The sequence below is a fragment of the Lautropia dentalis genome, assembly GCF_003892345.1.
In the GTDB taxonomy this organism is placed as follows: Bacteria; Pseudomonadota; Gammaproteobacteria; order Burkholderiales; family Burkholderiaceae_E; genus Lautropia; species Lautropia dentalis.
In genome coordinates, this window is sequence record NZ_RRUE01000001.1 from 505,365 (window position 1) to 620,707 (window position 115,343).

General features: G+C 66.2%; 84 protein-coding genes, 1 tRNA gene, 1 other RNA gene and 2 pseudogenes (2 of these 88 cut by a window edge). 50 read left to right on the plus strand and 38 right to left on the minus strand.

Translation table 11 applies throughout. The features are described from left to right. On the plus strand, positions 1–504 hold the final stretch of the coding sequence (gene gyrA / locus EHV23_RS01915; protein WP_125094469.1) for a DNA gyrase subunit A. It extends 2,208 nt beyond the left edge of the window; 504 of the gene's 2,712 nt are visible here — the last part of the coding sequence; the start codon falls outside the window, past its left edge; the stop codon is at positions 502–504. Positions 505–591: 87 nt separating this feature from the next. Here gyrA and EHV23_RS01920 read toward each other — a convergent pair whose 3' ends face one another. Continuing rightward, a complete protein-coding gene (locus EHV23_RS01920; protein ID WP_125094470.1) occupies positions 592–921 on the minus strand; it encodes a hypothetical protein in 330 nt (109 codons plus the stop codon). Positions 922–1,207: 286 nt separating this feature from the next. On the opposite strand from EHV23_RS01920, the gene pheA reads away from it, so the two are divergent. The 3 genes from pheA to EHV23_RS01935 all read left to right on the plus strand — a co-directional run bounded on the left by pheA (position 1,208) and on the right by EHV23_RS01935 (position 4,532). Continuing rightward, a complete protein-coding gene (gene pheA / locus EHV23_RS01925; RefSeq protein ID WP_125094471.1) occupies positions 1,208–2,296 on the plus strand; it encodes a prephenate dehydratase in 1,089 nt (362 codons plus the stop codon). Positions 2,297–2,368: 72 nt separating this feature from the next. Continuing rightward, complete coding sequence (gene hisC, locus EHV23_RS01930) at positions 2,369–3,493, plus strand: histidinol-phosphate transaminase (RefSeq protein ID WP_125094472.1); 1,125 nt, start codon at positions 2,369–2,371, stop codon at positions 3,491–3,493. Between the two features lie 154 nt (positions 3,494–3,647). Further along, positions 3,648–4,532: a prephenate dehydrogenase gene (locus EHV23_RS01935; protein ID WP_125094473.1), complete on the plus strand. Its 885-nt coding sequence runs from the start codon at positions 3,648–3,650 to the stop codon at positions 4,530–4,532. A 182-nt stretch (positions 4,533–4,714) separates the two neighbouring features. Here EHV23_RS01935 and EHV23_RS01940 read toward each other — a convergent pair whose 3' ends face one another. Beyond that, positions 4,715–5,611: an NAD(P)-dependent oxidoreductase gene (locus EHV23_RS01940; RefSeq protein ID WP_125094474.1), complete on the minus strand. Its 897-nt coding sequence runs from the start codon at positions 5,609–5,611 to the stop codon at positions 4,715–4,717. 211 nt (positions 5,612–5,822) lie between these two features. Between EHV23_RS01940 and alaS the strand changes: the two genes are divergently transcribed. The 3 genes from alaS to EHV23_RS01955 are packed head-to-tail and all read left to right on the plus strand — an operon-like array spanning position 5,823 to position 11,885. Then, positions 5,823–8,465, plus strand: coding sequence for an alanine--tRNA ligase (alaS, locus tag EHV23_RS01945; protein WP_125094475.1), 2,643 nt, complete (start codon positions 5,823–5,825; stop codon positions 8,463–8,465). Continuing rightward, positions 8,465–8,725: a sulfurtransferase TusA family protein gene (locus EHV23_RS01950; protein ID WP_125094476.1), complete on the plus strand. Its 261-nt coding sequence runs from the start codon at positions 8,465–8,467 to the stop codon at positions 8,723–8,725. The genes alaS and EHV23_RS01950 overlap by 1 nt, the downstream gene beginning before the upstream one ends. Before the next feature lie 55 nt (positions 8,726–8,780). Beyond that, positions 8,781–11,885: a valine--tRNA ligase gene (locus EHV23_RS01955; RefSeq protein ID WP_125094477.1), complete on the plus strand. Its 3,105-nt coding sequence runs from the start codon at positions 8,781–8,783 to the stop codon at positions 11,883–11,885. Between the two features lie 264 nt (positions 11,886–12,149). Here the strand turns inward: EHV23_RS01955 and EHV23_RS01960 are convergent, their stop codons facing one another. The 3 genes from EHV23_RS01960 to EHV23_RS01970 form a co-directional block, all read right to left on the minus strand. Further along, positions 12,150–12,944 (minus strand): hypothetical protein, encoded by a 795-nt coding sequence (locus tag EHV23_RS01960; protein ID WP_125094478.1) that lies wholly within the window; start codon positions 12,942–12,944, stop codon positions 12,150–12,152. Positions 12,945–13,101: 157 nt separating this feature from the next. Continuing rightward, entirely contained in the window at positions 13,102–13,542 is a 441-nt protein-coding gene (locus EHV23_RS01965; RefSeq protein WP_125094479.1) for a DNA polymerase III subunit chi, read from the minus strand. Between the two features lie 258 nt (positions 13,543–13,800). Beyond that, complete coding sequence (locus tag EHV23_RS01970; RefSeq protein WP_420813041.1) at positions 13,801–15,276, minus strand: leucyl aminopeptidase; 1,476 nt, start codon at positions 15,274–15,276, stop codon at positions 13,801–13,803. Positions 15,277–15,625: 349 nt separating this feature from the next. On the opposite strand from EHV23_RS01970, the gene lptF reads away from it, so the two are divergent. The 6 genes from lptF to EHV23_RS02010 all read left to right on the plus strand — a co-directional run bounded on the left by lptF (position 15,626) and on the right by EHV23_RS02010 (position 22,767). Further along, positions 15,626–16,762 carry an LPS export ABC transporter permease LptF gene (gene lptF / locus EHV23_RS01975; RefSeq protein ID WP_203228850.1) on the plus strand — a complete coding sequence of 379 codons (1,137 nt, stop codon included), beginning with the start codon at positions 15,626–15,628 and terminating at the stop codon, positions 16,760–16,762. After that, complete coding sequence (lptG, locus tag EHV23_RS01980; RefSeq protein ID WP_125094482.1) at positions 16,759–17,907, plus strand: LPS export ABC transporter permease LptG; 1,149 nt, start codon at positions 16,759–16,761, stop codon at positions 17,905–17,907. Before lptF ends, lptG begins: the two co-directional genes overlap by 4 nt. A 694-nt stretch (positions 17,908–18,601) precedes the next feature. Further along, the gene (locus EHV23_RS01985) at positions 18,602–19,072 is read left to right on the plus strand and encodes a Dps family protein (RefSeq protein ID WP_125094483.1); all 471 of its coding nucleotides are present in this window, start codon (positions 18,602–18,604) and stop codon (positions 19,070–19,072) included. Positions 19,073–19,568: 496 nt separating this feature from the next. Further along, on the plus strand, positions 19,569–20,945 hold the full coding sequence (gene ltrA / locus EHV23_RS01995; protein WP_125094484.1) for a group II intron reverse transcriptase/maturase: 1,377 nt from the start codon (positions 19,569–19,571) through the stop codon (positions 20,943–20,945). A gap of 241 nt (positions 20,946–21,186) precedes the next feature. Then, positions 21,187–21,262, plus strand: a tRNA-Ala gene (locus tag EHV23_RS02005). 215 nt (positions 21,263–21,477) lie between these two features. Beyond that, entirely contained in the window at positions 21,478–22,767 is a 1,290-nt protein-coding gene (locus EHV23_RS02010; protein ID WP_125094485.1) for an AAA family ATPase, read from the plus strand. Here the strand turns inward: EHV23_RS02010 and EHV23_RS02015 are convergent, their stop codons facing one another. Beyond that, positions 22,768–23,862 (minus strand): Fic family protein, encoded by a 1,095-nt coding sequence (locus EHV23_RS02015; RefSeq protein WP_125094486.1) that lies wholly within the window; start codon positions 23,860–23,862, stop codon positions 22,768–22,770. A gap of 228 nt (positions 23,863–24,090) precedes the next feature. Then, positions 24,091–24,417, minus strand: a pseudogene (locus EHV23_RS02020) (IS30 family transposase); the annotation flags it as partial. A 165-nt stretch (positions 24,418–24,582) separates the two neighbouring features. Here EHV23_RS02020 and EHV23_RS16560 point away from each other — a divergent pair. After that, the gene (locus EHV23_RS16560; RefSeq protein WP_125094488.1) at positions 24,583–24,912 is read left to right on the plus strand and encodes a DUF4236 domain-containing protein; all 330 of its coding nucleotides are present in this window, start codon (positions 24,583–24,585) and stop codon (positions 24,910–24,912) included. Here EHV23_RS16560 and EHV23_RS02030 read toward each other — a convergent pair. Next, positions 24,896–25,897, minus strand: a complete 1,002-nt coding sequence (locus EHV23_RS02030; RefSeq protein ID WP_125094489.1) for a LysR family transcriptional regulator — start codon at positions 25,895–25,897, stop codon at positions 24,896–24,898. The two genes, EHV23_RS16560 and EHV23_RS02030, sit on opposite strands and share 17 nt — an antisense overlap. 255 nt (positions 25,898–26,152) lie before the next feature. On the opposite strand from EHV23_RS02030, the gene metE reads away from it, so the two are divergent. The 3 genes from metE (at position 26,153) to EHV23_RS02045 (ending at position 31,514) form a co-directional block, all read left to right on the plus strand. Continuing rightward, entirely contained in the window at positions 26,153–28,633 is a 2,481-nt protein-coding gene (gene metE, locus EHV23_RS02035; protein WP_125094490.1) for a 5-methyltetrahydropteroyltriglutamate--homocysteine S-methyltransferase, read from the plus strand. A gap of 225 nt (positions 28,634–28,858) precedes the next feature. After that, positions 28,859–30,415 carry a 3-deoxy-7-phosphoheptulonate synthase class II gene (locus EHV23_RS02040; protein ID WP_125094491.1) on the plus strand — a complete coding sequence of 519 codons (1,557 nt, stop codon included), beginning with the start codon at positions 28,859–28,861 and terminating at the stop codon, positions 30,413–30,415. Between the two features lie 142 nt (positions 30,416–30,557). Further along, the gene (locus EHV23_RS02045) at positions 30,558–31,514 is read left to right on the plus strand and encodes an AEC family transporter (protein WP_125094492.1); all 957 of its coding nucleotides are present in this window, start codon (positions 30,558–30,560) and stop codon (positions 31,512–31,514) included. Positions 31,515–31,597: 83 nt separating this feature from the next. On the opposite strand, the gene EHV23_RS02050 is transcribed toward EHV23_RS02045, so the two are convergent. Then, positions 31,598–32,545, minus strand: a complete 948-nt coding sequence (locus tag EHV23_RS02050; protein WP_125094493.1) for a LysO family transporter — start codon at positions 32,543–32,545, stop codon at positions 31,598–31,600. 83 nt (positions 32,546–32,628) lie between these two features. Beyond that, complete coding sequence (locus EHV23_RS02055; RefSeq protein ID WP_125094494.1) at positions 32,629–32,904, minus strand: metal/formaldehyde-sensitive transcriptional repressor; 276 nt, start codon at positions 32,902–32,904, stop codon at positions 32,629–32,631. A gap of 135 nt (positions 32,905–33,039) precedes the next feature. On the opposite strand from EHV23_RS02055, the gene EHV23_RS02060 reads away from it, so the two are divergent. Next, positions 33,040–34,434 (plus strand): cation diffusion facilitator family transporter, encoded by a 1,395-nt coding sequence (locus EHV23_RS02060; protein WP_125094495.1) that lies wholly within the window; start codon positions 33,040–33,042, stop codon positions 34,432–34,434. A gap of 308 nt (positions 34,435–34,742) precedes the next feature. Beyond that, positions 34,743–35,249, plus strand: coding sequence for a MarR family winged helix-turn-helix transcriptional regulator (locus EHV23_RS02065; protein WP_125094496.1), 507 nt, complete (start codon positions 34,743–34,745; stop codon positions 35,247–35,249). Positions 35,250–35,312: 63 nt separating this feature from the next. Here EHV23_RS02065 and EHV23_RS02070 read toward each other — a convergent pair whose 3' ends face one another. After that, positions 35,313–35,861, minus strand: a complete 549-nt coding sequence (locus EHV23_RS02070; RefSeq protein ID WP_125094497.1) for a Fur family transcriptional regulator — start codon at positions 35,859–35,861, stop codon at positions 35,313–35,315. Positions 35,862–36,310: 449 nt separating this feature from the next. Here EHV23_RS02070 and EHV23_RS02075 point away from each other — a divergent pair, with 449 nt between their 5' ends. After that, positions 36,311–38,131, plus strand: coding sequence for a DUF294 nucleotidyltransferase-like domain-containing protein (locus EHV23_RS02075; protein ID WP_125094498.1), 1,821 nt, complete (start codon positions 36,311–36,313; stop codon positions 38,129–38,131). A gap of 137 nt (positions 38,132–38,268) precedes the next feature. Beyond that, positions 38,269–38,943, plus strand: a complete 675-nt coding sequence (locus tag EHV23_RS02080) for a 3'-5' exonuclease (protein WP_203228851.1) — start codon at positions 38,269–38,271, stop codon at positions 38,941–38,943. Between the two features lie 176 nt (positions 38,944–39,119). Here the strand turns inward: EHV23_RS02080 and EHV23_RS02085 are convergent, their stop codons facing one another. The 3 genes from EHV23_RS02085 to purU form a co-directional block, all read right to left on the minus strand. Beyond that, a complete protein-coding gene (locus tag EHV23_RS02085) occupies positions 39,120–40,808 on the minus strand; it encodes a cation acetate symporter (RefSeq protein ID WP_125094499.1) in 1,689 nt (562 codons plus the stop codon). A gap of 359 nt (positions 40,809–41,167) precedes the next feature. Next, complete coding sequence (locus EHV23_RS02090) at positions 41,168–41,479, minus strand: DUF485 domain-containing protein (protein ID WP_125094500.1); 312 nt, start codon at positions 41,477–41,479, stop codon at positions 41,168–41,170. Between the two features lie 542 nt (positions 41,480–42,021). Next, positions 42,022–42,888, minus strand: coding sequence for a formyltetrahydrofolate deformylase (gene purU / locus EHV23_RS02095; protein ID WP_125094501.1), 867 nt, complete (start codon positions 42,886–42,888; stop codon positions 42,022–42,024). 527 nt (positions 42,889–43,415) lie between these two features. On the opposite strand from purU, the gene EHV23_RS02100 reads away from it, so the two are divergent. After that, the gene (locus EHV23_RS02100) at positions 43,416–44,150 is read left to right on the plus strand and encodes a hypothetical protein (protein WP_125094502.1); all 735 of its coding nucleotides are present in this window, start codon (positions 43,416–43,418) and stop codon (positions 44,148–44,150) included. An 863-nt stretch (positions 44,151–45,013) separates the two neighbouring features. Here EHV23_RS02100 and pgi read toward each other — a convergent pair. The 4 genes from pgi to EHV23_RS02125 all read right to left on the minus strand — a co-directional run bounded on the left by pgi (position 45,014) and on the right by EHV23_RS02125 (position 54,174). Then, a complete protein-coding gene (gene pgi / locus EHV23_RS02105) occupies positions 45,014–46,639 on the minus strand; it encodes a glucose-6-phosphate isomerase (RefSeq protein WP_125094503.1) in 1,626 nt (541 codons plus the stop codon). A 149-nt stretch (positions 46,640–46,788) separates the two neighbouring features. Beyond that, a complete protein-coding gene (locus tag EHV23_RS02110) occupies positions 46,789–47,214 on the minus strand; it encodes a DUF423 domain-containing protein (protein ID WP_125094504.1) in 426 nt (141 codons plus the stop codon). 5 nt (positions 47,215–47,219) lie between these two features. After that, complete coding sequence (locus EHV23_RS15140; RefSeq protein ID WP_158615792.1) at positions 47,220–53,804, minus strand: excinuclease ABC subunit UvrA; 6,585 nt, start codon at positions 53,802–53,804, stop codon at positions 47,220–47,222. Positions 53,805–53,901: 97 nt separating this feature from the next. Beyond that, a complete protein-coding gene (locus EHV23_RS02125) occupies positions 53,902–54,174 on the minus strand; it encodes a hypothetical protein (protein ID WP_125094505.1) in 273 nt (90 codons plus the stop codon). On the opposite strand from EHV23_RS02125, the gene EHV23_RS02130 reads away from it, so the two are divergent. From EHV23_RS02130 to EHV23_RS02160, 7 genes are all read left to right on the plus strand, one after another. After that, on the plus strand, positions 54,167–54,553 hold the full coding sequence (locus EHV23_RS02130; RefSeq protein WP_203228922.1) for a RidA family protein: 387 nt from the start codon (positions 54,167–54,169) through the stop codon (positions 54,551–54,553). The genes EHV23_RS02125 and EHV23_RS02130 overlap by 8 nt on opposite strands. Before the next feature lie 193 nt (positions 54,554–54,746). Beyond that, entirely contained in the window at positions 54,747–57,302 is a 2,556-nt protein-coding gene (locus EHV23_RS02135; RefSeq protein WP_203228852.1) for an ATP-dependent DNA helicase RecG, read from the plus strand. Positions 57,303–57,511: 209 nt separating this feature from the next. Next, positions 57,512–58,495, plus strand: coding sequence for a LysR substrate-binding domain-containing protein (locus EHV23_RS02140; protein ID WP_125094507.1), 984 nt, complete (start codon positions 57,512–57,514; stop codon positions 58,493–58,495). A 220-nt stretch (positions 58,496–58,715) separates the two neighbouring features. Beyond that, positions 58,716–59,762, plus strand: a complete 1,047-nt coding sequence (cysM, locus tag EHV23_RS02145; RefSeq protein ID WP_338034502.1) for a cysteine synthase CysM — start codon at positions 58,716–58,718, stop codon at positions 59,760–59,762. 147 nt (positions 59,763–59,909) lie between these two features. Beyond that, complete coding sequence (locus EHV23_RS02150; RefSeq protein WP_125094509.1) at positions 59,910–60,875, plus strand: RpnC/YadD family protein; 966 nt, start codon at positions 59,910–59,912, stop codon at positions 60,873–60,875. 22 nt (positions 60,876–60,897) lie between these two features. Beyond that, on the plus strand, positions 60,898–61,590 hold the full coding sequence (locus EHV23_RS02155) for a hypothetical protein (RefSeq protein ID WP_125094510.1): 693 nt from the start codon (positions 60,898–60,900) through the stop codon (positions 61,588–61,590). 183 nt (positions 61,591–61,773) lie between these two features. Then, complete coding sequence (locus EHV23_RS02160) at positions 61,774–62,112, plus strand: DUF4351 domain-containing protein (protein ID WP_125094511.1); 339 nt, start codon at positions 61,774–61,776, stop codon at positions 62,110–62,112. 68 nt (positions 62,113–62,180) lie between these two features. Here the strand turns inward: EHV23_RS02160 and EHV23_RS02165 are convergent, their stop codons facing one another. From EHV23_RS02165 to EHV23_RS02190, 6 genes are all read right to left on the minus strand, one after another. Then, positions 62,181–63,437 (minus strand): S66 peptidase family protein, encoded by a 1,257-nt coding sequence (locus EHV23_RS02165; protein ID WP_125094512.1) that lies wholly within the window; start codon positions 63,435–63,437, stop codon positions 62,181–62,183. A 250-nt stretch (positions 63,438–63,687) separates the two neighbouring features. Then, the gene (gene gltS, locus EHV23_RS02170) at positions 63,688–64,929 is read right to left on the minus strand and encodes a sodium/glutamate symporter (protein WP_125094513.1); all 1,242 of its coding nucleotides are present in this window, start codon (positions 64,927–64,929) and stop codon (positions 63,688–63,690) included. A 182-nt stretch (positions 64,930–65,111) separates the two neighbouring features. After that, entirely contained in the window at positions 65,112–66,290 is a 1,179-nt protein-coding gene (gene mltB / locus EHV23_RS02175) for a lytic murein transglycosylase B (RefSeq protein ID WP_125094514.1), read from the minus strand. A 1,019-nt stretch (positions 66,291–67,309) separates the two neighbouring features. Next, positions 67,310–69,361 (minus strand): transglutaminase TgpA family protein, encoded by a 2,052-nt coding sequence (locus tag EHV23_RS02180; RefSeq protein WP_158615793.1) that lies wholly within the window; start codon positions 69,359–69,361, stop codon positions 67,310–67,312. A 100-nt stretch (positions 69,362–69,461) separates the two neighbouring features. Next, on the minus strand, positions 69,462–70,526 hold the full coding sequence (locus EHV23_RS02185) for a DUF58 domain-containing protein (protein WP_125094516.1): 1,065 nt from the start codon (positions 70,524–70,526) through the stop codon (positions 69,462–69,464). Between the two features lie 18 nt (positions 70,527–70,544). Further along, positions 70,545–71,468, minus strand: coding sequence for an AAA family ATPase (locus EHV23_RS02190; protein WP_125094517.1), 924 nt, complete (start codon positions 71,466–71,468; stop codon positions 70,545–70,547). 721 nt (positions 71,469–72,189) lie between these two features. Between EHV23_RS02190 and EHV23_RS02195 the strand changes: the two genes are divergently transcribed. The 3 genes from EHV23_RS02195 (at position 72,190) to EHV23_RS02205 (ending at position 74,782) form a co-directional block, all read left to right on the plus strand. After that, positions 72,190–72,939 (plus strand): electron transfer flavoprotein subunit beta/FixA family protein, encoded by a 750-nt coding sequence (locus EHV23_RS02195; protein WP_125094518.1) that lies wholly within the window; start codon positions 72,190–72,192, stop codon positions 72,937–72,939. A 31-nt stretch (positions 72,940–72,970) separates the two neighbouring features. Beyond that, the gene (locus EHV23_RS02200) at positions 72,971–73,906 is read left to right on the plus strand and encodes an electron transfer flavoprotein subunit alpha/FixB family protein (RefSeq protein WP_125094519.1); all 936 of its coding nucleotides are present in this window, start codon (positions 72,971–72,973) and stop codon (positions 73,904–73,906) included. 267 nt (positions 73,907–74,173) lie between these two features. Beyond that, the gene (locus tag EHV23_RS02205; RefSeq protein WP_125094520.1) at positions 74,174–74,782 is read left to right on the plus strand and encodes a hypothetical protein; all 609 of its coding nucleotides are present in this window, start codon (positions 74,174–74,176) and stop codon (positions 74,780–74,782) included. Between the two features lie 12 nt (positions 74,783–74,794). On the opposite strand, the gene paeA is transcribed toward EHV23_RS02205, so the two are convergent. Further along, the gene (gene paeA / locus EHV23_RS02210) at positions 74,795–76,129 is read right to left on the minus strand and encodes a polyamine export protein PaeA (protein WP_125094521.1); all 1,335 of its coding nucleotides are present in this window, start codon (positions 76,127–76,129) and stop codon (positions 74,795–74,797) included. 553 nt (positions 76,130–76,682) lie between these two features. On the opposite strand from paeA, the gene rpsP reads away from it, so the two are divergent. The 3 genes and pseudogenes from rpsP to trmD form a co-directional block, all read left to right on the plus strand. After that, a complete protein-coding gene (gene rpsP / locus EHV23_RS02215; protein WP_125094522.1) occupies positions 76,683–76,943 on the plus strand; it encodes a 30S ribosomal protein S16 in 261 nt (86 codons plus the stop codon). Between the two features lie 35 nt (positions 76,944–76,978). Then, positions 76,979–77,686, plus strand: a complete 708-nt coding sequence (gene rimM, locus EHV23_RS15475) for a ribosome maturation factor RimM (RefSeq protein ID WP_203228853.1) — start codon at positions 76,979–76,981, stop codon at positions 77,684–77,686. A gap of 255 nt (positions 77,687–77,941) precedes the next feature. Next, positions 77,942–78,583: pseudogene (gene trmD / locus EHV23_RS02230) on the plus strand (tRNA (guanosine(37)-N1)-methyltransferase TrmD); the annotation flags it as partial. Positions 78,584–78,610: 27 nt separating this feature from the next. Here the strand turns inward: trmD and EHV23_RS02235 are convergent. Then, positions 78,611–79,198, minus strand: coding sequence for a methylated-DNA--[protein]-cysteine S-methyltransferase (locus EHV23_RS02235; protein WP_125094523.1), 588 nt, complete (start codon positions 79,196–79,198; stop codon positions 78,611–78,613). Positions 79,199–79,455: 257 nt separating this feature from the next. On the opposite strand from EHV23_RS02235, the gene rplS reads away from it, so the two are divergent. Both rplS and EHV23_RS02245 read left to right on the plus strand, forming a co-directional pair. Beyond that, positions 79,456–79,857: a 50S ribosomal protein L19 gene (gene rplS, locus EHV23_RS02240; RefSeq protein ID WP_125094524.1), complete on the plus strand. Its 402-nt coding sequence runs from the start codon at positions 79,456–79,458 to the stop codon at positions 79,855–79,857. A 93-nt stretch (positions 79,858–79,950) separates the two neighbouring features. Next, positions 79,951–80,643, plus strand: coding sequence for an NUDIX hydrolase (locus EHV23_RS02245; RefSeq protein WP_125095468.1), 693 nt, complete (start codon positions 79,951–79,953; stop codon positions 80,641–80,643). Between the two features lie 111 nt (positions 80,644–80,754). Here the strand turns inward: EHV23_RS02245 and EHV23_RS15145 are convergent, their stop codons facing one another. The 3 genes from EHV23_RS15145 to EHV23_RS02270 all read right to left on the minus strand — a co-directional run bounded on the left by EHV23_RS15145 (position 80,755) and on the right by EHV23_RS02270 (position 86,651). Further along, on the minus strand, positions 80,755–83,025 hold the full coding sequence (locus tag EHV23_RS15145; RefSeq protein WP_158615794.1) for a hypothetical protein: 2,271 nt from the start codon (positions 83,023–83,025) through the stop codon (positions 80,755–80,757). 434 nt (positions 83,026–83,459) lie between these two features. Further along, positions 83,460–84,317: a ribosome small subunit-dependent GTPase A gene (rsgA, locus tag EHV23_RS02260; RefSeq protein ID WP_148098589.1), complete on the minus strand. Its 858-nt coding sequence runs from the start codon at positions 84,315–84,317 to the stop codon at positions 83,460–83,462. Between the two features lie 1,041 nt (positions 84,318–85,358). Beyond that, complete coding sequence (locus tag EHV23_RS02270; protein ID WP_125094528.1) at positions 85,359–86,651, minus strand: M48 family metallopeptidase; 1,293 nt, start codon at positions 86,649–86,651, stop codon at positions 85,359–85,361. 14 nt (positions 86,652–86,665) lie between these two features. Between EHV23_RS02270 and orn the strand changes: the two genes are divergently transcribed. After that, on the plus strand, positions 86,666–87,313 hold the full coding sequence (gene orn, locus EHV23_RS02275; protein ID WP_125094529.1) for an oligoribonuclease: 648 nt from the start codon (positions 86,666–86,668) through the stop codon (positions 87,311–87,313). A gap of 206 nt (positions 87,314–87,519) precedes the next feature. Here orn and EHV23_RS02280 read toward each other — a convergent pair whose 3' ends face one another. The 3 genes from EHV23_RS02280 to EHV23_RS02290 form a co-directional block, all read right to left on the minus strand. Further along, positions 87,520–89,496, minus strand: coding sequence for an ArnT family glycosyltransferase (locus EHV23_RS02280; RefSeq protein ID WP_125094530.1), 1,977 nt, complete (start codon positions 89,494–89,496; stop codon positions 87,520–87,522). Between the two features lie 631 nt (positions 89,497–90,127). Beyond that, a complete protein-coding gene (locus EHV23_RS02285) occupies positions 90,128–90,394 on the minus strand; it encodes a type B 50S ribosomal protein L31 (protein ID WP_125094531.1) in 267 nt (88 codons plus the stop codon). Positions 90,395–90,784: 390 nt separating this feature from the next. Next, on the minus strand, positions 90,785–93,742 hold the full coding sequence (locus EHV23_RS02290; protein WP_125094532.1) for a glycosyltransferase: 2,958 nt from the start codon (positions 93,740–93,742) through the stop codon (positions 90,785–90,787). Positions 93,743–94,645: 903 nt separating this feature from the next. Here EHV23_RS02290 and EHV23_RS02295 point away from each other — a divergent pair. After that, a complete protein-coding gene (locus EHV23_RS02295; protein WP_125094533.1) occupies positions 94,646–96,301 on the plus strand; it encodes a glycoside hydrolase family 17 protein in 1,656 nt (551 codons plus the stop codon). A 184-nt stretch (positions 96,302–96,485) separates the two neighbouring features. Here the strand turns inward: EHV23_RS02295 and EHV23_RS02300 are convergent, their stop codons facing one another. From EHV23_RS02300 to trxA, 4 genes are all read right to left on the minus strand, one after another. Then, complete coding sequence (locus EHV23_RS02300) at positions 96,486–97,472, minus strand: ABC transporter substrate-binding protein (RefSeq protein WP_125094534.1); 987 nt, start codon at positions 97,470–97,472, stop codon at positions 96,486–96,488. Positions 97,473–97,864: 392 nt separating this feature from the next. Continuing rightward, positions 97,865–98,242 (minus strand): hypothetical protein, encoded by a 378-nt coding sequence (locus EHV23_RS02305; protein WP_125094535.1) that lies wholly within the window; start codon positions 98,240–98,242, stop codon positions 97,865–97,867. 20 nt (positions 98,243–98,262) lie between these two features. Next, positions 98,263–99,522 carry a transcription termination factor Rho gene (rho, locus tag EHV23_RS02310; protein ID WP_125094536.1) on the minus strand — a complete coding sequence of 420 codons (1,260 nt, stop codon included), beginning with the start codon at positions 99,520–99,522 and terminating at the stop codon, positions 98,263–98,265. A 924-nt stretch (positions 99,523–100,446) separates the two neighbouring features. Next, positions 100,447–100,767 carry a thioredoxin TrxA gene (gene trxA, locus EHV23_RS02315; RefSeq protein ID WP_125094537.1) on the minus strand — a complete coding sequence of 107 codons (321 nt, stop codon included), beginning with the start codon at positions 100,765–100,767 and terminating at the stop codon, positions 100,447–100,449. A gap of 136 nt (positions 100,768–100,903) precedes the next feature. Here trxA and ffs point away from each other — a divergent pair. The 4 genes from ffs to recR all read left to right on the plus strand — a co-directional run bounded on the left by ffs (position 100,904) and on the right by recR (position 104,494). Then, positions 100,904–101,001: signal recognition particle sRNA small type (gene ffs / locus EHV23_RS02320), an RNA gene on the plus strand. A 223-nt stretch (positions 101,002–101,224) separates the two neighbouring features. Further along, a complete protein-coding gene (gene dnaX / locus EHV23_RS02325) occupies positions 101,225–103,534 on the plus strand; it encodes a DNA polymerase III subunit gamma/tau (protein WP_158615795.1) in 2,310 nt (769 codons plus the stop codon). Next, complete coding sequence (locus EHV23_RS02330) at positions 103,531–103,857, plus strand: YbaB/EbfC family nucleoid-associated protein (protein WP_125094539.1); 327 nt, start codon at positions 103,531–103,533, stop codon at positions 103,855–103,857. Before dnaX ends, EHV23_RS02330 begins: the two co-directional genes overlap by 4 nt. Positions 103,858–103,897: 40 nt before the next feature. Further along, a complete protein-coding gene (gene recR, locus EHV23_RS02335; protein ID WP_125094540.1) occupies positions 103,898–104,494 on the plus strand; it encodes a recombination mediator RecR in 597 nt (198 codons plus the stop codon). 12 nt (positions 104,495–104,506) lie between these two features. Here recR and EHV23_RS02340 read toward each other — a convergent pair whose 3' ends face one another. Then, positions 104,507–105,019: a ClbS/DfsB family four-helix bundle protein gene (locus EHV23_RS02340; RefSeq protein ID WP_158615796.1), complete on the minus strand. Its 513-nt coding sequence runs from the start codon at positions 105,017–105,019 to the stop codon at positions 104,507–104,509. A 103-nt stretch (positions 105,020–105,122) separates the two neighbouring features. Here EHV23_RS02340 and EHV23_RS02345 point away from each other — a divergent pair, with 103 nt between their 5' ends. The 5 genes from EHV23_RS02345 (at position 105,123) to greA (ending at position 113,091) form a co-directional block, all read left to right on the plus strand. Continuing rightward, on the plus strand, positions 105,123–105,812 hold the full coding sequence (locus EHV23_RS02345) for an SIR2 family NAD-dependent protein deacylase (RefSeq protein ID WP_125094542.1): 690 nt from the start codon (positions 105,123–105,125) through the stop codon (positions 105,810–105,812). A gap of 218 nt (positions 105,813–106,030) precedes the next feature. Beyond that, positions 106,031–107,386 (plus strand): branched-chain amino acid transport system II carrier protein, encoded by a 1,356-nt coding sequence (gene brnQ / locus EHV23_RS02350; RefSeq protein WP_125094543.1) that lies wholly within the window; start codon positions 106,031–106,033, stop codon positions 107,384–107,386. 122 nt (positions 107,387–107,508) lie between these two features. Next, positions 107,509–108,852: a glutamine-hydrolyzing carbamoyl-phosphate synthase small subunit gene (gene carA / locus EHV23_RS02355; protein ID WP_125094544.1), complete on the plus strand. Its 1,344-nt coding sequence runs from the start codon at positions 107,509–107,511 to the stop codon at positions 108,850–108,852. Positions 108,853–108,867: 15 nt separating this feature from the next. Further along, the gene (carB, locus tag EHV23_RS02360; protein WP_125094545.1) at positions 108,868–112,197 is read left to right on the plus strand and encodes a carbamoyl-phosphate synthase large subunit; all 3,330 of its coding nucleotides are present in this window, start codon (positions 108,868–108,870) and stop codon (positions 112,195–112,197) included. Positions 112,198–112,611: 414 nt separating this feature from the next. Then, positions 112,612–113,091 (plus strand): transcription elongation factor GreA, encoded by a 480-nt coding sequence (gene greA, locus EHV23_RS02365; RefSeq protein WP_125094546.1) that lies wholly within the window; start codon positions 112,612–112,614, stop codon positions 113,089–113,091. 175 nt (positions 113,092–113,266) lie between these two features. Here the strand turns inward: greA and yhbY are convergent, their stop codons facing one another. Further along, a complete protein-coding gene (yhbY, locus tag EHV23_RS02370; protein WP_238990241.1) occupies positions 113,267–113,575 on the minus strand; it encodes a ribosome assembly RNA-binding protein YhbY in 309 nt (102 codons plus the stop codon). A gap of 134 nt (positions 113,576–113,709) precedes the next feature. Between yhbY and EHV23_RS02375 the strand changes: the two genes are divergently transcribed. After that, positions 113,710–114,417 (plus strand): RlmE family RNA methyltransferase, encoded by a 708-nt coding sequence (locus EHV23_RS02375; protein WP_125094547.1) that lies wholly within the window; start codon positions 113,710–113,712, stop codon positions 114,415–114,417. 394 nt (positions 114,418–114,811) lie between these two features. Continuing rightward, positions 114,812–115,343: the 5' portion of an ATP-dependent zinc metalloprotease FtsH gene (gene ftsH / locus EHV23_RS02380; RefSeq protein ID WP_125094548.1), read on the plus strand. Its footprint extends 1,376 nt past the window's final position; 532 of the gene's 1,908 nt are visible here — the first part of the coding sequence; it begins with the start codon at positions 114,812–114,814; the stop codon falls past the right edge of the window.

The following is a 115,343-nucleotide window of genomic DNA, read 5'->3' on the forward strand; positions in this document are numbered from 1 at the left end:
ATGGCGCTGGAAGACGGCCAGAAGGTGATTGCGATGCTGGTGGCCGATGTGGCCGACGGCGAGCACCGCTCGGTGCTGACGGCCACCGAGAATGGCTATGGCAAGCGCACGCCGCTGATCGAGCACACGCGTCATGGCCGTGGCACGAAGGGCATGATTGCCATCCAGGCGTCCGAGCGCAACGGCAAGATGGTGGCCGCCATTCTGGTGGAGAAGGGTGACGAGATCATGCTGATCACCACCGGCGGGGTGCTGGTGCGCACGCGGGTGGATGAAATCCGCGAGATGGGCCGTGCCACCCAGGGCGTGACGCTGATCGGCGTGGAAGACGACGATACGCTGTCGCGCGTGCAGCGCGTGGTGGGCTCCGATTCTCCCGAAATGCTCGCGGCAGTGGGCGAGGCCGTGGCAGGCGATGAGCCGGCCGCGGCGGATGACGCCACGGGTGCAGATGCCGACGGGGGCGCTTCGCCCGATGACGGTGGGGAGGCTGCCGACGACTGACCGGCCGGCAAAAACACATGGCCCGCTCCCTGTGGACACGGGGGCGGGCCATGCGGGTGCCTGCGGCAGCAGGCGTGATTCAGGGGGTCAGAGGACCGGCGGCTCGTTGCGGCGCTTGACCAGCACGCAGATCATCAGCAGCACGCCCACGAGGCCATAGGCGACCGAGGGCATGGCACCTTCGTCGGCTGCCACGGCAGCGGGCGAGGAGGCAGCGTCCGTGGGGCTGGTTACCTGTGCGAGGCGGATGTTGCCGTCGTCGAGGGCCGGGCGATGCCCGGTCAGGCCGGGCTGGGTGGCTGCGGTGAGTTCGTGGGTCCGGATGGCTTCAGTAGGGGCCCCATCGTGGGCCAGAACGGCCTGACTGAAAGCCAGCAAACCGGCGAAGACGGCAGTGACAGGCAGTGTGTTTTTCATGACGGTCCGGGAAGGGTTCCAATCATTTTCTTCCCGTCCGCCGAAAAAGGGTATGAATAACTGCACGTGATGTCGCGCTTGTTACAGTTCAGTTAAGGATCGCGGCAGAAAGGGTGCAGTGGTGAGCGGAATGTGGCGTATTTGCATCAGGCGCGCGTCGCATGATGGCGGGTGTGGCATACCTTTGATGCTGCGCAGCGGGCAGAATGCACGGTCGGGTACGGGCCGGGCGACCGGTACGGCGTGCCGGTGATTTTTTGGGCAAGCATGCAGGAGAGAGGCAGACATGGCCGATGAACAGATCGAGGCGGTACGGCAGAGAATCGATGCGCTGGATGCGCAGCTGCTGCAACTGGTGAACGAACGGGCAAGGCTTGCCCAGGAAATCGGCCATCTGAAGCAGGGGGCCAATGATGCGCCGGTGTACCGGCCCGAACGGGAGGCGATGATCATCCAGCGGCTGCAGCAGGCCAATCCGGGGCCGCTGCCCGGAGGGGCCGTGCGCGCCATCTGGCGCGAGCTGATGTCGGCCTGCCGCGGGCTGGAGCGGCCGTTGCGGGTGGCCTTTCTGGGCCCCTGGGGCACGTTCAGCGAGGCCGCCATGCGCCAGCGCTTTGGCGATGCCGTCGAGGGGGTGCCCTGTGCGTCGATCGACGATGTGTTCCGGGTGAGCGAGTCCGGTACGGTGGACTTCGGCGTGGTGCCCATCGAGAATTCCACCGAGGGGTCGGTGACGCGCAGCCAGGACCTGTTCCTGAACACGCCGCTGCGCATTGCCAGCGAGATCACGGTGCCGGTGCGGCACGTGCTGATGTCGCGTTCGGGGCTGACGGCCGATGTGAAGAAGGTGGTGGCGCATCCGCAGGCGCTGGCGCAGTGCACCAACTGGCTGCAGCGCAACCTGCCGGATGTGGAGCTGATGCCGGTGTCCAGCAATGGCGAGGGCGCCCGGCTGGCGGCGGCCGACGGGTCGCTGGCGGCCATCGGCAGCGAGACGGCGCTGGCCCTCTACGATCTGGTGGCGGTGGCACACGCCATCCAGGACGACCCGATGAACCGGACGCGCTTCCTGGTGATCGGCATGCAGCAGGTCGCGCGCAGCGGCATGGACCAGACTTCGCTGATTCTGGGGGTGCCCGACCGTGCCGGGGCGCTGTACGAACTGATCGAACCGCTGTCGCGTCACGGGGTGACGATGAAGCGCTTCGAGTCGCGCCCGGCGAGGCAGGGCGGCTGGGAATACTATTTCTACATCGATCTGACCGGGCATCAGGATGATCCGGCGGTGGCGAAGGCGCTGATGGAGCTGAAGGACCGGTCGGCGTTCTTCCGGCTGCTGGGGTCGTATCCGTCGGAGCGGGCCACGGTGGGTTGAGTGAACCGGACGCGGTGTTGAGAAACGGCGCGTTCCGGCCGGGTTGGATACTGCTGCAGGAGGGAAGACAGAATGACGACACATGGACAGGGCGTTTCGCCCGCAGACGGGGCGTCGGCTGGCGTGAAGGGGCTGGCGCCGTACAAACCGGGGCGGCCCATCGGGGAGGTGGCGCGCGAGCTGGGGCTGGATCCGGCCGGGATCGTCAAGCTGGCTTCCAACGAGAACCCGCTGGGCATGTCGCCGAAGTCGGTGGCGGCCGTGCAGCAGGTGCTGGCGGTGGGCGATGCCCGCTATCCGGATGCCAACGGGCATGACCTGAAGCAGGCGCTGGCGGCGCATTACGGCATCGATGCCGGCTGGATCACGCTGGGCAACGGGTCGAACGATGTGCTGGAGCTGGCGGCCCGCGCGCTGGTGGGGCCGGGGCAGCGCATCGTGTATTCGCGCTACGCCTTCGTGGTGTATCCGCTGGTGGCAAAGGCCATCGGCGCGGTGGGCGTGGAAGTGCCCGATGACGGGCTGGGGCATGATCTGGACGCCATGCTGGCAGCCATCACGCCCGATACGCGGCTGGTGTTCCTGGCCAACCCGAACAACCCGACCGGTACCTTCATCGAAGGGGAACGGCTGCTGCGTTTTCTGGAGCAGGTGCCGCCGCAGGTGGCGGTGGTGCTGGACGAGGCCTATACCGAATATCTGCGGCCGGAGCAGCGCTACGATGCGCTGGCCTGGGTGAAGCGCCTGCCGAACCTGATCGTGTCACGTACCTTCTCGAAGGCCTTTGGTCTGGCCGGGCTGCGGGTGGGCTTTGCGGTGGCGCAGCCGGCCATCACCGACCTGCTGGGTCGGGTGCGCCAGCCCTTCAATGTGAACACGCTGGCGCTGGTGGCCGCACAGGCCGTGCTGGCCGATGCCGATTACCAGCAGCGCAGCTATGCGCTGAACCAGCAGGGGCTGAAGCAGCTGTCGGCGGCCTTCGATGCGCTGGGGCTGACGTACGTGCCTTCGTCGGGCAACTTCGTGCTGGTGAAGGTGGGCGATGCGGCGGCCGTCAACGACGCGCTGCTGCGGGCCGGGGTGATCGTGCGGCCGGTGGCCAACTATGGGCTGCCCGAGTGGCTGCGCATCAGTGTGGGGCTGCCGGAAGAGAACCAGAAGCTGATCGATGCGCTGACGAAGATTCTGAAGGGCTGAGTACGGTGCCGCCTGCGGAGCAGGCAACGGGCTTTGCAACGCGCACCGGGGCGGGGGCGCAAGCCGCTGCCGGGGGAAATCACGGCTGGGTGGGAGGTCATGGCCGGCGACAGCGGTCACGGCTGGTGGTGGACTGTGCAGGCAGGGGAAGTACATGTTTGAAAGAGTGGCCATTCTGGGCACGGGGCTGATGGGTGGTTCGCTGGCGGCGGCGCTGGGAGCGCGGCTGCCGGCCGTGCACCGGGTGGGCTATGGGCTGGAGCCGGACCTGTCGCAGGCACGGGCGCGCGGGCTGTTCGACGAGACGGCCCATACGGTGGCCGACGCGGTGCGGGGGGCGGACCTGGTGGTGCTGGCAGCGCCGATTTCGGTCAATTGCGCGCTGATGGATGAGGTTGTCGATAACCTGTCGCCCGATGCGCTGCTGACAGACCTGTCCAGTGTGAAGAGACCGGTGGTGGCGGCGCTGGAGGCGGCCGTGACGCGGCGGGAGGGGGCGGACGTGCTGACGCGTTTCGTGGCCAGTCATCCCATCGCGGGCAGCGAGAAGAGCGGGCCGGATGCGGCCGATGCCGCACTGTTCGTCGGGCGCGAGGCCGTGCTGAGCCGGCTGCCGGCCACGGCGCCGGATACCGTGGCGCGGCTGGAGGCCCTGTGGCGGTGCGTGGGAGCCCGGGTGACCCACATGACGGTGGGCCAGCACGACCGCGTGTTTGCGCTGGTGTCGCATGTGCCCCACGCGGTGGCGTTTGTCATGGCCGGGGTGGTGGCGAATGACCTGGGCGCGTCGGCTGTTGGGGAAGAGCCGGTGCGGGCGGGCGAGCATGCCGGTCCGGGACTGCTGGACATGACGCGGATCGCAGCCTCGTCGCCTGCGCTGTGGGCCGACATCCTGATCCAGAACCGGGTGCCGACGCTGGCCGGGCTGGTCGCCCTGGCGTCGCGTCTGCAGGCGCTGGCGGTGACGCTGCAGGCCGAAGACCGCGCCGCGCTCACGGCCCTGCTGGCCCGGGGGGCAGACTGGCGAAGGGGGCAGTAGGTTCTTTCTGCCCCGCTTCAGGCCGCTGGCCGGGCCTGTGCACTGTTGCAGGCTTCGACGGCAGGGGCTCTTCTGCCAGGTCATGGAAAGAAGCATTTACAGGCCCTGCTGTAGCCCCGGCCGGCAGGTTCGACGGGGGCTTCGGCAGGTTTGCCCGACCTGGCTTGCCCCGCTGACCTGTTTCAGCGCTTCAGGTGGTCGAAGCGGGCGATCAGGCTGGAGGTGTCCCAGCGGTTGCCGCCCAGGGCCTGCACATCGGCGTAGAACTGGTCCACCAGGGCGGTGACGGGCAGCGACACGCCGGTGCGGCGGGCCTCGGCCAGGCACAGGCCCAGATCCTTGCGCATCCAGTCCACGGCAAAGCCGAAGTCGAACTGGCGGTCGGTCATGGTCTTGCCACGGTTGTCCATCTGCCAGGACTGGGCGGCCCCCTTGCCGATCACGTCCAGCACCTGCTTCATGTCCAGCCCGGCCACCTCGCCGAAATGGATGGCTTCCGACAGCGCCTGCACGAGGCCGGCGATGCAGATCTGGTTGACCATCTTGGCCAGCTGGCCGGCACCGGCCTCGCCCACGCGGGTGATGGCCTGGGCATAGGCCATGGCCACCGGACGCATGCGTTCCACGCTGGTTTCGGCGCCGCCGCACATGATGGTGAGGCAACCCTTCTCGGCGCCGGCCTGGCCGCCGGAAACGGGGGCATCGACGAAGTTCATGCCCTTTTCGCGGGCGATGCGGTCCAGTTCGCGGCTGACATCGGCCGAGGCGGTGGTGTGGTCCACGTACAGGGCGCCGGGCTTCATGCCGGCAAAGGCGCCGTCGTCCCCCAGAACCACGCTGCGCAGGTCGTCGTCGTTGCCGACGCAGGAGAAGACGATGTCGGCCTGTGCCGCGGCTTCGCGCGGGGTGAGGGCGAGGCGGTGTGCCGGCCGTTCGGCCAGCCACTGTTCGGCCTTTGCGGTGGTGCGGTTGTAGACCGTCACGGCATGGCCGGCTTCGGCCAGGTGGCGGGCCATGGGGTAGCCCATGACGCCGAGGCCCAGAAAGGCCACGTTCATGGGGGCTGGGGTGCTGCTCATGGGGGATGTCTCCGTGGGGTGGGCGGTGGTCAGGTGCACCGGTTGCAGGGGGCCTGCCGTGCGGATGCGGTGGATGATGATGCCACAGACAGGCGGGATGCGGCTGACGCGCGGCCAGGAACATGGCCACTGTGTTGCCCCGGGACGCAGGGCATTGGCGGAACGGGGCCGGCGTTCGGTAAAATTGCGGATTCTTCCCAGGATGCCCAAGATGAAGTCTGCCGAAATACGCCAGAAGTACCTGAAGTTCTTTGAGTCGAAGGGGCACACCATCGTCCCGTCCAGTCCGGTGGTGCCGCACGACGACCCGACGCTGCTGTTTGCCAACGCGGGCATGAACCAGTTCAAGGACGTGTTCCTGGGCTTCGACAAGCGTCCGTATACGCGGGCGACCACGGCGCAGAAGTGCATCCGGGCCGGTGGCAAGCACAACGACCTGGAAAACGTCGGCTATACCGCACGCCATCACACCTTCTTCGAGATGATGGGCAACTTCTCGTTCGGCGACTATTTCAAGAAGGATGCCATCTCCTTTGCCTGGGAGCTGCTCACGCAGGTCTTCGGGCTGCCGCCGGAAAAGCTGCTGGTGACGGTGTATGCCGAGGATGATGAGGCCTACGACATCTGGCACCGGCAGGTGGGTGTGCCGGCCGAGAAGATCGTGCGCATCGGCGACAACAAGGGGGCCCGCTACGCATCGGACAACTTCTGGATGATGGGCGACACCGGCCCCTGCGGCCCCTGCACCGAGATCTTCTACGACCACGGCCCGGAAATCGCCGGCGGCCCCCCGGGCAGCCCGGATGAAGATGGTGACCGCTTCATCGAGATCTGGAACATCGTGTTCATGCAGTACAACCGCGATGAGGCCGGCAACATGAATCCGCTGCCGCGTCCCAGCGTGGATACCGGCATGGGCCTGGAGCGAGTGGCGGCCGTGCTGCAGCACGTGCATTCCAATTACGAGATCGACCTGTTCGTGAACCTGCTGGCGGCGGCCGCGCAGGCGGTGGCCGATGCGGGCGGTACGCCCGAGGCTGGCAGCCCGTCGCTGAAGGTGATTGCCGACCACATCCGTGCCTGCAGCTTCACCATCGTCGATGGGGTGGTGCCGGGCAACGAGGGGCGCGGCTATGTGCTGCGCCGGATCGTTCGCCGCGCGGTGCGTCACGGCTACAAGCTGGGGGCGCGCCAGCCGTTCCTGTACAGTCTGGTGGCGGCGCTGGTGAAGGAAATGGGTGAGGCCTATCCGGAGCTGAAGCGCGACCAGGCCCGCATCGAGGAGGTGCTCAAGGGAGAGGAGTCCCGCTTCTTCGAGACCATTGCCAACGGCATGACCCTGCTGGACCAGGCGCTGGCCGACCTGAACGGCAAGACGGTGCTGGACGGTGAAACCGCCTTCCGCCTGCACGACACCTTCGGCTTCCCGCTGGACCTGACGGCCGATGTCTGCCGCGAGCGGAGCGTGACGGTGGACGAGGCCGGCTTCGATGCCGCCATGGCGCGCCAGCGTGAGCAGGCCCGGGCGGCCGGCCGCTTCAAGGGGGCGTCGCTGCTGGAATACGACGGTGCCGCCACCCGTTTCGTGGGTTACGACGCGCTGACGGCGCCAGCAAAGGTGCTGGCGCTGTACCGTGACGGCAAGCCGGTGGAGACCCTGCAGGCCGGCGACGAGGGCGTGGTGGTGCTGGATGTCAGCCCGTTCTATGCAGAGTCCGGGGGGCAGGTGGGTGACCATGGCTTGATCGCTGTCCCGAATGGCGCACAGCGCTTTGCCGTGACCGATACGCAAAAGATCCAGGCCACCGTCTGGGGCCACCACGGCCGTCTGGAAGCCGGCAGCCTGAAGGTGGGCGATGCCGTGACCGCCGAGGTGAATGCGGCCCGCCGTGCGAAGACCACCCGCAACCACTCGGCCACCCACCTGCTGCACAAGGCGCTGCGCCAGGTGCTGGGTGATCACGTGGCCCAGAAGGGCTCGCTGGTCGATCCGGATCACACCCGCTTCGACTTCAGCCACAACAAGCCGATGACGGCCGACGAGATCCAGGCGGTGGAAGCCATCGTCAACGCCGAAATACGTGCCAATGCCGAGACGGTCATCCGCCAGCTGCCGTATGACGAAGCCATTGCCCTGGGGGCCATGGCGCTGTTCGGCGAGAAGTATGGCGACGTGGTGCGGATGGTGGACGTGGCCGATACGCGTGAACTGTGTGGCGGTACCCATGTGGCCCGCAGCGGGGAGATCGGCGTGTTCAAGATCGCCTCCGAAGGTGGCGTGGCTGCCGGCATCCGTCGTGTGGACGGGCTGACGGGCGAGGGCGCGCTGGCGTGGATCCAGCAGCAGCTCGCCGCACTGGCCGAGGCCGCCGCGGCAGCCCGTGCCCCGGTGAACGAACTGCCGGCGCGCATCGTGCAGCTGCAGACGCAGGTGAAGGATCTGAACCGTGATCTGGACCGTCTGAAGGCGAAGGCCGCCAGCAGCCAGGGGCAGAACCTGGCCGGGCAGGCGCAGAAGCTGGCCAGCGGCGTACATGTGCTGGTGGCCCGTCTGGATGGCATGGATGCCAGGGCGCTGCGTGCCACGGTGGACCAGCTGAAGGACCAGCTGAAGTCGCTGGTGGTGGTCCTGGCCGCGGCCAGCGATGGCAAGGTTCAGCTGGTGGCTGGTGTGACGGCCGACCGGGTGGGCACCATCAGGGCCGGTGAGCTGGTGGCCGGCGTGGCCGCGCAGGTGGGCGGCAAGGGCGGCGGCAAGCCGGACTTTGCCATGGCTGGCGGGACCGACGTGGCGGCGCTGGACGGTGCGCTGGCGGCGGTGCGCAGCCAGCTGGTGCAGAAGCTGGAGGGCTGATGAACGAGCCCCTGCCTTCCTCCAGCCCTCCCGACCATGCCGATGCGCACGTCGATGCGCGCGGCATGGCCTGTCCGCTGCCGATCCTGAAGGCGAAGAAGGCGCTGGCCACGCTGCAGAGCGGCCAGGTGCTGGAGGTGGAGGCTACCGACCCCGGCTCAAAGCAGGATTTCAGCGCCTTCGCCCGCCAGACCGGCAACACGCTGCTGGCGCAGGTGGACCGGGGGGAGGTGACGCACTTCTGGTTGCGGCGGCGGTGAGTGAGTCCAAAGGGATTAAACTCTACCCTTTCGACGCACACATTCCCGCGCTTTCATGACCGACGCTGCCACGCCTGGTTCCGCCCTGGACCAACTGCCCAAGAGTTTCGAGCCTGCCGCCATCGAGGCGCGCTGGTACCCGCTGTGGGAATCCCGCGGCTACTTCGTCAACCAGCCCGCGCCGGGTGTCGCACCGTCTGCAGGGCAGGGCGCATCGACAGCGGGCCAGGCCGGTGAGGCTGCGGCGAACGCCACTGTCGGGCAGGGGGACGCTGCATCGCAGGCCACCGCAACCGCTGAACGCCCCGCACCCTCCGGCAGGGCCTACTGCATCCAGCTGCCGCCGCCCAATGTGACCGGCACGCTGCACATGGGCCATGCCTTCCAGCAGACGCTGATGGACACGCTGATTCGCCATCACCGGATGCTGGGCGACGACACCAACTGGGTGGTGGGCAGTGACCATGCCGGCATTGCCACGCAGATCGTGGTGGAGCGGCAGCTGGCGGCCGAGGGCAGGTCGCGCCATGACATGTCGCGCGATGCCTTCATCGACCGGGTCTGGGCCTGGAAGAACGAATCGGGCGGGGCCATCAGCCGGCAGATGCGTCGCCTGGGCGATTCGGCCAACTGGGACTACGCCGACAGCCTGGGCACGCAGTCCGGCTATTTCACGATGGACCCGAAGCTGTCGCAGGCGGTGGCCGAGGTGTTCGTGCGGCTGTACGAGGCAGGACTCATCTACCGTGGCAAGCGGCTGGTGAACTGGGATCCGGTGCTGCGCACGGCCGTGTCCGACCTCGAGGTGGACATGACCGAGCGTGATGGCCATCTGTGGCACATCCGCTATCCGTTTGCCGATGGCCCGCAGAAGGCGGCCGATGGCACCGAACTGACGGGGCTGGTGGTGGCCACTACCCGTCCGGAAACGATGCTGGGTGACGTGGCCGTGGCCGTGCATCCGGAGGATGAGCGCTATCGCCACCTGCACGGCAAACTGCTGGAGCTGCCGCTGACCGGCCGGAAGATCCCGGTGATTGCCGACAGCTATGTGGATCCGGAGTTCGGCAGCGGCTGTGTGAAGATCACCGGCGCGCATGACTTCAACGACTACGAGGTGGCCCAGCGTCACCAGCTGCCGCTGATCGTGGTGCTGGACCTGGAAGCCAACATGGCGGGTGAGGCCGTGCCCGAGGCTTATCGGGGTCTGAACCGCTACCGGGCGCGCGAGCAGATGGTGGCCGATCTGGATGCCGCCGGCCTGCTGGTCGATACCGTGAAGCACCGCAACATGGTGCCGGTCTGTGGCCGTTCCGGCGAGGTGGTCGAACCGATGCTGACCGACCAGTGGTTCGTGGACCAGACCCGCGAGACGCAGCCCGATGGCCGTCCGGGTGGCATGGCAGCCATCACCCGGCCGGCGCTGGAGGCCGTGACTTCCGGCCGTATCCGCTTCTTCCCCGAGCACTGGGCGTCCACCTACGACCACTGGCTTTCGAACATCCACGACTGGTGCATTTCGCGCCAGCTGTGGTGGGGACACCGGATTCCGGCCTGGTATGGCGAGGATGGCCAGACCTTCGTGGCCCGCAGCGAGGAGGAGGCCCGCCAGCAGGCGCAGGCCGCCGGCTATACCGGGGCGCTGACCCGCGACCCCGACGTGCTGGATACCTGGTTCTCGTCGGCGCTGGTGCCGTTCACGGCGCTGGGCTGGCCGTCGCAGGATCCGGTCACGCTGGCCGATCTCGAACGCTATCTGCCGTCCGACGTGCTGGTGACGGGCAACGACATCATCTTCTTCTGGGTGGCCCGGATGGTGATGATGACCCAGTATTTCACCGGCAAGGTGCCGTTCCGGGATATTTACATCAATGCCATCGTCCGTGACTCGGAAGGGCAGAAGATGTCGAAGTCCAAGGGCAACACGCTGGATCCGCTGGACCTGATCGACGGCATCAGCCAGGAGGCGCTGCTGGCCAAGTCGGTGCGGGGCCTGATGCGGGCCGATCACAAGGCGCGCATCGAGAAGTACGTCAAAAAGCATTTTCCCGACGGCATTCCGGCCTTCGGCACGGATGCGCTGCGCTTCACCTTCGCCTCGCTGGCCAATTTCTCGCGCACGCTGAATTTCGACATCAGCCGCTGTGAGGGCTACCGCAACTTCTGCAACAAGCTGTGGAATGCCACCCGCTTCGTGCTGATGAACGTGGAAGGCCACGACAACGGTTTTGCCAAACCCTGCAACAAGGACTGCGGCCCCGGCCAGTACATGGACTTCAGCCCGGTGGACCGCTGGATCGTGTCCGGGCTGCAGCGCACCACGGCCGAGGTGACGAAGGCGCTGGCCGAGTACCGCTTCGATCTGGCGGCCAACGCCGTCTACAGCTTCGTCTGGAACAGCTACTGCGACTGGTATCTGGAACTGGCCAAGGTGGAACTGAACCACCCGGATCCGGCGCAGCGCCGGGGGGCACGGCGCACGCTGCTGCGGGTGCTGGAGGCCACGCTGCGCCTGGCGCATCCGCTGATTCCGTTCATCACCGAAGAGCTGTGGCAGAAGGTGGCGCCGCTGACGAACCGTTACGGCCCCGGTGGGGTGCAGACGCTGGAAGGGGAGGCGCTGGCGCAGGCACTGGCCGAACGCCGCCATTCGGTGATGCTGCAGCCGTATCCGGTGTGCAATGACGCGAAAATCGATGAAAACGCCGAGGCGTGGATGGCCGAACTGCGGGCGCTGATCGATGCCTGCCGGGCGCTGCGTGGCGAGATGGGGCTGGGGCCGCAGCAGCGGGTGCCGCTGCTGGTGGCCAGCACCGATGAACGCATCGATGCCATGCTGCCGTACCTGCCCGGTCTGGCCAAACTGTCCAGCGCCGAACGGGTGGCCTCGCTGCCGGAAGACACGCTGGCCCCTGTGCAGGTGGTGGGCAATCACCGCCTGATGCTGAAGGTGGAAATCGACGTGGCTGCCGAACGCGCCCGTCTGGACAAGGAGATTGCCCGCCTGCAGGGCGAGATCGGCAAGGCCAACGGCAAGCTGTCCAGCGAGAGCTTCGTGCAGCGCGCCCCGGCCGCCGTGGTCGAGCAGGAGCGTCAGCGGCTGGCGCAGTTCAGCGCCATGCTGGAAAAGGTGCAGGGGCAGCGGGCGAAGCTCGGCTGAGGCTCAACCATCGAGGAACCATCGAAGGCCCCGGAAGTGTCCACCCGGGGCTGATGATGGGCCGGATGTCTGTCTGTCCAGGCAGGTGGCAGGCTCCACGCCATGACAGGTGGCAGGCTGCCACTCCATGAAAATGCCGGGGGGCAGGGAGGCTTGCCCTGTCAGACAGGTGGGCAGCGCCTCCGTATGACAATGCCCCGGCGCCGGGTTGTCCGGTGATCCGGGGCATTCTGGTGGTGTCTGGCCGTCTTTCCGGCGCCGGTGTCAATCCTTGTGATTCTGCCGGGCCATTTCCGCATGCAGGCGGGTGATTTCCTCGTTCACGGCGCGGGCCACGATGTCGCGGATCAGGCGGTTGAGCGTGTCGTGCACGTCGCGGGTCATCGTCTCGACGGCGCGCGAGATGACCGGGGCCAGCGCGTGGTTCATCTGGCCATCGAGCAGGATGTCGCCGCGGCGCAGCAGCCGTTCCAGCACGTTTTCGCGCACCTGGCCGGCCAGTTCGCTCCAGTCCACATCGGCGAAGCTGCGTGGCAGCTGGTCGGGGTGGTAGCGCTGCACATTTACCACGTCCGTCAGCATCGGAATGGCTTCCTCGTCCTCGGGCGTGGCCGGGCGCGGCTGGCGCACCGCCGGGGGAATGGTGGTGGTGCGGGGCGCAAACGGGGCCGGATCGGTACTGCCGGCCTTTGCCACTTCGGGGAACGGGACCGGGGCACTGCCGGTGGCTTCGTGGGCGGCCTGCGATGAAATGCCCACGTCCAGCAGGCGCATCGAATGCACCAGCTTGTTGATCAGCGCCCGGTCTTCGTCGGTCAGCGGCGGCAGGGTGGCGATGGCGGCATCTTCGTCCAGCGGGCCGGCCTCGTCGTCTTCCAGATAGTCGTCGTCGGAATCATCCGGGAACTGCGAACGGCCGTACCAGTCCCTGCCGGTGGCACGGTCCGGCTGGTCTGCCGAACCTGACGGGCGCGAAGGATGACGCTGGCTGCCGGCAGGCGTACCGGTCACCGGGCCCGCCGTGCCTGCTGCGGCCGGGGTGTCTGCTGTTGCGGGCATGATGGCGCGTTTTGCAGTCGAGGTATCGCTTACCCCCGGAATGCTGGCGGCGGGGGCGGGGTGCAGGGCCTGCGTCGAGCCGCCGGCCGGTGCGTCTGCCGCTCCGGCGGAAGGCCCGAACGGCTGGCTGCTCCGGAATGACGGCGAAGAAAGGGGATTATCGGGTGCCATCTCGTTCTTCCACATCGTGGGTGAGCGGGGTGTAGCCCTGTTCCCGGTAGGAACGGAAGCGGGCGCGGGCTGCCTGGCGGCTGGCGGCATCGCTGCCGACCAGCTCGATCACCCGGGCATAGCCGGAAAATGCAGGCGGCATGCGTTCGCCCAGATTGACCAGCACCTGACGGTGACTGGCCGGGACTTCGGCCTCGGAGGCGGTGAGCAGAATGGGGGTGCGCGCCGCCAGCGGATGCCGGACCGAGACATGCGGAACGAACGCCAGCGGCTGGAAATCCCAGAGCTGACGGTCGAAACGGGCCAGTCGCCGGGTGTCTTCGCAATAGACCACCACCCGGTGACCGGCATGCCATGCCTTGCGCACCAGACGGCAGGCATACTGGCCCACGTCCGGCACGTTGAAATGAAAGTCCACCTGGGTCATGGGCACGCTGCCTGCATCAGGACGCCATCATGCCCGCAGACCGGGCAGCCATGTGACAGGCCGGCTGCCGGAAGGTCAGCGGGAGGCGCGTAGTGGATGCCGGGGCTGCATGCCAGCCGGGTGGCATGACCCGCGTGCCATGCGGCCGGAGGCTGGTGGGCCGGGGCCCGCGCGAAACCCGCCCGGCCACGGATGCCATGCCCGCCGCCGGCACCACGCGGGCGGTGTGTGCCATGTCCTGGACCGGCACCTGTGCCATCAGCCCGCCTTGTCCATCAGGTAGTGGGTGAGCAGGGCCACCGGGCGGCCGGTCGAGCCCTTGTTCGTGCCCGAGCGCCAGGCCACGCCGGCCACGTCCAGGTGCGCCCATGCGTATTTTTTGGCAAAGCGCGACAGGAAGCAGGCGGCCGTGATGGCACCGGCCGGACGGCCGCCGATGTTGCCCATGTCGGCAAAGGACGAGCGCAGCTGTTCCTGATAGGCCTCGTCCAGTGGCAGCGGCCAGCAGGTGTCGCCGGAATCGTCGCCAGCCGTCCTGAGCTGGGCCGCAAGGGCGTCGTCGTTGGCGAACAGGCCGGCCCGCTGGTGACCCAGTGCGATCACGCAGGCCCCGGTGAGGGTGGCCACGTCGATGACGGCGGCCGGCTTGAAGCGTTCGGCATAGGTGAGGGCGTCGCACAGCACCAGACGGCCTTCGGCATCGGTGTTGAGGATCTCGACCGTCTGGCCCGACAGCGTGGTGACGATGTCGCCCGGGCGGCAGGCCGAGCCCGACGGCATGTTCTCGGCGGCGGCGATAATCACCGTGAGGTTGATCTTCAGCTTCATCTGGGCCACGGCCTGCATCGTGCCGAATACCGAGCCGGCGCCCGACATGTCGAACTTCATTTCGTCCATGTCGGCGGCGGGTTTGATGGAGATGCCGCCCGTGTCGAAGGTGATGCCCTTGCCGACCAGCACGACGGGGGCCTGGCGTGCACCGGCGCCGCGGTAGTGCATGACGATCAGCCTCGGCGGCTGCACCGACCCCTGTGCCACGGCCAGCAGGGCGTTCATGCCCAGCGAGGCCATCTGTTTCTGGTCGAGGATCTCGACCTTCAGCTTGTGCCTGCGGCCCAGTTTCTGCGCCTGCGTGGCCAGCCAGGCCGGGTTGCAGACGTTGGGTGGCTGGTTGCCCAGGTCGCGCGCGGTATCGATGCCGTCGGCCAGGTCGCTCATGCGGGCCACCAGCGGCGTGAGCGAGCGCACCTCGCCCACGTTGTCCATGCCCAGTACCACATCCTTCAGCGCCGGCGCCGGTTCGGGTTTGCTGCGGTAGGCGTCGAAGCGGTAGGCGGCCTCGCGGGCCATCAGCACCACCTGGCCCACGCGCCAGGGCAGCTCGCGCAGCTCGACACTGGCCTCGTGCAGGGCGCAGAACACGTCGGTGGCCGGCGTGGCCAGCACGGCGCGGAAGGCGCTGCGCACGGCATCGGCAAAACGGGGGGCGGACAGCGTGTCGTCCTCGCCCATCGACACCAGCAGGATGCGCGACAGCCCCTTGATGCCGGGTACGAGCAGCGTGGAGCCCGGTTTCCTGCCCAGGTCACCGCCCTTCAGGGCGGCCGACAGCGTCATGTCGAGGCGGGCGTCGAACGCGGCCCCCGTGGCCGTGAGCCTGCCGGCCTGCACGGGCAGCACCAGGCACTGGGTACGGATCTTGTCGGCGGCGGTGGCCTTGAGGGAGAACTGCATCGTCATGAAGAAAACTCGCGGGCAAAAAACGGAAAGCGGAACCGCCACGCAGACGCCCAGGATGGCCGGACGGTTTCCGGAAGGGGGCTGGTGCGGCGACCACGCGCGCAAACGTCCATGGGCACGGGGCGCCGGCGGGCAGGGAAGTGGCCGTGACGACCATGCGCGCAAACGGCCATTATAGGCCGGCCCACGGGGCGTTTCTGTCAGGCGGGGCGGCTGTTTGCCACCCTGGAACAGGATGCAACAGTCCGTGCCGTTTGCCAAACCGTATCCGGCACGATACTGCCGCGCACTTTTGCCGTTGCCCGGATGCCGGGAAGCCCTCGTGCGCAGGTAAACTAGTGTGATGATCTTTCGCCAGTCGTTGCGCCGCGACCTGAACAGCGTTGCCGGCGTCATGTTTGCCACGCTGTTCACCATCCTGGTCACCACGTCGCTGATCCGGTTTCTCAACCGCGCCACCAGCGACCGCATTGCCAGTTCCGACATCCTGCCGCTGATCGCCTTCAACGCCATCGGCTTCATTCCGGTGCTGCTGGTGCTGACGGTGTTCCTGTCGGTGCTGATGGTGCTGGCGCGCGCCTGGCGCGATTCCGAGATGGTCATCTGGTTTGCCAGCGGCCAGAGCCTCACGGCGTGGATCCGCCCGGTCATGACCTTCGTGCTGCCCTATGCACTGGTGGTGGCCGGTGTGACCTTCATCCTCTCGCCCTGGGCCAACCAGCAGATCGTCGAGCTGCGCGAGCGCTTCAACCAGCGCGAGGACGTGTCGATGGTCGCGCCCGGGCAGTTTCGCGAATCAACCTCCAGCAACCGCGTGTTCTTCGTCGAATCGATGAGCGCCGACCGCAGCACGGTCTCCAACGTGTTCGTGGTCCAGCACAATGCCGACCGCATGGTGGTGGTGGCCTCGCGTGGTGGCAACGTGCGGATCGAACCCAATGGCGACCGCTTTCTGGTGCTGGAAGACGGCCGCCGCTACGACGGTACGTGGGGCACCGCCGAATACGCGCTGATGGAGTTCCTGCACTATGGCGTGCGGCTCGATCCCAAGCCCGTCAACACCCAGATCGAGAGCGCCCGGGGCATGCCCACGCTCGACCTGCTGCAGCAGCATACGCCGGCGGCCCGGGGCGAGCTGGCCTACCGCATCGGCCTGCCGCTGTCGGTGTTCATCACGGCGCTGCTGGCCATTCCGCTGTCGTTCGTCAATCCGCGCCTGGGCCGCTCGGTCAACATGGTGGTGGGTGTGCTCATCTACTTCACCTATTCGAACCTCAACAGCGTGATGCGCTCCTGGATCACCCAGGGCAAGGTGGGCTTCGGCGTGGGGGTGTGGATCACCCATGTGCTGGTGCTGGCGCTGGCCTGGTACCTGTTCCATCGCCGGCTCAGCCTGCCACGCTTCAGCTTCAGCAAGCTGGTGGCCCGCATCCGGGGCGGCAAGGCCCGTGAGGCGGCTGCGCGGGGAGGGCAGGCATGAAGCTGATCGCCCGCTACCTGACGCGCGAGATCGCCAGCGGCATCGTGGCCGTGCTGCTGGGCTTTCTGGGTCTCTTTGCCTTCTTCGACCTGATCAACGAACTGGATGACATCGGCCAGGGCGGCTACCGGCTGCCACAGGCGGTGCTGTACGTGCTGCTGGGCCTGCCCAGTCACATCTACGAACTGATGCCCGTGGCTGCGCTGATCGGCTGCATCTACGCGCTGGCCCAGTTTGCCCAGAACTCCGAATTCACCGCCATGCGGGCGGCCGGCATGAGTCGCGGGCTGGCCCTGCGCGGTGTGCTGGTGCTGGGGGTGTTTCTGGCCATTCTCACCGCCGTGGCCGGTGAATGGGTGGCACCGATGGCCGAACAGCGTGCCCAGCAGCTGCGCATGGACGTGCTGGGCAAGGGTTCGGGCGTGGGCGTGTTCCGTTCCGGCCTGTGGCTGAAAGACAGCGTCCGCGGTCCCGACGGCCAACGCCTGCAGACCCGCTTCGTCAACATCGGCCAGCTGGAGGCCGATGGCGGTCTGAGTCGCGTGGAGATTCACGAATTCGACCCCGAGTTCCGTCTGACGGCCGTCATCCATGCCGAGCGGGGGCGCTACCAGCGTGCCGCCCGGGGTGAGCCCAGCCGCTGGCGTCTGGAGGGCGTGGAGACCACCTACTTCGACGTGAAGAAGACGGCCACCGGCTACGATGCCCTGCATGCTGCCGTCGAGAAGACGCCCGAGTTCACCTGGATTTCCGAGCTGAACCCGGCCCTGCTGTCGGTGCTGGCCATTGCGCCCGACCGCATGTCGGCGCTGGCGCTCTGGCGCTATACCTCGCACCTCAAGGAGAACGCACAGAACGCCAACCGCTACGAGCTGGCGCTCTGGAAAAAGGTCATCTACCCGCTGGCCATCATCGTCATGCTGATGCTGGCGCTGCCCTTCGGCTACCTGCAGGCGCGGGCCGGTGGCATCGGCCTGAAGCTCTTCTTCGGCATCTCGCTGGGGGTGGTGTTCTACATTCTGAACGGTCTGTTCTCGAACCTGGGGCTGATCAATACCTGGCCGCCCTGGCTGGCCGTCAGCATTCCGTCCATCGTCTTTCTGGTGCTGGCGCTGATCATGCTGAACCGGATGGGGAGGACGTAAAAGGGGCTGGCCGGTTGTGCCCGAATTTTCGGAAGACGCCCCGTGGGGGAAGGAGCGAATTGCGGGAAGACGCTTCGTGGGAGAGACGACCCGGGCTGCAGGATGCTTCTTTCGCTCCACACTGGCGCGCTGTGATGCCCGTGCTTCGCATGCTCCGGTCTCCCGCGACTGCGTGAAGTCGCGAAAGAAGCATCCTTCCGCCCGGGCCTTGCGACGGGGGCGGGAAGCGTCTGCTGGAGCGGGGAGCCTGGCAGGGGGTATGAGGGTTTTCCCGGGGTTCTCAGGGTTTCCACTAGTGCTTTGGGCCAGAAATTGTTTCGTGGCGGGAGTAATATGCTGTTCACCAAAGGGGACGTTGATTGGCCCAGTGCCAATGCCCCTGTTGAGGAGGAGGAGAGGCAGCCGCCCGGCTGCCACCATTAGGGCGCACCTGTTCTGTCGGGTGCGCCTTTTTTCTGATCGGCTGTTGCTATCAATGTCATTTGAAGAATGAATTGGCAAAAGCTATGAAGATGGGCCTATACTGCAGCCATCGTGAACGACGGGTTGCAGGCCGAAGGCAGGGCGGCCCGCCGGATCACAGAACGTCGTACAACGTCAGAGCTGGATACAGCGGCTGGACACGCCGTCTGCAGGCCGGTGGTACATTGGCCGGCAGCCAGTTCCCCCTTCCTTTCCTCACAGGAGTACACACATGGGTATCAACATCGGCATGACCGACCAGCAGCGCGAAACCGTGGCCAAGGGCCTGTCCCGACTGCTGGCCGATTCCTACAGCCTCTACCTCAAGACGCACAACTATCACTGGAACGTCACCGGCCCGCAGTTCAACTCGCTGCACACCATGTTCGAGACGCAGTACACCGAACTGGCCACCGCGGTGGACGAGATTGCCGAGCGCATCCGCGCGCTGGGCCATCTGGCTCCGGGCTCCTACAGTGAGTACGCCAAACTGTCGAGCATCCCCGATGGCGACAACACCAAGTCGTCCGACGAGATGATCCAGGACCTGGTCGAAGGCCAGGAAGCCGTGGTCCGCACCTGCCGCGAGATGTTCCCGGCGGTGGACGACTCCGGCGACGAGCCGACGGCCGACCTGCTGACCACCCGCATGCAGCTGCACGAGAAGAACGCCTGGATGCTGCGTTCGCTGCTGGAGAAGTGACCAGCTGACCGGGAGCCGGCGCCGTGAAGGGCCGGTCATCCCCGGATCAAGCCTTGCGACGGGCCGGGGCCATGGGGCTTCGGCCCTTTTGCCATGTGCGCCCAGCATGGGCGCACACCTGCGGGTGCAAGTCCCGCCACAAGCTGGCCACAGTGAGTGAAGTGAAGCGCAACTGCACAAGGGCGACCGAGTGTGGGAAGGAAGCGTGGAGCGTAATCTGCGGGCCGATGTACAAGAACCGGATACAAGGCGTTGCCGAGCAGGGCGAACGGGCATGTAACCGCGAAGCTCTTGTGGCCAAGGCGAGGTGACGTAAATCCGGCGGTCGTGCAGAGAAGGTGTGCGTTCTTACCTGGGGAGATCTCGCCTTATGCTCGAAAGGGCGACGGTGTCGAGCCGGAGCGAGAAGTCAGCAGAGGTCGTAGTAGCAGGACCAGCCCCATGATGGGACACAGGTCAGGCGAAGGACCGAACGAGAGGATGTGTTGACAGGATCATGTCGATGTCAAAGGCCATGCATCAGAAGCCTGCACGAGTGGGGCGACATGCAGTGAGTAGGGGTGAAGCCCCGAGGGGCGCATGTCGTGATGAAGCCTGCGGCCCGCGACATGACACCGAAGACACAGGAGCAGGGCTGCTCGATGCAGTTCTGGAAAGAGCCAACATGCAGCGGGCGTGGAGGCGGGTGAAGGCCAATCGGGGAACGGCCGGTGTGGATGGTCTGGACATCGACCAGACAGCCCGGCAGCTCAAGACCGAATGGCCGCGAATCCGCGAAGCACTGTTGCAGGGGACGTACCGGCCCAGCCCGGTACGACGGGTCATGATTCCGAAGCCGGGAGGTGGACAGCGAGAGCTGGGCATCCCGACGGTAACGGACAGACTGATCCAGCAGGCACTGCTGCAGGTACTGCAGCCGATGATTGATCCGGGCTTCAGTGAACACAGCTACGGCTTTCGGCCGGGACGGCGTGCGCACGACGCGGTGTTGGCCGCGCAGTCGTACATCCAGTCCGGCAGGAAGATCGTGGTGGATGTCGATCTGGAGAAGTTCTTTGACCGGGTCAATCACGACATCCTGATGGATCGCGTCAGAAAGCGCATTGGAGATGATGGCGTATGCCGTCTGGTCCGGGCGTATCTGAACGCGGGAATCATGGATGGCGGCGTGGTCGTAGAGCGGCACGAGGGGACACCGCAAGGTGGACCGCTGTCGCCGCTGCTGGCCAACCTGCTGCTCGATGAGGTGGACAAGGCGCTGGAGGCGCGCGGGCATTGCTTCGTTCGGTATGCCGACGACTGTAACGTATATGTGCACAGTCGTCGGGCAGGCGAACGGGTGATGCAGCTGTTGCGCCGGCTGTACGGCAGGCTGCATTTGCGGATCAACGAATCCAAGAGTGCGGTGGCCAGCGTCTTCACTGGCCGCAAGTTTCTGGGCTTCAGCTTCTGGATGGCTCCGAAAGGGGTCGTCAAACGGAGGGTGGCCCGGAAAGCTGTGATGGCCTTCAGGCAGCGTGTGCGCTGGCTGACCCGCCGCAGTGGCGGACGCAGCATACAGCAGGTGGTCGATGGGCTTCGCCCATTGCTGCTGGGATGGAGAGCCTATTTCAGACTGGCGCAAACGACAGGCGTCTGGCGAGAGCTGGATGAATGGATACGTCACCGGCTGCGGGCCATCCAGCTCAGGCAGTGGAAGCGGGGCAAGACCATGTTCAGGGAGTTGTGCGCCATGGGCGCAAGCACGGAAGTGGCCCGGAAAGTGGCGGCAAACAGCCGGCGCTGGTGGCATAACAGTGCGATGCTGCTCAACAGCGTGCTGACCCTGTCATGGTTCGACAGTCTTGGCCTGCCCCGTCTGGCATTATCCTGAATGTTTTCTCGAACCGCCCGGTGCGGACCCGCATGCCGGGTGGTGTGGCAGGGGTGCAGCCCAGAGGGCTGCCCCCTATGCCGATGGGGCAGGGCAAAGGGGGCGGAGGCAGGCGTCAAGTATCAGGCAACAGGCTTGGGCTGGGGGCGCGTCCTGTTGCACCAGCCCCTCATGTTCGGGGGCCTCGCGGCCGGGCCGGTTGGCGGACGCTGCCGGACTGGTGTTATCATCCTGCCACCGTGGGGACGTAGCTCAGCTGGGAGAGCGCGGCGTTCGCAATGCCGAGGTCGGGAGTTCGATCCTCCTCGTCTCCACCACCCCCATTCCACGCCCGACCCGTCAAAAGGTTGGGCGTTTTTGTTGGCAGGTTGGTGGCCTGATGACGCAGATGGAGTGGGGAGGGCGTTTCATCTGGGGCAACTATTCGGAATTTCCGAATGGTTGGCTTCTTCGTGGGCTGGTGGCTGCTTCGGCATGCGGGGATGGCGTGGTGCATACTGACTGTTCGGCCCAGGGTGCTGGAGATTGATCCGTGATTACCGCATTTGAGTTTCAGAACTGGAAAAGCTACAGCGACTCGAAGCTCCATGTCGATCCGCTCACGGTACTGATAGGCACCAATGCCAGTGGCAAGTCGAATGCTCTCGATGCGCTGCTGTTTCTGAACCGGATTGCCCATGGAGCACAGCTGACGGCTGCGCTGCAGGGGGATGCGGCCCTTGGAGCCGTGCGGGGTGGGGTGGAGTGGGCTGCCCGGCAGCCGGGAGATACGTTCAGCCTGCTGGTGACGGTGCGGTCGGATGACCTGACAGACTACGAGTACCGCATTGAAGTCCGTGTTCGGGCCAACCGTTGTGAACTGCTTGGCGAACAGCTTGTACGTGTCAAGTACCGCCCGGCCAAACGAGGGGAGCAGGGGGGGAGAGGTGTGCAGAGCGGCTCTCTTCGCCTGTTCTGGACGGATGAATGCGAGGCGGATGCCCCCAATGTCACGGCGCGTTTGTACAACGAAAAGCGGGGATCGCCACGATCAATGAGTCGTGCCAATGCCATCCTGTCGCAACTTGTGGGACAGAAGCACCGGCAGGAGATTCAGGACGGGGTGTCTGCGGTGACCGGTGCGTTACAGGGCATTTTCATCCTTGATCCCATTCCCGCGCACATGCGAGGGTATTCCCCCCTTTCGGATCAGCTGGATCCGGATACCAACAATATTGCAGGCGTACTGGCGGCGTTACCCGAGCAGCGCAGGCAGGCTATCGAAGGAACTCTGACCCGTTACCTGGGGCAATTGCCTGAGCGGGATATCCGGCGTGTCTATGCCGAAGCTGTGGGCAAGTTCGGCACCGATGCGATGCTTTACTGTGATGAGGCTTGGCCAGAATCCGGGCAGGCAACAGCGGTGGATGCCCGTGGCATGTCGGATGGATCGCTGCGCTTTCTAGCCATTCTGGTTGCACTGTTGACACGTCCCGAAGGCAGTCTGCTGGTGGTGGAAGAGGTGGGCAATGGCCTGCACCCGTCGCGTGCCCAATTGCTGCTGGGCATGCTTCGTGAAGAGGCTACCCGTCGGCGCGTTGATGTCATCGTCACGACCCATAATCCGGCACTGCTCGATGCCATGGGAACGGAAATGGTTCCGTTCATTACGGTGGCGCATCGTGATGCGGTCAGCGGCAGCAGCCATCTTACCCTGCTCGAAGATTTGGGGGATCTGCCGAAACTTCTGGTGCAGGGCACAGTGGGACGGCTATCCAGCTGCGGGTTGATCGAGGCGAGCCTTCAGTCTGGGCCACATCGGCTTCGGACAGGAAGGCCATGATCATTCTCCCTCGGAAATCAGCTGGACCAGCGGCTCGTTGACGAAATAGGTGTTCTTGCCGCGGGTCTGGGCGGTCAGAATGCCAATCTCCTGCAGCTGCTTCAGGTACTTGGAGGCGGTCTGGCGGGACACGCCAATGTCATTCACTACCGCCTCGATGCGGGTGTACGGGTGCCTGAACAGGTTGTTGAGCAGGTCCTGTGAATACACGCTGGGCAGTTCGTCACGCATGTGCTGCTTGGTGCTGGCCATCAGGTCGCGCATGCCATGGACCAGCCGCACGGTGCTTTCTGCCGTGACGGCAATAGCCTGCAGCATGAAGACGATCCATGGCGACCACGCCCCCTCATCGCGTACTGCCTGCAGCAGGCGGTAGTACTCGGGCTTGTTCCGGTTGATGTAGCGCGACAGGTACAGCACAGGCAGGTCCAGCAGCCCCTCCTTCACCAGATACAGCACACACAGGATCCGTCCGATACGGCCGTTGCCGTCGCTGAACGGGTGAATGCTCTCGAACTGGTGATGGATGATGGCCATGCGCACCAGCGGGTCCAGCGCCAGCCTGCGCTCGTCCGGTGCGTTGATGAACTGCTCGAGGTCGCCCATGTGCCGGGTGATCTGGGCGTTGTCCTGTGGGGGGACGAATACCACCTTGCCCGTCCTGTCGTTCTTCAGCACGGTGCCGGGGGCGTGGCGGAAGGATTCGGCGCTGTTTTTCATGTACTGGAACAGGTCGATCAGCGTGCTGCTGGTGAGCAGGTCCTGCTGGTCCTGCATGCGCCCGAAGCCGCGTTTGAGTGCCTCGCGGTAGCGCAAGACTTCCCTGGCGGCTGGCGAGATGCTCTCGGCCGGAATCAGCTCGGCCTGAAACAGCTCGTCCTGCGTGGTGAAGTAGCTTTCGACCTCGGCACTGGCCTTGGCTTCCTGCAGGGTGAGTGTGTCGACCAGAATGCCCTGGTTGGGGATACTGCGGGCGCTGCCCTTGAGTTCGGCCAGGTGCCGGTGGGCCGGGGCCAGCGCCCGGAGGACCTCGACCGTCTCGAGATCGACGCCGGCGGGGGGCAGGGCAGGGATGGCGTAGGTCGGACTCAGCATGAGGGCTTCCTCGTGTCAAAAAAACGGGAAATTTTTAACATGACCCCGGCCTCATGTTAAGTTTTCGGCCGTTTCTTAACATGACAGCCTGCAGCGCAAGCGCTCTGACCAGCATTGGCGCCGCGGCCGCTGGCCACTATCTGCAGCATGATGTCGGTGTTTTCGATGGCAAGAGTCAAATGCAACAAGAGGCCTGGCGTAGTCATCAAGGCTTTGTTGGGAAGCATCCAGCGCCAGGCGCGGACGCCCGTTCATCAGTCGGGCAATATCGTTCAGGCGGATCTGACTGATGGTTGAAAGATCCATGCCCTTGGGTGAGAACTGGCGCAGCAGACCATTGGTGTTTTCGTTGCTGCTCCGCTGCCATGGGGCGTAGGGGCCGCAGAACCAGATGTTGATGTTCAGGCGCTCGCTGAGTTGCCGGAAACACGCCATTTCGTTGACCCGGTCGTAGGCCAGGCTCTTGCGCATGAAGGCCGGCATCTTCTTCATCTGCCGTGTGAAGCCTTCCAGCGTGGCCTCTGCCATGCCATCATCCATCTTGCACAGGATCATTTGAAAGTCGAGTCTACACACTCATTCGTGGCTTGCGCTGTTGCCCGAAAGCGTCAAACACTAGTCAGAAATTGTTTAGTTGTTGTATTTTCGCAGCGTTTATTGAGTGCGGTTTTATGTTGTGCAACTATGCACTATTAGTTATTGTTCTGGTTTCGATGTGATATGGGTTTCAGATTCAGAAAATCGGTGAAGTTGATGCCCGGTGTTCGGGTAAATTTTGGAAAAAAGGGGGCTAGTTACACAATTGGCCCTAGAGGGGCTAATATAAATTTAAGTGAGAAAGGGATTTATTGTAACGCGAGTATTAAAGGCACGGGATTGTCGTACCGAGCGAGGTTGGATGGAGGGGCTCGTGAAGTGGTGGAAAAAGAGTCTTTCTTTAAAGTTTTTTTCGGGGCTATATGGGCATTGTTTATTGCGGCTTTGAAGTTGATCTTTATTTTATTTATATTTATGGCTGTTTTGGCCGCTATTATTAGTATGTCAAAATAAGTTTGTTTTTATGTTCTGTTCCCTCCCGCGCCATCGCCACAAACCCCCGCAGGTAGTCCACCTCCGCATCCCCCTCCCGATAGCCCAGGTGGATCTGCTTGGCAATGCCGTCCGGCCCCAGCCGCAGCGGCACGATGTCCATCTTCTGTGCGTACTCTTCCACCAGCCAGCGGGGCAGGGCGGTGACGCCGCGGCCGCTGGCCACCATCTGCAGCATGATGTCGGTGTTTTCGATGATCTTGTGACGGCGCGGATGGACGCCGGCCGGAATCAGGAACTGGTTGTAGATATCCAGCCGCTCGGTCTCCACCGGATAGGTGAGCAGAATCTCGTCGGCCAGCTGGTCGGGTAGTACATGGGGCATGGCCTGCTGTGAGTCTGGCGACGCCTTCTGTGAACCCGGTGACGCCTGCTGTGGGTCCGGCATGGCCTGTCGTGAGTCTGGCAATGCCTGCGCCAGCCGGTGCCGTCCGCTCACCACCAGCACCTGCTCGTAGTCGAACACCGGCTCGTACACCAGCCCGGGCCGGAAGAAGGGGTCGGGGGTGACCAGCAGGTCGATGTCGTAGCCAAACAGTGCGCCCACGCCGCCGAACTGGAACTTCTGCTTGACGTCCACTTCCACGGTGGGCCATGCGGCCAGATAGGGGGAGACGATCTTCAGCAGCCACTGATAGCAGGGGTGGCACTCCATGCCGATGCGCAGGGTGCCGCGCTCGCCGCGGGCAAACTGGCGCAGCCGCTCCTCGGCCTGATCCAGCTGGGGCAGCACGCGGTTGGCCACGGCCAGCAGGTATTCACCGGCCTGGGTGGGGCGCAGGCTGCGACCTTCACGGATCCAGAGGGCTGTGCCCAGCTGTTCCTCCAGCTTGCGCACGGCGTGGCTGAGCGCCGACTGGGTGAGGTGCAGGGCGCCGGCTGCGGCCGTGAGCGAACCCTGCCGGTCCACTTCCTGAACGATGGCGAGGTGGATGCGTTCAAGCATGAATGCCATTCATGGATCACTGAAAAAATACCATTTTACGTCATGAGTCCGGCTGCCTACCATGGCGGCTATCGTGCAACGAACGGGGGCGCCCGGACGGTAGCGCACCTTGTCAGCACACCGTCAAAACCAGCGTGGGGACGAATGAGCCCATGACACCGCCAGAACGCCCGTCAGGAAGGGCGTCCCGGAACACAGCTTCCCGACCCCGGCTTGCCGTTGCAGCGTCCCCACCATTTACAGACAGGATTCATCATGGTGACTACCCACAATCTCGGTTTTCCGCGCATTGGCGCCAAACGTGAACTGAAGTTCGCCCTGGAGTCGTACTGGAAGGGCCAGAGCAGCCGTGAGGCGCTGCGGGCCACGGGCAGGGAACTGCGTGCCCGTCACTGGCAGGAGCAGGACGGGCTGGACCTGGTGCCGGTGGGCGATTTCTCGTTCTACGACCAGGTGCTGGACATGAGCTTCCTGCTGGGCAATCTGCCCGAGCGGGTGCAGGGCTTTCGGGGCGATATGCTGGACAACTATTTCCGGGTGGCCCGGGGCCGTTCGGTGCAGCGCAGCTTTGGCTATGCCGAGAAGGCGGCCCAGACCGCTGGTGCCACGGATGTGCAGCCGGCGGTGGCTGCCTCGCTGTCCGAGGCCGCTTCGAAGGAGGCTGGCGGTGCCGGCAACGCTGCGGATTCGGCCTTCGCCCCGCCGGTCGCTTCCGGTGCTGACGCCGACTGCTGCCCCCCCGTGGCGGCCGGCGAGATGACCAAGTGGTTCGACACCAATTACCACTACATCGTGCCCGAGTTTTCGGCCGGCATGACGTTCCGGCTGGATGCATCACGCCTGCTGGAACAGCTGGCGGAAGCGAAGGCGCAGGGGGTGAAGGCCAAGCCGGTGATCATCGGCCCCGTTACCTATCTGGCCATCGGCAAGGCACGGGATGGGTCCGACCGGCTGGCGCTGCTGGACCGTTTGCTGCCGGTGTATGCCGAGCTGCTGGACGTGCTGGCTGCCGAAGGGGTGGAATGGGTGCAGGTCGACGAGCCCATTCTGGTGACCGAGCTGGACAAGGCCTGGCAGCATGCCTTCAATACGGCCTATCACCAGCTCAAGTCCCACCGGGTGAAGCTGCTGGTGGCCACCTATTTCGGGCAGCTGCAGGACAACGCCTATCTGCTGGCCAACCTGCCGGTGGCCGGGGTGCATGTGGATGCCGTACGGGGGCGTGACGATGTGCTGCCGCTGGTCAATCTGCTGCCGTCGCACAAGGTGCTGTCGGTGGGGGTGATCGATGGCCGCAACATCTGGAAGACCGATCTGGACGCCACGCTCGACTGGCTGGCGCCGCTGGCGAAAAAGCTGGGCGACCGCCTGTGGCTGGCGCCTTCGTGTTCGCTGCTGCATGTGCCGGTGGATCTGGCCAGCGAGGCGGATGAAGGGGCGTCGCTGGATGCGGAAATTCGCAGCTGGCTGGCCTTTGCCGTGCAGAAGCTGGACGAGCTGCGGGTACTGGCCCGAGCACTGAACGAAGGCCGTGATGCCGTGAAGGCGGAACTGGACGCGAACCGGGCGGCACTGGCCTCGCGCCGCCGGTCGCCGCGGGTGACCGATCCGGCCGTGCAGGCGGTGGTGAAGGCCGTGGATGCCGCAATCGCCCAGACGTCACCGTCCCTGCGCCCCGACCAGCGCCTCAGCGCCCATGCCGTGCGGGCACAGAAACAGGCGGCCATTCTGAATCTGCCGCCGTATCCCACCACCACCATCGGCTCCTTCCCGCAGACGGCGGAAATCCGCCTGGCACGTCGCGAACACAAGGCCGGCCGGCTGGACGATGCCGGCTACGAGGCCGCGATGAAGGAGGAAATCGCCCGCTGCGTGCACGAGCAGGAGGCGCTGGATCTGGACGTGCTGGTGCATGGCGAGCCGGAGCGCAACGACATGGTCGAATATTTCGGCGAGCAGCTGCAGGGTTATGCGTTTTCCCGCTTCGGCTGGGTGCAGTCGTACGGGTCGCGCTGTGTGAAGCCGCCCATCCTGTTCGGTGACATCAGCCGTCCGCAGCCGATGACGGTGGGCTGGACCACCTATGCGCAGTCGCTGACGCAGCGTCCGATGAAGGGCATGCTGACCGGGCCGGTGACGATGCTGAACTGGTCCTTCGTGCGCGACGACCAGCCGCGTTCCGTTTCGTGCAGGCAGCTGGCGCTGGCCATTCGTGACGAGGTGCTGGATCTGGAACGGGCCGGGGTAAAGGTGATCCAGATCGACGAGGCGGCGCTGCGCGAGGGGCTGCCGCTGCGCCGGGCCCAGTGGCAGGCATATCTGGACTGGGCAGTGGAGAGCTTCCGCATCACGGCCAATGGTGTGCAGGACGAAACGCAGATCCATACGCACATGTGCTATTCGGAATTCAACGACATCATGGCGGCCATTGCGGCGATGGATGCAGACGTGATCACCATCGAGACCTCGCGCTCCAACATGGAGCTGCTCGATGCGTTCGAGGATTTCAGGTATCCGAACGACATCGGCCCGGGGGTGTACGACATTCACTCGCCGAACATTCCGGATGCGGCGCAGGTGGTGTCGCTGATGCAGAAGGCCGCGGAGCGCATTCCGGCTGCCCATCTGTGGGTCAATCCGGACTGCGGCCTGAAGACGCGGCAGTGGGCCGAGGTGATTCCGGCGCTGCAGCACATGGTGGCGGCCGCGAAGACGCTGCGCCAGGCGGCTGCCTGAGCGCTGGCTGCAATGCCCCCGTGCAGGCGGCACAAGCCTCTTTTTCATGGGGACATGCCGCCCCGGTGATGGGCATTTTTCATGGGGAGGCGTCCTCCTGTCGGGCGAGGCCGGCTTTGGTGGCTGTCTATAATGACCGGCATTCGCGCTTCCTTCATGGATGGCGTCTGCCGGCACAGTCGTTTCCGGCGCAGTCATCCGGTTCCTGACGAGGTATCCCCGCCCATGACCACTCCTGCTTCTGCCGGTGCTTCTTCATCCTCTGCTTCCCGGACCACGGCGGCTGACTGGTCGCCCTCTTCCTGGCGTACGCGGCCGGGGCGCCAGATGCCCTCCTATCCGGACGAACAGGCGTTGGCCGACGTGGAGCGTCAGCTGCAGGCCTTTCCGCCGCTGATCTTTGCGGGCGAGGTGCAGCGGCTGCGGGCGCAGCTGGCCGAGGTGGCGGCGGGCCGGGCCTTCCTGCTGCAGGGGGGCGACTGCGCCGAAAGCTTCGACACGCTGGATGGCATGGCGGCCCGCGAGACCTTCCGCGTGATGCTGCAGATGGCGGTGGTGCTGACCTACGCTGCCGCCCGCAAGGTGGTGAAGGTGGGGCGAATGGCCGGGCAGTATGCCAAGCCGCGTTCGGCCGACACCGAAGTCCGGCATGGCGTGACGCTGCCCAGCTATCGCGGTGATATCGTCAATGGCCTCGATTTCACGGCAGAGGCCCGGATACCCGATCCGGCGCGGATGCTGCGCGCCTATTCGGCCAGCGCCTCGACGCTGAACCTGATCCGTGCGCTGGCGGGGGGCGGTTTTGCCGACCTGCATCAGCTGCACGCCTGGACGGCCGATTTCGTGCAGGCCAGCCCGCAGGGGCAGCGCTACCAGGAGCTGGCCGACCGCATCGGCGAGGCCCTGGCCTTCATGCAGGCCTGCGGTTTTTCGGAAGGGGAGGCTTCGCCGCTGCATGCGGTGGATTTCTACACCTCACACGAGGCGCTGCTGCTGGCCTACGAAGAGGCCCTGACCCGGCAGGAAATCCTCACCCGCCCCGAAGCGCAGACCCGCCGCCAGGCAGCCGCGTTGCAGGCTGCAGCCGGAGGTGGTGGTGCTGGGGTGGCTGTGGGAGGGGCTGCAGGGGGTACCCTGGAGGCAGGCGGAGTCGCGCCGGGGGCAGGCGGTGCCGTGGACCGGCAGGCGGCGGCCTGGTACGGTGCCTCGGCGCACATGCTCTGGCTGGGTGAGCGCACTCGCCAGCTCGACGGCGCGCACATCGAATACCTGCGCGGCATTGCCAACCCGATTGGCGTGAAGGTGGGGCCGACGGCCACACCGGAAGACGTGCTGGGCCTGATGGACGCGCTGGATCCGAAGCAGGAACCCGGCCGGCTGGTGCTGATCACCCGCATGGGGGCCGGCAACCTGCCGAAGCATCTGCCGGCGCTGGTGCGGGCGGTGAAGGCCAGTGGCCGTCCGGTGATCTGGAGCTGCGACCCCATGCACGGCAACACCGTCACGTCGTCCAATGGTCTGAAGACCCGCGACTTCGGCAACGTGGTGCAGGAGGTGCGCGAGTTCTTCGGCGTGCACGAGGCCGAGGGCACCATTGCCGGCGGCCTGCACGTGGAGCTGACCGGGCAGGACGTGACCGAATGCCGTGGCGGTGGCCAGAACCTGACCGACGAGAACCTGCAGGCCAACTACACCTCGGCCTGCGACCCGCGCCTCAACGGGTCGCAGAGCCTGGAGCTGGCCTTCCTGGTGGCCGATCTGCTGAAGGCGCAGCGCGGCTGATCCGGCGCTCCAGGGGTTGGGCCCTCTGTCAGGGGCCGTGGCCCACCCGGGAAATGGGGGCGCGGATGTTTTTCTGGGGGTATGCTCACGCCTTTCCGGTCGCAACCGAAACGGGTGGCGACCGCAGCGCCGGAGAACCCTGATGAACGATCTGCTGGATGCCATCCTCTTTGCCATGGGTGTCACGCTGCCCAGCGTGCTGCTGCTGGGCTTCGGGGTGGTGCTGCGGCGCCTGGGGCAGGTCGATTCGGCCTTCGTGGCCACGGCGTCGCGGCTGGTCTTCAACTACGCGTTGCCGTGTCTGCTGTTCACCCAGCTGATGGGCAGCACCATCCGCTACGGGGAAGAGGCGCGGATGCTGGCGGCGGGCCTGACCACGGCCCTTGGGCTCTTCCTGGCTTCCGAGCTGTATGCCTGGCGCTTCGTGCCCGACGTGCGCGACCGGGGCGTGTTCGTGCAGGGGGTGTTTCGCTCGAACATGGCCATCATGGGGCTGGCCTTCGTGCAGAACGCCTATGGCGATGCCGGTCTGCCGTCGGGGGCCGTGTATGTGGGCGTGGTCACGCTGCTCTACAACGTGCTGTCGGTCATCACGCTCAGCCGGGCGCAGGCGCGCAGCGGACGCCACCGGCTGCTCGACATTGGCCGCAACATCCTGACAAATCCACTGATCGTGTCGATTCTGCTGGCGATGCTGCTGCAGCGGCTGCACCTTGGGCTGCCCGGGCCGGTCATGCAGGCAGCACATTACATGGGCAACATTGCCCTGCCCATTGCGCTGGTCTGCGCGGGGGCGTCGTTCGATGTCCGCTCGGTGCTGGACCTGTCGGGCATTTCGCTGCAGGCGAGCATCGGCCGGCTGGTGGTGGCGCCGCTGGCGGCCGTGGCGGTGGGGCTGGCCTTTGGCCTGCGCGGCATTCCGATGGGCGTGCTGTTCCTGATGTGTGCCATGCCGGTGGCTTCGGCCAGCTACGTGATGGCACGCAGCATGGGCGGCAACCATGTGGCGGCTGCCAATATCGTGGGTATTACCACCTTCGGCGCCATGTTCTCGGCGGCACTGGGCATTACCGTACTGCGTTCGACGGGGCTGATGTAGCCGGGCTGCTGTCTGACGGTTCGGTAGCCAGAAGGTTCGGCCCGGCCTGACCGGGCAACGAACGGCCTCTTCATGACACGCTGTCAGGCCAGGAAGAGGTTCATCGTGATGGGCGCCAGCAGCGTGAGGAAGAAGCCGCTGACCAGGGCAAGTGGCAGGGCGGCGGGCGGGCAGGTCTGCTTGACGATGGGTAGCGTGGTGTCCATGGTGGTGGCACCGCCCGTGCCAATGGCAATTTCCGGCCAGCGCTGGCCGATGACATACATCAGCAGGATGGCCACCAGTTCCCGGAAGAGATCCACACTGAGGGCCAGCGTGCCCCAGCTCTGACCGAGTGCATCGCCGATCAGTACGCTGGACAGCGAGAACCAGCCAAAGGCCGTGGAGACGGCCATGACCGGACGCAGCGGTTCGCCGGTCAGCGAGGCGGCCAGCATGCCGCCCAGCAGTGACCCCACCACCACCAGTGCCGGCACGGCCAGCATCGAGATCGACAGCCATTGCCGGCTGAGGCGAATCTGCGCCAGATCGATGCCCACCATGCCGATCAGCAGCAGCAGGAAGGTGCCGCTGGAGGGCAGCGGCAGATGGAAGTCCAGCCAGGATTCCAGCAGAAACAGCAGTGCACCGCCTGCCACCATGCCCAGCGCGATCAGCGCCTCGCGCAGCGGTGGCCATGCCTGACGCAGGCGCTGGCCGAAGCTCAGCCGGGCGGTGTTGCCGGCTGGGTTTACCACCGACAGCCGCGCCCGACGCTGTCGCAGCAGCTGCATGGACAGGAAGATCAGCACGGACGGAATGAGCGTGACGCAGAGCGTGATGATCACGGCGTTGCGGAGGATCTGGCCGACCGCCCGGGCCGAGAGCAGGATTTCTCCGAATTCGTGGCCGATGAGAAACAGCATCAGCCAGATGAGGGGGGCGATCAGGCCGATCAGCCGGCGGTTGACCGGGGCAGGCGCCAGCCGGCCGAAGGCCACGCCCGCCAGCAGTGCCAGCAGGATGGGCCACAGGGCATTCAGAATGTTCATGCGCCCAATGGTAAACGCTGCAGCGGGTCACAGGGCACCAGTCCAGGTCGGGGGCGCAACAGGGCTGGCGGGCCGGCGCGTGCCTATTTCAGGTAGGAGCGCAACACGGTGAGGACCACCTCGATGTCCTCCTGCCGCTGCTGGGGTGTGGCGTTTTCGGCGCCCAGGTGTTCGCGGACATGGCCTTCCAGCACCTGCGCCATGAGGCCGTTGACGGCCCCGCGGATGGCGGCGATCTGCTGCAGCACGGCCGAGCATTCGCTGCCCTGTTCGAGGGCTTTTTCCAGCGCGGCGGCCTGGCCGGCAATGCGCCGCACGCGGGTGAGCAGGGCTTTCTGGTCGTGGACGGTATGAGACATGAAACGATGCTTCCAACAGGGTTATCTATACTGGGGTATAGTATACAGAACATGTCTTCCCGATGGGCGGGAAGGCAGGGTCATCCCTGACCAGGCAGCGAAAGGTCGGGGGAACGTTGGGGAAGCATGATGGGTATGCAGCACGATCCACGGCCGGAGCAGGTTCCGGCATCCGCAGCAGGGCAGGAGCGGGAGGACGGAGCGGCGCCGGGCCGGCGGAATGTACCGTCACTGGCTCCGGCGGCGGCACCGGCCGGCAACTGCCGGGAGATCCATGCGTTCTCGCAGGGCAATCCACAGGCCGAGCGCCGCACGCGCTGGGTGCTGGTCCTGACCCTGGTCGTGATGTGCGTGGAGATCGGTGTGGGTTGGGCGGTCAATTCGATGGCCCTGCTGGCCGATGGCTGGCACATGAGTTCGCACGCGGTGGCGCTGGGGCTGACGGTCTTTGCCTACCGGATGGCGGCACGCTATGCCCGTGACCAGCGCTTCTCGTTCGGCACCTGGAAGATCGAGGTACTGGGCGGCTATACCAGCGCGCTGCTGCTCGTCGGCGTGGCGCTGACCATGCTGGTCGAATCGGTCGAGCGGCTGGTGCACCCGCTGCCCATCGGCTACGACCAGGCCATCGGCACGGCGCTGCTGGGGCTGGCGGTGAATCTGGCCAGCGCCTGGCTGCTGAAGGACGACCATCATCATCACGGCCACGGCCACGGCCACGGCCACGGCCATGGTCATGGTCATGGTCACAGCCACGGCCACGGCCACGGCCACGGCCACGGCCATGGTCATGGTCATGGTCACAGCCACGGTCATGGTCACAGCCACGGTCATGGGCATGCTCATGGCCACGCATCCGGTCATGCCTCTGTCCGCGGAACCGGCCATGCCTCCGTGCAGGGTGCCGGGCAGGAGCATGTTCACGACCACGACCACGACCACGACCACGACCACGACCATGGGCATGGGCATGGGCATGGGCACGAACAAAGTGTGGCCGCTCATGCTACCCATGCCGCCCATGCCGGTCATGCTGGTCATGCCGGTCATGGCGACCTGAATCTTCGCGCCGCGTACATTCACGTGCTGGCCGATGCGGCCACGTCGGTACTGGCCATCGTGGCACTGTTCGGCGGCAAATGGTGGGGGGCCGACTGGCTCGATCCGCTGATGGGAGTGGCTGGCGCCGTGCTGGTGGGTGTCTGGGCGAAGGGGCTGCTGCGTGACTGTGCCCGCGTGCTGCTGGATGCCGAGATGGACGGTCCGCTGGTGGGGCAGGTGCGCCATACGCTGCAGGAGGAAGCGCCGGGCATGACGCTGCAGGATCTGCACCTGTGGCGGGTGGCGCATGACCGGTATGCGTGCATCGTGGCGCTGACGGTGCCGGAGACGCTGGCCGCATCCGGGCCCCATCCTCTTCTGTCACCCGAACAGCTGCGCCGGCGGCTGCAGGCGCGTCACCCGGACCTGATACATGTGACAGTCGAAATCTGCCGGATATCGGGGGGCGGGCAGCGCTGTTGCGCCTGATTCATCTCCTGATGGAGTGTTACCAAAAGTCCGGAGGCTGCAAGGTGTCTGTCAGGATGATGTGGCGCCAGAAACATCAGGTTCACAAAACAGGGGCCAAAGCATGCATCCGCGGGGGGCAGAATGGCCGAAACCGGCTTCCCGTGCCGCTTTGCGGGAGGGTCACATGGGGTATTTGGCTGCAGCCCCCGCCGTGGATGGTGTAGGATGAGAACGAAGGAAGGGCAGAGGAGAAGCAGGGAATGCCCGACGGCGGCAGGCATCACACTGCCGTATGGTTCGCACCCAAACCAGAGAGTACCCAGAACATGAAACCTGATCTTGACCCCAAATATCAGGCGCTGCTGGCCGAGGCCGAGCGTCAGGATCTGGCGGATGTGGAGAGCATGCGCGTCTCGGCACAGGCACTGTCGCTGGCCGGTCTGATCGACCGTCGCCGTGCACAGGTATTGCAGCCACAGGGGCTGTCCGAAGGACGCTTCATCCTGCTGTTCCTGCTGGAAGGGCACCGCAATGGTCTGCCGCCGCACACGCTGGCCGATCAGGCAGGGGTGGCCCGGGCCACCATCACCGGGCTGGTGGATGGCATGGTGCGTGACGGGCTGGTCGAACGTAATGCCAATCCCGAAGACCGCCGCTCCAATCTGGTGGTACTGACCCGCAAGGGGCGCGCCGTTAGCAAGAAGGTGTTTCCGGGGCAGGCCGAGGTACTGGCCAATGCCTTCTCGGCGCTGTCGGCCACCGACCGCCGCCAGCTCTCCCGCCTGCTGGGCAAGGTCACCACGGCGCTGGCTGCCGAGGTCGAGGCGGCCTGATCCGTTCGTCACCCAGGGGTGGCGCGGGGGTGAATGAACCCATGACACGCGCCAGCCGCTGGCTCAGGCCTTCGGGTCTGGCCCGTCCGTTTCGGCCTCTGCCGTGCTGCACTGCTGGCAGAGGCCCTTGATTTCTAGACCGGTGGCGTGAAAGCCGTTCCGGTCGCGCAGGTGATCGAGCGCCGCGTGCAGTGTGCCGCTGGTGGGCTCGGCATATTCGGAAGCCTTGCCACACTGCTGGCAGATCAGCATGACGGGCAGCCCGTGGTCGTGATGGTGCTGGCCGTGCTCGCACAGGATGAAGCTGCTCGTCACATCCACCTTGTGGACCAGGCCGGTATCGACCAGGAAGTCGAGGGCGCGATAGACGCTCATGGGGGCCAGCCCCGGCTTGACGGCCTGCAGGCTGGACAGCAGTTCGTAGGCCTTGATGCCACCGGGGTGCTTGCGCACGTGCAGCAGCACATCCACCCGCAGCGGGGTGAGCTTGCCCCCGCGCGCCAGACAATGCTGCTGGGCCGCGGTCACGAAGACCTGCTCCTCGGCGCTGAGCGTGCCGGAGATGGGGGCGGGGGGCGCAATGGCGCTGGTAGGCGTTTTTCTGGCTGACATGGATGCGGGAGGAAACTGACTGCCTCGTCAGTGTACCTTGGAACGGGCGTCTGCGCGGGGAAGGGCATGTCTGTGAACATGGGGGTGAATCATGGGGTGTCGATCCCGTCATCGGCCACCCTGACGACGCGTCCATGACTGACGACATGTCACTGAACGGTGAACGCGGACGAACCCGGATCAACCGCCCCGGAAAACCCCGCCAGCATCCATGAACGATGAACACGCGGGTGAACCGCGGCGATGTGTCCGTGTTTTCCCCGGCTTGCCGGGGGCGGGGGGAGGCGGCAGCATCGTCGGCAGGTTCCGGTGGGAGGTTTCTGCCCCCGGATGTCAGGGACACGAACACGGTAACGGGGCCATGGTCGCCCCAGCGGGTACCCTGTGAGGCCCGGCGTTCGCGAGGGGCCGCGCACCCGGAGCCGGGGAGACACCCCCGGGAGACACCCATGCCCAACGCCTTCAATTTTTCGGTCTCGCCCTTCGACTGTCTGGACCCGGCCGAACAGCGGCTGGTGCGCGACCAGGTCGACATTGCCTGCTTCCGGCCCGGCGAGGTGCTGCTGGAGACCGGCGCGCGGCCTGCACACCTGTTCGTGGTGATCAAGGGCTATGTGCAGCAGTTCGAGGGTGAGGAGATGCTGGCCACCTACGGGCCCAACGACAGCTTCGACGGCCGGGCACTGGTGGCGGGGTATTCGGGCTGCCGCTATGTGGCGGTGGATGAGGTACTGGTCTACGAGCTGTCGCACGAGGCCGTCAACCGGCTGATCGCCTCCAACGATACCTTCAGTGCACTGCTGTTCTCCGCGCTGGGGAAGAAGCTGCGGGCCGCTGCCGGGCGCCATGCGGGGCAGGAACTGCAGTCGCTGCACATGGCGCGGGTGGCCGATGCCTGGGTGCGTCCGGCCCGGATGGTGCCGGCGACGATGCCGGTGCTGGAGGTGGTTCGGTCGTTCCGGCAGGAGCGTACGCGCAATGTGCTGGTGCAGGCATCCGGCGATACCGCCCGTCTGGGCATCTTCACCACCAGCGACCTGCAGCGGGCCGTTCTGGATGGCCGGCCGCTCGATGCGCTGCCGGTGGGCGAGCTGGCCAGCTGGTCGCTGATTGCGGTTCACCCGTCCCAGCAGGTAGGTGAGGCGCTGACACTGATGCTGCGGCATGGCGTGCACCGGGTGGTGGTGCAGCAGGCGGACGGGCAGGTGGCGGGGGTGCTGGAGGCGCTGGATGTCTTCAGCTTCCTGTCCAACCACTCCCTGCTGATCGACATGCAGCTGCGGGACGCGGCAAGCCTCGATGATCTGGCGCAGGCAGCCGGCCAGATCACGGCCATGATCGGGCGGCAGTTCCGTGCGGGGGTGCGGGTAGGGCTGCTGGCACAGCTGGTGCAGCAGCTCAACGGACGGCTGTTCGAGCGTGCCTGGCAGCTGCTGGCACCGGAGGCGCTGGTACGGAACAGCTGCCTGCTGGTGATGGGCAGCGAAGGGCGGGGAGAGCAGCTGCTGCGCACCGACCAGGACAATGCGCTACTGCTGCGGGACGGTTATGAACCCCCGCAGGATCTGGCCGATATCTGCGAACGGTTTTCGGCAGCACTGGCGCGCTTTGGCTATCCGCCCTGCTCGGGCGGGGTGATGCTGAACCAGCCCTCGTGGCGGGGAACGGAGACGGCCTGGCAGCAGCGGATCCGCCACTGGCTGGTGCAGCCGGGGGCAGAACAGCTGATGGACCTGGCGATCTTCATGGATGCGCATGCCGTGGCCGGAGATGCGTCCCTGCTGGAGGCGCTGCGCATGCAGATCTGGCGCTGGCTGGCCGATGACGACGCCATGATGTCGCGCTTTGCGGCGGCCGTGGACGCGTTCGGCGACACCACCCGGTGGTGGCAGCGCATGCTGGGCGGCGGTGAGGCGCATCTGAACGTGAAGAAGGCGGGGCTCTTTCCGCTGGTGCATGGGGTCCGGAGTCTGGCCCTGGCGTCGCGCATCGAGGCGACCGGCACCGAGGCCCGCATCCAGGCGCTGCAGGAACAGGGCGTGCTCAGTGTGGAGACGGCGCAGGAGCTGGTCGAGGCCCTGCATTTCTTCATGGCCCTGCGGCTGCAGGCCGGCATGGATGAGCAGGCGCGGGGGCTGCCGGTCAGTGGCAAGGCCGATCTGGCCCGGCTGACACCGCTGCAGCGCGATCTGCTCAAGGATGCCCTGGCCGAGGTGCGGCGCTTCCGGACGCAGCTGCGGCTGCGCTTCCGTCTGGGGGCCGTGCAATGAGCATGATGGGACCGTGTAATAAGCATGATGGGGCCGCGCAATGGGCACGATGAGGACCGCGCAATGAATATGATGGGGCCGCGCAATGGGCATGATGGGTGCCGTGCAATGAGCATGATGGGGACTGCGCAATGAACATGATCACACCGCCTTTGCCCCGATGGATGCTGCAGCGCTGGTGGCGCTGGAAACGGACATGGCAGAAAAGGCGTCTGCGGGATCCCCGCTGGGGATTTCTGTTCGAACCGCCGCCGCACGATGAATGGGTGGCGCTGGATTGCGAAACGACGGGGCTGAATGTGCGTCGCGATGAAATCATCGCCATCGGTGCGACGCGCATCGTAGGCCGGCGCATCGTGACGAGCCAGCGGCTGGAACTGCTGGTGCGCCCGGAAGGGGAGGTGCCGGCGGCCAGTGTGGCGGTGCACCGGCTGCGCAACAGTGACGTGGCCGATGGACTGCCCCTGCGTGAAGCCATGGAACGGCTGCTGGCGTTCATCGGCAGCCGGCCGCTGGTGGGCTATTTTCTGGCTTTCGATGTGGCGATGATCAACCGCGCCCTGCGCCGCTGCCATGGCCTGACGCTGCCGCAGCCCGCCATCGAGGTGTCATCGCTGTATTACGACTGGAAATTCCAGCAGCTGCCACCGTACCAGCAGCATGAAAATGCCGACATCGACCTGCGCTTTGCCACCATCCTGCAGGCCCTGGACCTGCCGGTGCGGGATGCACACGACGCCCTCAACGATGCCGTGATGGCGGCACTGGCCTTCATCCGCCTGCGTGAACTGCGGGGCGAGGCCATGCCGTGATGCCGGTGGCATGACGCTGTTTTTGCCTGGATATGGAAGCCGCGTTCCGTCTGCAACTGCCCTCAGCCTTGACAGGGAACGCGTTTACACCCGGAAAGACCCGCCGGCCCGGGGGCGCGGCGGGTCTTTTCCGGGGATTGCTCCGCTGGTTCACTGCACCGCTGCGTGCCCCGGGCTCAGTGTGCCGAGGCCCGTGCGGCGCCGTAGCCGGTTTCGGAGCGGACCTGCTGGGCCTCGAAGGCGTCACGCTCCTGCTGCGCCGCGGCGCTGCGGTCGAACAGCGAGAACAGCCAGACGCCCGCAAAGCCGATGATCACCGAAAAGGGTGCCGGTGACGCATAGGGGAATGGCGCGCTGCCCACCGGGTTGCCGAAGGTGGCCTCCCACACCGACGGCGACAGCAGCGTGAGCACCACCGACGACACCAGCCCCAGAAAACCGCCGATGACGGCACCGCGCGTGGTGGTGCCCCGCCAGAGGATGGACAGCAGCAGCACCGGGAAATTGGCCGAGGCCGCCACCGCAAAGGCCAGTGACACCATGAAGGCCACGTTCTGCTTTTCGAACAGGATGCCCAGCAGCACGGCAATGACGCCCAGCACCAGCGTGGTGATGCGCGAGACGCGCAGTTCGGTGGCGCTGTCGGCGCGCCCCTGCTTGATGACGGTGGCATACAGGTCATGCGAGACGGCCGAGGCGCCCGAGAGCGTCAGGCCGGCCACCACGGCCAGGATGGTGGCAAAGGCCACGGCCGAGATGAACCCGTAGAACAGGTTGCCACCCACCGATTTCGCCACCAGCACCGCCGCCATGTTGGTGGTGCCGGCCCCGCCGTGGATGGTGCCGGTGGTGGTGTTGGCGAATTCCGGATTGGTGAGCACCAGTGTGATGGCGCCAAAGCCGATGACGAAGATCAGCAGGTAGAAATAGCCGATCCAGGTGGTGGCCCAGAACACCGATTTACGGGCCTCCTTCGCGTCCGGCACGGTGAAGAAGCGCATCAGGATGTGCGGCAGGCCAGCGGTACCGAACATCAGTGCCATGCCGAAGCCGATGGCGGAAATGGGATCCTTGATGAAGCCCCCGGGGCCCATCAGTGCCCGTCCGGCCTCCTCGGCCTCTTCGGGGCTGGCGCCCCCCTGTTCGGCCACGTGCGCCTTGACGCGCACGGCGTCGGCAAACAGCGCCTCGAAGCTGAAACCGTAGTGTTTCATCACCATGAAGCCCATGAAGCTCACGCCGCACAGCAGCAGCACGGCCTTGATGATCTGCACCCAGGTGGTGGCCGTCATGCCGCCGAAAAGCACGTAGACCATCATCAGCACACCGACGATGACCACGGCCATCCAGTAATCCAGCCCGAACAGCAGCTTGATGAGCTGGCCGGCCCCGACCATCTGCGCGATCAGGTAAAAGGCAATGGTGACCAGCGTGCCGGAGGCAGCAAACAGCCGGATGGGCTTTTGCTGGAAGCGGTAGCCGGCCACGTCGGCAAAGGTGAACTTGCCGAGGTTGCGCAGGCGCTCGGCCAGCAGGAAGGTGAGAATGGGCCAGCCGACCATGAAACCCAGGGCGTAGATGAGGCCATCGTAACCGCCCGTCATGACGGCGGCGGAAATGCCGAGAAAGGAGGCTGCCGACATGAAGTCGCCGGCAATGGCCAGCCCGTTCTGGAACCCGGTGATGCCGCCGCCGGCCGTGTAGAAATCGGCCGCGGAACGGGTGCGGCCGGCCGCCCATTTCGTGATCCACAGCGTGGCGGCTACGAAGGTGATGAACAGGGCGATGGCCGTGATGTTGGTGGGCTGCCTAGCCGCATCGCCCATGTCGGGGCCGGCCGCCAGCACGTTACCCGCAGACAGCATGAGGAACGCGCCCGGCAGCAGGCTTGCCCATGCGCCCGACCTGCCCGATGGTGTACCGGATTTGCGTGGCCATATACCGGATCCGCCGGGTAGCGTACCGGAAATGCCCGCCCATGTACTGGATCCGCCGGGTGGTGTACCGGATAGGCCCGCCCATGTACCGGAACCGTCTGGTGGCGTACCGGGGCTGCCTGTCCGTATGGTGGACCTGCCGGGTGGTGCGCCGCTGTGCGCGCCGTGACAGTGCCGTGCCGGGTGCTGGCGGGCAGGGCAGGCGGCTTTGCGGTGGGAGATATGGGAGAGCGCGGCAGGCAGGGAAGCAGCTTCCTGCGGGTGGACGTGATGGATGAGAGGGGTGCTCATTGGCCGGCCTCCTGGAGAATCCTGCGGGTGAGGGCGTCGTACCGGCTGTTGGCGCGCCAGATGTAGAGGCCGGTGACGGCGATGGTGAAGAGGATGACGAAGAGCGCGACCGGCATGCCGATGCTGGTGACGGCCCCTTCGTGCAGGGGGCGTCCGAGGAATGGACGGTCGAAGGCGATGAGGCCGATGTAGCCGTAGAAGACGATCAGCATCAGGATGGTGAGAGTCCATCCGAGGCGGCTGCGCTGCGCCTTGAGGCGCTGGTAGTCCGGATGGTTCCGGATTCTTTCGACGACGGGGTCGGTCATGGGGGACTCCTCCAGGTGATGGTTGTGCGCCAGCGTTTGCACGATGCAGAACGTGATGGCGCAGAGGTCAACTCTGGAGGAGGGCGTGGGGTGGCGCAAGGCGGGGAATTACGAAGGGGGGAAGTCCTGATGGGGGTTGTACGGAGAGGGTTTGTCCCGGTGCCGTTGGGGGTTTTCTGGCGGTTTCCTGGGGGCTGGGGGCGTCTTGCGTGGGGGGATTGCGTCTTGCGGAGGACGGCCTCAAGGGGGGGCGTTTTGTGGAAGCTGGCTTCAGGAGGGATTGATTGCGTTTTGCGGAAGACGAATCCGGGTGGGGCGGCGCGGGGAGCGGGAGGCTCCTGCGGCTCATGCGCTCAGCCCGTTTTTGACGCCCACGACCTGCGTCGTGGCCGGCAAAAACAGGCGCCTGTGAACTTTTTTGCCCTGTGGGCAAAAAAGGTTCTACGGCTACCGCGAAATCGCCGCAGGAGCCTCCCGCTCCCCACACCGCTTCATGAATGCGTGCGTTGCTGCTTCGACTGGAATAAGGCAAGCCCCACTTTTTACCGGAATACCACGGTGCGGTGGCCGTCCAGCATGATGCGGTGTTCGGCGTGCCATTTGACGGCGCGGGCCAGGACGACGTTTTCCACGTCGCCGCCGAGGGCGGTGAGGGTTTCGACGTTCATGGCGTGATCGACGCGTTCGATGTCCTGTTCGATGATGGGGCCTTCGTCCAGTTCGGCGGTGACGTAGTGGGCGGTGGCGCCGATGATCTTCACGCCACGGTCATGGGCCTGGTAGTAGGGGCGGGCGCCCTTGAAGCTGGGCAGGAAGGAATGGTGGATGTTGATGGCACGGCCTTCGAGCTGGCGGCAGAGGCTGTCGGACAGGATCTGCATGTAGCGGGCAAGAACGATGAGTTCGGCGCCGGACTGTTCGATGATGTCGAGCTGGCGTTTTTCGGCGGTGTCGCGGGTGGCGGCGCTGACGGGGACGTGATGGAAGGGAATGCCTTCGTTCTCGACCTGGGCGCGGAAGTCCTCGTGGTTGGAGATGACGGCGCGGATGTCGATGGGCAGGGTGCCGGTGCGGGTGCGGAACAGCAGGTCGTTGAGACAGTGGCCCAGTTTCGACACCAGTATGACGGTGGGCATGCGGCGATGGCTTTCGGCAAGACGCCAGTTCAGGCCGAAGGTGGGGGCCAGTTCGCGGACGGCAGTACAGAGTGTCTGGTGCGGGGCGGGGCTGGCGAAGCGCACGCGCATGAAGAAGTGGCCGGTGTCGGTGGCGTTGTACTGGGCCGCCTCGGTGATGTTGCCCTGGTGCTGCAGCAGCAGGCCGGTGATGGCGTGGACGATGCCCGGACGGTCGGGGCAGGAAAGGGTGAGGATGTACTCGGGGGTGGGATGGGAAGACAGGGCATTCATGGGTGGAGCGGGACAGCGGGTGTCCGGGGAGAGAACAGGGACAGCCTGTGGCATGGGATTCTGCCGAGGGCAGGGAAGTCTGCCAAAGGCAAGGGATTCTTTCTGCGGAGGCAATATGCCGGTTCATCTTAGCACCCCGGTTCCCGGTGGGTGTGTGCGGGGGCGCGTGCCTTTTACGCATGCGTCTTCGCGATGCTCCCCCCACTTTTTTGGGTGTGCCTGAGCCGGTCGGAGTGCAGCAGGGGCATGGGAACGTCTGCCCGGGCGAGGGCGCTGTCGGCAGTGTGCATGGCTGCGGTGCGCCTGGCTGGGGTGTGCCGGTTGTGGTGGTGTGTGGCCGTGGTGATGTCGTGGGGTACCGGTGGCCGGGGGCGGCAGCCGGGTGGTACAGGGATGAAACATCCGGGTTACGGGGATCGGCTACCATGTGCGGCGTGACAGGGGCCGATCATGTGTTGGTGCCCCCTTTTCCATGTTGATGGTTTTTGTCAGGAGTTAACAGAATGTTTGCTGATTTTGCAGGTCGCATGAAAACCACCCGTGCGGCGGTGCTGCTGGCCGTGGCCGGTGGCTGTGGTCTGGCCGCTTCATCGGCCATGGCGGCAGACAGGTACGCCAACACGGTGCAGGCGCTGGGCCAGTCGGAGTTCCGCGAGCTGTCGAAGGAACTGGGGGGCGGTGTGGCCTTCAAGGGTGTGGTGCCGGCCGAGGGGCTGGGGCTGATGGGCTTCGACATCAGCGCGTCGGCCACGGGCTTCAAGCTGTCGAACCGCGGTCTGTGGAGCCGTGCCTCCAATGGCGCCAAGATCGACAATTACGTGGCGATGGGCGGTGTACGTGTGCACAAGGGCCTGCCGTACAACGTGGATGTGGATGCGTTCTACAACAAGGCGTCGCACGATATTGCCAACTGGGGCGGTGGTGTGCGCTGGGCGTTCATCGAGGGCAGCACGCTGTTGCCGGCGGTGGCGGTGCGGGGCTCGTTCTCGAAGCTCTCTGGCGTGGATCAGGTGAAGATGACCACGAAGGGGCTGGATCTGTCCGTTTCGAAGGGTATCCTGATGTTCACGCCGTATGCTGGGGTGGGCAAGGTGTGGGTGGACAGTACGCCGCAGGGTATTCCGGGGCTGACGAAGGAGTCCTTCTCGCTCAATCGCCGCTTTGTGGGTATCAACATCAATCTGGGCCTGAATCTGGCGGCCGAGGTCGATCGCACGGGTAATACCACGAGCTACAGTGTGAAGGCCGGTATCCGGTTCTGATGTGTATGGCCCTGCTGCAGGGCCGAAAAGGAAAAACCCTGGGGGAAGTGTGCTGCTTCCTGCCGGGGTTTTCTGTTTCGTCGGATATACGGAGGGCGGCTTTGCCTAGGGGCTCGATGTATGGAAAACGGCCGCTGGGTGAAGCCTTGATACCCAGATGACGCTGCTTTGAGCGAAGTTCCCTGTACGGAAGACGGCTTCGGGTGGGGCGGCCATGGATACATGGAGGACGACTTTGGGCGGAGCAGCCATGAATACATGGAAGACGGCTTCGAGGGGGGCGGCGTGGGGAGGGGGAGCCTCCTGCGGCTCATACACTCACGCCAACTTTGTTGCCCACGACCTGCGTCGTGGTCAACAAACTTGTCGGGCTGACACTTTCCGACAACCGGGGCTGCGCCCCGCCCGTCAGAAAGTGTTTGCCGCCTACCGTGAAATCGCCGCAGGAGGCTCCCCCTCCCCACGCCGCTTCACAGGTTCGCGGCGTTGCGGCTTCGACGCGAGAGAGCAGGGCCTGATTTCGTGTGACTGCCGGATGCTGCTATTCAGGGAAAAGCGACGTGGAGCGGGACGGCGCTGCGGCGATTTCGCGGTACGCGTGAACGACTTTCTGACGGTCGGGCGAAGCCCGATTGTCGGAAAGTGTTTTAGCGCTGAAGCTTTGTTGACCACGACGCAGGTCGTGGGCAACAAAGCTTCAGTGAGCGTATGAGCCGCAGGGGCGTACCGGTCCGCGGCGCGCGCTGCAACGAAGCCGTGCCTCATGCACAGACAGAACATGCCGCAACGAAGTCGTGCTTCATGCGCAGAGAACATGCTACAGCGGAGACGTGCCTCACGCGCCGTACATCACCGGGGCTGGATCACCCCCGGAAATACCCCAGCAGTGCCCGGGTGGCAGGATCCAGCGCACTGGCGTCACCACCGGCCAGTGCCGTTTCCACCGACTTGGCCATCACCTTCCCATATTCGACACCGAACTGGTCGAAAGCGTTGATGCCCAGAATCACGCTGGCCACGAAAGTGGCATGCTCGTAGGCGGCCAGCAGGGCGCCCAGACTGCGGGCATCGATGGACGGCAGCAGGATCAGTGTGCTGGGGCGGTTGCCCGGGAAAGCCTTGTGCCAGTCCTCGCCCTGCGCTTCATTCGGCAGCGGCTTGCCCAGCGCCAGTGCGGCACTCTGCGCCAGGCAGTTGGCCACCAGAATCTGGTGACGTGGATCGTCGGCACCGCTGAGGGTGGCGGGATCGGGCTTGCGGGCGAGAATGAAATCGACCGGTACCGTATCCGGCCCCTGGTGCAGCTGCTGGAAGAACGAGTGCTGGGCATTGGTGCCCGACACGCCCCAGATCACCGGCGCGCTGGGCAGGCTCAGATGGCTGCCGTTGACGCGGGCCGACTTGCCGTTGCTTTCCATGATCAGCTGCTGCAGGTAGTTGGGCAGCAGGCGCAGCCGTTCGCTGTAGGGAATGATGGCCTGGGTGGCGCAGTCCAGGATGTCGCGGTTCCAGATGCTGATCATGCCCAGCCAGGCAGGTAGGTTGCTCTTGAAGGGGGCGCTCTGGAAGTGCTCGTCCATGGCATGGGCACCGTCGAGCAGCTGTTCGAACGCGTCGGGGCCACAGGCGATGGCAATGGATACACCGGCGGCCGACCACAGCGAATAGCGGCCACCGACCCAGTCCCAGAAACGCAGGATCTGGGAGGAGGGCACGCCGTACTGTTCGGCGGCCTCGGGGTTGGCGGTGACGCCGATGAACTGTTTCAGCGCGGCCTCACGCGGGACACCGCCCTGGGTCAGCCAGTTGAGCGCCGCCTCGGCGTTGGCCAGGGTCTCGCGGGTGGTGAAGGTCTTGGAGACGACCAGGAAGGCAGTGGTGGCGGGGTCGAGACCGGCCACGTTGCGGGCCAGGTCGGCCGGGTCCACGTTGGCCACGAAGCGGACATCGGGGGCGTCGGGGGTGGCCAGGGCGTCGCAGACCAGGCGCGGGCCGAGGTCGGAACCGCCGATGCCGATGCAGACCAGCGTTTCCAGCGGCTGGCCGGTGTGGCCTCGCAGCTCGTCATTGCGGAAGCGGGTGGCCAGGGCACGGATGCGTTCGCGCTCGGCCCGGGCCAGCTGGCCGGCGGTGGCGTCGGCATCGTTGCCACGCAGGGCGGTGTGCAGCACCTGGCGGCCTTCGGTGGGGTTGGCGATGCCGCCGCCCAGCATGAACTGTCGCGCCTCGGGCAGGCGGGCACTGTTGGCCACGCCGATCAGGGCGTCGATGACGGCGCCGTCGATGCGCTGTTTGCTGAAGTCGGCGACCAGGCCGGCGGCCTCGAGGCGCAGCTGGGCAGGCCGGTCGGGGTTGTCGAGCAGGCTGCGCAGCGAGGTGCCTTCGATCCGGCGTCCCTCGCGCTGCAGGATGCGCCAGGCCGCCCGCCGTGCGCCGGTGGTGGGGGCGTGGTGTGAGGGGTTGGCGGGCGTCTTTTGCGTGTTGTCCATGTCGAAAAACCTCCAGCGGGCTGCTTATCGCAGGGATAGTGCCACAATTGTTCAAAATTTCGTCAAATAAACCCGCGGCGTTCGGGCTGTTAATGTCGGCCTGTTGCTTTTTGTAGGGGGCGGCACGAACAGGGGGCTGGCGCTTTCCGTCAGTGCCGTCTGGCGGTGGCCATGGCGGCGACGGCCAGGGTGAGCCAGCCGAGGATGAAGCAGATGCCACCCGCGGGGGTCATGAAGGGAAACGGGCGCTCGCCGGTGAGGGAGAGGGCGTAGAGGCTGCCGCTGAAGAGCAGGATGCCGGCGATGAAGAAGCTGCCTGCCAGCGTGAGGGCGCGGCGTGACAGGACATGGCCGAGGGCGCCGACGGCCAGCAGGGCGAGGGCGTGGTACATCTGGTAGCGGACGGCGGTCTCGTACATGACGAGCAGGGGTTCGGCCAGTTCGGCCCGCAGGGCGTGGGAGCCATAGGCGCCTGCGCCGACGGCGATGGCACCGAACAGGGCGCCGGCGCCCAGCCAGGGCAGACCGTGGGTCTGGCGGGGCGGTTTGGGACGGGTGGCGGCAATGCTTTCCATGGGGGTCATTCCTGTGAGGTGGCCGGGGCCGGGCGGCGGGCCGGTTTTCGGGGGGCAGCTGTCCTGTCCGTGTCCGGGGCTGACGTTTCGTGGGCGGTGGCCGTTTTGCGGGATTTGGCCGTTTTTCGGGAGCCTGCCGTCCTGCGGGACGGAGAGGCTTCTCCGGCCGGCTGACCGGTCTGCCTGGACTGGCTGACCTGGTCGAGCTGGCTGGGGCGGCTGGACTGACTGCTGCGGTGGGCGGCCAGGAATTCGGCCAGCAGGCGGCCGGTATGGGTCTTGCGGCTGCGGGCGAGCTGGGCGGGGGGGCCTTCGGCAACGACCTGGCCGCCGGCGGTGCCGCCTTCGGGGCCGATGTCGATGATCCAGTCGGCTTCGGCCCAGATGTTCTGGTTGTGCTCGATGACCAGCAGGGTGTTGCCGGCATCGACGAGGCGGTGCATGACGTGCAGCAGTTTTTCCACGTCGGCCATGTGCAGGCCGACGGTGGGTTCGTCCAGCACGTAGAAGGTGCCGCCGTCCTCGACATCCCCGGTGTGGCCGGCCCTGCGGGCGCGGGCCCGGGCGGTGGCCTGGGCCTTGGCCTCGCGCAGCGGGTCGGCGTGTTCGGTCAGGGCGCGGACCTTGGCCAGCTCGGTGACGAGCTTGATGCGCTGGGCCTCGCCGCCGGACAGGGTGGGGCTCTGCTGGCCGAGGGTGAGGTAGCCGAGGCCGACATCCTGCAGCAGCTGCAGGGGGTGGGCGATGCTGCGCCACGGAGCGAAGAATTCGAGGGCTTCGTCGACGGTCATCTGCAGGACGTCGGCGATGGATCTGCCGTTGAGTCTGACCTGGTTCGTTTCGGGGTCGAAGCGGCCGCCATGGCAGACATCGCAGAGGATGCGGACATCCGGCAGGAAGTTCATCTCGATGGTGCGCACGCCCTGGCCTTCGCAGGCGGGGCAGCGGCCGCCGGCGGTGTTGAAGGAGAAGCGCGAGGCGGTGTAGCCGCGCAGGCGGGCTTCGCTGGTGTCGGCGAACAGGCGGCGGATGGCGTCCCAGAAGCCGATGTAGGTGGCCGGGGTGGAGCGCGGCGTCTTGCCGATGGGGGTCTGGTCCACTTCCAGCACGCGCTGGATGCCCTGCCAGCCGTCGAGCGAGGCGCAGTGGGGCAGTCTGCCCCTGTCTCCGCCCAGACGGCGCTGCAGGGCGTCGAGCAGGACGTCGCGGGCGAAGGTGGATTTGCCGGAGCCGGAGACGCCGGTGACGACGGTGAGGCGCTTGAGTGGTACCCGGGCGCTGGCATCCTGCAGGTTGTGCAGGTGGGCGCCATGCAGTGCGAGGGATGGGGTGTGGCTGTCGACGGGGCGGCGGGCGTGGTCGGGCAGGGCCGGGGGATGGGCCAGATAGCGGCCGGTGAGGCTGTCGGGGTTGGCCTCGATCTGCGGCAGGGTACCGCTGGCGATGATCCGGCCCCCCAGCCGTCCTGCGCCGGGGCCGATGTCGATGACGTGATCGGCGCGGGCGATGGTCTCCTCGTCATGCTCGACGACCAGCAGGGTGTTGCCCTTGTGGCGCAGCCGGTCCAGCGTCTCCAGCAGCAGGCGGTTGTCGCGCGGATGCAGGCCGATGGTGGGTTCGTCCAGCACGTAGCAGACGCCCTGCAGGTTGGAGCCCAGCTGTCCGGCCAGGCGGATGCGCTGGGCCTCGCCGCCGGAGAGCGTGGGGGCGGCGCGGTCCAGCGTTAGGTAGCCCAGGCCCACGTCGATGAGGAAGCTGAGGCGGTTGCGGATCTCGTCGAGGATGCCGCTGGCGATTTCCTGCTGGCGGCGGTCGAAGCGCTTGCCGGCGGTCTCGACCCACTGGCGGGCCTCCAGGACCGACTGGGCGGTGACGTCGGCAATGGACTGGTCGCCGATGCGCACGTGCAGGGCCATCGGGTTCAGGCGCTGGCCATGGCAGACGGGACAGGGTTCGTCGCTGTAGGTGACGCCGGCATCGGTTTCGCCTTCCAGACCGGGGGTGAGCTCGTCGGCCCTGATGCGGCCGATGATGCGCAGCCCGGTGCCCAGGCAGCCGGGGCACCAGCCCTGTTTGGCGTTGAAGGAGAAGGTGCGCGGGTCCAGTTCCGGGTAGCTGGTGCCGCAGTGGCTGCAGGCCCGTTTGGTGCTGAACAGGACGGTTTTCAGGGGGGTGTCGATGTCCTGCTGCAGCCGGTCCACGTCTTCGAGCAGCATGACCACGCCCTTGCCGTGCTGCAGGGTGGTGAGCAGGTGGGTACGCAGTTCGGTTTCCGCCTCGGGGGTGATGGTGAGGTCGGCCACCGGCAGTTCGATGTTGTGCTCGATGTAGCGGTCGATGCGCGGGAAACCCTGGGTGGGCAGGAATCTGCCATCGACGCGCAGCATGGGGTAGCCCTTGCCGCGGGCCCATTTGGCCAGATCGGTGTAGACGCCCTTGCGGCCGACCACCAGCGGGGCCAGCAGGCCGATGCGGCGGTTACGGTAGTCACGCTGGATGCGGGCGGCGATGCTGTCGAAGGACTGGGCCTCGATGGGGGTTTCGTCGTTGGGGCAGTACTGGGTGCCGAGCTTCTGGTAGAGCAGGCGCAGGAAGTGATGGATTTCGGTGAGGGTGGCCACGGTGCTCTTGCGGCCGCCACGGCTGGTGCGCTGCTCGATGGCCACGGTGGGCGGAATGCCGTAGACGCCATCGACATCGGGCCGGGAGGCGGGCTGGACGAACTGGCGGGCGTAGGCGTTGAGCGATTCCAGATAGCGGCGCTGACCCTCGCCGAAGACGACATCGAAGGCCAGCGTGGATTTGCCACTGCCCGAGACGCCGGTGATGACGGTGAGCCGGTCACGCGGGATGTCGACGTCGATGTTCTTCAGGTTGTGCTCGCGGGCGCCGTGCACGAGGATGGCGTGGTGGGCGCGTTCGCGCAGCGCGCCGGGCTGCCAGGCACTGGCGTCGTGTTCGGCGGCCATGAGCAGGTTTTCCCCCGTGGATGCCGGGACGGCGTATGGATTGCCACGGCCGGACGGGGCGTCGTCAGGCTGGCTGGTGCCGTCCCCGGTTGCTGCGCCCGTCACTGCACTGGTCGACGCCTCGTTCGCGGGAACGGTAGCCCTGTCCGGGGCGCCTCGAGCTGCTGGCGTCGCGTCCGTGTCCCTCTGCCGTGGTGCCTGCGCGGCCAGCTTCTGCAGCTCGTCCCGGTGTGTGCGCAGCGCCCGGCCGGTGAAGGAATCGGGGGTGGCCGCCACCTGTTCGGGCGTGCCGGTGGCCACGACGGTGCCGCCGTGGTCGCCCCCGCCCGGGCCGAGGTCGATCAGCCAGTCGGCGGCCTCGATGAGGTCGAGGTTGTGCTCGATGACCAGCACCGAGTTGCCGGCGTGCTGCAGCGAGCGCAGGGCGCGCAGCAGGCGGGCGATGTCGTCGAAGTGCAGACCGGTGGTGGGTTCGTCGAAAAGGTAGAGGGTGCCGCCGGCATGGGGGCGCCGGCCGCTGCGGGCACCACGCTTGCGGGCCTGTTCGGCGGCTTCGGCCAGAAAGCCGGCCAGCTTCAGGCGCTGGGCCTCGCCACCGGACAGGGTGGGGACGGGCTGGCCCAGTTTGAGATAGTCGAGGCCCACGTCGGCCAGCGGCTGCAGGCGGCGCTGGATGTCGGGATGGGCACTGAAGAAGTCGACGGCCTGGCGCACGGTCATGTCGAGCACATCGACGATGTTCGCCTCGACCGGGCGGGCCATGGCGGTGCCGTCGCTGCGGCCGCGGATGCGCACGTCTTGGATTTCGGGGCGGAAACGCCTGCCGTCGCAGTCGGGGCAGCGCAGGTAGACGTCGGAGAGGAACTGCATCTCGACGTGTTCGAAGCCGTTGCCTCCGCAGGTGGGGCAGCGGCCGTCGCCGCTGTTGAAGCTGAAGACGCCGGCGGTGTAGCCGCGTTCATGGGCCAGGTCGGTGGCGGCGAACTGCTTGCGGATCAGGTCGAAGGCGCCTACATAGCTGACCGGGTTGCTGCGGGTGGTCTTGCCGATGGGCGACTGGTCGACGAAAACGACGCTGTCGATCTGCTTCTCGCCGGTCAGCCGCCGGTATTCGCCCGGGGCCTCGGTGGGCAGGCCCTGGGCCTTGAGCAGCGCCGGCAGCAGCACGTCCTGCATCAGCGTGGACTTGCCGCTGCCGGACACACCGGTCAACGCCACCAGGCGACCGAGCGGGATGTCGACATCGATGTCCTTGAGATTGTGGGCACGCACGCCTTCGAGGCGCAGGCGCGGGGTGGCGGCGTCCACGGATTCGTGCTGGCCGGACGAGACCTGCCGGCGGCCGGCCAGGTAGTCGGCGGTGAGCGTTTCTGCGGCGGGCAGGGCGCTGGCCGGCCCGTCGAACACGATGTGGCCGCCGCGTTCGCCCGGACCGGGGCCGATGTCGATGATGCGCTCGGCGGCGAACATCACCTGCGGGTCGTGTTCGACCACCACCAGCGAATTGCCGGCATCCCGCAGCCGCTGCATGATGGCGATGATGCGGTCCATGTCGCGCGGGTGCAGGCCGATGGACGGTTCGTCGAGAATGAACAGCGTGTTGACCAGCGAGGTGCCCAGGGCGGTGGTGAGGTTGATGCGCTGCACCTCGCCGCCCGAGAGCGTGCGGGACTGGCGGTCCAGCGTGAGGTAATCCAGCCCCACGTCGTGCAGGAAGCGCAGGCGGGTGCGGATTTCGGTCATCAGCAGGTCGGTGGCCTCGTCCAGCGGCGCGGGCAGGTGCAGGCCGGCCATCAGCCGGTGGAGCCGGTCGATGGGCAGCAGCATGATGTCGTGCACGGTCAGGCCGGGCAGGGCCTCGAGCTGGGCATCGGTCCACTGGGTGCCCATCGGGCGGAAGCGCCGGTAGGGGCCGGTGGTGGTGTTCCGGCCGGAGGTGGCCGAACGGGTCACGGACTTGCCGTTCTGGCCGGCGTGTTTACCGGCGTCCGGGGCTGCTTCCGCTTCGGTATCGGCCTGCCCGTGTGCCGGGCCTGCGTCTGCGGGTGCAAAGGCCAGCGCGGCGTCCTCTTCATTGCCCACCCGCCACAGCAGCGCTTCGGGCTTGAGGCGGGCGCCCTCGCAGGCCGGGCAGGGCGTGTAGGAGCGGTACTTGGAGAGCAGCACCCGGATGTGCATCTTGTACGCCTTGCTTTCCAGCCAGGTGAAGAAGTTGCGGATGCCGTACCACTGGCGCTTCCAGTCGCCCGTCCAGTGCGGGTCACCGTCGATGACCCAGCGCCGGTCGGCCTCCGGCAGCTCGTCCCAGGGGCGGTAGAGGTCGATGCCGGCGGCATCGCCGTATTTCATCAGTTCGGCCTGGGCCTCCTTGAAGCTGGGGGTCTGCCAGGGCTTGACGGCCCCCTCGGCCAGCGACCTGCTGCCGTCGGGAATGACCAGGCCCAGGTCCAGCCCGATGACGCGGCCGAAGCCCTTGCAGGTCTCGCAGGCACCCAGCGGCGAGTTGAAGGAAAAGAGGCTGGGGCTGGGCGGCTGGTAGCGGATGTCGCAGGTGGCGCAGGCAAAGCTGTTGCTGAATGCCCAGCGTGCCTGTTCGTTGCCTTCGTCGTCCAGCGCGATGACGGTCAGGCGGCCATGACCGCGTTCGAGCGCCGCTTCGAGGCTGCCGGCCAGCCGGTCTTCGGTGACATTGCCGAGGCGGAAGCGGTCGGCCACGACGGTCAGCCGCAGGGCGGGCGAGGAAGGCGCCCTGGCGGATTTCTTCCGGGCGGCGGGTCTGGTGGAGGCTTCTGCACCGGCGTCCGTGCCTGCGCCAGCCGGCGTATCGTGGATGGTTTTCGTGGCGGCTGCCGCTGTCCGGGAAGCGGCCGCTGTCTGGGTGGCGGATGTGGTACTGGTCTTCCTGCCGGCCGGTTTTTTGCCACGCCGGCTTTTGCCCTCCGCGGCGGGCTCCGGCGGCAGCACCTCCCGCGCGTGGATGCGGGTGTAGCCCTGGGCCTGCAGCTGGTCCAGCGCCTCCTGTTCGCTGAAGCCGGCCGGTACGTGCACGGGGAAGGTGACGAGCAGGCGCGGATCGTTCAGGCCGGCCGTGCGGTTGTGCAGGGCGGCGGTGATGCTGGCCACGTCATCCTTGCGTACCGGCTGGGCGCACTGCCGGCAGTACAGCGTGGCGGCGTGGGCCATCAGCAGCTTCAGGTGGTCGTTCAGCTCGGTCATCGTGCCCACGGTGGAGCGCGAGGTGCGGACCGGGTTGGTCTGGTCGATGGCGATGGCCGGCGGGACGCCGTCGATGCTGTCCACCTGCGGCCGGTCCATGCGGTCGAGGAACTGGCGGGCGTAGGCGGAGAAGGTTTCCACATAGCGCCGCTGGCCCTCGGCATAGAGGGTGTCGAACACGAGCGATGACTTGCCGCTGCCCGACACCCCGGTGACCACCACCAGCTGCCCGGTGGGGATATCCAGGTCCAGGTTCTTCAGGTTGTTCTGCCGGGCACCGCGGATGCGGATGGGCACGTGCGGGGCGGCAGGCTGGTGTGTTGCGGTGGGCGAAGTGGCGTCGGAGGTCACGGCAGGGATGGGCAGAAGGGCGGATGGGGCCAGCGCGGGGGCGAATGCGTCCATGACGGGCGCTGGTGCCCGGCCAGCCGCAAAATGGCAGAATGGGCCTCTTCCAGATGGCGCCGGGCAGCGAAGGATCAATGGTAGTGGATGGCGCGTGTCATGCATCTGGGGGCCGGTCTTGCAGTGGGCAGGTTCGTTCCGGCAATGGACGGGTCCATTCCGGCAATGGCAGTTTTCCCATGCGGGTAACGGAGAAGTCCATGTCGGCAACGGGAAGACCCACGACACGCTCTAGAATCGGGGCATCGCCACCGGCGGTGCCTTCGGGTGCTTTTCCAGTCCGCGCCCAGCACGCCCGCAGGCTGCCCAGGGGGCGATGCGGCGCCAGAACGCTGCTTTCAAACATCATGCTCACAAAGGAGATGACCATGGCTGTTCCCGTTTCCACACCGAACGCACCGGCCGCACTGGGGCCGTACTCGCAGGCCGTCCGTGCTGGCAACACGGTGTATCTGTCCGGCCAGATTCCGCTCGACCCGGCCACGGGCGAGCTGGTCAGCGGTGGCTTCGAAGCCCAGGTGCACCAGTCCTTCCGCAACTTGAAGGCCGTGGTCGAGGCCGCGGGCGGCCATCTGGGCCAGGTGGTGCGTCTGGGGCTGTTCCTCACCGATCTGGCCCAGTTTGCCACGGTCAACACCATCATGGCCGAATACTTCCAGGCGCCGTATCCGGCCCGCTCGACCATTCAGGTGGCGGCGCTGCCCAAGGGGGCGCCATTCGAAGTCGAGGCAACGCTGGTACTCGAATGAGGCATTTGCCAGGCAGGCTGGTGCACCGAAGCCTCGCGTGCCGCGGCCTGCCGTGGCCGGAAGGTGATGCGCTTTCCGTTGCCGGTGGCGCTGACGGATGGCGAGGGGGGCAACGCCACGTCAGAGGCCACGGCAGGGCATGCCAGCAGGCTGAAAGGGCTGCGCAGCCGTGGTGAACGAAACCCGCAAGGGCATGAATCAGCGGCACCCTGCGGGCGGTGATGCCGCGCCTGCCGTGTCCATGCCGAAGAAGACCGCGCGGGGAGGCGGGGCGGGCGAACCTGCCGGGCCAACCCCGAAACCTGCCGAATCCACCCCGAAGAAGGGCCGTGTCCAGGGAGGGCGGCGTTCGGCCGCTGGTCTGCTGGCCAAACTGGGGCTGCACGGGCCGGACGATCTGGTCCTGCACCTGCCGCTGCGCTACGAGGACGAGACCCGGCTGGTGCCGATGGCGTCGCTGGTGCATGGTGCCTCGGCCCAGATCCAGGGAACCGTCACCCGTGCGGAGGTGACGCGGGGCCGGCGCATGCTGCAGGTCTGGGTCAGCGATGGCACGGACGAGCTGCAGCTGCGCTTTCTGCACTTCTACCCCTCGCAGCTGGTCCAGCTGCAGCCCGGGCGGCTGATCCGTGCCTTCGGCGAGCTGCGGGTGAGCCTGTTTGCGCGCGAGATGGTGCATCCGCGCTACCGGGTGGTGAGCGAGGACACGCCGCTGCCCGACCGGCTGACGCCCATCTACCCGACCGTGGCCGGACTGGGGCAGGGCACGCTGCGCCGGGAGATCGACCGTGCGCTGGCCGAATGCCGCTGGCAGGACACGCTGCCCACGACACTGCTGCTGCGGTTGCTGGGGGAGGATGTACATGCCATGCCAGCCGTGCCGGCAACACCGCCGGCACCGTCTCCAGCGGGAGCACCTTTGGCCATGTCGCGAGCGTCTGCCAGGCGGGGTGCGTCCGGGGCGCCGGCTACGGCCCATGCAGGCACAGCCGTGCCTGGTCGTGGTGCATCGGAAGGGGGGCCGTACGGTGTCTCACCCATGGTGCGGAGACTGCTGGCCAGTCTGCCGTCATTGCCGGATGCGCTGCGCGAGATTCACCATCCCCCACCGGGCACCGATTTGCAGGCGCTGCTCGAGCGTGAGACGCCGGCCTGCCAGCGGGTGATTCTGGAAGAGCTGGTGGCGCAGCAGCTGTCGCTGAAGCGGGCACGGGCGCTGCGGGCCGGCCAGCGGGGCGAACCCCTGCGCGATCGCGGCGGCGAGCAGAAGCTGCTGGCCACGCTGCCCTTTGCGCTGACTGGTGCCCAGGAGCGGGTGCGCAACGAGATCGCCGCCGATCTGGCCCGTCCCCAGCCGATGAACCGGCTGCTTCAGGGCGATGTGGGCAGTGGCAAGACGGTGATCGCCGCGCTGGCGGCCATGGTGGCCGTGGGCTCGGGCCGGCAGGCCACGCTGATGGCCCCCACCGAGATTCTGGCGCGCCAGCACTACGAGCGTCTGCAGCCCTGGCTGGAACCGCTGGGCGTGCGGGTGGGCTGGCTGGCCGGTTCGCTGTCGGCCGGGGCCAAGCGGCAGATCAGGCAGGCCGTGGCCGCCGGCGAGGTGGATGTGCTGATTGGCACCCATGCGCTGATCGAGGATTCGGTGGTGTTTCCGCGGCTGGCGCTGGCCATCGTCGACGAACAGCATCGCTTCGGCGTGGCCCAGCGGCTGGCGCTGCGGGGAGAGCGTCCGGAAACTGCGTTACCCGTCACCGGTGATGCCGGTGGCCAGGGTATTGCTGTCAGCGGTCCGGGCACTCATGCCCGTAACCAGGGTACTACTGCCGGTGATCAGCGTATTGCTGCCGGTGGCCAGGGAATCGCTGCAGGTACGACGGTCGGAACCCCCGACGCAGGAAGTGCGCAGGGTGCCGGGCAGACCATCCTGCCCCATCAGCTGATGATGACTGCCACCCCCATTCCGCGCACGCTGGCCATGACCTTCTATGCCGATCTCGATGTGTCGGTGATCGACGAGCTGCCGCCGGGCCGCCAGCCCGTGACGACCAAACTGATTGCCGATGGCCGGCGCGAGCAGGTGGTCGAGAACGTCGGCCGCTGGGTGGCCGACGGCAAACAGGCGTACTGGGTGTGCCCGCTGGTGGAGGAATCGGAGGCGCTGGACCTGCAGAACGCCATCGACACCCAGGCCCAGCTGGCCGAAGCGCTGCCGCAGGTGCGTACCGGGCTGGTGCATGGCCGCATGTCCGCCTCCGACAAGGATGCCGTGATGACGGCCTTCAAGGCCGGTGACATCGACCTGCTGGTGGCCACCACAGTGATCGAGGTGGGGGTGGACGTGCCCAACGCCAGCCTGATGGTGATCGAGCACGCCGAACGCTTTGGCCTGTCGCAGCTGCACCAGCTGCGCGGCCGGGTAGGCCGGGGTACCGCCCAGAGCCTGTGTGTGCTGCTCTACCGCCATCCGCCCGGACAGATCGCCCGCGAGCGGCTGGCCACCATGCGCGCCACCCAGGATGGTTTCGAGATCGCCCGGCGCGACCTGGAACTGCGCGGTCCGGGCGAGCTGCTGGGAGCACGCCAGTCCGGCGCCATGCTGCTGCGCTTTGCCGATCTGGGGCGCGATGCGCCGCTGGTGGACGTGGCCCATGCCCTGGCCGACCGGCTGCTGGCCGATGCACCGGAGGTGGTGGACGCCCACCTGGACCGCTGGCTGCGGCGACGGGAGCGGTATCTGGATGCTTGAGGGAGCCTCTGCAAAAGTCCTGCGGCACTTTGGCTCCCATGATCGGGCGATCCAGTGCGTTGCCATTTGCCGCCAATAGCCCTGCTATTGCCGCCAAATGGCGCCTTCTTGCTCATCCCGATCCTGGGCCCAAAGCGCGCGCAGACTTTTGCAGAGGCTCCCTGAGTGCTGGTGACTATTCCGATGGTGGCATGGGATAGAATTCCTCTATGACATTGACCGAACTGAAATACATCGTGGCGGTGGCCCGTGAGCGCCACTTCGGCCGGGCCGCCGAAGCGTGTTTCGTGAGCCAGCCGACCCTGTCCGTGGCCATCAAGAAGCTGGAAGACGAGCTGGAAGTGCAGCTCTTCGAGCGGGGCAACGTGGAGGTGAGCATCACCCCGGTGGGCGAGCGCATCGTCGAACAGGCCCAGCGTGTGCTGGAAGAATCCGCCACCATCCGCGAGATCGCCAAGGAAGGCAAAGATCCGCGCAACGGCCCGCTGCGGCTGGGGGTCATCCACACCATCGGTCCGTACCTGCTGCCCCGGCTGGTGCCCGCCATGCTGAAGGCCGTGCCGCAGATGCCGCTGCTGCTGCAGGAAGGGCTGACCGCCAAGCTGCTCGAGGCCCTGAAGCTGGGTGAGATCGACGTGGCCGTGGTGGCCGAGCCGCTGCCCATTCCGGGCATCATGTCGTGGCCCGTGTACGACGAACCCTTCGCGGTGGTGGTCCCCAACCATCACCCGTGGGCGCAGCGCGACGCGGTGGCCTCCACCGAACTGCAGGAACAGACCATGCTGCTGCTGGGTGCCGGTCACTGCTTCCGCGACCAGGTGCTGAAGGTCTGCCCGGAACTGTCGCGCTACGCCGCCACCAGCGCCGGCATCCAGAAAACCTTCGAGGGTTCGTCGCTGGAAACCATTCGCCACATGGTGGCCTCGGGCATCGGCATCACTGTCGTGCCGTGGACGGCCATACCGGCTGGCATCGAGCCGGGCGTCAAGGACAGGAACAGTGATGGCTGGCTGACCTACGTGCCGTTTGCCGGCGAGCCACCGGTGCGGCAGGTGATGCTGGTCTGGCGCAAGAGCTTTGGCCGGGTGGAAGCGGTGGAAGAGCTGTACCACTGTCTGGCGAAGCTGCCGCAGCCGGGCGTGAAGCCGCTGGAGGTGCCGGAGCCGCTGTCGCTGATGACGGTGCCGGTGTGAACGTTGCGTTCATGTTTCTGGCCATATCCATCATGTCTGCTGGAGCACCTCCACCATATTTCTGTGATGTTCCGGAGCACACGGGCCGGGTCGTTCCTTGCCACGGCATGTAGCGTTCCCTGGGGCTTGCACGAGCATTTGTGCACACGAAGTATCCGGTTTCGGTATTCCCGGCGCATTTGGCGCCGGATTTTCCATGGAAGCATGCACATTGAAAGATCTGAAATCCGTACAGGACAAAACCCTTTCCGCATCTTCGGTCCTGAACCAGATCGGCAACACCCCGCTGGTGGAGCTGGTGCACCTGCCCGGCCCCGACCTGCGGGCAGCGGGCGTGCGCGTGTTTGCCAAGCTGGAAGGCAACAATCCGGCCGGTTCGGTGAAGGATCGTCCGGCGCTGGCCATGATCGAGGCAGCCGAGGCGCGTGGCGACATCCGTCCCGGTGACACGCTGATCGAGGCCACCTCCGGCAATACCGGCATCGCGCTGGCCATGGTGGCGGCGGTGAAGGGCTATCGCATGGTGCTGATCATGCCCGAGAACCAGACCATGGAACGCCGTCAGGCCATGGCAGCCTATGGCGCCGAACTGGTGCTGGTCAGCCGGGAGCAGGGCATGGAAGGCGCCCGCGATCTGGCGCTGGCCATGCAGGCCGATGGCAAGGGGCGGGTGCTGGACCAGTTTGCCAACGACGACAACTGGCTGGCCCATTACCGGGGCACCGGCCCCGAAATCTGGCAGCAGACGGGCGGTGCGGTGACACATTTCGTCTCGGCCATGGGTACGACCGGCACCATCACCGGCGTGTCGCGCCATCTGAAGGAGATGGACGAGGGCGTGCAGATCATCGGTGCGCAGCCGGAGGAGGGCTCGTCCATCGCCGGCATCCGTGCCTGGCCGGCCGGTTATGAACCGGCCATCCGCGCGAAGGCGCGCATCGACCGTGTGGTCGAAGTGAGCCAGCAGGCCGCCGAAGACACCATGCGCCGGCTGGCGCGGGAGGAGGGGATTTTCTGCGGCGTATCGTCGGGCGGTGCGGCGGCGATTGCGCTGCGGGTGGCGGCAGAGGCGGTGCGGGAGCGCAGGCTGGAGGCTGGTACCGCGGCGCGTGTGTCAGTGGAGAATGTGCTGCAGGACCAGACAGCCGGGGAAGCGGGCGTGTGGGGAGGGACGGCCCGCAGTGTCCGTGAGGGTGCCGTGAATGTGGTGTTCATCGTCTGCGACCGGGGGGACCGGTATCTGTCGACCGGGGTGTTTGGGGGATAGTGACCATACGTCCTGGCCCGGAATCCAGACGACCTAAGCCAGATGGCCTGGCCGGATGGACAGGCGTGGCAGATTGCCTGCCCGTCTCTTGCCTGCGCTGATGAAATGCCCGGGTCGGAACTACCTGCCCGGACCCGGGCCTTTATCATGAGCAACAGCCCTGCGCCGCCCCCGCGCCGGCGGCGCATCAACCACGACCAGAACTTCAAGGATCTGGTTCTCGACTTTCCGCAGGCTGCCCTGGCGTTCTTCCTGCCACAGGAAAGGATCACGCTGGACGATGACCTGATCATCACCCCCATCCGTCAGGAAACCACGCGACGGCGCCTGCGGCATCGCACGCTGCTGCTGGATGTGCCGCTGAAGGTCGTCTGGCGTGATGGCAGCCGTCCGCCGCTGGTGGTGCTGTTCGAGTTCGAAAGCAGGACATCGCGCTTCGACCCGCACCGGCTGCACGAGTACGTGGCCCGCGAAGCCCGCATGGAGAAGACTTTGCGGGCACTGGCGGTTGTGATCTTTCTGCACCGTGGCAAAATCAGCAGCAGCATGACCCTCGCCGGCGACCATCTGCCCGGCCTGACCTTCAGCTGGGTGACCTGGCAGCTGGGCGCCATGGACGCGAGGGACCAGGCCGACAGCCCCAACATCATCGCGCGGCTGACCTCGGTCTGCATGAAGCGGCCTGCCGATGCGCTGTCACGGGTGCATGTGTATGGCCGGGCGGTGCGCGGCCTGCTGACGCTGACATTCGATCCGGGCCTGCACCGCAAGCATCTGGACTTTCTCGAAGACTATCTCAGCCTCGACGCCGATGAATGGCGTCTGTTCGAACAGCTTTACGACATGGAGAGCAAACACATGGGTGCATTCAGGGAACGCTGGCTGGAGGAGGGACGCCGGCAGGGGATCGCGCAAGGGATCGAGCAGGGGGTGGCACAAGGGTTTGCCCAGGGTGAACAACGGCTGCTGGCCAGACTGCTGGCCCGCAAGTTTGGCCCACTGGATGATGCCACCGAAAACCGTCTGCGCAATGCCAGTACGGATGAGATCAACCGCTGGACAGACCAGATTCTGATTGCACGGACGCTGGACGAGGTGTTTCGCCTGCAGTGAGACCTGTGTCACGGCAGGGGCCATGCAGCGTCCTGCACAGGTGCCTCCTGTCAGGCCGCAGTTCCGGCTGGTCGGCGGGACGCTGACCGGGCAGGGCAGGCGTGATGAAGTAGGGGAAGCGCCGGGCTGCATCGACGGACGACAGTGTCCGACTCGTGACTTCCCGGTAATCGTCAGCTGGAGAAAGGTGACCCTGATGGCCGCCATGACCGCTGCCCTGGCTGCCTGCGGCGGCGGGGGTGGAGGCGGTGGTACGCCTGCCCCGCAAAGCAGCAATGGCAACACGGGCGCCATCAGCAATGGCGGCGGCGGTACGGTTCTGGCACGGATCAACGCCTGCTCGAATGGTGGCGGCGGAACGGGTGTGGTCGCGTGCGTGGTGGGTGCCTACAAGGGCACCGATCCGGTCACGAAGCAGGAATGCACGGTGGACATCGCGTCCGATTATCGGGTGACGTTCCGGAATCCGAACCATCTCTATCAGTTCCAGGAGCCGGAAACGCCGTTCTTCTACAGCAAGGTCGATGGCGGAGTAGGTATTCCCATTCTCCTGATGAGTTTCAAGAGTACCAGCAACGGAATCGCCTTCCAGATAAAAACGGGTTTCGATCATGGGGGGGCGAACATCACCGCGCAATACGTGGATCTGACGGTCGAGGCCGCTGAAACCGATACGACGGCCCGCTACGAAGGCACCTGCCGCGTGCCGGCCTGACGTTCGGGAACGCCCCGGAAGGGGAATGAATGTCCGCAGTATGGATGCATCCCTGATCGCGCTGGACTCGGCTTTCAGGTGCAACGCCCCATCTCTGGCCCAGCGTCAGGTGGGGCGCTCTGGTTTGGTGAGGCCCATCCGCCAGGGGGCGTCGAAGCCGCGCTTCTGGCACCATAGCTGATCATGGACACGCCGCTGCGGGTAGCCAGCGAGTGGCGTCTGTACGAACAGCTTTATCCAACGGAGAACAGGAAGATGGGTGCATTCACGCAACGCTGGCTGGAGAAGGGGCGGCAGGAGGGGATTCTGCTGGGGACGGAACGCGGTATCGAGATTGGCGAGGCGCGTGGTTTCCTGACCGGCCAGCGTCAGACAGTGACCCGACAGCTCGCCCGTCGTTTCGGCCCGCTGGATGCCGAAGTGGAGGCTCGCCTGTCCGCCGCTACCAAGGACGAACTGGACTACTGGGCCGATGCGCTGCTGACGGCCAGATCCCTGGACGAGGTGTTCCGGCTGCAGTAGTGCCCTGGCTGCTGCACCATGCACCATGGCCTGCAGCAGCTGGCCACCGTGGTTTTCCGTGCGGGTGCTCAGTCGTGCGTCTGTCCGCACCAGCACTGCCAGCTCTGGTGCGAAGGGCTGTTCGCTTCGGGAACCAGCGAGGCGCCGAACAGGGTGCGGGGCGCCGTTTCTGTGGAAGCTGTGTTTTGATGGCCCGGATCCTTTTCGCCTGGTTCGGTAGCACGTTGCGCCGCAGCATTCGCCCCGACACGGTCCGGCACGGGGCTGCCTGATCTGGGGTTGTCTGCTTCAGGGAGTTTAGCCCCAGTGTTGCCCGATGCAGGCGGCCCATCTGCGCCGGCTCCGTCATCCGGGGTCACGGGCGCGGCCCCGTGCCCATGTGGCAGCACCAGATAGCAGGTCCGCCGGTCTACCGCCAGCCCGACGAAGGCGCCGTGGGGCAGTGTCAGCGTGGTGGCTTCATGCCCGAAGGGCAGGCCGGTGATGATGGGGGTAGACGTTTGTGTGCGCAACCACTGCCAGACCCGCTTCATCGTATAGCGGTCGCCCTCGGCCTGCTTCCAGGTGAAATGTCCCAGCACGATGGCACGCTGCCGGTCCAGTACGCCCGTGTGCAGCAGCTGCGTCATCATCCGCTCCACCCGGTAGGGATGTTCGTTCACCTCTTCGATGAACAGGATGCCGCCATCCACCCGCGGAAAATACGTACTGCCCAGCAGCGAACACACGAGGCTCAGGTTGCCCCCCCACAGCACGCCCTCCGCCTCGAAACCCGAGGGCGCGCCGTCGCAGCGAAAGCCCACCAGTTCCAGCCGGTCCGACAGCGCATCGGCCAGTGTTTCCAGCGTGGTTGCATCCACATCGGCCGGGTTCTGTGCGTCGAAGTGTGACACCAGTGCCGGTCCGGCCCAGGTCGTTGCCCCGGTTTTGGCCAGCATGGCCAGATGGAAGGCCGTGAAATCCGAAAACCCCAGCCACTTCTTGCCACTGGCCGCCAGCGCCTCGAAGTCGAACCGCTCCAGATAGCGCGTCAGCCCATAGCCCCCGCGGCTGGCCATCACCACCGGCGCCGCCGAAGCCGCTGCCCGGTTGAACGCTTCCAGCCGGGTTTCATCATCCCCGGCAAACCGCTGCTGGTACGTGGCCAGTGCCTTCGGGTCCAGCGTCAGACGGAACCCGTGCCGCTGCAGGAACTTCCGCGCCCGCTGCACCCGGCTGCGGTCGGCAATCGACCCGGATGGGGAGATCACATAGATGTCCCGCGCATGGGGCGGAAGGTCGAGCTGCAGGGGAGATGCGGCGGAAGATGAGGCAGGGGAAGGCATGGTGAGAGAGGCCCGATTGCATCGAAGTCGTCTTCCATGAAGACAGGGCCTGACGGACATGGGAAATCACAGGTCCGGCAAGTGTACCGGCTTTGTGCCGTCTGGCATAAACCCGTCAGACACGAAAAACGCGGCCCGCAGAATCATCCACAGGCCGCGTCACAGGAGATGCGGGCTCCGCAACGGCCGGCGCCCCCGAAGAGGCGCCCTTGCCCGATCTGCCGTTGCAGCAGCTATCCCCGACCGGGTATCAGTGATGCCCCAGGAAGTTCGCAAACCCCGTCAGGATGAAAGCATTCACGAAGTCGATGAAGAAGGCGCCCACCATCGGCACGATCAGGAACGCCTTGTGCGACGGCCCGAAACGCTCCGTCACCGACTGCATGTTGGCCACCGCCGTCGGCGTGGCGCCCAGCCCGAAGCCGCAGTGACCGGCTGCCAGTACGGCCGCGTCATAATCGCCGCCCATGAAGCGGTAGGTGGCATAGTAGGCATACACCGCCATCACCACCGTCTGCACCGCCAGGATGATCAGCATCGGCAGCGCCAGATCCAGCAGCTGCCAGAGCTTGAGGTTGAGCAGCGCAATGCCGAGGAACAGGCTCAGCGACGCATTGCCGAACACGTCGATGGCCCGGTCGAACATGTTGACCTTGAAGGCGCCCGTCAGGATGTTGCGCAGCAGCACCCCGAACAGCAGTGCCCACACGAACTGCGGCAGCGTGAACTTCGGCGGGAACAGTGCCTTCACGTCCGGGTGCACCATGAAGGCCGAGAAGGCCAGACAGGCGGCAAACAGCGCCATCGTTTCCACGGCCGAATTGGCCGTGATCAGCCGGCGCTGGTCGGCGTGCTCGAACACGTCGTCGGCATATTCATTGCCGGTGTCGGCGCTGCCCGAACCCCCGGTGATGGGTTTCATGCCCATGTTGTTGATCAGCTTGCGGGCCACGGGGCCACCGATCAGGCCGCCAAGCACCAGACCGAAAGTGGCTGCAGCCATACCCAGGTCCGTCGCACCGGCAATGTGGTGCTGTTCTTCCAGCACCTTGCCCCAGGCACCGGCCGTACCATGGCCACCCGTCAGCGTGATGGAGCCCGTCACCAGGCCGATCAGCGGATCCAGCCCCAGCGCCGAGGCGAGGCCCACGCCCACCGCGTTCTGGATCAGGATGAACACGCTCACCACCGCCAGAAACACCACCAGGCCGATACCCCCGGCCTTGAGCCGCGAGAAGTCGGCACTCAGGCCGATGGACGAGAAGAAGATCAGCATGAAGGCATCCTGCAGGCCCTTGTCGAAGGCAAACGACATGCCCGTGCTGGCATGCAGGATGTAGATGATCATGGCGGCCAGCAGCCCCCCGGCCACCGGCTCGGGAATGTTGAAGTTCTGCAGGAACCTGATCCTGTCCACCATCAGGCGGCCCACCAGCAGTACCAGGGTGGCAATGATCAGCGTGAAATACGGGTCGATGGTTATCGGGTCCATGAACGGCCTTTCAGGGGAGAGACGGGGCGTTCGCGGGCCACACACCGAACAGGGAATACCGGCATCGGCGCCCGCAACACAGGGCGCCATTCTATCAACCGCCCATCCCCGTCGCCGTGTCTCCGGGCCGTGTGCCGAAGGCTTCGGGGCCTTGCTTAAGGGAAAACCCTGAGCAAACGGACTCAGGGGGTACGGCCGGCGCGCAGCGCCCCGGCCAGTTCCGTCACGGCCATGGCGTAGAAGAACGAGCGGTTGTAGCGCGTGATGGCATAGAAATTGCCCGTGCCGATCCGGTACAGGGCCGGATTTTCACCCTGGGGCAGGTCCACCAGCATCAGCGGCTCGTCGGCGGGCAGATTCAGCGGACTGGTGAAGCCGGCGGCGCGCAGGTCCGCAATATCCAGATCCGGCTTCGGCCCCCGGGCGAGCAGCGGCTCCGGCTGGGCATTCTCAGCCACTTCGGTGGGATAGAGGATGGGCAGATCCCGCTTCCAGCCATGAATGGCCAGAAAACGTGCAACGCTGCCGATCACATCCACCGGGCTGCCGATCAGGTCGATGCGCCCATTGCCATCGAAATCGGTGGCGAAACTGCGGATACTGCCCGGCATGAATTGCGGCATGCCGATGGCCCCGGCGTAGGAGCCCAGCGGCGCCCGCGGATCCAGCCCGTTCTCGCGGCAGTACAGCAGGAATTCCTCCAGCTCGCGGCGGAAATACGGTGCCCGCGCCGGATAGTCGAAGGCCAGCGTGGCCAGCGCCTGCAGCACCGAAAACTTGCCCGTATTGCGCCCGTACAGCGTCTCCACCCCGATGATCGCCACGATCACCTCCGGCGGCACCCCGTGCTCGGCCGTGGCCCGCTGCAGCGTGTCCACATGCTGCTGCCAGAACGCCAGCCCGCCGTCGATGCGCACCGGCTGCAGGAAACGCGCCCGGTAAACCTGCCAGTCAGGCTTTGGCCTGGGAGGCGGGGCAGGGGACTGAGCTGGAACGGTAGCCTGGGCCGCTGCAGCGGGCAGATCGGGAGAGGGCAGGGCCAGTCCGTTCGGGGCCTTCGCACCCTCCGCGTTTCCGGCCGACCCGGTTCCATTGGCCCCTCCTGTCGTGCCCGTCACGCCTGCTGCGCCGCTCTCATTCCCACGGGCCGGCACGGGGGCTGGTGGCGCAGGCGGGGGAGGAGGGGGCGGCGGTGGCGCAATCAGCGCCAGCGTCCGTGCATTGGGCGTCACCTCCGCAAACAGCGTCTGCAGCGCGGCCGCATCGAAACCATGCTGCGCCACCATCTCGCCGATGAATATCTGCACCTCGGGCCGGTTTCCATAGTTATCGGGGGCCGGCACCATGTTGCGGGATGGCATGTCGTTACGGCCATGGGCCGCAGCGGCCGCTGAGACTCCCACACCCTTTGCTTTTGCCGCTGTGCCCGTTGCACGCAAGGCGCGCGTCACTATCGTGTCCGCTCCCGTCCCGGCGCCCGCCCGGTTCCTGCCTGACGGTTGATTCCCCGGGTAAGAAACGGGAGCAGCCCTTCCTGCTCCGTGCCCGGCCATTGTCCTTTTCGGGGCGCCCTGTGCAGCAGGCACATGTTTCCTGGCCGCTGTTGTCTCGCGCGGTTCTGTATCCCTGCCATGGCTTGCACCAACCGCTTTGCCATGGGACATACCTGCGGCCTTCCCGTTGGACGTACCCATGGCCTTGTCATGGCGTGCACGGGAAGTCTGGCCATGGAGAGCATTCGCCGCTTTCCCATGACGCGAACCGGATGATGCCTTTTTTGGCTTCGCCCCCTTCTTCGCCACGCTCGGCCTGACTGGTGTTCCCGGTTCGGCTCCCGTCTTTCCCGATGCCTTCAGTGCAGTTGCTGGCCTTCCGCCCCCTTCGTGTGCCGCATGGGCCAGTGACGGAACGGAAACCATGCCCAGCAGGGCCAGACTCAGACAGAGGGGAGCAAGACGCACGGCAGTTTCACAAAAAAGAAAAACGCGGGCGGCGCAACCGCCCCCGCACAAGACAAGCGACGCGGAGCGGGATACCCATGCGGCGATTTCGCGGTACGCGTGAACGACTTTCTGACGGGCGGGGCGCAGCCCTGGTTGTCGGAAAGTGTTTTAGCGCTGAAGGTTTGTTGACCACGACGCAGGTCGTGGGCAACAAATCTTCAGTGAGCGTATGAGCCGCAGGGGTATCCCGCTCCGCGTCGCGTGCCGCAACGAAGCCGTCTTCCATGTATCGCAACACCCGTTGAAGTCGTCCTTCGTGTATCGCGACACTCACCGAAGCCTTCTTCCATGCATCGCAGCATTCACCGAAGCCGTCTTCCGCACATCGCGACCCCCATCGAAGCCGACTTCCGCGTACCGCAACCCACAAACACCCCCTACGGCCGAAACACCCGCACCATCTTCCGCAACCCGGCCAGCATCTCCGCCGGATGGCCGCCCAGATCGTAGCGCATCCGGTTGTACGTGGCGACAATATCGTGCGCCAGCGCCGCATTGTCGGCATCCAGCAGACGGTCCACACGGTACAGATACTGGTTCGCTGTCTCATCTGGCAGACGGTCTGCCCCAATGGCCGCCAGCTTGTCACAGAAAACCCCGAACGCCTGCTCCACCGGATCCACCGGCTGCCGCGCCCGCAGCGTGAACAGCGCCGTCACCGCCAGGGTCAGCGCCAGCGCACCCGCCATCACCCCCGCCAGCATCTGCCAGCCATCCGACCCCAGCCCAAGCCGGTCTAGCAGCCGCCGCTGGCTGTTGCGATCATACGAAAGCAGCCACAGATTCCAGTGATGCGTGATGCCGTCCAGACTCAGTGACCAGCTGCGCGACAGATCTGCCGCTGCCTTTTCCAGCCCGTTCTGCCCCTGCGCCTTCACCGACTCCAGCGTCCCCTGCTGGATGCGCTCCGGCGCCACCGCCGCCGTCGGGTCCACCCGCAGCCAGCCCTCCTGCGGATGCCAGATCTCGGCCCAGGCATGCGCATTGGCCTGACGAACGATCCAGTAATCATCCTGGGTGTGATGTTCAGCGCCCTGATAGCCTGTCACCACCCGGGCCGGCACCCCCATGGCCCGCATCAGGAACACGAACGCACCACTGTAATGTTCGCAGAAGCCCGCCCGCGTACCGAACAGGAACTCATCGATGCTGTTGCGGCCCAGCTTCTGCGGCTGCAGCGTGTAGTGGAAATTTTCCTGCCGGATCCACGTCAGTACATGCCGGGCCAGCGTGTTGGGGTCGTCGCCCAGCTGCATCCGCCACTGCCGCGCCAGGGCCAGCGTGCGCGGGTTGAAGCCCGATGGCAGCTGCAGCCAGTCCTGCAGGCTGGCCGGACTCTGGTTCAGCCCCGTATAGGCGCCCGGATGCGACTGTGCCGCAAAGCGCGTGCGCTCGGCCAGCGGTGACTGGCGCATCCATTCCAGCGTGGGCAGCACGGCCGTGATGTCGCCCGCCACCTCGGGGGCTGCCGTCGTGGTGTCCAGCCCCAGCAGCCAGCGGTGCGAGCTGGGTTCGCGGGTGATGGTGTAGTGCAGCGCCTGCGCACCCGGCTGGAGGCGGATTTCCGGGGCGGGCTGATGCTGCAGCGCCGCCGGGGGCAGGGGACTCCAGGTGCGGCCGTCGAAGTAACCGAAACTTGGACCACGCCAGTACATGTCCGAAGTTTCGGGTGCGCCCTGGGCAAACTCCACCCGCATCACCACCTCATTGGACTGCGCCAGGCTGGAAAAATCGCCGGGCGACATCGATTCCGACAGACCGGTGGTGGAACTGCCTTCCTTGTGCTGCTGGCCCCACAGCGGTCCGCCCGGCCGCGGGAACAGCACGAACAGGATGGCGGCCAGTGGCAGTGCCTGCAGCAGCAGCACGACGGACTGCCGCAGCCGCGTGCGCACGCCCACCTCGGCCTGGCTGTACTGCATGGTCAGCAGCACGGCCAGCAGTGCCGGCAGCACCAGCAGCGTCCAGAGCCCCATCAGGATGCCCTGCGAATGCAGGTACGCGGCCAGCAGCAGGAAGAAACACAGGAAGACGGTGATGAAGAAATCCCGCCGGGTGCGCATCTCCAGCAGCTTCATGCCGAGAAACAGCAGCACCAGCGCCACGCCTGCTTCCTGCCCCACCAGCGTGCGGAACTGTGCATACACCGCGCCCACCACGGCCAGACTGGCCAGCATCCGCACCACCCGGCCCGGCAGCGGCCGTCCGGACAGCAGCAGTCCCAGCCGCCAGCAGAACAGCAGCGCAAAGCCGGCCGTGCACCAGAAGGGCAGGTAGAAGGCATGGGGCGCCACCGACAGCAGCGCCACCGCCAGCAGAAACAGCGTGTCGCGCCGGTCGCGTTCCCAGGTGCCGCCCAGCGTGCCACCCAGCGCCCGCAGCGAGGGGCGCAGCCGGCGCTGCAGGGGGGAGTCGGTGTGTGCCGTCATGGTCTGGGGTTTCTGCACTGAAGGGGCCGCGACGCGTGTCGTTGCAGGCTGCCGGTCATGCCGGCCTTGTCGGACCGGCTGGAGAAGGCGGTGCGGTGCGTCATGGTGTGTGCCCCGACTGGGGGGCTGCCGTGTTCGGGGGCTGCGGCGCGACATGGGGAGCCGCTGCGGCCACGGGGGTCTGTGCCCCGGGCGGCAGCGTACGTCCCAGACTGCTGGCCGAGCCCTTTTCGCCAAAGCGGGCCAGTGCCTCCAGGCAGGCGGCACGCTGTCTGGGGCCGCGGTCGGTGTCGAAGCGGCGGCTGGGCAGCTGCAGCACATAGGGCTGCTCGGCCTGTTCGGCCTGCTCGATCCAGCGGGTCAGGCGCGACAGGCGGGTTTCCACATCCAGCCCGGGCGGCAGCTGCGCCCAGTCGAACACCAGTTCACCGCCTTCCCCGCCGTCGGAAAATTCGCGGGTCTGGGGCATTCCCTGCGGATGGCGGGCGATGGCCCGCCAGGCCAGCCTTCGCAGCGGGTCGCCGGGGCGGTAGGGGCGCAGATGGCTGAAATCATCGCCGCCATGCTGGTGCTGCTCGGCGTGGCCGGTGGGATCATGCGCCTGGGGCAGCGGGGCCGGCGGGTTTTCCGGGGTGGGCCAGGCCAGTACGCCGGCGGCCGGATGCCACCAGGTCCATACCCGCCACAGGCCCAGCGGAAAGTCGGACCACAGACGCAGGCGCGGGGCCGGCTGCCAGCCGCGTCGTTCGGTTTTGAGGGCCACCGACACGATCTGCTCGGCATCGGCGGCGATGTCTACCGTCTGCACCTCGGTGTTGCGGCCGGTATCCAGATGGATGGCGTAGCGTGCCAGCCCGCCTGGGTTGAGGAAGGTGAGATTCAGCTCGGCCGTGTCGCCGGCATGGACCGGATCACCCCGGCCCGGTCGCAGCACCAGCCCCGCCAGATTGCGCCAGGCGTGAAACAGCGACACCAGCGAGGCGCCCACCAGCACGAATACCAGCACATAGCCGAGACTCAGCCCGTAGTTGATGGTCAGCAGCAGCATCGCGCCCAAGGCCGCGCCGAAGACCATGCCCATCCGCGACGGCAGCACATAGACGCGGCGGCGGGTGAGCGGGAAGTCGCCTTCCCAGGGGATGGCACTGCGGCGGAAGAGGCGCATGGTTCATTGGGGGAGACGTCAGGGCACCGCCACCGCTTTCTGCAGCTCGGCCACCAGTTCGGCGCGGGCGCGATGGTTGGTGGCAGCGCCCCGGGCGGGCTTCAGACGGTGACCGGCCACCGGCAGCAGCACGGCCTGCACGTCGTCGGGCAACACGTGGTTGCGGCCATCGAGCAGCGCCCAGGCCTTGGCAGCGCGCAGCAGTGCCAGCCCGCCGCGCGGGCTCAGCCCCTCGGCAAACAGCGAGGAACGGCGCGAATGGGTGAGCAGGTTCTGCACGTAATCGATCAGCGGCCCCTGGGCCTTCACTTCGGTGACGGCCTGCTGGATCTGCAGCAGTTCCTTCGGCGACAGGATGGGCCTGAGATCCTGCAGCCAGGAGCGCCGGTCACGGCCTTCCAGAATGGCACGCTCGGACTTGGGGTCGGGGTAACCCAGTTCCACGCACATCAGGAAGCGGTCGAGCTGCGATTCGGGCAGCGGGAAAGTACCGATCTGGTCCTGCGGGTTCTGGGTGGCGATGACGAAGAAGGGGTCGGGCAGCCGGTGTGCCGTGCCCTCCACCGACACCTGCCGCTCCTCCATGGCTTCGAGCAGGGCGCTCTGCGACTTGGGCGAGGCGCGGTTGATCTCGTCGGCCAGCAGCATCTGCGTGAACACCGGGCCGGGCATGAAGGTGAAGCGCTGCTCCTGCTGGCGGTAGATGGTCGAGCCGGTGATGTCGGCCGGCAGCAGGTCGTTGGTGAACTGGATGCGCTTGTACTCCAGCCCCAGCGTGCGGGCCAGCGTGTGCGCCAGAGTGGTCTTGCCCACGCCGGGCAGGTCTTCCAGCAGCAGGTGACCGCGGGCAAACAGGCAGGCCAGCGTCAGACGAACCTGCAGCGGCTTGCCGACGACGACCGCGCCGATCTGCATGGCGACTTCCTGGATCTTTTGCAGCATGAGGGCGATCTGGAGGGTGAGAGGGTGGCTGGAAGGAGAGACCGGACCGGGGGCCGGCCCGGAAATCCGGCCCGGAAATGCCGGCACGGACATGACGACACGGACATGACGACACGGACCTGGCGGGCGGATGACAGAGGCCAGAAACAGCCCCTGCCCGGCGTCCGCCCGGGACAGGATCCGTCGGACCCGCAGGGTATCAGCAGGCTCTGTGCTCCGGACACGGCCGGGCTGACAGCCGGTTGACGCCAGCCTGCCGGAGCGCAGCGTACGGGCCAGTGAGCCCGGCATGGGGGCATCGGCCCTGTCAGCGCGCGGGTTCGTGGCCAGCGCGGAAACGCATGAGTGCTTGTGCGGCATGCCCTGCTGGTGGGCTGTTCCGGAAACAGAAACGGGCACGCAACAGAAAACGGCACGGTTCGGGTGACAGACAGCAGGACGGTCCGGCGACAGGCAGCAACGCTGTTCCCGGTACGGGCATGCGGCGTCGCGCAGGGGCGGTCTATATAATGACGCCGTGAAAAATTCGGGGCGGCCGGGCGCAATGCCGCATCGTGCGCCCTGCCGGCACATGGCAACGCACCGGATCGCCCGGGTACGGGAATCAGGGTGCCGCAGACGCTCTGCAGGGGGCTCCCGGGGGCACTGCGCCCGCACGCTACGTCGCTGCATTTCTGGTATCGGCCCGGGTACCGGCCGCCTCCTTTAACGGACCTGTCTCATGAAAATTCTGGTAGCAGTCAAGCGAGTCGTTGATTACAACGTCAAGGTCAGGGTCAAGAGCGACAACACCGACGTGGACATTGCCAACGTCAAGATGTCGATCAACCCCTTCGATGAAATCGCCGTGGAAGAAGCGGTGCGCCTGAAGGAGAAGGGGGCGGCCACCGAAGTGGTGGCGGTATCGTGCGGGCCTGCAGCCAGCCAGGATGCGCTGCGGACCGCGCTGGCCATTGGTGCCGACCGTGCCGTGCTGGTCGAGACCGACGCCGTGCTGCAGCCGCTGGCCGTGGCCAAACTGCTGGCTGCCGTGCAGGCGAAGGAGCAGGCCGGGCTGCTCATGCTGGGCAAGCAGGCCATCGACGATGACGCCAACCAGACCGGCCAGATGCTGGCCGCACTGCTGAAGCTGCCGCAGGCCACCTTCGCCTCGAAGATCGAAGTGGCCGACGGTCAGGCCACCGTCACCCGCGAGGTCGATGGCGGCATGGAAACCGTGTGTCTGCCGCTGCCGGCGGTGGTGACGGCCGACCTGCGCCTGAACGAGCCACGCTACGTCACGCTGCCCAACATCATGAAGGCCCGCAAGAAGCCGCTGGAAAAACTGTCGCCGGCCGAACTGGGTGTCGATCCGGCGCCGCGCCTGAAGGTGCTGAAGGTGACCGAGCCGCCCGAGCGCCAGGGAGGCGTGAAGGTGGGCAGCGTGGATGAGCTGGTCGAGAAACTGAAGAATGAAGCCAAGGTCATCTGACCGCCAGGCGCAACGGAACAAGGAGTGACCCATGGCAGTACTGGTAATTGCCGAACATGACGACAGGGATCTGAAACGTGCCACGCGGCAGGCAGTGAGCGCCGCCGGCAGGCTGGGCGGCGACGTGCACCTGCTGGTGCTGGGTAGCGGCGTGGATGTCGTGGCCCAGGCCGCGGCAAAGGTGGCGGGCGTGAGCCAGGTGAAGGTGGTGGACGATCCGTCGCTGGCCCATCAGCTGGCCGAAGCGGTGGCTGCCCAGGTGGTGGCCCAGGCCGCCGGCTACAGCCACGTGGTGGCGGCAGCCACGGCGCATGGTCGCGACTTCATGCCGCGCGTGGCGGCGCTGCTCGATGTGGCGCAGATTTCGGACGTGACCGGCATCGATGCCCCCGATACCTTCCGCCGCCCCATCTACGCCGGCAATGCCATTGCCACCGTGCAGAGCGCCGACCCGGTGAAGGTACTGACGGTGCGTGGCACCTCGTTCGACGAGGCGCCGGCCGACGGGGGTTCGGCCGCCGTCGTGAAGGAGGCCGCCGTGCCGGTCGATGGCCCGCAGGCCACCTTCGTGGGCCGCGAGAGTGCCGGCAACGAGCGGCCGGAACTGACGGCTGCCACGGTGATCGTGGCCGGAGGCCGCGGACTGGGCAGTGCCGAAAAGTTCCATGAGGTGCTGGAACCGCTCGCCGACAAACTGAATGCAGCCCTGGGCGCCTCGCGCGCCGCCGTGGACGCCGGCTATGCTCCCAACGACTGGCAGGTGGGGCAGACCGGCAAGATCGTCGCGCCGCAGCTCTACATCGCGGCCGGCATCTCCGGTGCCATCCAGCACCTGGCGGGCATGAAGGACAGCCGCATCATCGTGGCCATCAACAAGGATGCAGAAGCCCCGATCTTCGGCGTGGCCGACTACGGCCTGGTGGCCGACCTGTTCGAGGCGGTGCCGGCGCTGACGGCAAAGCTCTGAGTGCCTGTGGGGCGGGGCCGCTCCATCCACGTCCCCCGGCATCTGCCGGAAGAACACCTGAGTGCCCGCGGAGCGGGGCTGCACCTCCCGGCCCCGTTCCGTTTTGTGAACTGCATCACCCTGTTTTTGTTGGGATTTTCGACGATGCAAAGCCGTCCGACGTTTTCGCAGATAACCGGGGTTTTGCGCTTGCGGTTTTGAAAACCGCCGATCAAACTTGCCGGCCACTGGTGCCTTCCCGGGCGCCGTTCGTCAGGAGAGGTTGGCATGAAATCGCAATTCACGGCAGGCCGCATCCCGGCCGCTGCAGCAGGTGTTCAAGCCCGCGGCGCACAGGCCGCGGCATCCCGTTCTTCCCGTGTCGTGCTGTCGTGTGCCGCGCTGGCGCTCGGCGGCCTGCTGGTGGCCGGCAACGCCCGGGCCGAGTCGGTCACCCGCGTCTACCAGTCGCGCATGCCGGACGGCTCGGTGGTCTTCGGTGACAAGCCGGCCCAGGGGGCCGTGCAGCACGAAGGGCGTGACTACCGTCTGCCCGACGCCCCGCCGGCCGCCACGCTGGAGGCCGAGCGCCGCAACTGGTCCGAACAGAATCGCGCTTTCGAGCAGCGCTACACCGACCGGCTGGCCATCGAGGCCGCCAAACGCCAGCAGGCCCAGCAGGATGCCCTGTTGAAGGCCCTGGTCGGTGGTCTGTCGGTGGCCCTGTCGCCGTCCGATACGCTGCTCTATGGCGGGGTGCCCGTCTGGGGGCCGGGCGCACGCCCGGTACCGCCCATGGTGGGGCAGGGCAGTGCCTATCGCAGTTCGCCGGGCGCGGTGAATGGCCGTGGTGCACCGTTCCTGTCCAGTGGCTTCCAGGCACACGGGCCGAACTGAACCGGCGCTGCTTCAGGCCTGCTCCGCGTCGCCGTCCGGCGCGGGCTCCGGCTCCTTCACCCGGGTGACCAGCAGCTGGTCGATGCGGTGGTGGTCGATGTCTACCACCTCGAACTTGTAGCCCCCGTAGGTGACGGTGTCGGTCAGCTTGGGCATCCGGCGCAGGCTGTACATCATGAAGCCTGCCAGGGTTTCGTAGCTGCTGTCTTCGGGCAGCTCCTCGATGTCCAGCGCACGCAGCACGGTTTCCACGGGCGTCAGGCCATCGATCAGCCAGCTGTTGTCGTCGCGCTTGACGATCTGCCGCTGGTTGTCGTTGACCAGATCGCCCATCACCGTGCTCATCACGTCGTTCAGGGTGATCAGCCCCACCACCAGGGCGTATTCGTTCAGCACGATGGCGATGTCGTCGCGGCTGGCGCGGAAGTGGTTGAGCAGCTCGGACAGCGTGAGCGAATCCGGGATGGTCAGCACCGGCTTGATCCACGGAGCGCCCCTGAGTGTCAGTGGCTCGTCGTTCAGGATGCGGGCCAGCAGGTCCTTCGATTCCACATAGCCGACGATGCGGTCGATTTCCTCGTCGCAGACCAGGAAGCGCGAATGCGCCAGCTGGGCGATCTGGTCGCGGATCTCCTGGTCGGTCTCCTGCAGCGTCAGGTAGGCGATGCTCTCGCGGGTGGTCATGGCCGACGACACCAGGCGCGACTCCAGCTCGAACACGTTCTCGATCAGGTGGTATTCGGTATCGGGCAGCACACCGGCCTCGGCGCCGGCGTCCACCACGGCCGAGATGTCGTCGAAGGTGAGTTCGTCGGTGCGCTGGGCGGGCAGCCCGAACAGCGAAATCAGTTTGTCCGACAGCGTGTTGAAGATCCACACCAGCGGCTTGAACATCACGATGCAGCCATGCAGCGGACGTACCAGCCGGCGGGCCAGTTTTTCGGGGGCCAGCATGGCCAGCCGCTTCGGCAGCAGGTCGGCAAACAGCACGAACAGGCTGGTCACGGCCAGGAACGACAGGGTGGTGGACAGGGGCTCCAGCCAGGGGCCGTCGTAGACGGGTTTGATCAGGTCGCTGAAGCTGGGGCTCAGCGCCGATTCACCCACGGCACCGGCCAGGATGGCCACGGTGTTGATGCCGATCTGCACGGCGGTGACGAACTGGCCGGGGCGTGACTGCAGGGCAAGGATTTCCTTTGCCCGCTCGTCTCCCTCATCGGCCAGCACCTGCAGCTTGATGCGGCGCGAGGCGGCCAGCGAGATTTCGGCGGCCGAAAAGAAGGCACTGCCCAGAACGAGCAGCAGCAGGATGAACAGCTGTTGGGTGGGACTGAAACTGAAATGCAAAGCTAGGCTCCGGATACGGACGGCCCGGGCGTGCCGGGAGGTATCCGATCAGCCGGGTGCTCCGGTGGGGCCGGCAAAAACAGCTTGGCAGGCACGCATCTAGGGGCGTGCGTTTCAGACGTGATCAGACCTTTCCGGTGAGGAATGGGTACCTCGGGGTCATCCGAACCCAAAGCTTAACCATTTTGTGTGATTTCGGCCACTGCCGGCCGACTGCCGTCATGGACGGCGCCCCGGGTTCATCATTCCTGCGACAGTGAAAGGGGCATGCGGACGGAAAACGGGGCCGCCTCGTCAGTACACGGCCGGGGCCTGCCGGGAACGAATGGGTTCAAACGTGTTTCAGGCCGCGTGGGTGGGCGCGACGCGTATCAAAAACATGACAAGAGCGCGCTGGACCTATACAATCAAGAGTTTCCTCATCATCGGGTTCTGGATGTCCGGCTGCCTTGGGCCTTCGGACGTACGGGGCCCGGCAGTCAGAGGTTCTGGTCAGTCCCGGTGTCCGGGTGCCAGGCCCTTTGTACATCGGCTGGTATTCGGAGATATCTCAATGGTCGTCGTTCGTCTTTCCCGTGGTGGTTCCAAGAAGCGCCCCTTCTACAACATTGTCGTGACCGACAAGCGCAACCGTCGCGACGGCAGCTTCATCGAGCGTCTGGGCTTCTACAACCCCGTGGCTTCCGAGAAGGACCAGCAGGGCCTGCGTCTGGACCTGGCCCGTGTGCAGCACTGGGTCTCCCAGGGCGCACAGCTCTCGCCCAGCGTGGCCCGTCTGGCCAAGCAGGTTGGTGCCCAGCAGGCCGCTGCCTGATTTCGCGGGGTCTCCCGTGATACCGGGGCTGGCGCATGGCTGATCCGCAATGGATCGGCGTTGGCCGCATCCGCGGCAGCCATGGCGTGCACGGTGCGGTGAAAATCGAGCCCTGGGCGCCTGCATCCGGGTCGGTGCTGCGTCATGCCCGACGCTGGCGTCTGGTCGAGTCTGCTGACGCGGAAGCGCCAGTTGCCGTTGCGGGCGGGGCTGTGCCCGCACGGCAAGCCTTGGAGGGCAGACGTGAGGAAGGTCCGGTTGCTGATGCAGGCGGCGCTGTTCACGCACCGGTGTCAGGTTCCCGCGCAGCGGCTCCTTCCTCGCGCACGGCCCCGTCGCTGCCGGGGCGCTCCCGTCCCCTCGTCCTGCCCCAGATCGTCCGGCGTGGCCGCTGCCGCGTGCAGGGCGACATGCTGGTGGCCGAGCTGGTGCTGCTCGATGGCCAGCCTGCGCTCACGCGCGAACAGGCCATGGCCCTGAAGGGGGTCGAGCTGCAGGTCGACCGTGCCGACTTTCCGCCGGCCGACGAGGACGAGTTCTATCATGCCGATCTCATCGGCTGCGAGGTGATCGGGCAGGGTGGCGCACGACTGGGTACCGTGGTGGCCGTGGACGATCACGGCGCCCAGCAGGTGCTGCGACTCGATGACGGCCTGCTGATCCCGTTCGTCGAGGCCATCGTGACCACGGTGGATCTGGCGGCACGGCGCATCGAGGTCGACTGGGCAGCCGACTGGCGCTGATGCATTCCCGTGGACTTCGAGATCATCACCATCTTCCCCGACCTGATCGAAGCCATTGCGCCCTATGGCGTGGTGGGGCGTGCGCGTCAGCAGCCCCCGGTGGGGCAGCAGCTTCCAGTGGCGCAGCAGTCCGGGGAGGCGTTGCCGCAGGGAGATCTGTCTCAAGGGGAACGGCAGCCCCTGCATCCTGCCTCTCCGGCAGAGGATCCTCCGGTTCGCAGTTCTCGTGTCCGGCATGCGCCCGATGCCTACTTCCTGCGCTGCTGGAATCCGCGTGACTACACCTTCGACAACTATCGCCGCATCGATGATCGTCCCTATGGGGGCGGGCCGGGCATGGTGATGCTGGCCGAGCCACTGCTGCGCTGCCTGGCCGATCTGCGCGGGACGCGGGCGCGGGAGGGGCGGCCACCGCTGCCGGTCATCTATCTGTCACCGCAGGGGCAGCATTTTTCGCAGTCGCGGGCACAGCGGCTGGCGGCCTCGCCCGGCGCCATTCTGCTCTGCGGCCGCTACGAGGCCATCGACCAGCGTTTTCTGGATGCCGAGGTCGATGAAGAGATATCCATGGGCGATTTCGTGGTGTCGGGCGGCGAATTGCCGGCCATGCTGCTGCTGGATGCGGTGGTACGGCTGCTGCCCGGTGTGCTGAACCACGGCGAGTCGGCCGAGCAGGATTCCTTTGCCGACGGGGCGCCGGCCCAGCGGCTGCTCGACTGCCCGCACTACACCCGGCCCGAGGTGCTGCCGCCGGGCCTGGTGGGCGACGTCGATCCGGCCGTGCCGGCCGTGCTGCTGTCGGGCAATCATCGCGACATCGACCAGTGGCGCCATGCGCGTGCGCTGGAGGCCACCTGCGCCAAACGGCCCGACCTGCTGGTGGATCTGGGCAGTTGATGGGGGTTCCGTTACCCGGTCCATCCGTCACCCGGCCCATCCGTTGTCGGCCGGCACGATCTGCGGCTCCCGTTCTGCATCGAACAGGCCGGGCTCCCGGTCAGGGGCGGTTTCGCCGCGCTCATGGGCCAGCAGCCAGTCCTTGCGCTGCATGCCGCCGGCATAGCCGGTCAGCGAGCCGTCCTTGCCAATGACCCTGTGACAGGGAATGACCACGGCTATCCGGTTCGAGCCGATGGCCGCCCCCACCGCGCGCACGGCATCGGGACGCCCGAGACGTTCGGCCATGGCCTGATAGTGGGTGGTGTGGCCAAACGGAATCGTGCCCAGTTCAGCCCAGACCCGTCGCTGGAAATCGGTGCCCGGGGTGTGCAGGGCGATGTCGAAAGCATGACGGGTGCCCTGGAAGTATTCGGCAATTTCGCGGGCAGCCTGGCGCGTGTGTTCGTTTTCGCGCAGTACGGTGCGTGCCCGCAGGCGCTTCTCCAGGTCGCGGCTTTCGCGCTCGATCCGTTCGGCACGGGCAAATTCGAGCAGGCAGACGCCCTGGTCCGTGGCGCTGACGTACATGGGGCCAAGCGGCGTGGAAAAGCGCTGGCTGCAGATGAGGGTCATGGCGTGTCTCCTGGTTTTGTTGCCGGCTGCCCGCAGGTGCTGGCATCTGTCACTGATCCGTCACGGGAAACGTTCCGGGGCCAGCTCATTCATCCTGATCCCGGGGCCAACGCGCTCGCAGACTTTTGCAGCGTCCTCCTCTGGTGCAGCGACTCATCGACATGCTATCATCAGCAGCTTGACCTGACTGCATCCTCTGGCTGGGCACAAACCCTTTCCAACAACAGCCCCGTGCATGATGCCATGGAGTTATCGTCATGAATCTGATCGCCCAGCTCGAACAGGAAGAAATTTCCCGCCTCGGCAAACAAATCCCCGCCTTTGCTCCCGGTGACACCGTGGCCGTGGCCGTGAACGTGGTGGAAGGCTCGCGCAAGCGCGTGCAGGTGTACGAAGGCGTGGTCATCGCCAAGCGCAACCGGGGTCTGAACAGCGCCTTCACCGTGCGCAAGATCTCCTCGGGCGAGGGCGTCGAGCGTACGTTCCAGCTGTACTCGCCGCTGATCGCCAGCATCGAGGTCAAACGTCGTGGTGACGTGCGTCGTGCCAAACTGTACTACCTGCGCAACCTCTCCGGCAAGAAGGCCCGCATCAAGGAAAAACTGCCGGCCCGTACGCAGGCTGCCAAGACCGCCACTTCGGAAGCCGCCGGAAACTGATCGGCCCGGCAGGGCCGACGGCAACGCAGGGGTATCCCCGTGCAAGCCTCGTCAAACCCTGTTTTCGATCCGGCCCGGGCGCCGCTCGCCGCGATGCCCGCCGGGTCTCCCAGGCAACCGCTGTCCGACCATCGCCTGCAGGGCGAATGGATCCGGCAGCGGTTTTTGCATCCGCCGTCCCGGTGGTCGCTGGAGGCCGAAAGCAATGCCGAACGCCCGACCGGCGAAGGGCTGCTGGACAGAGATTCCCCGGCCCTGATTCCCGCTGCCGTTCTGGTTCCGCTGCTGCCCACTCCTGACGGGCTGCAGGTGCTGCTCACGGTACGCAGCAACCGGCTGCGCAAGCACCGCGGACAGATTGCCTTTCCCGGTGGCCGCCTCGATGCCGGTGATGCGTCGGTGGAGGCGGCGGCACTGCGCGAGGCCCGTGAGGAAACTGGTCTTATGCCCGCGCAGGTTTCGGTGCTGGGCACGTTGCCCACCATGGCCACGGGCACGGGTTTCTGGGTCACGCCGGTGGTGGGGCTGCTCGATGCAGCCGTGCGGCTGGACGGGCTGACACTGTCACCCGATGAGGTGCAGGAAGCCTTTCTGGTGCCGCTGGCCTTTCTGATGAATCCGGCGCGGCACCAGCGTCGCATCGGCCGCTGGCAGCAGCAGGGTCAGACCGTCCAGCGCTCCTTCCTTGCCATGCCCTGGCGGGCACCGGACGGCCGTTCCTACTTCATCTGGGGCGCAACGGCGACGATCCTGCGCAATTTCTACCACTTCCTCGCCGCGGACTGAGGTTCGTCCCGGTGTTCAGGGCTCCGAATGGCACCTCATCCATCCAGAGCCCTGGCCGTGCATCACGGCGTCATGACCTCACACGGTCCCTCGGTTTTGCGGCGTCAGGCTTCACGGCTGCCCGCCTGCAGAAGCCTTCTGGATGGCCTTGCGTACTAGCGCCTTGCGTTGCTGCGTCCGCAGGGACTTCGCCGACTGTATCTGCTGCTGGCTGATATCCGTCATCCAGTAGCGAACCTGACCGGGTTGTCCGCTGGATGTCAGGTCGTCAGTGACGCGGATGCCCCGAAAGGTCAGCGGCAGGTCCAGGCGCCATTCGGCGGGCACTTCCCAGCGGCTGCAGGTGGTCCGTCTGGTCTTCAGCACCTCCTGCTGCAGGCACAGCCAGAACTGCCGTTCATACGGCGCCTGCTGGGCGACGCTCTGGACCGACAGGGCCACTTTTTCGCCCTGCACATTGGTCCAAGTCTGCACGGCCGGCTCCGGCGGCACCATGCGGTCGGCGTACAGGCTGGTGTTGTGGTCGGTGGAGAGACTCACCGTGCCATCGCCGGGCGTCTGTGTACCGTCCGGGATGATCGGACCATAGCCCGCTTCTGCTTTTGCATGCACGCTGCTTCCCAGGGTGAGCAGTTCCCGGCCGGGCACCGGATCGCCGTCCACGCCGAACAGGAAACGTCCCGGCGTGAAGAAGCTGTCCTGCCCGTCATGATAGCCGTCGAAGTACCGGCCCATGTGCGCTTCGAGCGTCAGCGCTGCCGTCAGGCTGTTGAACGCGAAGCCCGGGTATTGCTGCGTGTATTCCTGATGCAGGAAGCTCGTGAACTGGGTGTGATAGTGGGGCGGAGAGGGAGGATTGTCGCGGTCGGATGGCTCCTGGAAGCTGGACCAGCCCTCGATGCCGGGCGGCACCCCTTCCTGCTGGATGGCATGACCATCCGGGCCGGGGCCGCTCCACAGGCTGGCGGACCATCCACGATAGGCCTCGCCCAGTCCCCAGGGAACGATTTCCACGATCTGGGTCAGGGCGGCAGCCACGGCGTCGCCACGCACCCCGTTCGGCCCAACCGCCGGGTTGGCATAGCCCGGGTAGGCGGCGGATGACTGCCAGTACAGCTGTCTGTCCGCGCGGTCCGGTGCCTCTTTGGTGGGGGTGTCGCTGGCCTTGCGGCCATCGGCCACGTACAGGCCACGATACTCGAGGTTGCCGCCCGTATCCACATTCTCCGGCACCTGCCAGATGGTGCAGGTCAGCCGCTGCAGCTCGGGCAGCTGCGTGTTCAGGCACAGTCTCGCCTCCCGTGCGCTGGCACCGGCGAGCAGCAGCAGCTGCAGCCTGCTGCCATCGGGCTGCTGCCATTCCTGAATCGCGTCATTGAAGGAGAAGCGGCCATCGAAGCCGATGGTGCGGGGCGTGCCCGGGGCGCTGAACTGCTGGGTGCGGGGGGTCTTGCCGTCGGCGACCTGGACCGATGCCGTGCGCGTCAGGGCAATCGAGACCTTGTCGCGGAAACCCTCGTACTGGCGTCCTTCGTATCTGGGCAGGAAGTAGCCCTCTCCCGTGATTTCCATGGGGAGCGTGACATTCAGGGCCGCAAAATCGGTGCTGGTGCTGGTGCTGGTGCTGGTGCTGGTGCTGGTGCTGGTGCTGGTGCTGGTGCCGGCCGTGTCCGTGCCGCTTCCGGCCGTGCTGGTCGTGCTGGTCGTGCTGGCCGCGCCGGAGGGAATGGCCTGGGTGTCGAGATTGTAGGCGTAGTGCCGGTCGTCCTGTCCGGATTTCGTGAGTGACTGGCCGCCGAGCACGTTGGGGCGCTTGCCCAGCGCGTCCAGATCCGGGCTGCCTTTCGGGCCAGGGCCCTGCCAGGGATAGGCAGGCCAGACCCGGGCGGTTGGCGTCTTGCCGTTCCATTGGGTGCCTTCCAGCAGCATGGCCTGCAGCACCCTGCCACTGATGCCTTTCGCGTCGATGGCCACGGGGCCGGCGGCGGATGCCGTCGCGTTCCCGTCTGCCTTGCCGGCGGCAGCCGTACTGCTGTCTGCTGCGCTGCCGCTGGCCGTTCCGGTGCCATTGACCGGCTGGCTGCTGCCTGCCGCTGTGCTGCCGTTGGCCTGCTGGCCATCGCGCTGTCCGGCATGGGATGCCGGTGCCCCGGAGGTGGCCTTGACGGTCGGTTGCTGGTCTGTCGTCGGGGTGCCGTCACCGCAGCCGGCCATCAGGCAGGCCAGCGCGGCTGCCGTGGCAAGGCCCAGCGGGTGCGGCCGGAACAGGGCATCGTGGCCCCGCGGGTTGCGGTGTGTCCGTGCGCCCGCAAAGCTGCCGGCGGGTGATGCCTGATCGTGACGCGGTGCGCGAGAGGAGGGGGAATGTCCGGTGTTGCCCATGTCCTTTCTCCGTAACGTGGTGGACCCTGTGAAGACCATAGACCCACCCCGTCACGGACAGGGCAAAGATTGAACATTGTTACATTACCCAAGGCTTTTTGGGAGTTTTTGCGAACGCCAATACAACGCGACGTTATGGAATCGTTTCTGGCGGCTTGCAACGCCGCAGTGAATCGTTGCAGGAGGTCGGGGCGCTGTTGTGTGTGTCCAGTGCCTGTCATGGAGGCGGCAACCCAGTTTGTACCCGGACCCATTGATGGGAGGTTCCCAGCGTGTGCCCGGGCGCATGAGTGCGTGTCATGGGCTCTCTCGTTGCCCGCGCTACCCCCGACTGTCTGCTGACCGGGGCCTTGTGCAGGCGAGGCTGTCTCTTGTCAGGCAGGCGGTGCCGGTGATGCACGACTGGGGCCAGTCTGGAGGGGCTGCCTTTTGATTCAGTCGTACTGCGCCAGCTGCTGGAACAGCCTGTAGCGGTGCGCGTCGATCCTGCCCTGCTCGGCCGCTGCCCGGATGGCGCAGCCCGGTTCGTCGTGGTGCATACAGTCGTTGAAGCGGCAGTGGCCCAGGTAGGGACGGAATTCCGGCATGGCGTGCAGCAGCTGCCAGTGACTCAGGTGGGCCAGCTCGAACTGCTGGAAGCCCGGGGTGTCGATCAGCCAGCTCTGGCCGTCGTCGAGCAGGAAGGCCCGGCTGAAGGTGGTGGTATGGCGCCCGCTGGCCAGTGCCTCGGAAATTTCGCTGGTCTGCTGGCCGGCGGAGGGGACCAGCGCATTGAGCAGGGTGGATTTGCCCATGCCGCTCTGGCCCAGCAGGACGGTGCGCTTGCCGGTCAGACGCTTGCGCACCGGTATCAGCGAGTCGGGATCCTTCAGGGCCGAGATGGGCAGCATCGGGTAGCCCAGCTTTTCATAGACGCGGGCACGCGCCTGCACCTCGCTGAAGGTGCGGGTCAGATCCTGCTTGGTGACCAGCACGAGCACGGGAATGCCCTCGGCCGTGAGGCCGAGCAGCAGGCGCATCAGCAGGGCTTCGTCGAACGCCGGGTAGCCGCTGATCAGCACGGCGGCCTGATCGACGTTGGCGGCGATGATCTTCTGGCGGAAGGCATCGCTGCGCATCACGCGGTTGCGGCGGGGGCCGACGCGCTCGATGGCGCATTCGCCGTTGGCCGCATGACGGTACACCACGTGGTCGCCGACCACGCAGTCCACCCGGCGGCCGACCGTCATGGCGGTGATGTATTCGCCGCCATGGTCTGGTGCCAGCAGGAAGTGGCGGCCCCAGGCAGCCATCACGTCGGCTTCCAGCCGGTCGGCGCGGGTCTGGCCACGGTGCGCGAGCTGGGTGCCGGCTTCCGTCTTGCGGCTGAAGGCGCGGGTGCCTCCCGCACGCGGAGCACGCCCCTGACCCCTGCTGGCCAGTGCCGTGGCTTCGTCCTCGTAACGTGCGCCGGGGTAGTCGTCACCAGGCGGGACGGCTTCGGGAGGCGGGAAGGCGGGACGTGCAACGAGCGCTGGCCTGCTGCGGGAATCGCCCGCCTTGCGGGGTCTGGCCCGGGGTGCAGCCGGCCTGGCGGACGAGGAAGCCGCAGGCGCGGCACCGGTGGGCAGGGCGTCGGCAGATGAAGTTCCCGCAGGTGAGCGTGTGGCAGGTGTATCCCCGGCAGATGAAGCCCTGGCAGATGAAACCCTGGCAGGAGGGGGTGTGGCTGGTGCAGGTTTTGTGGGTACGGGTTTTGCGGATGCGGGTTTGCCTGGTACGGGTACGGTGGGTGTGGGGCCGGCAGATGTGGGTCTGGCAGAAGATGTGGGCCTGGCAGGAGATGTGGGCCTGGCAGGAGATGTGGGCCTGGCAGGAGATGCGGGCCTGGCAGGAGATGCGGGCCTGGCAGGAGATGCGGGCCTGGCAGGAGGTGCGGGTTTGGCAGGAGGTGCGGGTTTGGCAGGCGCGGGTACGGGCTTGTCTGGCGTGGGTCTGGCAGGAGTGGACCGGGCAGGAGCAGACCCGGCAGGTGCGGGCCTGGTCTGCGCACTGCCGGGGAGGGGGCTTTCCTGCGCAGCCTTTCCAGACGATGTGGCGCCTGCTGGCGATACCCTGTCCGCCTTCGGATCCGGTGAATTCGGCCGGCCCGTGGGTGATGGCGTACCCGCCGGCGGAACCCGTTCCGGGGGCGGGGCAACCTCGTGATGCGATGGTGAGGCTTCGTCGGGCACGCCGTGGATGGCGGTGTCGTAGACCTCGATCGAGGGTGGTTCGCCGGGCAGGGTATCGTCTTGCTGGATCATGGCAGCAGGAACTGTGACGTGATGAAATCTGCGTGGAATGCGGGGATATCAGGCCGCCCCGGGCTGTGTCTGCGCCAGCCGCGCCTCGATGTGGGCAATGCGCAGGGTGGCAGGCGGGTGCGAGTCGTAGAAGGCCGAATGCAGCGGATCGGGGGTGAGGGTGGCGGCGTTGTCCTCGTAGATCTTGGTCAGTGCCGACACGAGGGCAGTGCCGCTGGCATGGTCGACGGCAAAGGCGTCGGCTTCGAATTCGTCGCGCCGTGACAGCCAGGCCATCAGCGGACGCAGCGGCAGCGTGAACACCGGCAGGGCCAGGAAAAAGAGCAGCAGGGCCACGCCGGCCGGGGCCTGTGTCTGCAGCGGGCTGATGGCGATGCCCAGCCCCTGATAGAACCAGAACTGTCCCGACAGCCAGCCCAGCAGGGCAAAGCAGGCCAGGCTGAGCACGGCCTGCAGCACCATGCGCCGGATGATGTGTCTTTTCTTGAAGTGGCCCAGTTCGTGCGCCAGCACGGCCTCGACCTCGTCGGTATCCAGACGGGCCAGCAGGGTGTCGAAGAAGACGATGCGCCGGCTCTGGCCGAAGCCGGTGAAATAGGCGTTGCCATGGGCCGAGCGGCGGCTGCCATCCATGACGAACAGGCCGCCGGCGCTGAAGTGGCAGCGGGCCAGCAGGGCCAGGATGCGCTCCTTCACCGGGCCGTCGGGCAGGGGTTCGAAGCGGTTGAACAGTGGGGCGATGAAGGCCGGGAAAATGAGCAGCATCAGCGTGCTGAAGCCGATCCAGAAGGCCCAGGCCCACAGCCACCAGGCGCTGCCGGTGGACTGCATGACCCAGATCATGCCGGCCAGCAGCGGCAGGCCCAGCACGGCCCCCAGCAGCAGCCCCTTGAGGTGGTCGGCCACGAACAGGCCGAGGGTCATGCGGTTGAAACCAAAGCGCGCTTCCAGCCGGAAGTGCCGCCACCAGTCGAGCGGCAGCTCGGCCACCGAGATGAGCAGCAGCGTGCTGGCCATGGTGGCCAGCTGCTGCAGCAGCGGATGGGTGGGCAGCCAGCGCATCCAGAATTCGTCGATGTGCTGCAGGCCGCCCAGCAGGGTGAGGACCAGCAGCAGGACGGCGTTGATGCCCAGCTCGAGCATGGCCAGCCGGACGCGGGCCACGGTATAGGTGGCGGCGCGCTGGTGGGCAGGCTGGCTGATGCGGCTGGCGAAGGGGGCGGGTACCTGCTGGCTGTGCCGCGCGACATGGCGGATCTGCCGGCCGGCCAGCCAGAGCCGCACTAGCAGCGAGGCCATCAGAAAGGCGACGAACAGGAAGCTGAAGTGCAGGGGTTGCATGCGACAATTAAAGCATGGAAACCCAGGACAAGGCGGGGGGAGTCGGCACCCCGGACAATACAGGCAAGCCGGCGCGTGACAATTCGCACACGGAGGCGAATGGGCCGGTGCGGCCCGACGAAACCCGGCTGGTCTGGGTGGACATGGAGATGACCGGACTGCATCCGGACATCGACCGCATCATCGAAGTGGCGATGATCGTGACCGACAGCGAGCTGAACGTGCTGGCCGAGGGGCCGGTACTGGCCATTCACCAGCCCGATTCCGTGCTGGAGGCCATGGACAAATGGAACCAGTCCACCCACGGCAAGTCGGGGCTGATCGACCGGGTGAAGGCCTCGACCATCACCGAGGCTGCGGCCCAGCGCATGCTGCTCGATTTCATGCGGGTGTGGGTGCCGGCCGGCAAGACGCCGATGTGCGGCAATTCCATTGGTCAGGACCGTCGCTTCATGGCCCGCTACATGCCGGAGCTGGAGGAATACTTCCTGTACCGCAACCTGGATGTGAGCACGCTCAAGGAGCTGGCCAAACGCTGGGCGCCGGGCGTCTACAAAAGCTTCAAAAAGCGCGGTGCGCACACGGCACTGGCCGACATCCAGGAGTCGATCGACGAGCTGCGTCACTATCGCCAGTATCTCTTCAATCCGGACGCGCACTGAGGCGCGCCACGGCGCCAGCGGGTAGAACCTGTTGTTTATGGTGGGCTGTAGCCGGGGGCCGTTGACGCGCAGGGCGTGGCCGGGTTTCGTCGGCTGCTGCATGGTTCCCCAACACGTACGGCAGGAGCGGGGGGCTTCAGATGGAAGGCATCGTGTTGCCCGATCTTCCCGGCCCGCGCGTGCAGGCGCAGGCCCTATGGCCGGGTTCAGCGCGCCTGCGCAGCCTCCGGCACCGGCCGGCGGTACAGCGCCAGCAGGTGCGGTGTCTTGCCGAACGGGCGGCGGCGCTGCCACACGGGCTGCCACGGCTCGTTGATCAGGGCGGCGCGGCGGTTGCCGTTCAGGCCGCTGTCATCGTTGCGCACCAGCAGCGCGGGCAGGTCGATGGGGCCGGGGGTGTCGTCGGCCACCAGCAGCCAGGGGCAGGAGCCCGGTGTCGTGGTCGCCTGCTCGGTGGCCCGCAGCTCGGGCAGCCGCACGAAGCGGGCACCGGCATAGTAGCTGAACAGGGCCAGTTCGCCCTGGTCGAGGCCGGCGTGCATCACGCAGCCCGGTTCGCTGGCAAACAGCTCACGGGTGGGGGTCACCAGTTCCTGGTAGCTCTTGCGCCAGTTGCCGGCAGGCATCCACAGGGTCATCAGCAGCAGCCAGGTCAGCACCATGCCGCCCGACGACAGTGCCATCGGCCGCCAGAAGGGGCGGGGCCGGCGCGAGACCCGCCAGACCACCAGCAGCACCCAGGCGCCGGTGGCCAGCAGGCCGATGGCCAGTTCGGAGACCGAGATGTGGGCGATGAAGCCGGGCAGCGCGGCCTCGGCCTTCATGGCCATGCGGGGCGGCCAGCCGGACAGGAAGGCCACCCAGTAGGCCCAGACGGCCAGGCTGGCCACGGAGAAGATCATCACTGCAAACCAGTCGACGATGCTGACCATGCTGCGGCGGATCATCGGCAACGTGATGCCGGTGAGAATGGCCATCGGCAGCACCATCGGCGTCAGCGTGTTCTGGTGGTCGGCCGTCTGCGGGTTCAGCAGCGAGGCCAGCAGCATCAGCAGCAGGGGCACCAGGGCCACGGCAATGGGGGCCTCGCGGCAGCCCGTCCGCCAGCGCCACACGCCCCACAGCACGAAGGGCCACAGCGGCCACAGGTACCAGGGCAGCGTGCCGCCGAGTCGTGACAGGGTGGCCATCGAGGGGGCGCCCACCATGCTGGCGTTCCATTCGAGCCAGCCCTGGAAGAAGGTGGCCACCTGCTGGCTGGCGGCGGCAGTGACCGGGACGGTGGCGGTGCCCTCGGCCAGCGGCATGGCCTGCACCATGGCATCCGGCTGGCTGAAGTAGGCCAGCAGCGCGGGCCAGGCCAGGCTGCCCACCAGGGCCACCGGCAGCACGGTGGCCAGAATCCAGCCTGCCACCAGCCGGTACGGCCGCACGATGAACACCAGCAGCAGGACGGACAGCAGCAGCGCGACCGCCAGGGGGACGCCGTAGGTGAGCAGGCTGGCGGCAATGGCCGTTCCCACGATCAGGCCACCGCGGCGCGGATGGTTCATGCACAGGCTGAGGCCGTACAGGAAGCCGGCCACGCAGGGCAGCTGGGCGGCGTTGGCGGTGGTTTCGTGAATGGGTGCGATCAGCCCGAAGCAGGCCAGCACGGCCAGCAGGGCGGCGTCCGCCACGGCATGGCCGAAGTCCTGCGGGCTGGCGCCGGCCCCGAAGGGGTCCAGCGGCTGGATCTCGGGACGCATGGCCAGGTTGCGGGCGGCATACCAGAGCATCACCATCGAGAGCGCCAGTCCCAGTGCGGCCGTCAGGCGCATGGCCAGATCGGCCGTGATCAGCCAGCCGTTGGCCGCGTGGCCCAGGAAACCGGAGAGCAGGGCGTTGAACAGGCGTGCCGCCATCATGCCCAGGGCGCCCAGCCAGAAGGGCAGCGGGCCACCTTCGGGCACCAGCTCGCCCTGCACGTTGGGCACCAGCCAGTCGATGGTGCTGCCGGTGAGCATGGTGTGGGAGATGCCGAAGCCGATGGCATCGTCGGTGCGCCACGGATCGCGGCCGATCAGGCCGGCCAGCACATAGACCGCACAGAACAGCAGCGGAATCCAGCGCGGCAGACGGGCGGCGTCGGCCGAGGTGACCAGATAGGGTCGGACGCGGGATCCGGAGCTGGAGCTTGACATGGGCTGATCCTGAGAAAAGGCCGGTGAGCAGGGGGTGTCCGGTGTGAGTGGTTCTCCCACTGGGCACGCCTGGCTGTGTCGACAGCACCCAGAATCCATGAAGGATTCCGTGGTCCTGCCGTCATGCCCTGCACGTCCGGCGGGGGCTTTGCGGGGATGAACGCGTTCATGCCACGCGATGGTCCATCTGCCTCATTGTCCGGCAGCTGCGAACGGCTGGTACAAGAAACCTTCCGGATTGCGAAGCATCTGCAATGCCAGGCCGAAATTGTGGCATGACAGGGGCGAGGCTCTCCGTGCGTGTCATGGACTCATTCGTTCCCGCACTGGCCCCAGCCGTGCATTGCTGCAGGACACCAACGGAACCGTGAGCGCATTTGCCTGGAGTCCGTCACGGAGGCAGCGGACGCAGCGGAGGCAGGCAGCCCTGTGGCCGGTCGTACCGGGACAGAGGGGCTCGCGGGACAGAATGGGTGCATGTACCACGCAGGACGGGAATGGATGCATGGTCCAGCAAGATGCATGCACCCCCATGCGTCCTGCGTGCCACCCGCTACCAAAAAGAAAGCCCCGGCAATGCCAGGGCTTGACATGGCCACGGCGGGGCCGTGGCCGCGAGGCGCAGGGACGCTCAGGCCTTGGCCACGGGAGCGCCGGTGCGGGCAAACTTCTGGCGGAACTTCTCGACGCGGCCGGTCTCGATGATGCGCTGCTGGGCGCCTGTGTAGAACGGGTGCGACTCGGAAGTGACGTCCAGCTTCATCAGCGGATATTCCTTGCCGTCATCCATCTTGATGGTTTCGCGGGTTTGCACCGTGGAACGCGTGATGAACTTGAAACCGTTGGCCATGTCCTGGAACACGACTTCACGGTACTCGGGGTGAATGCCTTCTTTCATAGGGGATCTGTGGGTTCAGCGCCGAAAAGCGGGGTGTTGGAAACGCACGCAACGGTACGGCAGGTAAACGTCCATTATAACCGTTTGATCTGCCGGTGCAACGGCTCGAGGCCGCCGGTCATGCCCGGGTGACCGTTCGTCGGGCATGCATGGGGGGCGAAAACCTCCGTCATGTCCGGGCGACCGTCTGTCGTCTGTGAATGGCAGGTGAAGCCCTGGTGGGGATGGCAGACGGGTGGCAAACGGGGTGACGCAGGAATGGCTGCAGGGGCGTTCGGGTGGTGCCCATGAAAAAACCCCGGACAGGCCGGGGTTCGTGGACGCCCTGCGCGCAGGGGCCGGCGGGGCACGGATCCATCTGGGCGTGGATCCGTGCGCTGTGCCGGTCGGTCAGGCGCTGGCCGGTTTGCCGGCCTCGTCGGCCCCACCGGCCTGTGCCGTCCGGGGCTGCTTCGGCTTCTTCTCCAGATGCTTCGCCTTCGAGGCGGAGATCAGCGCGCAGATGACCGCGGCCAGGTAGGGCACCGCCTGCAGGATCAGCACCACCATCCACATGAACGATTCCAGGTGGTTGGGCAGGCGGGTGAGCGAGATGCCCCAGGTGGCCACCAGCAGGCCGATCAGCAGCAGCGCCTCCTCGCGCACGCCACCCCAGGCCATGCCGGCCGGCTTCTTGCGTTTGGCCGGTTTGGCGGCGGGCGCCGGCGCTGCAGCCGTCGTGGCTGCCTCTGCAGCGGCGGGTGCCGGGGGGGCGGATGTGTCTGCGGCATCTGCGGTACCGGACGTCTGGCCGGTGGTCGCGCCTGCACCGGTGGCGCCGGAGGTTCCGGCTGCCGCACCGGCGCTACCCGACGCGGTCGATGCCGCGCCGCCGGCAGCACTTTCGCCGCCCGACTGGTCGGAGGCCTGCGTACCGGCACCACCGCCTTTCTCGGTCACCTCGAAGACGGCCGTCTTGTTCCACAGCCCTTCGTACACACCCTGGGCGATACCGTGCGACAGCGCCATGCCGGCCAGGGCTGCGCCCCAGACATCCTTCTGCTCGCAGCGCACGCGGCGCATGTACAGCAGCGGCCCCATCAGTGCCTTGAAGAAGAAGAAGGCGATCAGCGGGATCATGAACAGCAGGATCGGCAGGCTGAACAGGTGCGGCGCTGCGATGATGCCGATGCTCCACGCAATGGCGGCCAGCGCGAACAGCAGGTGCAGGGCATCACCTACCCACGAGAACCAGCCCGCGATGAAGTGATAGCGCTGTGCCGTGGTCAGGTTGCTGCGGCCGAAGAGCGTCTTCGTGTGCGCCTTCATGATCTGGATGGCGCCCTGGGCCCAGCGCTTGCGCTGCTTCTTGAACGCGAAGAAGGTGTCGGGCGTCAGGCCCCGGCCCATTACCACGTCCACGTAGCGCAGCGTGTAGCCCTGGTTCATCAGGCGCAGGGCCAGCTCGGCGTCCTCGCAGATCGTCCATTCGGACCAGCCATCCTTTTTCAGCGGCTCGGCGCGCACCAGCGTCATCGTGCCGTGCTGGATGATGGCGTTGCGTTCGTTGCGGTGGTGCATGCCGATGCGGAAGAACCCGTCGTACTCGAAGTTCATCATCCTCCGGAAGGTGTGACGGCTCCAGCCACGGTGGGCCTGCGGCGACTGCACGACGGCGGTCTGCGGGTCGTCGAAGTAGCTGACCACGTCCTTCAGCCAGCGGCGCACCACCACATAGTCGGCATCGACCACACCGATGATCTCGGCATCGGGTGCCGTCTGCGTCAGGCCATAGTTGAGTGCGCCGGCCTTGAAGCCGGGCCACTTGGGCAGGTGGAAGAACTTGAAGTTCTCGGGCAGGGTGGCCATGAATTCCTCCACCGGCTTCCAGAGCTTCTCGTCCTTCGTGTTGTTGTCGATGACCAGCACCTCGAAGTTGGTGTAGTCGAGCGCCGCCAGGCTCTTGATGGTGGCGATCACCATGTCGGGCTGCTCGTTGCAGCAGGCCAGGTGCAGCGACACCTTCGGCTCGCGCGCCCCCGGGGCCAGCGGCCGCGGCCGGTAGACGTGCCGCAGGTTGCCCGGCCAGAACATCTCGACGAACTCGAAGAAGTTGGTCAGCAGGATGATGGACATGGCCAGCAGCGACGGCACCAGAATGACCAGGAAGGTCCAGTCGATCGGGCGCATGTAGTAGTCGAAGGGCAGGGCCACCAGCCAGGCGAACAGCGAGATCACCGACTGGAACACGATGCCGAAGGCCAGCCGGCTGGGCAGCTGCAGGTTCGAGAAGGTGAACATGAACCAGAACAGCGCCACCACGCCGGCCACCGAGGCCAGTGCCGCCTTGGTTTCCCAGTTCGGGTCACGCTCGATGGGGGCAGTCAGGCTGTACTTGGGCTGCCGGTAGGCATCCAGATAGCCCCAGTAGGGGCCGGCCCGGCCTTCCAGCTCGATCTTCCAGGGCTGGTCGATGCCTTCCATCAGGAAGTAGTCGAGGTTCTCGGCGGCGGCGCGCACCAGGAAACCACGGATGAATTCGGCCTGGCTGGACGGCGAGGCACGCGAGGAGTCGCGGCGGTCGCCCTGGCTGGGCCAGCCCACCTCACCGATGACGATCTTCTTGTCGGGGAAGCGGCGCTGCACCTCGTGCAGACGGCCGAAGGTGTAGTCGAGTGCCTGCTTCACCGGCAGCCCCTCCCAGTAGGGCAGCAGGTGGACGGTGATGAAGTCGGCATTGGCGGCCAGCTCGGGGTAGCGCAGCCAGACGTGCCACGGTTCGGCGGTGGACACCGGCTTGCGCACGCGGCGCTTGACCTCGCGCATGTGGCGGATGGAGTCGGCCGGCGTGCGTTCGCCGGTCAGCACCCGTTCGTTACCCACGATGACCCGCTCGATGGCGCTGGTTTCCTGCACGGCCTTCTCGAGCGCGTCGATTTCCTTCTGGTTGCGCTCCTCGTCCTTGCCCACCCAGACACCGGCCGTCAGGTGCAGGCCGGCCTTCTCGACCAGCGCCGGGATCTGCGGCCGGTCGGCACTGGTATAGGTACGGATGCGGGTGGTGAACTGCGAGAGGATCTCGAAATCCTTGAGGATCGAGGCATCATCGGCATCCTTGCCTTCCAGCGGATTGTCCCAGCGCTGGGCCGAGTTGTAGGCCAGGCCGCTGATCTTGCCGTAGAAGGGCGGGGCATCCACCACCGGATTGATCTTGTCCCAGACCACGAAATTCAGCACGGCGATGAGCAGTGCCAGAAACAGTGCGCTCAGTACCCGGCCCACCGTCACCGGGTGACGGGTACGGAAGTGAACGGCCAGTGAACTGTCGTGATCGGGAGAGGAAGGAGAATGTGAGTCCGGTCCGGACATAGCGAGATTTCCAGTCAGGATTGACGAGATGTCGGTACAGCGTGTGCGTTGGCACGGTGCAGGATCGCGAGGGGCCCGAAGACGCCATGCCCGCCGGCGCACGCAGCGGGCACAGGGTACGCCGGCGTCCGGCCGGCAGGCCCCGACGGCCCCACCGGCAGGCCAGACAGCAATTGTGCCTGATGTTGCAGGCCCGGCGCGGCCACGAAAGCCGCCCTGCCGGCCCGCATGCCGCCTGCGCGGCAGGCATGAAGGTGAGATGCGGCAGCATGACCCGGTTGCGTTGTCCGACCTGCCGTCAGGCCGGGGAGGAGGCGGCTGTACTGCAAGGCCTGCACCACCGTGGCACGCGGCAATCTGCGACACGAATTCTATGGCGGCGGACGTCTGGCAGAATTACGGTCCTGTGACGTCTATTTTCAGGCTGAAACAGATTCGGCGCTGTGCCGTGAGGCTGTGTGGGGATGGACGCGTCCATGGTTCGTTCTTGCCGGGTCTGGCCGGCCGCGCCCGGCCCCTCGGGCCGGCATGGCCTGCAGTGACGCCGGTCGCGTGTGGGGCGTCTGGCCGGTATGGTGTCCAGTGCCGCCGGTCGAGCGTGGTGCATCCGGCGTGCTGCCCGGCGTGGCCGGTGTGGTGCCGTGCAGCAGCCGCCCGGCCCGGTGCCGACCGGGTTTGCGCGCGCCCACCGGACGCAATCGGCTATGCTTGCACCATGGCCGGCCCCGGTGTCCGGCCGCGGCTCCTGTGCCCGGGATGCGGTGCCGGCCGTTTCCTGCGCCATGCAGCGGCTCTTCCCTTTGAAGGCCGTCTTCGCCGGCGGCCGTTTTCCGCGTCATTCGCTGGCTCTTCCCTTTTTCCCTTTCCCGACCGGCCCGTCCGGTCCCTTCCTCCTGTTCATTCATGTCCGAGTTCCTGTCCCGCAACCGTTCCTGGCTGATGACGCTGCTCTGCCTCGTGGCCGCTCTCTGGGTGCTGGCCTGGTGGCGTGCCGAAGGCACCCCGCAGCCGCTGGCCGAAGGTGCTGACGGCAAGCTGCAGTGCCTGTCCTACACCGCATTCCGCAAGCCGGATGAAACCCCGATGAATCCCGATGCCAGCGTGGACGAGGCCCGCGTGCGGGAGGACCTTTCCATCCTGTCGGCACGGACCGGCTGCGTGCGCACCTATTCGGTCATCCAGGGGCTGGAGCACGTGCCGAAGGTGGCGAAGGCGCTGGGCATGCAGGTGCTGATGGGCATCTGGATCGGCCGCGAGCGCGACAAGAACGACCTCGAGATCGAACGGGCCATCGCACTGGCGCGCCAGTATCCCGACACCATCCGCGGCATCGTGGTGGGTAACGAGGTGCTGCTGCGTCGTGAGCAGTCGGCCCAGCAGATGGCCACCTATCTGGACCGGGTGCGAGCGGCTGTCGACATCCCTGTCACCTATGCCGATGTCTGGGAGTTCTGGGCCGAGAACAAATCCCTGGCCGATCACGTCTCCTTCGTGACCGTCCACATCCTGCCCTATTGGGAAGACCATCCGGTTGGCATTCATGATGCCATCCAGCACATCACCGGCACGGCCGAGCAGATGCGACAGATGTTCCATGGCAAGGACGTGCTGATCGGTGAGACCGGCTGGCCCAGTGCCGGTCGCCAGCGCATGGCCGCCGTGGCCAGCCGGGTCAACGAGGCCCGCTTCATGCGCGAGTTCAGCCAGGCCGCCGCCGATCACCATCTGAACTACAACTTCATCGAAGGCTTCGACCAGCCCTGGAAACGGGGGCAGGAAGGGGCCATGGGTGGCAACTGGGGCGTGTTCGACAGTGACGGCCAGCCCAAGTTCCCGGCCACCGGCCCCGTGGCCGAGGATCCGCACTGGTACCGCGGCTGGCTGGGCGCGGCAGCCGGTGCCCTGGTGGCCCTGTGGCTGCTGCGGGTCTGGCGGGTGCGTGGGCGTGCCACGCAGGTGCAGCTGGTGGCGCTGGGCGTGGCCTCCGGCGGGCTGCTGGTGGCGCAGGCCCGCTACGGCACGATCTGGAACCGTGACGTGCTGGAATGGGGCACCTCGGTCATCTTTGGCCTGGCCTCGGTGGCACTGGTGGTGGTGATGGCCCGGCTGATCGCACTCGGACGCTCCGACCGGCCGGCCGGGGGCGGACTGGAATCGCTGGACGGGGTGCAGGTGCCGTCCTTCATCACCCTGTGGCGCCGTCGCCGGGCGCATTTCGACGCGCTCGACTGGCTGGGCGTCTGCCGCAGCTTCTTCCTGTTCGGGGGGGCGCTGATGGCGCTGCTGCTGGTGTTCGATTCCCGCTACCGGGGCTTCCCCACCGTGCTGTACATGCTGCCGCTGCTGGGCCTGCTGATGGCCCGTCTGGCCGGCCTGCGTCTGGTGGGGGATGCCGAAGAGCGCGTGCTGGCCCGCATTTGCGCGCTGGGTGCCGTGCTCTTCGTGCTGATGGAGGGCTTTGCGAATACCCAGTCGTGGGTGTTCGGCCTCACGCTGCTGGCGCTGGTGGCCGCCGCCGGCGGCCTGCGGCTGTGCCGGCGGGGGATCTGCAGGCGGTAAAACAGCCGTCGGCAGGTTTTTGCTGAATCCGGCCCGGCTCCGGGCCGGCAAGAGGGGCGCGATTCTTTCCAGGAAAGGATTTGCGCCCCTTTTCTGTGGTGCGTTCAGTGGGAACGGTGCGTCCGGCTGTAGTCCAGTGTGCCTGAACGGTGCGTCCGGCTGTAGTCCAGTGTGCCTGGTGTCATCACGCACCAGCCCCCGGGTGCAGCCCCTGCACGCCCGGTGAGGGTTCGCCCTTCACATCACCGAAATACATCACGAAGGTCTGGCGCCAGCGCTCGACCTCGGCGCGGTTGCGCATGAACGCGGGGAAGTGCCACCAGTACGAATTGTCGTACTCCCAGATCGGGCGCAGGCCGCCCGCCGGCTGCACGTCGGTACGCACCGACCAGCCGTTGAAGCTGTTTTCCTGCATCTGGCGCGAGACCAGCCAGCTCAGATAGAGTTTGGCGGCAGCCGTGTGGCGCGCCCCTTTCAGGATGGCGGCCCGCTGGCCCCAGGCCATGAACGGATGGTTGTCGGCCACCACCCAGCGTGCGGCCCCATCGGCTCCGGTCAGCGAGCCGGCGCCCCCGATGCCGATCGGCCGCGTACCGCTGTTCACCGCGTCGCCCGGCGTGTTGGTGCCCCGGGCAAACAGGATGTCCTGTTCGCTCATGCGGCGCACCCAGTCCCAGCCGTAGATCTTGGCGTACAGCTTGTACAGGTACAGGACGGCATCGTCATCCTGCGGGTAGGAGGAGGCGATCCTGCCTTTCCATTTCGGGTTGGCCAGCTCTTCCGGCGTGCTGGGCATGTCACCGGCCGAGGCGTTGACCATGAAGCTGAAGGCCAGCACCCCAATCGAGATCCAGGCGCCATGCTCGTCCCGGAAGAACGGATGAATGGCCGGGAAGGCGGGCGGCATGAAGGGCAGCAGCCGGCCTTCGTGCTTCCAGCGCTCGAAGTCCTGCAGCGTCTGCAGCTGCACCACATCCGGCACCAGTGTGTCCGTGGCCAGCTGGTTGTCCACGCGTACGTCGTGGATCTTGCTGTAGTCGACGATGATGTCGATATCGATGTTCGGGAAGCGCGCCTTGAAGCCGTTCTTTGCGTAATCCTGCTGGTCCGGCGTGTCGCCACCAGCGTAGACGATCAGCCTGCCGCCCTCGGCCTGGGCTGCCTCGTACATCTCGTTGAGGATCTGCTCTTCCTCGTCCCCCGACGGCGCATTGCCCAGCGGCAGGCCGGACAGGCCATGACCCCGTGCCCCGGGTGGGCGTGGCCGGGGTGGCCACCATGGTTTGCGGTGCCGTGATGTGCGCCACCATTCGTGGCCAGGGCCGACTGGGCGCCCAGCACGGCGGGCAGGGCGGCAGCGCTGGCCAGCAGCCGGCGACGCAGCGTGGACGGGGTATCTGTCTTCAGGGGCATGAGCTGCTCCGATAGTGTCAAGGAAATGAAACTGTATCGGAACAGTCGGTTTTTCTGACAGAAAGTGTGTGATTGTTTTTCGGAAATTCAGTGTTCCGGAAAATGGTCCAATGTCCGGAAAAAGTGCCCCCATGGCACCGCCCTGGAGCGTCAAACCGCCAGTTCGCTGCCCTCGCCCCGTTCGCGGGCGTTGATGCGGGCCAGCAGCATGGCGCTGACCAGCGCCGCTACGGCGGCCGGCTGGTAGGCGTAGAGGATCAGCCCGGCCATGGCCAGCGTGAGGGCCCAGCGGGCCACCAGCCGGCTCTGCTTCCAGCAGCCCAGCAGGGCCACCAGCAGCGCCACCACGCCCAGATCCTGCCGGAAGAACGACACCACCAGCGGTGTGCGCAGCGCGCACCAGCCCTCGAAGCGGTGCACGTCGCAGTGCAGCGCCAGCTCGGTGTTCTCCACCATCAGGTAACGCAGCAGCAGCGCCACCACCAGTGCGATGGCGGGCCAGAGGATGTCTTTCCTGCGAGTGTTCATGTCGTCGTCGCTTCCGGATCTCACTTCTTCATCATCTCGAAGAACTCCGCGTTGTTCTTCGTGGCCTTCATCTTGTCGAGCAGGAACTCCATGGCCTGCAGCTCGTCCATGTCGTGCAGCAGGCGACGCAGGATCCAGACCTTCTGCAGGATCTCGGGCTTGATCAGCAGCTCCTCGCGGCGGGTGCCGGAACGGTTGATGTCCATCGCCGGGAAGATGCGTTTTTCCATCATCCGCCGGTTCAGGTGGATCTCCATGTTGCCGGTGCCCTTGAATTCTTCGTAGATCACCTCGTCCATCCGGCTGCCGGTATCGATCAGCGCCGTGGCCAGGATGGTCAGCGAGCCACCTTCCTCGATGTTGCGGGCCGCACCGAAGAAGCGCTTGGGCCGCTGCAGCGCGTTGGCATCCACACCGCCGGTCAGCACCTTGCCCGACGAGGGCACCACCGTGTTGTAGGCGCGGGCCAGACGGGTGATGGAATCGAGCAGGATGACCACGTCCTTCTTGTGCTCGACCAGGCGCTTGGCCTTCTCGATCACCATCTCGGCCACCTGCACGTGGCGGGTGGCCGGCTCGTCGAAGGTGGACGATACCACCTCGCCGCGGATCGAGCGCTGCATCTCCGTCACCTCCTCGGGGCGTTCGTCGATCAGCAGCACGATCACCACGGCTTCCGGGTGATTGGTGGTGATGGCGTGGGCGATGTGCTGCATCATCACCGTCTTGCCGCTCTTGGGCGGCGCCACGATCAGGCCCCGCTGGCCCTTGCCGATGGGGGCAATGATGTCGATGATCCGCCCGGTGATGTTCTCTTCGGTGTGCAGGTCCGGCCGCTCCAGCGTCAGGACCTCGTCCGGATGCAGCGGTGTGAGGTTCTCGAAGAGGATCTTGTGCTTGGAGTGCTCGGGCGGCGCCCCGTTGATCCGGTCTACCTTCACCAGCGCAAAGTAGCGCTCGCCATCCTTCGGTGTGCGTACCTCGCCCTCGATCGAATCACCGGTGTGCAGGTTGAAGCGCCGGATCTGCGAGGGCGAGATGTAGATGTCGTCCGGACTGGCCAGATACGACGTTTCGGGCGTGCGCAGGAAGCCGAAGCCGTCGGGCAGCACTTCCAGCACGCCGTCGCCGAAAATCTGGTCGCCGTTGCGGGCCTTGCGCTTCAGGATGGCGAACATCAGCTCCTGCTTGCGCAGACGGTTGGCGGCTTCGATGTCGAGGCTTTGCGCAATGTCGATCAGTTTCGAGATGTGCAGGGCCTTCAGCTCGGACAGGTACATAGGACAGACGATGAGGGTTGATCGGAGCGGCACCACGGGCCAGCGCCGGTGGTGCAGAAACGCGGAAGGAAGGGAGATTGGATAACCGGAGTGCGGTGATGGCCAGTCTGCGGATCATCGGCCCGCCGGGCGATACAGGCCGGGCGGCGCGACGGATGAAACCTGTGGGGAAGCTCCGGCCGGGGCTGCCTGACGTGGTGACTGCCGGCGTTCCGGGCGTGCGGAAGTCCGTGCAGGTCACCGGCCCCTTTCCGCAGACGGGAAGGATGCAGGCATTGGGCAGCGTGGCGGGAGAGGAACCCGGATGGCTGAACAGCCGGACGGGAGGGCCAGGGGCCGAAGGTGCCTGCGGGAGGAGGGTGGTCCGGCAGGACCATGTCCGTACAGGCAGACGTGGCGTGGAGCCCGTTGCGCATCGCGCCGTTGCGGCTGCCCGGCGACAGGGCCGGCAGCGACGGGGCGAGCGCCCGATCAGGGTCGGGTTCGCACTGTACTACGAAAGAGCCGCCAGCGCAAAAAATGCCGGGACAGGGAACGGGCCATAAAGGAAACGGGCCATGTATCGGAGGAGGCCGCACCGGGGCAGGAGCCTGGGCGCCGTACGGCCGGCACGCGCCGGCATGGAGGGCGCATGGCCACCCGGATGAGACCACCCGCGCCATGGCCGGCGTGGCGATGAACGGATCCATGACACACCCCGGGCGGTGGGTTCGGTACCCGTCGCGTAACCGTGTACCGTCAGCGTGCGGAACGACGGGGGCTGCTTCGTGGTGTCTTCGGCAGCCGTTTGCAGCGCCTGTGCGGACTGACCTGTGCCGGGACTGTCGATGCCAATGGCGTATGACCGTTTGCGGCGCCTGCGCGCGGGCTGACCTCGTTCCGTCCCCGCCGGGGAAAGCTGCCCCGGACCGCTTTCCGGGATGGTCAGAGGTTGCTGTCGAGGAAGGCCGTGAGCTGGCCCTTGGACACGGCACCCACCTTGGTGCCCACCAGCGTGCCGTTCTTGAACAGCATCAGCGTCGGAATACCGCGGATGCCGTACCTGGCTGCAATGGCCTGCTGCTCGTCGACGTTGACCTTGGCCACCGCCATGCGGTCGGCATAGTCGTGCGACACCTCGTCCAGAATGGGGGCGATGAGCTTGCACGGACCGCACCATTCGGCCCAGAAATCTACCAGCACGGGGACGTCCGACTGCAGAACGTCGGCGTCGAAGCTGTCGGTGGAAACGTTTTTGATACCCATAGGTCTCGTGGAACTCCTGTTTGGGTGCTAAAAATAACACGGCTGGCCCGGAAAGGGCATCCCCCGGTTTGCTCCCGGGCGCCTCTGCACCCGCTCCGGTTTGCCCTTGCGCCTGCTTCATATACAATCGGCCCCGGACGGGCCTCCTCGCATTGTGGCCCGGGAACCTGGTCAGGTCCGGAAGGAAGCAGCCATAACCGGATCCCGCAAGTGCCGAGGGCTCGGCTCGTCCCCTTCAGGTCTTTCTGCCTGAAGCCTTTCTCGGATGGTCCGGCATGTCCTGCCGCCGGCGGCCTCGCCACAGGCTGGCTGGTGCAATGTGCCTTCCGGCTGCCCGCACGCGCCCGGCACCCGGTCTGGCAGGGCCGGTTGAAGTCCACGGCCGCCGTCCCCAGCTTCATCCTTCCATCAGCCTTTCAGCCCGCTGCGCCGCCTGCCGGCCACGGCACGCTCCCCGGTGCAGTCAAACACTCCCTCTGGCAGCCATCAGGTACTGGCGCGCAAATGGCGTCCGCGTGACTTCGACGCCCTGGTCGGACAGGACACCGTCGTGCGTGCCCTGCGCCATGCGCTCGACAACCAGCGCCTGCACCATGCCTACCTGCTCACCGGTACCCGGGGCGTGGGCAAGACCACCATCGCCCGCATCCTGGCCAAGGCGCTGAACTGCGAGAAGGGTGTCAGCTCCCACCCTTGCGGCGAATGCTCCGCCTGCCGCGGTGTGGACGAAGGGCGCTTCCCCGACTACCTCGAAATGGACGCCGCCTCCAACCGCAAGGTGGAGGAAATGGCCGTCGTGCTCGAAAACGCCGCCTACCTGCCCACGGTGGGCCGCTACAAGGTCTTCGTCATCGACGAGGTCCACATGCTCTCCACCCACGCCTTCAACGCCATGCTGAAGACGCTGGAAGAGCCGCCGCCGCACGTCGTCTTCGTGCTGGCCACCACCGACCCGCAGAAGGTGCCCGTCACCGTGCTGTCGCGCTGCATGCAGTTCGGCCTGCGCAATGTCGGCCCGGCCACCGTGGCCGGCCATCTGGCCCACGTGCTGGATGCCGAAGACATCCCCTACGAAGAAGGCAGCCTGAAGCTGATCGGCAAGGCCGCCGGCGGCAGCATGCGTGATGGCCTGTCGCTGCTCGATCAGGCCATCGCCCTGGGCGGCGGCCAGGTGCAGCAGCAGACCGTGCAGGAAATGCTCGGCACCGTCGACGAGGCACTGGCCCCCGAACTGCTCACCCTGCTGGCCGGTGGCGATGCCGCCGCCGTCGTGGCCGAGGCCGACGCACTGGCTGCCCGCAACGTGGCGCATGCGCAGATTCTCATGGCCATGGCCGGCGAACTGCAGCGCATTGCGCTCGCCCAGGTGGGGCAGGGCGATGCCCATCCGCTGGCCGACCAGATCGATCCGGGCGACGTGCAGGTCTGGTACCAGATTGCCATCCACGGCGTGCGCGACCTGTCGCTGGCGCCCGATGCGCAGACCGGCTTCATGATGACCCTGCTGCGCATGCTGGCGTTCCGCGCCGAATCGCTGGCGCTCACGCCGCAGAGCGTGGCGGAGCTGGGGGCAGCCACTGCCTCGCCCGCAGCGGGCATGCCTTCCGCAATGGGCGCAGCCGCCCGCGGCGCACCCGCGGGCGGGGATGCCCGGGCCGTGGCGGCGGCCATGGCGGCACAGGCCACCGGATCGGGGGAGCGGTCCGGCGCAGCCCGTACCGGCGGGGCCGGCGCTGGTGCCGCATCGTTCACTGCACAGGCTGCCGGCATGTCCACGGCAGGTGCTTCAGGCCCAGCTTCGGGTACCGCAGTTCCGGGCGCCCAGGGGGCCGGCATGCCCGGCGCCGACGTGGCGAATGACCCGCGTGCCCGTGCCCGCCAGATGGCGGCCGCCATGGTGGCCCGTGGTGGCGATCGCCAGCACGCCGGCGCCGCACGCCAGACCGGAGCCAGTCAGGGGGCCGCCGGCCAGCGCCCGACCCCGGCAGGACGCGAGGCACAGACCCCGGCGCATCGTCCGGACCAGCCCGCGCCCGACGAACCCGGCCGACCTGCTGCACAATCTGCCGGCATATCATCGCAGTCGCCAGCTTCCCGGCAGGCACCGGATTCCCGGCAGGCTTCGGCCTCTCAACAGGTTTCTGCTCCTGCGCAGGCATCACCTCACCAGCGGCCGCCCTCACAGCCGTCGTCCCGGCAGCCATCACCCCAGCAGCGCTCGCCGGCTTCCCCGGAGGTACCTGCCCAGCAGCCGGGGCACGGACACGCGCGCGAGGCGCGCTACTTCGACAGCTCGGCCAGCCGGCAGGCCAGTCCTGCCGGGGGCGATGACGCGCCCGCCGTTTCCCCTGACGCTCCGGCAGACTCCCCCCTCGATTTCGATGGTGACTGGCCCGCACTGGCCGCCCGCCTGCCCGTGCAGGGCGCCGTGCGCCAGCTGTTTGCCCAGAGCGAACTGAAATCCCTGCAGGGCACCCGGTTCCAGGTGCAGGTGCAGGTCCGTCACCTGGCCGAGCCGGCGCTGGTCGAACGCGCCCGCGGGCTGCTCTGCACCCACTTCGGCACCGACGTGCAGCTGCAGGTTTCGGTGGGCCAGGTGGGCAAACAGACGGCCGCCGCACGTGCGTCGGAACAACAGGCGCGTCGTCAGGCTGCCAGCGAACAGGCCATTGCCGCCGATCCGTTCGTCAGAACATTGCTTGAAGAGTTCGGAGCCACCATACTGCCGGATTCGATCAAACCCCTCGATGGAGAAACCACACCATGATGAAAAACCAGTTGGCTGGCCTCATGAAACAGGCCCAGCAGATGCAGGACAACATGAAGAAGGTCCAGGACTCGCTGGCCGACATCGAGGTGGAAGGCCAGTCCGGTGCCGGCCTCGTCAAGGTGCTGATGACCTGTCGCAACGATGTCCGCCGCATCACCATCGATCCCAGCCTGGTCGGTGATGACAAGGACATGCTGGAAGACCTGGTGGCCGCCGCCGTCAACGACGCCCTACGCCGTGCCGAGAAAACCGCCCAGGAAAAGATGTCGGCCGTCACCTCCGGCCTGCCGCTGCCCCCGGGATTCAAACTGCCGTTCTGAGTACGCGTCTCACGGCTCCGGTATTTGTGAAAGCCCCCGCGTGAAAGACCCCGCCGCCCTCGATGAACTGGTCAAGGCCTTGCAGGGCCTGCCCGGCGTTGGCCCGCGCTCGGCCCGGCGGCTGGCCTTTCACCTGCTGCAGCGTGACCGCGACGCCGCGCGGCGCCTGGCCGATGGCCTGAACGAGGCGCTGGACCGCGTCCAGCACTGCAGCCGCTGCAATACCCTCACCGAACACGACCTCTGCGAGATCTGCAGCGACGAAGACCGGGACCCCACCCAGCTCTGCGTGGTGGAAAACCCGGCCGACCTGCTGGTCATCGAACACACCCGTGCCTTTCAGGGCCTCTATTACGTCCTGATGGGGCGCCTGTCGCCACTCGACGGCATCGGCCCCGCCGACCTGCAGTTCGAGCGCCTGCTGACCCGCGCCACCGACGGCGTGGTGAAGGAAGTGGTGCTGGCCACCAATTTCACCCAGGAAGGGGAGGCCACCGCCCACTACCTCTCCGAGGTACTCACGGCCCGTGGCCTGTCGGTCAGCCGCCCGGCCCGGGGTGTACCGCTGGGCGGCGAGCTGGAATACGTCGATGCCGCCACCGTGGCGCAGGCGCTGCGGGACCGGAAGCGGGTCTGATTGCCCCCCTGCTCAGTCATCCACCTGCCGCCAGTGCTGCAGCCGGTGATACGCGCTGCGCAGCGGCGAGGCCGTGTTGAGCTGGATCAGCCGCCCGAACGTGTACGCCTGCTGGCTGGTGAGGGTGGTGTACCAGACCGTTTCGTACAGCTCAGCCTCGGTGCGCCGGTCGAGAAAGGCGAGAATCTCCCCGTAAATACTGTCGAGCTTTTGCAGCAGCCCGGCCCATGGCACACCGGCATACGCGGCATAGAAACCGCGGGCGATCTCCCCGAACTTTGCATTGGGAATGGCACAGGGCTTGCCCGTCTCTTCCCAGTGCCGGTTCCAGCGCAGTACCTCCTCGCCCCAGCCCACCAGATAGGCCACCAGGTCGTGCGGGGACATGCGGGTGTTTTTTATCTGGCCTTCCAGCACGGGCTGGCTGGTGTCCTTTGGGGCGATGCTGCCGAGTACGGGGCGAAGTTCGCCGAATTCATGGGTGATGTCGGCGATCAGGGCGTTTCTGTTCGCGGGGATGGGCATGAGTGGGCCTTTCAGGTATATCTGTCCGGAGTGATGGTAGTACCTCATTGCGCAGCGGCGTACCATGCGCGTTCCCTGTCCTATTCTTTCTTCCGGAGACACCATGCCCCAACGCATCGTCGTCCTCACCGGCGCCGGCGTCAGCGCCGACAGCGGCCTCAAGACCTTCCGTGACAGCGATGGCCTGTGGGAAGGCCATCGCGTGGAGGAAGTGGCCACGCCCGAGGCCTTCGACCGCAACCCCCAGCTGGTCATCGACTTCTACAACGAGCGCCGCCGGCAGGCACGGGCGGCCCAGCCCAATACCGCCCACCTCGCCCTGGCCCGGCTGCAGGATCGCTACGACGTGCAGATCATCACCCAGAACGTCGATGACCTGCACGAGCGGGCCGGCAGCCGCACCGTGCTGCACCTGCATGGCGAGCTGAACAAGCTGCGCAGCACGGTCGATGAGGACTATGTCATCGACTGGACCACCGACCAGAAACTCACTGATCTGGACCGCAACGGCAACCGCCTGCGCCCGTTCATCGTCTGGTTCGGCGAGAGCGTGCCGCTGATCGAACAGGCGGCCGAATGGGTGGCGCAGGCCGACCGGGTCATCGTGGTGGGCACCTCGCTGAAGGTCTATCCGGCGGCGGGGCTGCTGCGGTTTGCGCCCGCCCATGCCGAACGCTATCTGGTCGATCCCCGGCCACCGGCCGCGCCCGGTGTGCATATCATTGCTGCCACGGCCGCCGAAGGTGTGCCTCCGCTGGTGGACGAGCTGCTGGCGCAGGCCGGGCAGGCGTGACGGGCAAGGTATGACCGGCAGGTCTGCCGGGCGGCATGATCTGCCAGCGAGCAGGGTGGCCTGACCGGAACGGAGGGTATGGGGCTTCCGGAAGATGCGGGCATCAGCGGGGTTCGGGTCCGTGAGTATTTCGGGGGCCGTGAGTATTCATGGGAAGCCGGAGACCCTTGCCGTGCCTGTGGCACAATATATTCATAAACCGTCGGTTCCATATTCCCATGAACAATATCAACAAGAGATCGGCATTCGTGGCCACGGGCCTGATGCTGTTTGCGCTGTTCTTCGGCTCGGGCAATCTCATCTACCCCCCCACCATGGGGCAGCAGGCTGGCTCCAGCATCGTGCCGGCCATGCTCGGCTTTCTGGTCACCGGTGTCGGGCTGCCGCTGATGGGGGTGCTGGCCATTGCGTACTCCCGTTCGCGTGACATCCAGCAGCTGGCCAGCCGGGTCAGCGTCTGGTATGGGGTGGCGTTCTCGGTGGCGCTGTATCTGTCCATCGGGCCACTCTTCGTGGCGCCGCGCAATGCCACCGTGGCCTTCGACATCGGCATCAAGCCCTTTCTGGGCGAAGGTGATCATCCGGGCTGGCTGGCCGGTTTTGCCGTCATCTTCTACATCCTGAGCTTCTGGCTGTCGGTGTCGCCGGGCAAGCTGGTGGACCGGGTGGGCAAGGTGCTCACGCCGGCGCTGCTGCTGTCCATTGCCATTCTGGTGGTGTATGCAGCCTTCAACCCGATGGCACCGCTGCAGGCCCCGTCGCCCGAGTATGCGGCCCATCCGGTGGTGAAGGGGCTGATCGAGGGCTACGGCACGATGGATGCGCTGGCCTCGCTGGTGTTTGCCATCATCGTGATCAATGCCGTGCGCAGCATGGGCTTCGAACGCAACGCCGACATCATGTCGCTGACCGCCCGGGCCGGGCTGGTGGCGGTGACGTTCCTGGCCATCGTCTATGCCTTCGTGGCCTACATGGGTGCGAGCAGCGTGGGGGTCATGGGCTTTCAGGAAAATGGCGCCGCCGTGCTGGCCAAGAGCGCCACACACTACTTTGGCTATCCCGGCAATTTCCTGCTGGCCGTCATCGTGGTGCTGGCCTGCCTGTCCACGTCGGTGGGGCTAATCACCTCCTGCGGCGAATATTTCGTGCGGCTGATTCCCGGGGTGCCGTTCCGGGTGTGGATCATCCTGTTCACGCTCATCTCGTTCGTGCTCTCCAACGCCGGGCTTTCCACCATCATCAAGTTCTCGGTGCCGCTGCTGATGCTGCTGTATCCGCTGACGGTGGTGCTCATCCTGCTGGCCTTCCTGAACAACCTGTTCGGTGGCCGCCAGGTGGTCTATGCCTGCACGCTGCTGGGGACGGCACCCATCGCCATCATCGACGGCTGGCGCACGCTGCACACCATGCTCGAAGGCGCGCCGGATGCCTGGATCCTGCAGGCCGATGCCTGGCTCAAGGGCGCACTGCCGTTCTATGCCGAGGGGCTGGGCTGGGTGCTGCCGGCGGCCGCCGGTTTCGTGGTGGGGCTGGTGCTGAGCCGGGTCGGGGGAGGCATGCGACCCGCAGGCTGATGTTCGCGGCGGCACCGGGCCGGCCCCTGACGTGTGTCAGCCCGGTACGGATCTGCCTGCCGCGCCGCAGCAACCGCATTGGCCGTATGGCATAATTGAGCGGTTTACCTGTCGGGTGGGATATGCCGAATCCATTTGCTCCAAAGCTGCCCCGTGCGGCCCTCGTTCTGGCGGACGGGACCGTGTTTTCTGGATATTCCTTTGGAGCCCCCGGGCTCTCGGCCGGGGAGGTGGTTTTCAATACCGCCATGACCGGCTATCAGGAAATCCTCTCTGATCCCTCCTACGCCCGCCAGATCGTCACGCTTACCAGCGCCCAGATCGGCAACACCGGCGTCAACCCCGAAGACATGGAGTCCCGCGCCGTGCCGGTGGCGGGGCTCGTCATCCGCGCACTGCCGCAGCAGGTCTCCAGCTGGCGCGCCACCCAGTCGCTGCCCGATTTCCTGAAGGAACACGGCAAGCTGGGCCTGGTTGGCATCGACACCCGCCGGCTCACCCGCCTGCTGCGCGAGCGCGGCTCGCAGAATGGCTGCCTGGTGGCCGCCGCCGAGGTGGGGCAGGAACCCGACATCGAGGCCGCGCTGGCCGCGGCCAAAGCCTTCCCCGGGCTGGCCGGCATGGACCTGGCCAAGGAATATACCGTCGACGGTCACTATCCGTGGGAAGAGGGCAGCTGGTCACTGGAAAAGGGCCATCGTGCCCAGCCACACCTGAAGGGCGAGGCCGCCGCCGCTGCGGCCCGGGCTGCTTCCGGCAGCGCCAGTGCAGCCGGTACGGCCGCGTCTGCAAACACGGCCACGGCCGGCACCGGCAAGGTCACGGCTGCTGCTGCACCGTCCCCCACCGGCGCGCAGACGGGCCTGCCCGATCCATCCGCCCCGCACAGCCGGCGCTTCCGCGTCGTGGCCTACGACTTCGGCACCAAGCTCAACATCCTGCGCCTGCTGGCCGATCAGGGCTGTGATGTCACCGTCGTCCCGGCGCAGACGCCGGCGGCCGACGTGCTGGCCATGCAGCCCGATGGGGTCTTCTTCTCCAACGGCCCCGGCGACCCGGAGCCCTGTACCTACGCCATCGATGCGCTGCGCACCTTCATCGACCGCAAGGTGCCGTTTTTCGGCATCTGCCTGGGCCACCAGCTGCTGGGCCTGGCTGCGGGCGCCCGCACTGTCAAGATGAAGTTCGGCCACCACGGCGCCAACCATCCGGTGAAGGATCTCGACACCGGCCGTGTCTGCATCACCAGCCAGAACCACGGCTTCGCGGTGGATGCCGCCTCGCTGCCGGCCAACGTGCGCACCACCCACGTCTCGCTGTTCGATGGCTCGCTGCAGGGCATCGCGCTCACCGATGCGCCGGCCTTCAGCTTCCAGGGCCACCCCGAGGCCTCGCCCGGTCCGCACGACGTGGCCTACCTGTTTGAACGTTTTGCCCAGCTGATGGCCGGGCACCGCAGCCATTGAGCGAGTGACCGCATCATGCCCAAACGTACCGATCTCAAAAGCATCCTGATCATCGGCGCCGGCCCGATCGTCATCGGCCAGGCCTGCGAATTCGACTACTCCGGCGCGCAGGCGTGCAAGGCGCTGCGCCAGGAAGGCTACAAGGTCATTCTGGTCAACAGCAACCCGGCCACCATCATGACCGACCCGGAGATGGCCGATGTCACCTACATCGAACCCATCACCTGGCAGGTGCTCGAGCGCATCATCGAGAAGGAACGCCCCGACGCCATCCTGCCCACCATGGGGGGCCAGACGGCGCTCAACTGCGCGCTGGACCTGCACAACCAGGGCGTGCTCGACAAATACGGTGTCGAGCTGATCGGCGCCCGCCCGGCGGCCATCGAGAAGGCCGAAGATCGCCAGAAGTTCAAGCAGGCCATGGAAAGCATCGGTCTGGGTTCGGCCCGCTCGGCCATCGCCCACAGCATGGACGAGGCCTGGGCGGCCCAGCGCGAGATCGGCTTCCCGGTCATCATCCGCCCCAGCTTCACGCTGGGCGGCACCGGTGGTGGCATTGCCTACAACGCCGAAGAGTTCGAGACCATCTGCAAGGCCGGTCTGGAACTCTCGCCCACCAACGAGCTGCTCATCGAAGAGAGCCTCATTGGCTGGAAAGAGTTCGAGATGGAGGTGGTGCGAGACCACCAGGACAACTGCATCATCGTCTGCTCCATCGAGAACCTCGACCCCATGGGTGTGCACACCGGCGATTCCATCACCGTGGCACCTGCGCAGACGCTGACTGACAAGGAATACCAGCTGATGCGCAACGCCTCCATCGCGGTGCTGCGCGAAATCGGCGTCGATACCGGCGGTTCCAACGTGCAGTTCGCCATCCACCCGCAGACCGGGCGGATGATCGTCATTGAAATGAACCCGCGCGTGTCGCGTTCCTCGGCGCTGGCCTCCAAGGCCACGGGCTTCCCCATCGCCAAGGTGGCGGCCAAGCTGGCCGTTGGCTATACGCTGGACGAGCTGAAGAACGAGATCACCGGCGGTGCCACGCCAGCCTCGTTCGAACCGACCATCGACTACGTGGTCGTCAAGATTCCGCGCTTTGCCTTCGAAAAATTCCCGCAGGCCGACAACCGCCTCAGCACCCAGATGAAATCGGTGGGCGAGGTGATGGCCATCGGCCGTACCTTCCAGCAGGCGCTGCAGAAGGCCATGCGGGGGCTGGAAATCGGTGTCGATGGCCTGAACCAGATGACCACCGACCGCCAGGTGATCGAAAAGGAACTGGGCGAGCCCGGCTCCGAGCGCATCTGGTATGTGGGCGATGCCTTTGCCCAGGGCTTCACCCTCGAGGAAGTGCACCAGCTCACGAAGATCGACCCGTGGTTCCTCGCCGAGGTCAAGGAAATCGTCGACATCGAGCTGCAGCTCGACACCATGACGCTGGGTGACCTGGACGCAGAAACCCTGCGCACGCTGAAGCAGAAGGGCTTCTCCGACCGGCGCCTCGGCTACCTGCTCGAAAGCACCGAGCACGAGATCCGCCGGCTGCGCCACCGTCTGGGCGTGCGGCCGGTCTACAAACGGGTCGATACCTGTGCGGCCGAGTTTGCCACGCAGACCGCCTACCTGTACTCCACCTACGAGGACGAGTGCGAGGCCGCTCCGACCGACCGGAAAAAGGTGATCGTGCTGGGGGGCGGGCCGAACCGGATCGGGCAGGGCATCGAGTTCGACTACTGCTGCGTGCATGCCTCCTTTGCGCTGCGCGATGACGGTTTCGAGACCATCATGGTCAACTGCAACCCCGAAACCGTCTCCACCGACTACGACACCTCCGACCGCCTGTACTTCGAGCCAGTCACGCTCGAAGACGTGCTGGAGATCGTCGAGCTGGAAAAACCGGTCGGTGTCATCGTACAGTACGGCGGCCAGACGCCGCTGAAGCTCGCCCGCGCGCTGGAAGCCGCCGGGGTGCCCATCATCGGCACCTCGCCCGATTCCATCGACATCGCCGAAGACCGCGAGCGCTTCCAGAAGCTGCTCAACCGGCTGGGCCTGCTGCAGCCGCCCAACCGCACGGCGCGTACCGATGCCGAGGCCATCACCATGGCCAACGAGATCGGCTATCCGCTGGTGGTGCGTCCCAGCTACGTGCTCGGCGGCCGCGCCATGGAAATCGTCCATGAACAGCGCGATCTCGAACGCTACATGCGCGAGGCCGTCAAGGTCAGCAACGATTCCCCGGTGCTGCTCGACCGCTTCCTCAACGATGCCATCGAGGTCGATGTGGACTGCCTCTGCGACGGCGAGCGCGTCGTCATCGGTGGCGTGATGGAGCACATCGAACAGGCCGGCGTGCACTCCGGCGACTCGGCCTGCTCGCTGCCGCCGTGGTCGCTGTCGTCCGCCCTGGTCGAGGAGATCAAGCGCCAGACCGTGCTGATGGCCAAGGCACTGAAGGTCAACGGCCTGATGAACGTGCAGTTCGCCATCCAGAAGGTCGAGGACGAAATTCCCGTGGCCTCGGCCACGCCGGCCGGGCAGGGGACTGCGGCAGGGGCCGCTCCGGCCGACACCATCGTCGATGGCAACCACGTCTACGTGCTGGAAGTGAATCCGCGCGCCTCGCGCACCGTGCCCTTCGTCTCCAAGGCCACCGGCGTGCAGCTGGCCAAGGTGGCGGCGCGCTGCATGGCCGGCCGCACGCTGGCCGAACAGGGCGTCACCGCCGAGGTCGTGCCCGACTACTTCTCCATCAAGGAAGCCGTCTTCCCGTTCAGCAAGTTCCAGGGTGTGGACACCATCCTCGGGCCGGAAATGAAGTCCACCGGCGAAGTGATGGGCGTCGACTACTCGTTCGGGGCCGCCTTCATCAAGTCGCAGGTCGGCGGCGGCGTGCGCATGCCCACCGGCGGCACGGCCTTCATCTCGGTCAAGCTCATCGACCGGCCCAAGGCCATCCGTGCGGCCCGCATCCTGCATGACATGGGCTTCAGGCTGGTGGCCACCCGCGGTACCGCCGGTGCCCTTGCCGAGGCGGGTCTGCCCGTCACCCCGGTCAACAAGGTGCAGGAAGGCCGCCCGAACGTGGTCGATATCCTCAAGAACGGCGAGATCTCGCTGCTGATCAACTCGGTGGAAGAGCGCCGCAGCGCCATCTCCGACTCACGCGCCATCCGTACCACGGCCCTGGCGCAGCGCGTGACCTTCTACACCACCATCGCCAGCGCGCTGGCAGCGGTGGAAGGCATGCAGCTCGAGTCGAAGGGCGCCCCGGAGGTCTACGCCCTGCAGGAACTGCATGCCAACCTGAAGAAGAAGCAGGCTACCCGGGGTGCGTCCTGAGCCGTGTTGCCCAGGAGGTCCTTTGGCGCCCCTACCCGGGTGGGGTGGATCGGTGCGTTGTCATTTGCCGTCAATAGTCATGCTGTTGCCGACAAATGACTCCTTTTGATTCACTCCGATCCCGGGCGCAGAACGTTCACGGGCCTTTGTTGCGCTCCCCTTGCATCGTTTGGTCCGGATTGTGCGGCCCATGCCGGCACGGTGTGGCCCGTTTCGGCACGGTGCAGCCCGCTTCAGCATGACCACGCAATCCGTCCTTTCTGTCGCATGATCGCGCAACCCGTCTTTTTTGTATCGTGAAAGGATATAGGCGCCGCCTGCCAAATCGTGTAAACTGAAGGCATTGATTGATCGTCAGACCCCGAGGCCGTTCTGCCCCGGGGTCTTTGTCTTTTTCTGGGAGATTCCCCCGTCATGGCCACCTCCGTTCCGTTGACCAAGCACGGTGCACAGCTGCTCAAGGACGAACTGCAACGCCTCAAGTCGGTCGAGCGGCCGAACGTCATCAACGCCATTGCCGAAGCGCGCGCCCAGGGCGACCTCTCGGAAAACGCCGAGTACGAATCCGCCAAGGAGTGCCAGAGCTTCATCGAAGGCCGCATTGCCGAACTGGAAGGCAAGCTCTCGGCCGCCCAGATCATCGATCCGGCCACGCTGGACGCCGATGGTCGCGTGGTGTTCGGCGCCACCGTCCAGCTCGAGGACATCGAGTCCGGCGACAAGGTCACCTACCAGATCGTCGGTGACGACGAGGCCGACATCAAACTGTCCAAGATCTCCATCTCCAGCCCGCTGGCCCGCGCCCTCATCGGCAAGTACGCCGGCGACGTGGCTTCCTTCCAGGCCCCCGGCGGCGAACGCGAGTACGAAGTGCTGGAAGTGCTGTACAAGTAGCAAAGGCCCCGTGGGCAAAGATCCCGCTGCGAGCAAAGCCTCCGCTGCAGCCCCGTTGTCCGGCTCATGCCGGGGGCAGGCTGCCTGACCGTAACCGGCGCATAGCTGACCGTGCTCCTGCCCTATCGGGGTCATAGAAAAAATCAGCTTGCGGCCGGTGTCGGCCGCGCTATCATCAGATACCGGTGTCTTCTTCCGGCTTCGGCCGGAAGAGCACCAGCACATTGCCAACCAGCTGCACCGCCGCACTGGACGTGCTGTCGGTGATCTCATCCCTGGCGGCCTGCCGGGCCTCGCGGTCCATGCCCGCCAGCCGTACCTTGATCAGCTCATGGGCGCGCAGCGCCCGGTCGATCTCCTGCAGCACGGCAGGGGTGAGACCGGCTGCGCCCAGCAGCACGACGGGGTTCAGGGGGTGTGCCTGGGCGGCCAGCGCCTTGCGCTCGGCCTTGTCCAGCATCAGGGTCGGCATGGTCTTGTGCATCGAAGAGTTGCAATCCTCCATTCTAGAGCGTGTCACGGATCCGGTCGCGCCGTATCGGCGCATCATGTTCCTGACAGGCCCCTGAAGTCCGATAACCGCGGATCCCCTGGTCCGGTCCGTCTTCCCGAGTCGTCGTGTACAGCAGTCGCAGCAAGAAAGTGAACAAGGCCTGGCTTCACGATCACATCAATGATCCCTACGTGAAGCTGGCGCAGCGCCATCACTACCGTGCCCGGGCGGCCTTCAAGCTCATCGGCATCGACGAGCAGGACCACCTCATCAGGCCGGGCATGACCGTGGTGGATCTGGGCTCGGCCCCCGGCAGCTGGTCACAGGTGGTTCGCCGGCGTCTGGCCGCGCCGAATCTGGCTCCCGACGTGCGCGTGGCCGACGACCTGCGCAGCGAGGCCCCCCAGATTCCCGTGCAGGGTCGCGTCATCGCACTGGACATGCTGCCCATGGACCCCATCCCGGGCGTCGAGTATTTTCAGGGTGACTTTCGCGAGCAGGCCGTGCTCGATCAGCTCGAATCCCTGCTGCAGGGCCAGAAGGTGGATCTTGTTTTGTCCGACATGGCCCCCAACTTGAGCGGAGTGGGTGTCGCCGACGCCGCCCGCATGCAGGACCTGGCCGAACTGTCGGTGGATTTTGCCAGTCGCTGGCTCAAGCCCGAGGGCGCGCTGCTCATCAAGGTCTTCCATGGCAGCGGCTACAGCCAGCTGGTGCGCCTCTTCAAGGATCACTTCGCCGTCGTGCAGCCCCGCAAGCCCAAAGCCTCGCGTGACCGCTCGGCCGAAACCTACCTGCTGGGACGGCGCCTGAAGGCGCCGGCGGCCGGGTGAGAAGGGGGGCATGGGGCCGTGCGTGCTCGGGTATCCGTGGTGCCGGGTGGCGCGTTCCGGGCGCGGGTGTTCGGGCAGCGGTGTTCAGACGCATGTGTTCGGGCACAAGTGTTCAGACACCAGGTGTTCAGACTCAGGTGCTCGGACACAGATACTCGGATACAGGCATCTGGATGCGGGTGGTTACACCTTCCTTCGGTGCGGGCATTCCGTCCCACAGCGCCCCGGGGCAGCTGCGAACAGGGCATCCGGGCAGGGCAGCCAGGCCACACGGGCAGCCTCCTGAGCCGTTCATCAGTCATCATCAGGCAGAAAAGTACGGGCAACACCATGCAACAGCGTAGAATCAACTGGCCACGGGCATCTTGCCCGCGTGCCTCATGAGGAAGAGCAGGTGAACAACGCATTTTCCAAAGCAGCCGTCTGGGTGATCATCGCCCTGGTTCTGTTCACCGTGTTTCGGCAGTTCGAAACACGGCAGAGCCGGGTGGGCGACATTCCCTATTCGCAATTCATGAAAGAGGCCGAGAACGGCCAGGTCGACAGCGTGCAGATCGACGGCCGTGCCGTGCGCGTCCGCACCCGCGACGGCCGTACCCTGTCCACCTATGTCCCGTCCACCGGTGACATCTGGATGGTCAGCGACCTGATGAAGTACGGTGTGCAGGTCAATGCCAAGCCCGAAGAAGAGCAGTCGGTGCTGATGCAGATCTTCATCTCCTGGTTCCCCATGCTGCTGCTCATCGGCGTGTGGATCTTCTTCATGCGCCAGATGCAGGGCGGGGGGCGTGGTGGCGCCTTCTCCTTCGGCAAGAGCCGGGCCCGCATGCTGGACGAGAACAACAACCCCGTCACCTTTGCCGACGTGGCCGGTGCCGATGAAGCCAAGGAAGAAGTGCAGGAGATGGTCGAATTCCTGCGCGATC

Excerpts from the sequence above, each read along its gene's own strand:
- EHV23_RS02085 (WP_125094499.1), bottom strand. The coding sequence starts at position 40,808 with ATGCTGTCTGCGGGTAACGTGCTGGCGGCCGGCCCCGACATGGGCGAT.
- EHV23_RS02160 (WP_125094511.1), top strand. The coding sequence starts at position 61,774 with ATGGACACGCCGCTGCGGGTAGCCAGCGAGTGGCGTCTGTACGAACAG.
- EHV23_RS02190 (WP_125094517.1), bottom strand. The coding sequence starts at position 71,468 with ATGCTGCAAAAGATCCAGGAAGTCGCCATGCAGATCGGCGCGGTCGTC.
- EHV23_RS02075 (WP_125094498.1), top strand. The coding sequence starts at position 36,311 with ATGCCCAACGCCTTCAATTTTTCGGTCTCGCCCTTCGACTGTCTGGAC.
- EHV23_RS02015 (WP_125094486.1), bottom strand. The coding sequence starts at position 23,862 with ATGCTGAGTCCGACCTACGCCATCCCTGCCCTGCCCCCCGCCGGCGTC.
- EHV23_RS02110 (WP_125094504.1), bottom strand. The coding sequence starts at position 47,214 with ATGGAAAGCATTGCCGCCACCCGTCCCAAACCGCCCCGCCAGACCCAC.
- EHV23_RS02345 (WP_125094542.1), top strand. The coding sequence starts at position 105,123 with ATGCCCCAACGCATCGTCGTCCTCACCGGCGCCGGCGTCAGCGCCGAC.
- carA (WP_125094544.1), top strand. The coding sequence starts at position 107,509 with ATGCCGAATCCATTTGCTCCAAAGCTGCCCCGTGCGGCCCTCGTTCTG.
- EHV23_RS02165 (WP_125094512.1), bottom strand. The coding sequence starts at position 63,437 with ATGCCTTCCCCTGCCTCATCTTCCGCCGCATCTCCCCTGCAGCTCGAC.
- EHV23_RS01955 (WP_125094477.1), top strand. The coding sequence starts at position 8,781 with ATGACCGACGCTGCCACGCCTGGTTCCGCCCTGGACCAACTGCCCAAG.
- EHV23_RS02135 (WP_203228852.1), top strand. The coding sequence starts at position 54,747 with ATGAATCAGCGGCACCCTGCGGGCGGTGATGCCGCGCCTGCCGTGTCC.
- pgi (WP_125094503.1), bottom strand. The coding sequence starts at position 46,639 with ATGGACAACACGCAAAAGACGCCCGCCAACCCCTCACACCACGCCCCC.
- purU (WP_125094501.1), bottom strand. The coding sequence starts at position 42,888 with ATGAATGCCCTGTCTTCCCATCCCACCCCCGAGTACATCCTCACCCTT.
- EHV23_RS02150 (WP_125094509.1), top strand. The coding sequence starts at position 59,910 with ATGAGCAACAGCCCTGCGCCGCCCCCGCGCCGGCGGCGCATCAACCAC.
- lptG (WP_125094482.1), top strand. The coding sequence starts at position 16,759 with ATGAAGCTGATCGCCCGCTACCTGACGCGCGAGATCGCCAGCGGCATC.
- EHV23_RS02200 (WP_125094519.1), top strand. The coding sequence starts at position 72,971 with ATGGCAGTACTGGTAATTGCCGAACATGACGACAGGGATCTGAAACGT.
- ltrA (WP_125094484.1), top strand. The coding sequence starts at position 19,569 with ATGTCGATGTCAAAGGCCATGCATCAGAAGCCTGCACGAGTGGGGCGA.
- EHV23_RS02340 (WP_158615796.1), bottom strand. The coding sequence starts at position 105,019 with ATGCCCATCCCCGCGAACAGAAACGCCCTGATCGCCGACATCACCCAT.
- EHV23_RS01935 (WP_125094473.1), top strand. The coding sequence starts at position 3,648 with ATGTTTGAAAGAGTGGCCATTCTGGGCACGGGGCTGATGGGTGGTTCG.
- EHV23_RS02185 (WP_125094516.1), bottom strand. The coding sequence starts at position 70,526 with ATGCGCCTCTTCCGCCGCAGTGCCATCCCCTGGGAAGGCGACTTCCCG.
- EHV23_RS02100 (WP_125094502.1), top strand. The coding sequence starts at position 43,416 with ATGAAAACCACCCGTGCGGCGGTGCTGCTGGCCGTGGCCGGTGGCTGT.
- EHV23_RS02140 (WP_125094507.1), top strand. The coding sequence starts at position 57,512 with ATGACATTGACCGAACTGAAATACATCGTGGCGGTGGCCCGTGAGCGC.
- EHV23_RS02285 (WP_125094531.1), bottom strand. The coding sequence starts at position 90,394 with ATGAAAGAAGGCATTCACCCCGAGTACCGTGAAGTCGTGTTCCAGGAC.
- EHV23_RS02070 (WP_125094497.1), bottom strand. The coding sequence starts at position 35,861 with ATGTCAGCCAGAAAAACGCCTACCAGCGCCATTGCGCCCCCCGCCCCC.
- EHV23_RS02280 (WP_125094530.1), bottom strand. The coding sequence starts at position 89,496 with ATGTCAAGCTCCAGCTCCGGATCCCGCGTCCGACCCTATCTGGTCACC.
- EHV23_RS02080 (WP_203228851.1), top strand. The coding sequence starts at position 38,269 with ATGATCACACCGCCTTTGCCCCGATGGATGCTGCAGCGCTGGTGGCGC.
- EHV23_RS02205 (WP_125094520.1), top strand. The coding sequence starts at position 74,174 with ATGAAATCGCAATTCACGGCAGGCCGCATCCCGGCCGCTGCAGCAGGT.
- EHV23_RS01965 (WP_125094479.1), bottom strand. The coding sequence starts at position 13,542 with ATGACCCAGGTGGACTTTCATTTCAACGTGCCGGACGTGGGCCAGTAT.
- carB (WP_125094545.1), top strand. The coding sequence starts at position 108,868 with ATGCCCAAACGTACCGATCTCAAAAGCATCCTGATCATCGGCGCCGGC.
- trxA (WP_125094537.1), bottom strand. The coding sequence starts at position 100,767 with ATGGGTATCAAAAACGTTTCCACCGACAGCTTCGACGCCGACGTTCTG.
- rho (WP_125094536.1), bottom strand. The coding sequence starts at position 99,522 with ATGTACCTGTCCGAGCTGAAGGCCCTGCACATCTCGAAACTGATCGAC.
- EHV23_RS02295 (WP_125094533.1), top strand. The coding sequence starts at position 94,646 with ATGTCCGAGTTCCTGTCCCGCAACCGTTCCTGGCTGATGACGCTGCTC.
- gltS (WP_125094513.1), bottom strand. The coding sequence starts at position 64,929 with ATGGACCCGATAACCATCGACCCGTATTTCACGCTGATCATTGCCACC.
- rsgA (WP_148098589.1), bottom strand. The coding sequence starts at position 84,317 with ATGGCTGCCTGGGGCCGCCACTTCCTGCTGGCACCAGACCATGGCGGC.
- EHV23_RS15140 (WP_158615792.1), bottom strand. The coding sequence starts at position 53,804 with ATGGACGCATTCGCCCCCGCGCTGGCCCCATCCGCCCTTCTGCCCATC.
- EHV23_RS02065 (WP_125094496.1), top strand. The coding sequence starts at position 34,743 with ATGAAACCTGATCTTGACCCCAAATATCAGGCGCTGCTGGCCGAGGCC.
- EHV23_RS02195 (WP_125094518.1), top strand. The coding sequence starts at position 72,190 with ATGAAAATTCTGGTAGCAGTCAAGCGAGTCGTTGATTACAACGTCAAG.
- pheA (WP_125094471.1), top strand. The coding sequence starts at position 1,208 with ATGGCCGATGAACAGATCGAGGCGGTACGGCAGAGAATCGATGCGCTG.
- EHV23_RS02290 (WP_125094532.1), bottom strand. The coding sequence starts at position 93,742 with ATGTCCGGACCGGACTCACATTCTCCTTCCTCTCCCGATCACGACAGT.
- EHV23_RS02300 (WP_125094534.1), bottom strand. The coding sequence starts at position 97,472 with ATGTACGAGGCAGCCCAGGCCGAGGGCGGCAGGCTGATCGTCTACGCT.
- rimM (WP_203228853.1), top strand. The coding sequence starts at position 76,979 with ATGGCTGATCCGCAATGGATCGGCGTTGGCCGCATCCGCGGCAGCCAT.
- EHV23_RS02030 (WP_125094489.1), bottom strand. The coding sequence starts at position 25,897 with ATGCTTGAACGCATCCACCTCGCCATCGTTCAGGAAGTGGACCGGCAG.
- metE (WP_125094490.1), top strand. The coding sequence starts at position 26,153 with ATGGTGACTACCCACAATCTCGGTTTTCCGCGCATTGGCGCCAAACGT.
- EHV23_RS02305 (WP_125094535.1), bottom strand. The coding sequence starts at position 98,242 with ATGAACACTCGCAGGAAAGACATCCTCTGGCCCGCCATCGCACTGGTG.
- EHV23_RS02125 (WP_125094505.1), bottom strand. The coding sequence starts at position 54,174 with ATGGTCATCTCCTTTGTGAGCATGATGTTTGAAAGCAGCGTTCTGGCG.
- EHV23_RS02245 (WP_125095468.1), top strand. The coding sequence starts at position 79,951 with ATGCCCGCCGGGTCTCCCAGGCAACCGCTGTCCGACCATCGCCTGCAG.
- brnQ (WP_125094543.1), top strand. The coding sequence starts at position 106,031 with ATGAACAATATCAACAAGAGATCGGCATTCGTGGCCACGGGCCTGATG.
- EHV23_RS15145 (WP_158615794.1), bottom strand. The coding sequence starts at position 83,025 with ATGGGCAACACCGGACATTCCCCCTCCTCTCGCGCACCGCGTCACGAT.
- orn (WP_125094529.1), top strand. The coding sequence starts at position 86,666 with ATGGAAACCCAGGACAAGGCGGGGGGAGTCGGCACCCCGGACAATACA.
- EHV23_RS16560 (WP_125094488.1), top strand. The coding sequence starts at position 24,583 with ATGGGTTTCAGATTCAGAAAATCGGTGAAGTTGATGCCCGGTGTTCGG.
- EHV23_RS01960 (WP_125094478.1), bottom strand. The coding sequence starts at position 12,944 with ATGCCCGCAACAGCAGACACCCCGGCCGCAGCAGGCACGGCGGGCCCG.
- EHV23_RS02055 (WP_125094494.1), bottom strand. The coding sequence starts at position 32,904 with ATGTCTCATACCGTCCACGACCAGAAAGCCCTGCTCACCCGCGTGCGG.
- rpsP (WP_125094522.1), top strand. The coding sequence starts at position 76,683 with ATGGTCGTCGTTCGTCTTTCCCGTGGTGGTTCCAAGAAGCGCCCCTTC.
- hisC (WP_125094472.1), top strand. The coding sequence starts at position 2,369 with ATGACGACACATGGACAGGGCGTTTCGCCCGCAGACGGGGCGTCGGCT.
- EHV23_RS01940 (WP_125094474.1), bottom strand. The coding sequence starts at position 5,611 with ATGAGCAGCACCCCAGCCCCCATGAACGTGGCCTTTCTGGGCCTCGGC.
- EHV23_RS02235 (WP_125094523.1), bottom strand. The coding sequence starts at position 79,198 with ATGACCCTCATCTGCAGCCAGCGCTTTTCCACGCCGCTTGGCCCCATG.
- EHV23_RS01970 (WP_420813041.1), bottom strand. The coding sequence starts at position 15,276 with ATGCAGTTCTCCCTCAAGGCCACCGCCGCCGACAAGATCCGTACCCAG.
- EHV23_RS02090 (WP_125094500.1), bottom strand. The coding sequence starts at position 41,479 with ATGACCGACCCCGTCGTCGAAAGAATCCGGAACCATCCGGACTACCAG.
- EHV23_RS02060 (WP_125094495.1), top strand. The coding sequence starts at position 33,040 with ATGCAGCACGATCCACGGCCGGAGCAGGTTCCGGCATCCGCAGCAGGG.
- EHV23_RS01985 (WP_125094483.1), top strand. The coding sequence starts at position 18,602 with ATGGGTATCAACATCGGCATGACCGACCAGCAGCGCGAAACCGTGGCC.
- EHV23_RS02180 (WP_158615793.1), bottom strand. The coding sequence starts at position 69,361 with ATGACGGCACACACCGACTCCCCCCTGCAGCGCCGGCTGCGCCCCTCG.
- mltB (WP_125094514.1), bottom strand. The coding sequence starts at position 66,290 with ATGCCATCCCGCAACATGGTGCCGGCCCCCGATAACTATGGAAACCGG.
- EHV23_RS02050 (WP_125094493.1), bottom strand. The coding sequence starts at position 32,545 with ATGAACATTCTGAATGCCCTGTGGCCCATCCTGCTGGCACTGCTGGCG.
- greA (WP_125094546.1), top strand. The coding sequence starts at position 112,612 with ATGGCCACCTCCGTTCCGTTGACCAAGCACGGTGCACAGCTGCTCAAG.
- EHV23_RS02040 (WP_125094491.1), top strand. The coding sequence starts at position 28,859 with ATGACCACTCCTGCTTCTGCCGGTGCTTCTTCATCCTCTGCTTCCCGG.
- EHV23_RS01920 (WP_125094470.1), bottom strand. The coding sequence starts at position 921 with ATGAAAAACACACTGCCTGTCACTGCCGTCTTCGCCGGTTTGCTGGCT.
- alaS (WP_125094475.1), top strand. The coding sequence starts at position 5,823 with ATGAAGTCTGCCGAAATACGCCAGAAGTACCTGAAGTTCTTTGAGTCG.
- EHV23_RS02270 (WP_125094528.1), bottom strand. The coding sequence starts at position 86,651 with ATGCAACCCCTGCACTTCAGCTTCCTGTTCGTCGCCTTTCTGATGGCC.
- EHV23_RS02330 (WP_125094539.1), top strand. The coding sequence starts at position 103,531 with ATGATGAAAAACCAGTTGGCTGGCCTCATGAAACAGGCCCAGCAGATG.
- EHV23_RS02155 (WP_125094510.1), top strand. The coding sequence starts at position 60,898 with ATGCAGCGTCCTGCACAGGTGCCTCCTGTCAGGCCGCAGTTCCGGCTG.
- rplS (WP_125094524.1), top strand. The coding sequence starts at position 79,456 with ATGAATCTGATCGCCCAGCTCGAACAGGAAGAAATTTCCCGCCTCGGC.
- yhbY (WP_238990241.1), bottom strand. The coding sequence starts at position 113,575 with ATGCACAAGACCATGCCGACCCTGATGCTGGACAAGGCCGAGCGCAAG.
- EHV23_RS02045 (WP_125094492.1), top strand. The coding sequence starts at position 30,558 with ATGAACGATCTGCTGGATGCCATCCTCTTTGCCATGGGTGTCACGCTG.
- EHV23_RS01950 (WP_125094476.1), top strand. The coding sequence starts at position 8,465 with ATGAACGAGCCCCTGCCTTCCTCCAGCCCTCCCGACCATGCCGATGCG.
- EHV23_RS02130 (WP_203228922.1), top strand. The coding sequence starts at position 54,167 with ATGACCATGGCTGTTCCCGTTTCCACACCGAACGCACCGGCCGCACTG.
- lptF (WP_203228850.1), top strand. The coding sequence starts at position 15,626 with ATGATCTTTCGCCAGTCGTTGCGCCGCGACCTGAACAGCGTTGCCGGC.